111 protein-coding genes, 2 tRNA genes and 2 pseudogenes (1 of these 115 running past the window's edge) are annotated in these 110,708 nt (G+C 64.7%); 57 read left to right on the top strand and 58 right to left on the bottom strand.

Annotation, left to right across the window (positions count from 1 at the left end):
* The 5 genes from H0A72_RS18025 to H0A72_RS18010 form a co-directional block, all read right to left on the bottom strand.
* On the bottom strand, positions 1–510 hold the 5' portion of the coding sequence (locus H0A72_RS18025) for an MBL fold metallo-hydrolase (RefSeq protein ID WP_180157863.1). It extends 360 nt beyond the left edge of the window; only the first 510 of its 870 coding nucleotides appear in the window; it begins with the start codon at positions 508–510; its stop codon lies beyond the left edge, outside the window.
* Between the two features lie 99 nt (positions 511–609).
* On the bottom strand, positions 610–1,956 hold the full coding sequence (locus H0A72_RS18020) for an IS5 family transposase (RefSeq protein WP_425502517.1): 1,347 nt from the start codon (positions 1,954–1,956) through the stop codon (positions 610–612).
* A gap of 52 nt (positions 1,957–2,008) precedes the next feature.
* On the bottom strand, positions 2,009–2,161 hold the full coding sequence (tnpA, locus tag H0A72_RS22525) for an IS66 family insertion sequence element accessory protein TnpA (protein ID WP_425502518.1): 153 nt from the start codon (positions 2,159–2,161) through the stop codon (positions 2,009–2,011).
* A 943-nt stretch (positions 2,162–3,104) separates the two neighbouring features.
* Positions 3,105–3,620: an ATP-binding cassette domain-containing protein gene (locus H0A72_RS18015; RefSeq protein ID WP_180157861.1), complete on the bottom strand. Its 516-nt coding sequence runs from the start codon at positions 3,618–3,620 to the stop codon at positions 3,105–3,107.
* Complete coding sequence (locus tag H0A72_RS18010; protein WP_425502519.1) at positions 3,617–4,216, bottom strand: FecCD family ABC transporter permease; 600 nt, start codon at positions 4,214–4,216, stop codon at positions 3,617–3,619. The genes H0A72_RS18015 and H0A72_RS18010 overlap by 4 nt, the downstream gene beginning before the upstream one ends.
* 130 nt (positions 4,217–4,346) lie before the next feature.
* Here H0A72_RS18010 and H0A72_RS18005 point away from each other — a divergent pair, with 130 nt between their 5' ends.
* The gene (locus tag H0A72_RS18005; RefSeq protein WP_180066003.1) at positions 4,347–4,643 is read left to right on the top strand and encodes an AlpA family phage regulatory protein; all 297 of its coding nucleotides are present in this window, start codon (positions 4,347–4,349) and stop codon (positions 4,641–4,643) included.
* Here H0A72_RS18005 and H0A72_RS18000 read toward each other — a convergent pair.
* Positions 4,637–5,980, bottom strand: a complete 1,344-nt coding sequence (locus H0A72_RS18000) for a tyrosine-type recombinase/integrase (protein ID WP_180066001.1) — start codon at positions 5,978–5,980, stop codon at positions 4,637–4,639. The genes H0A72_RS18005 and H0A72_RS18000 overlap by 7 nt on opposite strands.
* 178 nt (positions 5,981–6,158) lie before the next feature.
* Positions 6,159–6,234: transfer RNA gene (locus tag H0A72_RS17995), tRNA-Phe, on the bottom strand.
* Between the two features lie 223 nt (positions 6,235–6,457).
* Here H0A72_RS17995 and hemA point away from each other — a divergent pair.
* From hemA to H0A72_RS17970, 5 genes are all read left to right on the top strand, one after another.
* Positions 6,458–7,732: a glutamyl-tRNA reductase gene (gene hemA, locus H0A72_RS17990; RefSeq protein ID WP_180157859.1), complete on the top strand. Its 1,275-nt coding sequence runs from the start codon at positions 6,458–6,460 to the stop codon at positions 7,730–7,732.
* A 63-nt stretch (positions 7,733–7,795) separates the two neighbouring features.
* Positions 7,796–8,875 (top strand): peptide chain release factor 1, encoded by a 1,080-nt coding sequence (gene prfA / locus H0A72_RS17985; RefSeq protein ID WP_180157857.1) that lies wholly within the window; start codon positions 7,796–7,798, stop codon positions 8,873–8,875.
* A complete protein-coding gene (prmC, locus tag H0A72_RS17980) occupies positions 8,868–9,695 on the top strand; it encodes a peptide chain release factor N(5)-glutamine methyltransferase (RefSeq protein WP_180157855.1) in 828 nt (275 codons plus the stop codon). Before prfA ends, prmC begins: the two co-directional genes overlap by 8 nt.
* A gap of 24 nt (positions 9,696–9,719) precedes the next feature.
* Complete coding sequence (grxD, locus tag H0A72_RS17975) at positions 9,720–10,046, top strand: Grx4 family monothiol glutaredoxin (protein WP_180157853.1); 327 nt, start codon at positions 9,720–9,722, stop codon at positions 10,044–10,046.
* A complete protein-coding gene (locus H0A72_RS17970; RefSeq protein WP_180157851.1) occupies positions 10,043–10,630 on the top strand; it encodes a UbiX family flavin prenyltransferase in 588 nt (195 codons plus the stop codon). Before grxD ends, H0A72_RS17970 begins: the two co-directional genes overlap by 4 nt.
* On the opposite strand, the gene ttcA is transcribed toward H0A72_RS17970, so the two are convergent.
* Together ttcA and folB are read right to left on the bottom strand one after the other, a co-directional pair.
* Positions 10,617–11,555: a tRNA 2-thiocytidine(32) synthetase TtcA gene (gene ttcA / locus H0A72_RS17965; RefSeq protein WP_180157849.1), complete on the bottom strand. Its 939-nt coding sequence runs from the start codon at positions 11,553–11,555 to the stop codon at positions 10,617–10,619. The two genes, H0A72_RS17970 and ttcA, sit on opposite strands and share 14 nt — an antisense overlap.
* 15 nt (positions 11,556–11,570) lie before the next feature.
* The gene (gene folB, locus H0A72_RS17960; RefSeq protein ID WP_180157847.1) at positions 11,571–11,930 is read right to left on the bottom strand and encodes a dihydroneopterin aldolase; all 360 of its coding nucleotides are present in this window, start codon (positions 11,928–11,930) and stop codon (positions 11,571–11,573) included.
* A gap of 66 nt (positions 11,931–11,996) precedes the next feature.
* Here folB and H0A72_RS17955 point away from each other — a divergent pair, with 66 nt between their 5' ends.
* On the top strand, positions 11,997–12,896 hold the full coding sequence (locus H0A72_RS17955) for an NAD(P)/FAD-dependent oxidoreductase (protein ID WP_180157845.1): 900 nt from the start codon (positions 11,997–11,999) through the stop codon (positions 12,894–12,896).
* Positions 12,897–12,906: 10 nt separating this feature from the next.
* On the opposite strand, the gene H0A72_RS17950 is transcribed toward H0A72_RS17955, so the two are convergent.
* Entirely contained in the window at positions 12,907–14,685 is a 1,779-nt protein-coding gene (locus H0A72_RS17950) for a M61 family metallopeptidase (protein ID WP_180157843.1), read from the bottom strand.
* Between the two features lie 31 nt (positions 14,686–14,716).
* On the opposite strand from H0A72_RS17950, the gene H0A72_RS17945 reads away from it, so the two are divergent.
* From H0A72_RS17945 to H0A72_RS17880, 14 genes are all read left to right on the top strand, one after another.
* A complete protein-coding gene (locus tag H0A72_RS17945; protein ID WP_180157841.1) occupies positions 14,717–15,493 on the top strand; it encodes an enoyl-CoA hydratase in 777 nt (258 codons plus the stop codon).
* Positions 15,494–15,746: 253 nt separating this feature from the next.
* Positions 15,747–16,121, top strand: a complete 375-nt coding sequence (locus tag H0A72_RS17940; RefSeq protein ID WP_180157978.1) for an ATP synthase subunit I — start codon at positions 15,747–15,749, stop codon at positions 16,119–16,121.
* A 57-nt stretch (positions 16,122–16,178) separates the two neighbouring features.
* Entirely contained in the window at positions 16,179–17,057 is an 879-nt protein-coding gene (gene atpB, locus H0A72_RS17935; RefSeq protein ID WP_180157839.1) for a F0F1 ATP synthase subunit A, read from the top strand.
* Between the two features lie 104 nt (positions 17,058–17,161).
* Complete coding sequence (atpE, locus tag H0A72_RS17930; protein ID WP_003815363.1) at positions 17,162–17,404, top strand: F0F1 ATP synthase subunit C; 243 nt, start codon at positions 17,162–17,164, stop codon at positions 17,402–17,404.
* Positions 17,405–17,532: 128 nt separating this feature from the next.
* Positions 17,533–18,003 (top strand): F0F1 ATP synthase subunit B, encoded by a 471-nt coding sequence (locus H0A72_RS17925; RefSeq protein ID WP_180157838.1) that lies wholly within the window; start codon positions 17,533–17,535, stop codon positions 18,001–18,003.
* A gap of 14 nt (positions 18,004–18,017) precedes the next feature.
* The gene (locus H0A72_RS17920; RefSeq protein ID WP_180157836.1) at positions 18,018–18,557 is read left to right on the top strand and encodes a F0F1 ATP synthase subunit delta; all 540 of its coding nucleotides are present in this window, start codon (positions 18,018–18,020) and stop codon (positions 18,555–18,557) included.
* Positions 18,558–18,592: 35 nt separating this feature from the next.
* The gene (atpA, locus tag H0A72_RS17915; RefSeq protein ID WP_180157834.1) at positions 18,593–20,134 is read left to right on the top strand and encodes a F0F1 ATP synthase subunit alpha; all 1,542 of its coding nucleotides are present in this window, start codon (positions 18,593–18,595) and stop codon (positions 20,132–20,134) included.
* 100 nt (positions 20,135–20,234) lie between these two features.
* The gene (gene atpG / locus H0A72_RS17910) at positions 20,235–21,134 is read left to right on the top strand and encodes a F0F1 ATP synthase subunit gamma (RefSeq protein WP_180157832.1); all 900 of its coding nucleotides are present in this window, start codon (positions 20,235–20,237) and stop codon (positions 21,132–21,134) included.
* Between the two features lie 48 nt (positions 21,135–21,182).
* Positions 21,183–22,604: a F0F1 ATP synthase subunit beta gene (gene atpD, locus H0A72_RS17905; RefSeq protein ID WP_180157830.1), complete on the top strand. Its 1,422-nt coding sequence runs from the start codon at positions 21,183–21,185 to the stop codon at positions 22,602–22,604.
* Positions 22,605–22,613: 9 nt separating this feature from the next.
* Positions 22,614–23,039: a F0F1 ATP synthase subunit epsilon gene (locus H0A72_RS17900; protein WP_180157828.1), complete on the top strand. Its 426-nt coding sequence runs from the start codon at positions 22,614–22,616 to the stop codon at positions 23,037–23,039.
* Positions 23,040–23,279: 240 nt separating this feature from the next.
* Positions 23,280–24,098 (top strand): hypothetical protein, encoded by an 819-nt coding sequence (locus H0A72_RS17895; RefSeq protein ID WP_246436961.1) that lies wholly within the window; start codon positions 23,280–23,282, stop codon positions 24,096–24,098.
* A gap of 35 nt (positions 24,099–24,133) precedes the next feature.
* Complete coding sequence (gene hemE, locus H0A72_RS17890) at positions 24,134–25,204, top strand: uroporphyrinogen decarboxylase (RefSeq protein ID WP_180157826.1); 1,071 nt, start codon at positions 24,134–24,136, stop codon at positions 25,202–25,204.
* 315 nt (positions 25,205–25,519) lie between these two features.
* On the top strand, positions 25,520–27,631 hold the full coding sequence (locus tag H0A72_RS17885; protein WP_180157824.1) for a primosomal protein N': 2,112 nt from the start codon (positions 25,520–25,522) through the stop codon (positions 27,629–27,631).
* A gap of 55 nt (positions 27,632–27,686) precedes the next feature.
* On the top strand, positions 27,687–29,774 hold the full coding sequence (locus H0A72_RS17880; RefSeq protein ID WP_180157974.1) for a UvrD-helicase domain-containing protein: 2,088 nt from the start codon (positions 27,687–27,689) through the stop codon (positions 29,772–29,774).
* Positions 29,775–29,918: 144 nt separating this feature from the next.
* On the opposite strand, the gene H0A72_RS17875 is transcribed toward H0A72_RS17880, so the two are convergent.
* Positions 29,919–30,155 carry a hypothetical protein gene (locus H0A72_RS17875; RefSeq protein WP_180157822.1) on the bottom strand — a complete coding sequence of 79 codons (237 nt, stop codon included), beginning with the start codon at positions 30,153–30,155 and terminating at the stop codon, positions 29,919–29,921.
* A gap of 255 nt (positions 30,156–30,410) precedes the next feature.
* Between H0A72_RS17875 and H0A72_RS17870 the strand changes: the two genes are divergently transcribed.
* Both H0A72_RS17870 and H0A72_RS17865 read left to right on the top strand, forming a co-directional pair.
* Positions 30,411–31,634 carry a CaiB/BaiF CoA transferase family protein gene (locus H0A72_RS17870; RefSeq protein WP_180157820.1) on the top strand — a complete coding sequence of 408 codons (1,224 nt, stop codon included), beginning with the start codon at positions 30,411–30,413 and terminating at the stop codon, positions 31,632–31,634.
* A 39-nt stretch (positions 31,635–31,673) separates the two neighbouring features.
* Positions 31,674–33,209 carry a 3-hydroxyacyl-CoA dehydrogenase gene (locus H0A72_RS17865; protein ID WP_180157818.1) on the top strand — a complete coding sequence of 512 codons (1,536 nt, stop codon included), beginning with the start codon at positions 31,674–31,676 and terminating at the stop codon, positions 33,207–33,209.
* A 16-nt stretch (positions 33,210–33,225) separates the two neighbouring features.
* Here the strand turns inward: H0A72_RS17865 and H0A72_RS17860 are convergent, their stop codons facing one another.
* The 11 genes from H0A72_RS17860 to H0A72_RS17810 are packed head-to-tail and all read right to left on the bottom strand — an operon-like array spanning position 33,226 to position 45,215.
* Complete coding sequence (locus H0A72_RS17860) at positions 33,226–34,638, bottom strand: MmgE/PrpD family protein (protein ID WP_180157816.1); 1,413 nt, start codon at positions 34,636–34,638, stop codon at positions 33,226–33,228.
* Positions 34,635–36,047, bottom strand: coding sequence for an FAD-dependent oxidoreductase (locus H0A72_RS17855; protein WP_246436962.1), 1,413 nt, complete (start codon positions 36,045–36,047; stop codon positions 34,635–34,637). The genes H0A72_RS17860 and H0A72_RS17855 overlap by 4 nt, the downstream gene beginning before the upstream one ends.
* A 42-nt stretch (positions 36,048–36,089) precedes the next feature.
* Positions 36,090–37,508 (bottom strand): MmgE/PrpD family protein, encoded by a 1,419-nt coding sequence (locus H0A72_RS17850; protein WP_180157814.1) that lies wholly within the window; start codon positions 37,506–37,508, stop codon positions 36,090–36,092.
* On the bottom strand, positions 37,493–38,176 hold the full coding sequence (locus H0A72_RS17845) for an ABC transporter ATP-binding protein (protein ID WP_180157812.1): 684 nt from the start codon (positions 38,174–38,176) through the stop codon (positions 37,493–37,495). Before H0A72_RS17845 ends, H0A72_RS17850 begins: the two co-directional genes overlap by 16 nt.
* 11 nt (positions 38,177–38,187) lie before the next feature.
* A complete protein-coding gene (locus H0A72_RS17840; RefSeq protein ID WP_180157810.1) occupies positions 38,188–38,961 on the bottom strand; it encodes an ABC transporter ATP-binding protein in 774 nt (257 codons plus the stop codon).
* A gap of 13 nt (positions 38,962–38,974) precedes the next feature.
* A complete protein-coding gene (locus H0A72_RS17835; protein ID WP_180157808.1) occupies positions 38,975–39,826 on the bottom strand; it encodes a branched-chain amino acid ABC transporter permease in 852 nt (283 codons plus the stop codon).
* A gap of 26 nt (positions 39,827–39,852) precedes the next feature.
* Positions 39,853–40,773: a branched-chain amino acid ABC transporter permease gene (locus H0A72_RS17830; RefSeq protein WP_180157806.1), complete on the bottom strand. Its 921-nt coding sequence runs from the start codon at positions 40,771–40,773 to the stop codon at positions 39,853–39,855.
* 56 nt (positions 40,774–40,829) lie between these two features.
* Complete coding sequence (locus H0A72_RS17825) at positions 40,830–41,987, bottom strand: ABC transporter substrate-binding protein (RefSeq protein ID WP_180157804.1); 1,158 nt, start codon at positions 41,985–41,987, stop codon at positions 40,830–40,832.
* Positions 41,988–42,028: 41 nt separating this feature from the next.
* Positions 42,029–42,706 (bottom strand): isochorismatase family protein, encoded by a 678-nt coding sequence (locus tag H0A72_RS17820; protein WP_180157802.1) that lies wholly within the window; start codon positions 42,704–42,706, stop codon positions 42,029–42,031.
* A gap of 20 nt (positions 42,707–42,726) precedes the next feature.
* Entirely contained in the window at positions 42,727–44,094 is a 1,368-nt protein-coding gene (locus H0A72_RS17815; RefSeq protein ID WP_180157800.1) for a dihydroorotase, read from the bottom strand.
* The gene (locus tag H0A72_RS17810) at positions 44,094–45,215 is read right to left on the bottom strand and encodes a CobW family GTP-binding protein (RefSeq protein ID WP_180157798.1); all 1,122 of its coding nucleotides are present in this window, start codon (positions 45,213–45,215) and stop codon (positions 44,094–44,096) included. Before H0A72_RS17810 ends, H0A72_RS17815 begins: the two co-directional genes overlap by 1 nt.
* 182 nt (positions 45,216–45,397) lie before the next feature.
* On the opposite strand from H0A72_RS17810, the gene H0A72_RS17805 reads away from it, so the two are divergent.
* On the top strand, positions 45,398–46,285 hold the full coding sequence (locus H0A72_RS17805; RefSeq protein WP_180157796.1) for an IclR family transcriptional regulator: 888 nt from the start codon (positions 45,398–45,400) through the stop codon (positions 46,283–46,285).
* 127 nt (positions 46,286–46,412) lie between these two features.
* Here the strand turns inward: H0A72_RS17805 and H0A72_RS17800 are convergent, their stop codons facing one another.
* Positions 46,413–47,366 (bottom strand): c-type cytochrome, encoded by a 954-nt coding sequence (locus H0A72_RS17800; protein WP_180157794.1) that lies wholly within the window; start codon positions 47,364–47,366, stop codon positions 46,413–46,415.
* Between the two features lie 248 nt (positions 47,367–47,614).
* Between H0A72_RS17800 and H0A72_RS17795 the strand changes: the two genes are divergently transcribed.
* Positions 47,615–47,689, top strand: a tRNA-Arg gene (locus H0A72_RS17795).
* A gap of 65 nt (positions 47,690–47,754) precedes the next feature.
* Here H0A72_RS17795 and H0A72_RS17790 read toward each other — a convergent pair.
* The 4 genes from H0A72_RS17790 to gshA all read right to left on the bottom strand — a co-directional run bounded on the left by H0A72_RS17790 (position 47,755) and on the right by gshA (position 51,286).
* Positions 47,755–48,324 (bottom strand): YceI family protein, encoded by a 570-nt coding sequence (locus tag H0A72_RS17790; protein ID WP_180157792.1) that lies wholly within the window; start codon positions 48,322–48,324, stop codon positions 47,755–47,757.
* A 74-nt stretch (positions 48,325–48,398) separates the two neighbouring features.
* The gene (locus H0A72_RS17785) at positions 48,399–48,968 is read right to left on the bottom strand and encodes a YceI family protein (RefSeq protein ID WP_180157790.1); all 570 of its coding nucleotides are present in this window, start codon (positions 48,966–48,968) and stop codon (positions 48,399–48,401) included.
* A gap of 37 nt (positions 48,969–49,005) precedes the next feature.
* Positions 49,006–49,542 (bottom strand): cytochrome b, encoded by a 537-nt coding sequence (locus tag H0A72_RS17780; RefSeq protein ID WP_180157788.1) that lies wholly within the window; start codon positions 49,540–49,542, stop codon positions 49,006–49,008.
* Positions 49,543–49,732: 190 nt separating this feature from the next.
* Positions 49,733–51,286 (bottom strand): glutamate--cysteine ligase, encoded by a 1,554-nt coding sequence (gshA, locus tag H0A72_RS17775; protein ID WP_180157786.1) that lies wholly within the window; start codon positions 51,284–51,286, stop codon positions 49,733–49,735.
* 55 nt (positions 51,287–51,341) lie between these two features.
* Here gshA and H0A72_RS22455 point away from each other — a divergent pair, with 55 nt between their 5' ends.
* Positions 51,342–51,851 (top strand): hypothetical protein, encoded by a 510-nt coding sequence (locus tag H0A72_RS22455; RefSeq protein WP_246436985.1) that lies wholly within the window; start codon positions 51,342–51,344, stop codon positions 51,849–51,851.
* An 85-nt stretch (positions 51,852–51,936) separates the two neighbouring features.
* Here the strand turns inward: H0A72_RS22455 and H0A72_RS22450 are convergent.
* Positions 51,937–52,050, bottom strand: a pseudogene (locus tag H0A72_RS22450) (helix-turn-helix domain-containing protein); the annotation flags it as partial.
* 219 nt (positions 52,051–52,269) lie between these two features.
* Between H0A72_RS22450 and metX the strand changes: the two are divergent.
* The 3 genes from metX to H0A72_RS17750 are packed head-to-tail and all read left to right on the top strand — an operon-like array spanning position 52,270 to position 55,405.
* Positions 52,270–53,520: a homoserine O-succinyltransferase MetX gene (metX, locus tag H0A72_RS17760; protein ID WP_180157780.1), complete on the top strand. Its 1,251-nt coding sequence runs from the start codon at positions 52,270–52,272 to the stop codon at positions 53,518–53,520.
* Positions 53,517–54,146 carry a methionine biosynthesis protein MetW gene (gene metW, locus H0A72_RS17755; protein ID WP_180157779.1) on the top strand — a complete coding sequence of 210 codons (630 nt, stop codon included), beginning with the start codon at positions 53,517–53,519 and terminating at the stop codon, positions 54,144–54,146. The genes metX and metW overlap by 4 nt, the downstream gene beginning before the upstream one ends.
* A 17-nt stretch (positions 54,147–54,163) precedes the next feature.
* On the top strand, positions 54,164–55,405 hold the full coding sequence (locus H0A72_RS17750) for a muropeptide transporter (RefSeq protein ID WP_180157778.1): 1,242 nt from the start codon (positions 54,164–54,166) through the stop codon (positions 55,403–55,405).
* 15 nt (positions 55,406–55,420) lie between these two features.
* Here H0A72_RS17750 and H0A72_RS17745 read toward each other — a convergent pair whose 3' ends face one another.
* Together H0A72_RS17745 and H0A72_RS17740 are read right to left on the bottom strand one after the other, a co-directional pair.
* A complete protein-coding gene (locus H0A72_RS17745) occupies positions 55,421–55,750 on the bottom strand; it encodes a DMT family transporter (RefSeq protein ID WP_180157777.1) in 330 nt (109 codons plus the stop codon).
* A gap of 157 nt (positions 55,751–55,907) precedes the next feature.
* Positions 55,908–56,819 (bottom strand): DMT family transporter, encoded by a 912-nt coding sequence (locus H0A72_RS17740; RefSeq protein WP_180157776.1) that lies wholly within the window; start codon positions 56,817–56,819, stop codon positions 55,908–55,910.
* 111 nt (positions 56,820–56,930) lie between these two features.
* Here H0A72_RS17740 and H0A72_RS17735 point away from each other — a divergent pair, with 111 nt between their 5' ends.
* Positions 56,931–58,310 (top strand): aminotransferase-like domain-containing protein, encoded by a 1,380-nt coding sequence (locus H0A72_RS17735; RefSeq protein WP_218953385.1) that lies wholly within the window; start codon positions 56,931–56,933, stop codon positions 58,308–58,310.
* On the opposite strand, the gene H0A72_RS17730 is transcribed toward H0A72_RS17735, so the two are convergent.
* From H0A72_RS17730 to H0A72_RS17720, 3 genes are all read right to left on the bottom strand, one after another.
* Complete coding sequence (locus H0A72_RS17730) at positions 58,279–59,430, bottom strand: aminotransferase class V-fold PLP-dependent enzyme (RefSeq protein WP_180157775.1); 1,152 nt, start codon at positions 59,428–59,430, stop codon at positions 58,279–58,281. The genes H0A72_RS17735 and H0A72_RS17730 overlap by 32 nt on opposite strands.
* Before the next feature lie 55 nt (positions 59,431–59,485).
* Positions 59,486–60,271, bottom strand: coding sequence for an exodeoxyribonuclease III (locus tag H0A72_RS17725; RefSeq protein ID WP_180157774.1), 786 nt, complete (start codon positions 60,269–60,271; stop codon positions 59,486–59,488).
* 108 nt (positions 60,272–60,379) lie between these two features.
* Positions 60,380–60,799 (bottom strand): DoxX family protein, encoded by a 420-nt coding sequence (locus H0A72_RS17720; RefSeq protein WP_180157773.1) that lies wholly within the window; start codon positions 60,797–60,799, stop codon positions 60,380–60,382.
* Positions 60,800–61,017: 218 nt separating this feature from the next.
* Between H0A72_RS17720 and pyrE the strand changes: the two genes are divergently transcribed.
* Complete coding sequence (gene pyrE, locus H0A72_RS17715; RefSeq protein ID WP_180157772.1) at positions 61,018–61,689, top strand: orotate phosphoribosyltransferase; 672 nt, start codon at positions 61,018–61,020, stop codon at positions 61,687–61,689.
* A gap of 49 nt (positions 61,690–61,738) precedes the next feature.
* Here the strand turns inward: pyrE and gatB are convergent, their stop codons facing one another.
* Genes gatB through gatC form a run of 3 tightly spaced genes read right to left on the bottom strand, consistent with a single transcriptional unit; the run spans position 61,739 to position 65,040 of the window.
* Positions 61,739–63,193, bottom strand: coding sequence for an Asp-tRNA(Asn)/Glu-tRNA(Gln) amidotransferase subunit GatB (gene gatB / locus H0A72_RS17710; protein ID WP_180157771.1), 1,455 nt, complete (start codon positions 63,191–63,193; stop codon positions 61,739–61,741).
* Entirely contained in the window at positions 63,193–64,728 is a 1,536-nt protein-coding gene (gene gatA, locus H0A72_RS17705) for an Asp-tRNA(Asn)/Glu-tRNA(Gln) amidotransferase subunit GatA (protein ID WP_180157769.1), read from the bottom strand. Before gatA ends, gatB begins: the two co-directional genes overlap by 1 nt.
* 3 nt (positions 64,729–64,731) lie before the next feature.
* Positions 64,732–65,040, bottom strand: coding sequence for an Asp-tRNA(Asn)/Glu-tRNA(Gln) amidotransferase subunit GatC (gene gatC, locus H0A72_RS17700; RefSeq protein WP_180157767.1), 309 nt, complete (start codon positions 65,038–65,040; stop codon positions 64,732–64,734).
* Between the two features lie 224 nt (positions 65,041–65,264).
* Between gatC and H0A72_RS17695 the strand changes: the two genes are divergently transcribed.
* The 5 genes from H0A72_RS17695 to rodA all read left to right on the top strand — a co-directional run bounded on the left by H0A72_RS17695 (position 65,265) and on the right by rodA (position 71,028).
* A complete protein-coding gene (locus tag H0A72_RS17695; protein ID WP_180157765.1) occupies positions 65,265–66,308 on the top strand; it encodes a rod shape-determining protein in 1,044 nt (347 codons plus the stop codon).
* 71 nt (positions 66,309–66,379) lie between these two features.
* Positions 66,380–67,267, top strand: a complete 888-nt coding sequence (gene mreC, locus H0A72_RS17690; RefSeq protein ID WP_180157763.1) for a rod shape-determining protein MreC — start codon at positions 66,380–66,382, stop codon at positions 67,265–67,267.
* Positions 67,248–67,823 carry a rod shape-determining protein MreD gene (gene mreD / locus H0A72_RS17685; protein ID WP_180157761.1) on the top strand — a complete coding sequence of 192 codons (576 nt, stop codon included), beginning with the start codon at positions 67,248–67,250 and terminating at the stop codon, positions 67,821–67,823. The genes mreC and mreD overlap by 20 nt, the downstream gene beginning before the upstream one ends.
* A gap of 17 nt (positions 67,824–67,840) precedes the next feature.
* Positions 67,841–69,895: a penicillin-binding protein 2 gene (gene mrdA, locus H0A72_RS17680; RefSeq protein ID WP_180157759.1), complete on the top strand. Its 2,055-nt coding sequence runs from the start codon at positions 67,841–67,843 to the stop codon at positions 69,893–69,895.
* Positions 69,892–71,028, top strand: coding sequence for a rod shape-determining protein RodA (gene rodA, locus H0A72_RS17675; RefSeq protein WP_180157757.1), 1,137 nt, complete (start codon positions 69,892–69,894; stop codon positions 71,026–71,028). Before mrdA ends, rodA begins: the two co-directional genes overlap by 4 nt.
* 40 nt (positions 71,029–71,068) lie before the next feature.
* Here the strand turns inward: rodA and mutY are convergent, their stop codons facing one another.
* From mutY to H0A72_RS17660, 3 genes are read right to left on the bottom strand one after another with little or no spacing between them, the layout of a single operon-like run.
* On the bottom strand, positions 71,069–72,175 hold the full coding sequence (gene mutY / locus H0A72_RS17670; RefSeq protein WP_180157755.1) for an A/G-specific adenine glycosylase: 1,107 nt from the start codon (positions 72,173–72,175) through the stop codon (positions 71,069–71,071).
* A 3-nt stretch (positions 72,176–72,178) separates the two neighbouring features.
* Positions 72,179–73,087 carry a cell division protein FtsX gene (locus tag H0A72_RS17665; protein ID WP_180157753.1) on the bottom strand — a complete coding sequence of 303 codons (909 nt, stop codon included), beginning with the start codon at positions 73,085–73,087 and terminating at the stop codon, positions 72,179–72,181.
* Positions 73,084–73,755, bottom strand: coding sequence for a cell division ATP-binding protein FtsE (locus tag H0A72_RS17660; protein ID WP_180157751.1), 672 nt, complete (start codon positions 73,753–73,755; stop codon positions 73,084–73,086). The genes H0A72_RS17665 and H0A72_RS17660 overlap by 4 nt, the downstream gene beginning before the upstream one ends.
* Before the next feature lie 176 nt (positions 73,756–73,931).
* On the opposite strand from H0A72_RS17660, the gene H0A72_RS17655 reads away from it, so the two are divergent.
* The 6 genes from H0A72_RS17655 (at position 73,932) to H0A72_RS17630 (ending at position 79,907) form a co-directional block, all read left to right on the top strand.
* Complete coding sequence (locus H0A72_RS17655; RefSeq protein ID WP_180157742.1) at positions 73,932–74,948, top strand: amino acid ABC transporter substrate-binding protein; 1,017 nt, start codon at positions 73,932–73,934, stop codon at positions 74,946–74,948.
* Between the two features lie 17 nt (positions 74,949–74,965).
* On the top strand, positions 74,966–76,132 hold the full coding sequence (locus H0A72_RS17650; RefSeq protein WP_180157740.1) for an amino acid ABC transporter permease: 1,167 nt from the start codon (positions 74,966–74,968) through the stop codon (positions 76,130–76,132).
* The gene (locus H0A72_RS17645) at positions 76,133–77,230 is read left to right on the top strand and encodes an amino acid ABC transporter permease (RefSeq protein WP_180157738.1); all 1,098 of its coding nucleotides are present in this window, start codon (positions 76,133–76,135) and stop codon (positions 77,228–77,230) included.
* Between the two features lie 48 nt (positions 77,231–77,278).
* Positions 77,279–78,019, top strand: coding sequence for an amino acid ABC transporter ATP-binding protein (locus H0A72_RS17640; RefSeq protein ID WP_180157736.1), 741 nt, complete (start codon positions 77,279–77,281; stop codon positions 78,017–78,019).
* Positions 78,020–78,045: 26 nt separating this feature from the next.
* Complete coding sequence (locus tag H0A72_RS17635) at positions 78,046–79,047, top strand: Bug family tripartite tricarboxylate transporter substrate binding protein (RefSeq protein WP_180157734.1); 1,002 nt, start codon at positions 78,046–78,048, stop codon at positions 79,045–79,047.
* 197 nt (positions 79,048–79,244) lie between these two features.
* Positions 79,245–79,907 (top strand): YiaD family glycine zipper/OmpA-like lipoprotein, encoded by a 663-nt coding sequence (locus tag H0A72_RS17630; RefSeq protein ID WP_180157732.1) that lies wholly within the window; start codon positions 79,245–79,247, stop codon positions 79,905–79,907.
* Between the two features lie 70 nt (positions 79,908–79,977).
* On the opposite strand, the gene H0A72_RS17625 is transcribed toward H0A72_RS17630, so the two are convergent.
* Positions 79,978–80,400, bottom strand: a complete 423-nt coding sequence (locus H0A72_RS17625; RefSeq protein ID WP_343060206.1) for a helix-turn-helix domain-containing protein — start codon at positions 80,398–80,400, stop codon at positions 79,978–79,980.
* Positions 80,401–80,569: 169 nt separating this feature from the next.
* Between H0A72_RS17625 and H0A72_RS17620 the strand changes: the two genes are divergently transcribed.
* Positions 80,570–81,334 carry a helix-turn-helix domain-containing protein gene (locus H0A72_RS17620; RefSeq protein WP_180157730.1) on the top strand — a complete coding sequence of 255 codons (765 nt, stop codon included), beginning with the start codon at positions 80,570–80,572 and terminating at the stop codon, positions 81,332–81,334.
* On the opposite strand, the gene H0A72_RS17615 is transcribed toward H0A72_RS17620, so the two are convergent.
* Positions 81,325–82,575 carry a D-amino acid dehydrogenase gene (locus H0A72_RS17615; RefSeq protein WP_180157728.1) on the bottom strand — a complete coding sequence of 417 codons (1,251 nt, stop codon included), beginning with the start codon at positions 82,573–82,575 and terminating at the stop codon, positions 81,325–81,327. The genes H0A72_RS17620 and H0A72_RS17615 overlap by 10 nt on opposite strands.
* Positions 82,576–82,767: 192 nt before the next feature.
* On the opposite strand from H0A72_RS17615, the gene H0A72_RS17610 reads away from it, so the two are divergent.
* Positions 82,768–83,256, top strand: coding sequence for an Lrp/AsnC ligand binding domain-containing protein (locus H0A72_RS17610; protein ID WP_180157726.1), 489 nt, complete (start codon positions 82,768–82,770; stop codon positions 83,254–83,256).
* Here the strand turns inward: H0A72_RS17610 and proB are convergent.
* From proB to H0A72_RS17580, 6 genes are all read right to left on the bottom strand, one after another.
* A complete protein-coding gene (gene proB / locus H0A72_RS17605; RefSeq protein ID WP_180157724.1) occupies positions 83,237–84,415 on the bottom strand; it encodes a glutamate 5-kinase in 1,179 nt (392 codons plus the stop codon). The two genes, H0A72_RS17610 and proB, sit on opposite strands and share 20 nt — an antisense overlap.
* A gap of 28 nt (positions 84,416–84,443) precedes the next feature.
* Entirely contained in the window at positions 84,444–85,553 is a 1,110-nt protein-coding gene (gene obgE / locus H0A72_RS17600; RefSeq protein ID WP_180157723.1) for a GTPase ObgE, read from the bottom strand.
* Between the two features lie 141 nt (positions 85,554–85,694).
* A complete protein-coding gene (gene rpmA / locus H0A72_RS17595) occupies positions 85,695–85,955 on the bottom strand; it encodes a 50S ribosomal protein L27 (protein WP_180157721.1) in 261 nt (86 codons plus the stop codon).
* A 37-nt stretch (positions 85,956–85,992) separates the two neighbouring features.
* Complete coding sequence (rplU, locus tag H0A72_RS17590) at positions 85,993–86,304, bottom strand: 50S ribosomal protein L21 (protein ID WP_180157720.1); 312 nt, start codon at positions 86,302–86,304, stop codon at positions 85,993–85,995.
* 142 nt (positions 86,305–86,446) lie between these two features.
* On the bottom strand, positions 86,447–87,673 hold the full coding sequence (gene argJ, locus H0A72_RS17585) for a bifunctional glutamate N-acetyltransferase/amino-acid acetyltransferase ArgJ (RefSeq protein ID WP_180157718.1): 1,227 nt from the start codon (positions 87,671–87,673) through the stop codon (positions 86,447–86,449).
* Between the two features lie 90 nt (positions 87,674–87,763).
* Entirely contained in the window at positions 87,764–88,285 is a 522-nt protein-coding gene (locus H0A72_RS17580) for a MarR family winged helix-turn-helix transcriptional regulator (protein WP_246436964.1), read from the bottom strand.
* Positions 88,286–88,394: 109 nt separating this feature from the next.
* Here H0A72_RS17580 and H0A72_RS17575 point away from each other — a divergent pair, with 109 nt between their 5' ends.
* The 6 genes from H0A72_RS17575 (at position 88,395) to H0A72_RS17550 (ending at position 95,732) form a co-directional block, all read left to right on the top strand.
* Complete coding sequence (locus H0A72_RS17575; protein WP_180157716.1) at positions 88,395–89,477, top strand: M14 family metallopeptidase; 1,083 nt, start codon at positions 88,395–88,397, stop codon at positions 89,475–89,477.
* A 124-nt stretch (positions 89,478–89,601) separates the two neighbouring features.
* Positions 89,602–91,941: a bifunctional salicylyl-CoA 5-hydroxylase/oxidoreductase gene (locus H0A72_RS17570; RefSeq protein WP_180157713.1), complete on the top strand. Its 2,340-nt coding sequence runs from the start codon at positions 89,602–89,604 to the stop codon at positions 91,939–91,941.
* Positions 91,941–92,726, top strand: a complete 786-nt coding sequence (locus H0A72_RS17565) for an SDR family NAD(P)-dependent oxidoreductase (protein WP_180157711.1) — start codon at positions 91,941–91,943, stop codon at positions 92,724–92,726. Before H0A72_RS17570 ends, H0A72_RS17565 begins: the two co-directional genes overlap by 1 nt.
* Positions 92,727–92,750: 24 nt before the next feature.
* Positions 92,751–93,602, top strand: a complete 852-nt coding sequence (locus H0A72_RS17560) for an enoyl-CoA hydratase family protein (protein ID WP_180157709.1) — start codon at positions 92,751–92,753, stop codon at positions 93,600–93,602.
* Positions 93,603–93,658: 56 nt separating this feature from the next.
* Positions 93,659–95,305: an AMP-binding protein gene (locus H0A72_RS17555; protein ID WP_180157707.1), complete on the top strand. Its 1,647-nt coding sequence runs from the start codon at positions 93,659–93,661 to the stop codon at positions 95,303–95,305.
* Between the two features lie 22 nt (positions 95,306–95,327).
* Positions 95,328–95,732: a RidA family protein gene (locus H0A72_RS17550; RefSeq protein ID WP_180157705.1), complete on the top strand. Its 405-nt coding sequence runs from the start codon at positions 95,328–95,330 to the stop codon at positions 95,730–95,732.
* 66 nt (positions 95,733–95,798) lie between these two features.
* On the opposite strand, the gene hemL is transcribed toward H0A72_RS17550, so the two are convergent.
* The 3 genes from hemL to thiD form a co-directional block, all read right to left on the bottom strand.
* Positions 95,799–97,076, bottom strand: a complete 1,278-nt coding sequence (gene hemL / locus H0A72_RS17545) for a glutamate-1-semialdehyde 2,1-aminomutase (protein ID WP_180157703.1) — start codon at positions 97,074–97,076, stop codon at positions 95,799–95,801.
* A gap of 74 nt (positions 97,077–97,150) precedes the next feature.
* Positions 97,151–97,801 (bottom strand): thiamine phosphate synthase, encoded by a 651-nt coding sequence (thiE, locus tag H0A72_RS17540; protein ID WP_180157701.1) that lies wholly within the window; start codon positions 97,799–97,801, stop codon positions 97,151–97,153.
* Complete coding sequence (thiD, locus tag H0A72_RS17535; RefSeq protein ID WP_343060189.1) at positions 97,798–98,598, bottom strand: bifunctional hydroxymethylpyrimidine kinase/phosphomethylpyrimidine kinase; 801 nt, start codon at positions 98,596–98,598, stop codon at positions 97,798–97,800. Before thiD ends, thiE begins: the two co-directional genes overlap by 4 nt.
* A gap of 147 nt (positions 98,599–98,745) precedes the next feature.
* Between thiD and H0A72_RS17530 the strand changes: the two genes are divergently transcribed.
* From H0A72_RS17530 to H0A72_RS17515, 4 genes are read left to right on the top strand one after another with little or no spacing between them, the layout of a single operon-like run.
* Positions 98,746–98,910: a rubredoxin gene (locus H0A72_RS17530; protein ID WP_102068856.1), complete on the top strand. Its 165-nt coding sequence runs from the start codon at positions 98,746–98,748 to the stop codon at positions 98,908–98,910.
* Between the two features lie 44 nt (positions 98,911–98,954).
* Positions 98,955–99,548 (top strand): YqgE/AlgH family protein, encoded by a 594-nt coding sequence (locus H0A72_RS17525; protein ID WP_180157697.1) that lies wholly within the window; start codon positions 98,955–98,957, stop codon positions 99,546–99,548.
* On the top strand, positions 99,541–99,963 hold the full coding sequence (ruvX, locus tag H0A72_RS17520; protein ID WP_180157695.1) for a Holliday junction resolvase RuvX: 423 nt from the start codon (positions 99,541–99,543) through the stop codon (positions 99,961–99,963). Before H0A72_RS17525 ends, ruvX begins: the two co-directional genes overlap by 8 nt.
* A 1-nt stretch (position 99,964) precedes the next feature.
* Positions 99,965–100,714, top strand: coding sequence for a lysophospholipid acyltransferase family protein (locus tag H0A72_RS17515; RefSeq protein ID WP_180157693.1), 750 nt, complete (start codon positions 99,965–99,967; stop codon positions 100,712–100,714).
* Between the two features lie 22 nt (positions 100,715–100,736).
* Here the strand turns inward: H0A72_RS17515 and H0A72_RS17510 are convergent, their stop codons facing one another.
* The 8 genes from H0A72_RS17510 to mpl all read right to left on the bottom strand — a co-directional run bounded on the left by H0A72_RS17510 (position 100,737) and on the right by mpl (position 109,248).
* Positions 100,737–101,555, bottom strand: a complete 819-nt coding sequence (locus H0A72_RS17510; RefSeq protein ID WP_180157691.1) for a symmetrical bis(5'-nucleosyl)-tetraphosphatase — start codon at positions 101,553–101,555, stop codon at positions 100,737–100,739.
* Entirely contained in the window at positions 101,552–102,730 is a 1,179-nt protein-coding gene (gene lptG / locus H0A72_RS17505; protein WP_180157689.1) for an LPS export ABC transporter permease LptG, read from the bottom strand. The genes H0A72_RS17510 and lptG overlap by 4 nt, the downstream gene beginning before the upstream one ends.
* Before the next feature lie 79 nt (positions 102,731–102,809).
* On the bottom strand, positions 102,810–103,529 hold the full coding sequence (gene mtgA / locus H0A72_RS17500; protein ID WP_180157687.1) for a monofunctional biosynthetic peptidoglycan transglycosylase: 720 nt from the start codon (positions 103,527–103,529) through the stop codon (positions 102,810–102,812).
* A gap of 9 nt (positions 103,530–103,538) precedes the next feature.
* The gene (gene aroE / locus H0A72_RS17495) at positions 103,539–104,396 is read right to left on the bottom strand and encodes a shikimate dehydrogenase (protein WP_180157685.1); all 858 of its coding nucleotides are present in this window, start codon (positions 104,394–104,396) and stop codon (positions 103,539–103,541) included.
* The gene (locus H0A72_RS17490) at positions 104,393–105,274 is read right to left on the bottom strand and encodes an energy transducer TonB (protein ID WP_180157683.1); all 882 of its coding nucleotides are present in this window, start codon (positions 105,272–105,274) and stop codon (positions 104,393–104,395) included. The genes aroE and H0A72_RS17490 overlap by 4 nt, the downstream gene beginning before the upstream one ends.
* A gap of 27 nt (positions 105,275–105,301) precedes the next feature.
* Entirely contained in the window at positions 105,302–107,188 is a 1,887-nt protein-coding gene (locus tag H0A72_RS17485; RefSeq protein WP_180157681.1) for a ribonuclease catalytic domain-containing protein, read from the bottom strand.
* Positions 107,189–107,253: 65 nt separating this feature from the next.
* Complete coding sequence (locus tag H0A72_RS17480) at positions 107,254–107,847, bottom strand: YqiA/YcfP family alpha/beta fold hydrolase (RefSeq protein WP_180157679.1); 594 nt, start codon at positions 107,845–107,847, stop codon at positions 107,254–107,256.
* 39 nt (positions 107,848–107,886) lie between these two features.
* Positions 107,887–109,248, bottom strand: coding sequence for a UDP-N-acetylmuramate:L-alanyl-gamma-D-glutamyl-meso-diaminopimelate ligase (gene mpl / locus H0A72_RS17475; RefSeq protein WP_180157677.1), 1,362 nt, complete (start codon positions 109,246–109,248; stop codon positions 107,887–107,889).
* Between the two features lie 115 nt (positions 109,249–109,363).
* Here mpl and H0A72_RS17470 point away from each other — a divergent pair, with 115 nt between their 5' ends.
* From H0A72_RS17470 to H0A72_RS17460, 3 genes and pseudogenes are all read left to right on the top strand, one after another.
* Positions 109,364–109,873: a TlpA family protein disulfide reductase gene (locus H0A72_RS17470; RefSeq protein ID WP_180157675.1), complete on the top strand. Its 510-nt coding sequence runs from the start codon at positions 109,364–109,366 to the stop codon at positions 109,871–109,873.
* Between the two features lie 117 nt (positions 109,874–109,990).
* The gene (aroQ, locus tag H0A72_RS17465) at positions 109,991–110,425 is read left to right on the top strand and encodes a type II 3-dehydroquinate dehydratase (protein WP_180157673.1); all 435 of its coding nucleotides are present in this window, start codon (positions 109,991–109,993) and stop codon (positions 110,423–110,425) included.
* Positions 110,426–110,515: 90 nt separating this feature from the next.
* Positions 110,516–110,708, top strand: a pseudogene (locus H0A72_RS17460) (acetyl-CoA carboxylase biotin carboxyl carrier protein); the annotation flags it as partial.

Below are 110,708 nucleotides of genomic sequence, written 5' to 3'. Positions count from 1 at the left end.
ATAGTCGGGCATGAACAGCGTGTCGCCCACGAAGACCGCATCCCCGATGCGGTAGGAAACGCAAGCGGGGGTATGGCCCGGTGTGTGCAGGACTTCCACCGTGAGTTCGCCGATCTTGAGGATTTCTCCGTCTTGGAGAAGGCGATCGAACTCGCTGCCGTCGCCCGACACATCGTCGAGGTTGAAGACCGGGCGGAAGATGGTCTGCACGTCGCGGATGTGCTCACCGATGGCGACCTGGGCGCCAGTACGCTGCCGGATGTAGGGGGCCGCGCTCAGATGGTCGGCGTGGGCATGGGTTTCCAGTACGCAGGCGACGGTCAGGTCGCCACTGTGCGCGGCTTCCAGCACGCGGTCTGCGGATGCCGTGGAGGCCTTGCCGCTGCGATGGTCGTAGTCCAGAACAGGGTCGATCACCGCAGCTTGCCGCGTTGCCGGATCCGACACCAGATAGGTCACCGTGTTGGTCGGTTCGTCGAAGAAGGCTTGGATATGGGCTTGAGGCTGCATGCTGACTCCTTGTAAAGAGCACATCTTGAGTTCATTATATATTAGAATCCACTAAATTAGTCGGCCCTGAAATATTCATTTCGACATTCAGGGGCTGCTTCACGCCGTCAGAAGCGCCGGTTGTATTGAGCTGCGGCGGCGGCTGATCCGATCACTGAGTCGCCACGCAGCCAAGAACGACTGGAACCACCTTGTGCCCGACCCTTTTTGCGGGCGCAAAAAAAGGCGCCACAAGAAGGGCACCCCCTTCTTGGCAATCATGCGTAGCAGCCATTTGATGTTGTAGCCCGCCGCGCACAGCACCGCATGCAACCGATCGCCCTGTTCGCCTTTCAGATGACAGCGGTCCATCCGATGATCGGTTTTCAAGTGACCAATAATGGGCTCAATGGCCTGGCGCCGCTTGAGCTGCCTTCTTTCCTGCGCCGTCAGCCGCTTGGGCTTGCCCCGGTGAATGATGCGCACGCCGGGATTCTCTGCGTCCACGCCCCGATACCCCAGATCCACAAACACTTTATCCGGCTGTACCGCACAGTCCTGCATCAGAATGGTGGCCTGCTCCAGTTGTGAGCCCAACGTGTGGCCGTCGTACGGATTGCAGTGAAACGCCCGGGCCCCCACGATCAGGTTGCCGGTGAAGGAGCTGACAATGCCCACCTTCACTCCAAATTCGTAAGGACGGCGCGCCTTGCCCTTGCTGATGCAGTCCACCTCGGGGGCGTGCCAGGCGTACAGCTTGGGCTGCCCGTTGACCGCCTTGCGCTGAGCGCTCTGGGCGACGATGCGCTGGGCCTTCCCCAAGGCCTCTCCCAAGGCGTCACGAACGGCTTGGCCCAGCGCGCTGGCTTTGCGGTCGATCTCGCGGGCAAGCCGCCCCACAATGGTGCGCTGGCGCTTGATGGCCCGGCGCATCCGCTTGAACTGGCGTGCGTGGGCATAACGCCCGGCCTGACGGCTCAGTTGGACGCCTTCCTTGGCAAAGGTCTGCTTGAGCGGAATTCCTACCGCCTTGGCGGCCTCCACCAGCTTGATGCGCGCCGTCTCCAACAATCGGCTGTCCGTCGGGTGGGCGATGGCCTTTTCCTGCACTGTGCTGTCCACAATTACCCGAGTCAATTCCTGGGGTTTGATCAGCTTCAGCTCCACCGCCACGTTGATCGTCTGCGCCAGCAGTTCCTCCACGCCTTCCTCGCCCAGCAGCTTGCGGAACTTCACCAGCGTGGTGGCGTCACACGGCTGACGATCTTCATAGTAGCTCTGCCCCGAGAAAAACTGCCAGCGTGGTGTGTCGGCCCAGCGCTCGACCACGCCCTCGTCGGACTCATTGAAAGCGTGCTTCAGGTACAGCAGCGAAATCATGATGCGCAGCGGCACACGTGGGCGACCGGCTTTGCTGGCCGGCGCTTGGCGCTGGGGCTTCTCGCCAAACAGATCCAGGTCGGGCATGGCCTCACTCTCGTGCGCCTTGCGCACGAACTGAACCGCCCCGGGGGGTGATTCACTGAGCTTTCAGACGTCGGCGCCAATAATACAGACTGGACACTGCAATGCGTTCGCGTTGGGCGTATGCCTTGGTGCCGATCCCTTCGCGCGTGATCGCCTCCAGATGAGTTTCCCAATAGGCCTGATCTCTGTCTTTTCCATCCGACATCCTAAGCTCTCCGGTAACCGTACAAAACCGATACGATGCCCGAACGCCGGAGGGCGAACAATTATGGGAAAGATGGACCGCTTACGTATTATGCTCGCGGCAGATTTTCTTAGCGAGTTGCTTAATGCCGTCCACGGAAGACGGCCGAATGCTGGCGATATTCATGCGCTTCGATCCTTAAAGCCTAATGCACAGCGTCACCGTCGCCACTGCTATAGGCCGGGAATGAAGGCATCGGCCGAAAAGAATCAATAAGCACTGCTCTAGGAGCTTCGTGAGACGGTGTCGAGCGCGTGCCAGCGCTGAATCAGTCTACTCGGCTCTACGCGTTGAAGTCAACCAACCTACCGACACTAACCTACTGGCTGGCTCAAACCCACGAGGCTCCGCCGGTGCCCTGGTTGAATGAGTCGACCCTGCTTTTTCTAGAGAATCCCTGCACATACTTGTATAGAATTCCGAGCTGATCGACTTCGACAAAAATAATAAAGCCGTCTCTGCGCGAACAGAGACGGCCTTTCGAAACTGGTGCCGGGGCCGGAATCGAACCGGCACGCCTTGCGGCGGGGGATTTTCTTCCCACTTCGGCTTTCGCCGCCGCCATGCCGAAGCATGACGTTCGTGGTCTGGAGCACGCCTTCACCATAGCTTTTCAGCCTTAGGTGCCCGCCGTCTGCTCTCTACACCTTCCGAGGGGCCTTTCGGCTCCAGGGCTTGGCTCGGCATTAGCTCGGACTTATCGTCCAGGGCCTTCACCGAGTTTGACGGGCTTCACCTCTGAGGTTTCCCTCGGAGGGCTCAAATTTGGTCTGAGTCCCCTGCGTCTACCAATTTCACCACCCGGGCAAAATTGTGAAGCAGTTCTACTTCACTACTACTTACTACCACCTGCTAGGAACTAGTATGAACTGGTCTGGCTCCTATTTGGCTCCTAGAGCGAAAATCAATGTTTTCGCAAAGAAGCTACAAATCCCTGCAAACCCTTATCCCATGCGGCTTGGTGAGCATTGAACTCATAGTGCAAATAGGTAGAAGTACCTATTTTTGAGTTATGTGTAGCGGAAAACTGAGTGTGGGGCAGCCGGCCCATTTCAACCACTTGCCTTGCAGTGAAGGCGAAGTCCAGATGGGTTTTCTGAGACATGACCGCCATGCGCGTGGCCAGTTTCTTTCTTGTCCAGACCCCAAGGCTGCACCCAAAAAGCCGGATTTCTCCCGAAGCATCCCATTCGCCCGTGACAGCGCGCACCAATGTGGACTTTCCCGCCCCGTTTGCGCCTATTACAGCAACAAATTCCCCTGATCTGACTTGAAACTGCAAGTCGTGCAGCAGACGCTTACTGCTCCTTTCAACGCTGAGGCGCTTAACCTCAAGCAGGGATGAGCGATGGGCTGTCTCGCTGTGGACCAATCCACTGTCCGAGTCGAGTACGGCATTAGGAAATATTAGGTTTTTCATAGGCTTTTGTTGTTACGCAAGAGCCACAGAAAGAATGGTGCTCCGAGCAACGCAGTGAGAATCCCCAAGGGCAGTTCTGAGGGTCTGATCAGTGTGCGTGCCAGCAGGTCGCCCGATACCAGGAGTATCGCTCCCAGTATTCCAGATAGCGGAAGCACGTAACGGTGGTCGGGACCGACCAGTAACCGCGCCAGGTGAGGGGCGACAAGGCCGATGAAACCTATCATTCCGGTGAATGCAACGGCAGAGCCCGCTGCCGCTGCCGTTAGCCCTACGATCCCACGCTTCAGTTGCTCAACCGGAACACCAAGATGGAAGGCTTGCGATTCTCCCAGTAATAGAGCGTTAAGCAACTGTGAGAGAAACATGCCGACGATGATGAGCACCCCGACGACCGTTACCATGACAAACACTGCTGGCCAGACTGCACCCGTAAGACTTCCAAGGCTCCAGAATGTCAGATTTCTGAGCTGGTCATCCGTAGCCATATAAGTCATCAAACCAATTATGGCGCCCACCAAGGCATTGATGGCGATACCGCAAAGGAGCATCGTTGTGGCGTTCACGACGCCTTCCCGACGTGCCAATCTGCACACTGGTGTGCATCGTCAAGCTCATACTGCGAGAGAGGACATAGCATCTACTGCGCCCGAGTGCGCTGCAGCAAGTGTACGGGTGGACAGTCCTGAGGCATTCTGGCACTAACCGACACATCAGGAGAGTCAGATGCTTCATACTGGATATCCTTCGACGCAATCGCACGGTGAAACCGACAGCACAATTCCTATGTTCTATCGCATGCGGGATGTGCTGCGGATGACGGCGCTGAGTCGATCCACCCTGTATCGGCGCATCGCTGATGGTAGTTTTCCTGCGCCCGTTTCACTGGGCGGAGCAGCAAAAGGCTGGCGCCGCTCAGATCTGGAGGACTGGGCGCAGAACCCAGCAGGTTTCAAACTGATGGAGTCCTGCGCGACCGTGACGAGTTCCCAGGGTGCCAAAGTACGGCATGTGCGCTATTGAAGGATGCGCGCTTGATTGGATATATGGGAGTTGAAGGGATTCGGCGTAACTGAACGTGCAGAATCATCGGTGACGGGAATCTTCCTGTCAGCCAACTGATCCAGATAGTCGGCCCATGCCTGCGCCATTTCATGGCGTTGTTCGATGAAGCGGGTTCTGTCGTAGGCTTCACCCAGTTCTTCGTCTGAGACGTGAGCCAGGTGCTTCTCGATCATTTCTCTGTCCCATCCCAGCCGTTCACGAATAAGCGTTCGTGCCATTGCTCGGAAGCCATGGCCGGTAATGTCGGTTTGGGTGTCATAGCCCAAGGCCCGCAAAGCGCTGTTCATGGTGTTGTTCGAAATATAGCGTGAGTAGCCGTTTTTGCCTCGCCGACGCGACACGCTTTTGAACACGGGGCCGACTGGCCCTGTGACCGTGTGGAGCTGATGAAGGATGTCAATGACTTGCGTAGGTAAGGGAACCACGTGTGAGGCTGCTTGCCCACTGTTCTTGTGAGCTTCTCGCATCTTCATCATGCGGGGTGGGCAAATCCAGACGCCGGCATCAAGATCGAGCTGTTCCCATTCCATCATGCGAATCTGTCCGGGGCGTTGAAACACGTAAGGCATGATTCGCAGGGCGCAGCAGACGATGTAATGCCCTGTGTATCCGCGGATGTCACGCATCAGTTGGCCAATCTTGGCGGGTTCCAGAATGGTGGCGTAGTGCTTCACTATCGGGCTGCGCAGTTTGAAATCTGCCACACCTTTTGCCATGTAATTCTGGCCCGGTTCTAAGAGTCCAAGCGTGACGGCCCGGGCGAAGACCCGTTGCAAGCTTTCTCGTAACCGGATGGCGGTTTCCCGGGTGCCGGCAAGAGAAATGGCTTCCAGGCACTGCAGTACGTCCAGTCGGTTCAGTGAGCCGATAGGGTGACGACCGAGTTTAGGGAAAGCATGCAGTTCCAGTTGTCGGAGGATCTTCTGGCTGTAGTCCTCGCTCCATTCATGTACCTTCTTTGCGTGCGCGTGCCACTCTCGGGCGACTTGCTCGAAGGTGGCCAGCGCCTGGCGTTGAGCCTCTTGCTGTTCTTCCTGTTTTTGGATGCGGGGGTCTTTGCCCGTTGCGAGGTGCTCTCGTTGTTCTGCTGCAAGCACGCGAGCACTGGCGAGCGATGTCTCGGGGAAGGTTCCCAGTGTAAGCTTGACTCGCTTTCCTTCGATATTTGTGTAATTGAATTGCCAACTTTTACTACCCCTCGGGTGAACGCGAAGGTACAGTTTGTTGCCGTCGGACAGCAGATACTCTTTGGCTGCGGGTTGGGCGAGTTCTATGGCTTTGACTGTAAGTCTCATCACTTGGCTCCCAATTTGTTCCCTGGAGAAACTGGGAATAGGTTAAGGGAACACAGCAGGGAACAAAAAGCCCGGGATTCAGTGGGATCCGATGAGACAGTCTGGGATGGATTTTTGTCGCAAGTCCTTGTTTTCGCAATGGAAATGGAACTTGGTGAGACAGGGAGGGAAGAGGGGATGGTGGCCTGGGGCGGAATCGAACCACCGACACAAGGATTTTCAATCCTCTGCTCTACCGACTGAGCTACCAGGCCAACGAGAAGGCGAAATAATACACTAAAAACAAAATGCGTGCTGAAGCCGCCGCATTCCGGCGCGCCTTGCGCGACCGCCCGCGGCCCCTTGTATCCGGGGCGCCACGAAGAAGCCGCATATTACACAACTTTGTGATAAAGCAAAAGCAAGTTTCAGGAAAAGGTCAGGAGCGGACTATAATGGCGGTATCGCGGATGCTGACCGCGCACAGATTCCATACACATGTCCGTAGACGTCCTTACTTTCGGTCTGAACCATGTTTCCGCTCCGGTTTCGGTGCGTGAACGCGTGTCGTTCCCGGTCGACGTCCTGCGCCCGGCGCTCGACGGCTTGCGGTCGGCCTTCGGCGCTTCGGTGCGTGAAGCGGCCATCCTGTCCACCTGTAATCGCACCGAAATCTACTGTGCGGCCGAACCGCAGGTGCAGGAGCACATTCCGTCCTGGCTGGCCGATTTCAATCGGCTGGAAGCCGGCAGCTTGCGGCCGCATCTGTATCAATACCAGCAGAACGACGCGGTGCGCCATGCCTTCCGGGTGGCCAGCGGGCTGGACTCCATGGTATTGGGCGAACCCCAGATCCTGGGCCAGATGAAAGACGCCGTGCGGGCGGCCGAGCAGGCAGGCTCGCTGGGCACTTTGCTGCATCAGCTATTTCAGCGCACGTTTTCGGTGGCCAAGGAAGTCCGGTCGCAAACGGCCATCGGCGCGCATTCGGTGTCCATGGCCGCCGCGGCGGTGCGCTTGGCCGAGCGGGTGTTCGGCGATCTCTCCCAAGCCAGCGTGCTGTTCATCGGCGCCGGCGAAATGATCGAGCTCTGTGCCACCCATTTCGCGGCGCTCAAGCCGCGCAACATGGTGGTGGCCAATCGCACGCTGGAACGCGCCGAACTCCTGGCTTCGCGCTTCGTGGCCAAGACCATGAAGCTCGCCGACATCCCCGATCGCATAGCCGATTTCGACGTCATCGTTTCCTGTACGGCAAGCTCCTTGCCCATCCTCGGACTGGGGATGGTGGAAAGGGCTACCCGCTCGCGCCGCCACCGCCCCATGGTCATGATCGACCTGGCGGTGCCCCGCGACATCGAAACCGAGGTCGGCCGCCTGGCCGACGTCTATCTGTATTCGGTCGATGACCTGGGCCGCATGGTGCAAAGCGGCACCGACGCCCGCCGCGCCGCCGTGGTGCAGGCCGAAGCCATCATCGAAACCCGCGTCCAGAATTTCATGCACTGGCTGCAAAGCCGTGAAATCGTGCCGGCCATCGTCAGCTTCCAGCAGTCCGCCGAAGAAGTCCAGCAGGCCGAGCTCGAACGCGCGCGGCGCATGCTGGCCCGCGGCGATTCCCCGGAGGCCGTGCTCGAGCAGCTGGCGCGCGGCCTTACCCAAAAATACATGCACGGTCCGCTGGCCGCCCTCAACCGCAGCGAGGGCGAAGAGCGTCAACAGTTGCTGGGCCTCATTCCCCGCCTTCTGCCCACCGTCGAACGCAGGCGTTAGCGCTCCGCGACTCCCCGTCGTGTTGCGCCCGTTTTTCCTCCCTGCCCATTTCCCATTCGCTTTATGAAAAGTTCCATGCGCAACCGGTTGGAGCAGCTTGCCCACCGGTTAATCGAAGTCGATGCCTTGTTGGCCGAACCCGAGATCGCCGGCGATATGGACCGCTACCGCAAGATCTCGCGCGAGCGGGCCGAGCTGGAGCCGGTGGTCGCCGTCTTCAATGCGTACACCGCGACGGAAGGGGACATGGGCGCGGCCCAGGAAATGATGGCCGATCCCGACATGCGGGCGATGGCCGAGGAAGAATTGAAGCTCGGGCGGGAGAAGCTGGAACAGCTGGAAGCCGATTTGCAGATTCTCCTGCTGCCCCGCGACCCCGACGACGACCGCAACGTCTTTCTTGAAATACGCGCGGGGACGGGCGGCGACGAAAGCGCCTTGTTCGCGGGCGATCTGCTGCGCATGTACAGCCGCTATGCGGAAAGCCGCGGCTGGCGCGTGGAGCTCATGTCGGCGAACGAGTCGGAAATCGGCGGGTACAAGGAAGTGATCGCGCGGGTGGACGGCGACGGCGTCTACGGCCGCCTGAAGTTCGAATCCGGCGCGCATCGTGTGCAGCGCGTGCCGGAAACCGAGACCCAGGGGCGGATCCATACGTCGGCGTGCACCGTGGCCGTGCTGCCCGAAGCGGACGAGCAGAGCGACATCGTCATCAATCCCTCCGACCTGCGCATCGACACCTTCCGCGCCAGCGGCGCCGGCGGCCAGCACATCAACAAGACCGACTCGGCGGTGCGCATCACGCACTTGCCGACGGGGCTGGTGGTGGAGTGCCAGGACGACCGCTCGCAGCACCGCAACAAGGACAAGGCCATGCAGGTGCTGGCGGCCCGGCTCAAGGACAAGCAGCAGCAGGAGCAGCACGCCAAAGAAGCGGCGCAGCGCAAGAGCCTGGTCGGTTCCGGCGACCGTTCGGAGCGCATCCGCACCTACAATTATCCGCAAGGCAGGGTCACCGATCACCGCATCAACCTGACCCTTTACAAGCTCAACAGCATCATGGAAGGAGACCTGGACGAACTGACGGGGGCGTTGCTGGCCGAATACCAGGCGGAGCAGCTGGCCGCGCTGGGGCATGACTGACACGGCGCCGCAGCTGCGCGGGCTGGCCGGCCGCTCGCCGCTGCCGCGGCTCGAATTCCAGATGCTATGGCAGAAAGTGCTGGGCGTGCCCCGGGTGTGGCTGCTCGCGCACGATACCGATCCATTGAGCCCCGACCAGGTGGCGCGCTTCCACGAGCTCGAAGCCAGGCGGCTGGCGGGCGAGCCCATGGCCTACATATTGGGCGAACGCGAGTTCTTCGGCCGCATGTTTCGCGTTTCCCCGGCCGTCCTGATTCCTCGTCCCGAAACCGAGCTCCTGGTGGAGATCGCCTTGCAGCTGCTCGCGCCGGGCCGCGCCGCCAAGGTCCTGGATCTGGGAACGGGCTCGGGCGCCATCGCCGTTTCCATCGCCCTGGAACGGCCCGACGCCCGCGTCTATGCCACCGACCTGAGCGATGAGGCATTGGCGCTTGCGCGCTCCAATGCGCAGTCACTGGGCGCGCGGGTCGAATTTTTGCGCGGGAATTGGTACGATGCCCTGCCGGATCATGAGGATTTTGATGTCATCGTGTCCAATCCGCCGTATATTGCAGTTAGCGATCAACACTTGGCCCGGGGCGACGTCCGTTTCGAACCGGCCGGGGCGCTGACCGACGGCGGCGACGGCCTGGCGGCGCTCACGGATATCGTCCGGGGCGCGGGCGCAAGGCTGGGGGCCGGGGGCGCGCTCTTCATGGAGCATGGCTGGGACCAGGCGGCCGCGGTACGCGGGTTGCTGGCCTCGGCGGGCTTCTCGCGCATCGCCAGCCATCGGGACCTTGCCGGCATCGAACGGGTCACCGGTGGTTTTTATAATTGATTTTTTCCAGGAACAAAGAGCATCATGAGCGAAGTGCAAGATTTCATCCGTGAAACCGTGACGAACCATCCGGTCGTGCTATTCATGAAAGGCACGGCCCAGTTCCCGCAGTGCGGTTTCTCCGGCCGCGCCATTCAGGTCCTGAAGGCGTCCGGCGTCACCAAGCTGGTAACGGTCAATGTGCTCGACGACGACCTCGTGCGCCAGGGCATCAAGGAATACTCCAACTGGCCCACCATTCCCCAGCTGTACGTGAAGGGCGAGTTCGTCGGGGGCTCCGACATCATCGCCGAAATGTACGAAAACGGCGAACTCGCGACCGTGCTGAAAGAGGCCGGTGCGCTGGAGTGACGGCCTCGCCGCGCAGGCTGGTCATCGGCATAACCGGCGCCACGGGCGCCGTTTATGCCGTGCGCATGCTGCAAATGCTGCGCCGGAAGCCCGATGTCGAGACGCATCTGGTGGTGTCGCCGCCCGGTGTGCTGAACATCAAGCACGAATTGGGCATGAGCCGCCAAGAGGTCCATGCCCTGGCGGATCGCGTCTATAGTTTTCGCGACATTGGCGCGGCGCTGGCCAGCGGCGGCTTCTCCACGGCGGGCATGGTCGTCGTGCCTTGTTCCATGCGCACGCTGGCGGCGGTGGCCCACGGCCTGTCGGACAACCTCATCACCCGCGCGGCCGACGTCACCCTGAAGGAGCGGCGGCGGCTGGTGATGATGGTGCGCGAAACCCCTTTCAATCTGGCGCACCTGCGCAACATGACCGCCGTCACTGAAATGGGCGGCATCATCTTTCCGCCGCTGCCCGCCTTCTACCACCACCCCAGGACCTTGGATGAAATGGTGGATCACACGGTCGCCCGGGTGCTGGAGCTCGTGGACATCGCCGTCCCGGGGCCGAGCTGGGAGGGCATGGGGGCTACCGAGGCCTGACCCCTTCGGGAAGAACGGGCGGCGCGGCGTCGAAGTCTTCCGCGTCGAAGGCCTTGTCGCCGTTCTCGTCCGGGATGCCCGTGGGCTTGAGGCCGGTGAAATCGAACAGTTCCGTGTCCATCAAGTGCGAAGGCACCACGCGGGACAGCGCGCCATATACGTTCCATGAGCGGCCGGGGAACTTGCGGTCCCATTCGTCTATCATGCGCGTCATTTCCTTGCGCTTCAGGTTTTCCTGGGAGCCGCAGAGATTGCAGGGAATGATGGGAAACCGCTTCAGTTCCGAATAGGCAATCAGGTCTTTTTCGGGGATGTAGGCCAGGGGGCGGATGATGATGTGCTTGCCGTCGTCCGACATCAGCTTGGGCGGCATGGCTTTCATGCGACCGCCGTAGAACAGGTTCAGGAAGAAGGTGCCCAGGATGTCGTCGCGGTGATGGCCGAGCGCGATCTTGGTGGCGCCCAGTTCGCCGGCCACGCGGTACAGGATGCCGCGCCGCAGGCGCGAGCACAGCGAGCACATGGTCTTGCCTTCCGGTATCACGCGTGTGACGATGGAATAGGTGTCCTGGGTTTCGATGTGGAAGGGCACGCCTATCGACCGCAGGTATTCGGGCAGGATGTGGTCGGGGAAGCCCGGCTGCTTCTGGTCCAGGTTGACGGCGACGATATCGAACTTGATGGGCGCCCGCGCCTTCAGCGTCAGCAGGATGTCCAGCATGCTGTAGGAATCCTTGCCGCCCGACAGGCACACCATGACCTTGTCGCCGTCTTCTATCATGTTGAAATCGCTGATGGCGCGGCCTGCCTCGCGCATCAGGCGCTTGGCCAGCTTGTTCTCGTTCAGGCGCTGCTTCCGGGCCCGGCGGCTTGCCTCGTGAGCATCTTGCTCACGCGCGATGGTGGGAATGGTTTCGACTTGCATGGTAGTGATTGAGGTTCAGCGGCTGCGCTGCAGCTCTATGCCGACGGCGGCGCAGTCCGAGAAAGCCAGCGGCTTGCTGATGCGGATTTTAGCGAATCGCACTTCATGGAATTCATTGAAGATCCGGTCCACGACCCGTTCGCTGAGCGTTTCCAGCAGGTTGACGTGGGCGCGGGTGCATTCGTCCACGATGGCATGGCGCAGCAGGCGATAATCCAGCACGGTATGTATGTTCTGGTCCTGGACTTTCTGGCCGACGTCCACGTCGAACTCGGCGTCTATGTGCAGCGGCTGCGTGGCGCGCAATTCGTGCTCGAGTATGCCGATGCGTGCGTCCAGGGAGATCTGGCTAAAGAAAATGCGGCGGGTGGGCATAATGTAGGCCTAATGGAATTGTTGGAATTGTAGTGCTTTAACAGCGCAATGACGTTGGAACGGGGTATGGGCGCAAGCAGCGGAATTTACGACGAGATGTTCGATGCGGTGATTGTGGGCGGCGGGCCGGCCGGGGCGTCCTGCGCCGTCTGGCTGGCGCGCCTGGGCTTTGCGCCGGCGCTGATCGAGGCGGCCGACGAGCCGGGAGGCCTGTGCCGCAGCCACTCTTATCTGGATGAATGGAATGCCAGCTTGCCCGGCATGACCGGGATCCAGGTGGCCGACAACCTGGCGCGCAGCCTGCGGCAGGCCGGCGTGCCCCTGTGGCTGTCATGCCGGGTGGAGCGCATCGATGCGGACGCCCGGGGCTTCACGCTGCGGGCCGCGGGCATGGAACAGCCGCTGCGCGGCCGCTGCGTCGTGCTGGCGTCCGGCGTTCTGCCGCGCGCAAGGGCGCAATTCGGCGGCCTGCCGGGGGTGCTGGTGGGGCCGGGCAGGCATGTTTCCGATCACGATTTCAGCGGTGAAAAGGTCGCGGTGCTGGGGGGCGGCGACAACGGGTTCGAAAACGCCTTGTACGCGCTCGAGCACGGCGCCCGCTCGGTGGACCTCTATGCGCGCACGGTGCGCGCGCAGCGCCAGTTCGTGCAGCGGCTGCCGCCCTCGCTCGTCCATGTCGGCGATTATTCCGTCGACGCCGCCAGGCGCACCGTCAACGGTGTCGAATACGACTTGCTCATGGTGTTCTATGGGTGGGAACCCTGCGCCGACTATGCCGAGTCCCTGGGCCTGCGGCGCAATGCGCAAGGCTTCATCGCAACCGATGCGCAGACGGCGCAAACCAGCCATCCCGGCGTGTACGCCATCGGCGAAGTCGCGCAGCGCCAGCACCCTTGTGTCGTCACCGCCCTGGCGGACGGCGTGACGGCCGCCAAGGCGATCCAGGCGCGGCTCGAAGCCGCTTGACGGCGTCGCCTTATGCCGGCACCTGGCTGCGGGTCAGCACGCATTCGCCGCGCGCGGGCGGGTTCAGCCTGACGCTGTAGGCGCGCAATTCGTCGCGCCGGAATACATGCAGCTGGACCACGTCGCCCGGCCGGCGCGCGCGCAGCAGGCGTTCCAGGCCGGCGTTGTCGGCCACCCGCAACCCGTCGACGGCGACCAGGACGTCGCCCGCCGAAACGCCGCCGGCGTGGGCCGCGCCGCCTTCCAGGACGGTGGCGAATTGAAACTCGCCGTTGGCGGCCCGCATGCGGGCATCCAGCGACGGCGCGTCGGACGCGCTTTTCCATTCCAGCCGTATGCCGCTGGCCGCCAGCATCGGTTCCAGCGGCACGTCTTCCCGGCCATATGCATGGCGGTCGATAAATTCCGCGGCGTCGACGCCGGTGGCTTCCAGGATCAGCTCCGGCATGGCGTCTTCCGGCACGCCGACGGGCGCGCCGCGATAGAAGTCACGCCCGAAGCGCCGCCACATCAGGCGCATGACGTCGTCCAGGCAGCGCTGCTGGCCGCTGCGTTCCCGTATGAGCAGGTCGAGCCCGAGCGCGACCAGCGCGCCCTTGGTGTAGTAGCTGACCAGCGCGTTCGGCGAATTCTCGTCCTGTTTGTAGTAGCGGGTCCAGGCATCGAAGGAGCTTTCGGCGACGCTCTGCTTCAGGCGCCCGCCGGCGCCGTGCACGTTGGAGATCGTCTTGCCCAGCAGGCGCAGATAGTCCGTGTCCTGGATCACGCCCGACCGCAGGAGCATCAAGTCGTCGTAGTAAGAGGTGAAGCCCTCGAACACCCACAGCAGCCGGGTGTGGTTCTCGCGGCTCAGGTCGTAAGGGGCGAACGCGGCGGGCTTGATGCGCTTCACGTTCCAGGTGTGGAAGTATTCGTGGCTGACCAGGCCCAGGAAGGTCTGGTAGCCCTCGCCGGCATCCGCGCGGCCCGCCACCGGCAGGTCGCCGCGCGAGGCCATGAGGGCGGTCGATGCGCGGTGTTCCAGCCCGCCGTAGGCATTGCCCGTGACCATGGTCATGAATACATAGCGGTCGGCGCTGTCCAGGAAGGGCGGCTTGCGCGCTTCGGGCTCGAAGAACTCGATTTGCGCCTCGCATATCTTCTTCGTGTCGGCGGCGATGCGTTCCAGGTCCAGGCCCGGAATGACCCCGGTGAACACCATTTCGTGCTCGGCGCCGTGCGCCGTGAAGCTCACGGCCTGCGGCGTGCCCATTTCGACGGGATGGTCGATCAGGTCGTCGTAGCTGCTCGCGCGGTACAGGCCGAAGCCATGGCGCCGCGCCGCGCCGGGCAAGCCGGCGGCCTCGGGCAGGCTGGTGTGGACGCGCCATTTTTTGGTGTGCGGAGGAGGGCAGAGCTTGACCAGGCAGGGTTCGCCGCCGCGTCCCTCCGCTTCCAGGAACACGCTGGTGCCGTTGAAAAAGGCGTGGGTTTCGTCGACGTGGGCGCCGCGCACGGAGAGGTCCCAGGCATAGACGGTGTATTCCACCGTCAGCGGGCCGTCGGCCGGTTCGCACAGCCAGCGGTGGCTGCCGGTCTTGCGGATTTGCACGGGCTTGCCGCGGCTGGCGGCGCTTATGGTTTCCACCTGGCGCGAGAAGTCGCGTATGAGGTAGCTGCCGGGTATCCAGGCGGGCAGGGCGAGCGCCTGGCCGGCGGGGTCGGGCGCGGGAATGGACAAGACCACGGCGAGCCGGTGGCCGCTCGGATCAAAAGGCGTTACGCTGTAAAGTATCGGTTCTGTTTTCATCCCAACATATTACTTGCTACAAGGAGAACGCATGGATGCGCCACTGGTGAAAGTCGAAGTCGTGGGCCGCGTGGGCGTGCTGACGCTGAACCGCCCCAAAGCCCTGAACGCGCTGAGCAACGAAGTCATCGACGAACTGGCCGAAGCCATGCGCGCCTTCGATGCCGACGACAATATCGGCGCCATGGTCCTGACCGGCAATGAAAAGGCCTTCGCGGCGGGCGCCGACATCGGCGCCATGCAGAACTGGTCGTACATGGACGTCTACAAGAAGGACTACCTGGGCGGCAATTGGGAATCCCTGAAGCGCATACGCAAGCCCGTCATCGCCGCGGTGGCCGGGTATGCGCTGGGCGGGGGCTGCGAGCTCGCCATGCAGTGCGATTTCATCATCGCGGCCGACAACGCGAAATTCGGCCAGCCCGAAATCAAGCTGGGCGTCATTCCCGGCTACGGCGGAACCCAGCGCCTGCCGCGCGCGATCAGCAAGGCCAAGGCGATGGACCTGGTCCTCACTGCCCGCATGATGGACGCCGAAGAAGCCGAACGCGCCGGGCTGGTATCCCGGGTCGTGCCGCTGGAGCGGCTGATGGACGAAGCCATGGAAGCCGCCGCCGTCATCGCGTCCATGTCGCTGCCCTCGGTGATCATGGCCAAAGAATGCGTCAACATGGCCTACGAAGGCTCGCTGAGCGAAACACTCATGTACGAGCGTCGCAATTTCCACGCTCTTTTCGCCACCGAAGACCAGAAGGAGGGCATGGCGGCCTTCGTCGAAAAACGCAAGCCCGACTTCAAGCACAAATAGCCTCGAGCGGCGGCGTGTGCGGTGGCGGAAGTGTTGCGCGCCGCACAAAAAGCGCCAGCTGACTTGTTGCTTACAGCTTAAAAATCACGCTATACTCTATGGGTTTGACGCCTTGCGGTTGAAACCCATGGAGCCAGCTGGAACTTTCGCCCGGTCAGTCGCATCGCAAGATGGCGCTGCGGATGGCGGCAATGCGTTGCAAGACGGCGACACCGTACCCGTAGTCGTGTTGTCGGACGAAGACCGCATCGCCATGACCCGGCGCGCAAGTAGTGGTATATTTCGCAGCCTTGCCGCGCAAGCGATCATGGGCTGCGTCGCCATACTGGCCTCGTGGCTCGTTGCGGGCACTGATGCGGCTGTATCCGCCCTGATCGGCGCTGCAGCCTATTTTGTGCCCAACACGCTTTTCGCGCTGCGCCTGCTGGTTGGTTTGTTCGGCTCTTCACGTGCGAGTCCACTCACTTTTTTCGTGGGCGAGGCTTTCAAGCTCGGCTTTGCCGTGCTCGTGTTGGGGCTTGCCGCCTGGCTGGGCCGCGATTGGCTGGTTTGGCCGGCCATGCTGCTTGGCTTGCTAAGTGTTTTGAAGGGCTACGCGCTGTTGTTGTTGTTCCGCAAGCTGCCGTAGCCCTCGTGCGTATTAATTCATGGGCCTGGTGCTCTCATTGACAGGATAAGGTTTCAGATGGCTGCTAGTGATATTTCGCCTCAGTCTGGGTACATTCAGCATCACTTGGTTCACCTGAACAGCGTTGGTGAGAAACAATCGGTCATCGCCGACTTCGACATCGTCAACTACGACTCACTGTTCTGGTCCATCGCCATGGGCCTGCTGGTCGTCTTCGTCTTGTGGCGCGCCGCCAAGGCCGTTACCGCCGGCACGCCGGGCCGCTTCCAGGCCTTCGTCGAAATGCTCATCGAAATGGTCGAAGACCAGGCCAAGAGCATCGTTCCCTCCGAAACTTCCCGCCGCTTCGTGTCGCCGCTCGCGCTCACGGTGTTCCTCTGGATCATCCTGATGAACGTGCTCGACCTGGTGCCGGTCGACCTGCTGCCCTGGCTGTTCAAGGTGACGGGCGTCGGCGCCGAACACGGCGACCCGCTCTATTACCACCGCATTCTGCCCACGGCCGATCTCAACGTTCCGATGGGCATGTCGCTGGGCGTCCTGCTCCTGATGTTCTACTACGGCGTCAAGATCAAGAACCCCGGCGGTTTCGTCAAAGAATTGTTCACCGCGCCCTTCCACGCGCACGGCATCGCGTCGCTGTTCCTGGCGCCGTTCAATTTCCTGCTGAATTGCATCGAATACGCCGCGAAATCGGTCTCGCTGGGCATGCGGCTGTTCGGCAACATGTTTGCCGGTGAACTCATCTTCATGTTGATCGCTCTTCTGGGTGGCGCATGGACCGGATTTAATGGCTCAAGCCTCGGCTTGGGTATCGGCCATGTTCTGGCGGGGTCGGTGTGGGCCATTTTCCACATCCTGATCGTGCTGTTGCAGGCGTTTATCTTCATGATGCTGACCCTGGTGTATGTGGGTCAGGCTCACGAAGGCCATTAAAGGTATTCGGGCCGGGCGATCCACTCTCGGTTCGGGGCGCAAGGTTTTCTTGCATAGCAGTTTTTTGACTTTTTGATTACACGGTTATTAACCAAGGAGTTGTCATGACCAACGTTGCTTTCGTTGCTCTAGCTTGCGGTCTTATTATTGGTCTGGGTGCTATCGGTGCTTGCATCGGCATCGCGCTGATGGGTGGCAAATATCTGGAAGCTTCGGCTCGTCAACCCGAGCTGATGAACGCTTTGCAGACCAAAATGTTCCTGCTGGCCGGTCTTATCGATGCTGCGTTCCTGATTGGCGTGGGTATCGCCATGCTGTTTGCTTTCGCCAACCCGTTCGTCGGCTAAGCATTGCAGCCCGCCATCGGGCGGGTTAAGCAGCCGTGGGCGGCCGGTCAGCGCCGCCTTGTGGCTTGGACATCAGGTGTCATGCAGCGGGGCTGTCTGGCACGAGTGGTATTGAAAGGGAAACGACCGTGAATTTAAACGCGACTCTCTTTTTTCAGATGATCGTGTTTTTCGTGCTGGGCTGGTTTACGATGAAATTCGTATGGCCGCCCCTCACGAAAGCGATGGATGATCGTCGCCAGAAAATCGCCGACGGCCTAGCCGCCGCCGATAAGGGCAAGGCCGATCTGGCCCAGGCCCAGGCACGCATCAGCGTCATCGAGGCGTCTGCAAAAACGGAAAATCATGCCCGTATGGTCGAAGCAGAGAAGCAGGCTGCGGCTATCATCGACCAGGCTCGTCGCGAAGGCGAGGCCGAGAAGGCGCGCATCATCGCGCAGGCTCAGCAGGACGCGGCCCAAGAGGTCCAGCGTGTGCGCGAAAGCCTGCGCGCCGACGTCGCCCTGTTGGCGGTTAAGGGTGCAGAACAGATTCTCAAGCGAGAAGTCGATGCACAGGCACACGCCGAGCTGTTGGATCAGCTTAAGGCGCAACTCTAAACTCAGGGCAAGCCATGGCTGAATTATCGACTATTGCCAGACCGTATGCCGAAGCGTTGTTCGCGTCGGCGCGCGACGACCAGGCCGGCCTGGCCTCTTGGTCGGATCTGGTATCCGAGCTTGCCCAGGTGGCGGGGCAGCATGACGTGCGCGAAGCGCTGTCCGATCCCCGTCTCAATGCGGCGCAGCGCATCGAGCTCTTTACCGGCTTGATCAAATCGCCTTTGCCGGCGAGCGCGCGCAATTTCATCGAGCTGCTGGTCAGCAACAATCGTATTCTCGTGCTGCCGCAAATCGCAGAGCAATTCGAAATACTCAAGAACCAGCACGAGGGCACCGCGGCGGCCCGTATCGTCAGCGCCTTCCCCCTGTCTGACGAGCAGCTGCAGCAACTGGTGGCCGGGTTGGAAAGGAAGTTCGGCCTCAAACTCAAGCCGGTCGTCACGATCGACCCCGATCTCATCGGCGGCGTGCGCGTGGCGGTGGGCGACCAAGTACTTGATGCTTCCGTGCAGGCCCAGTTGGCCCGCATGCGCGACACTTTGGCCGCCTGACGCGCGCCAGATAACAGGATTCCAGGAGTCTGAACATGCAACTTAACCCGTCAGAGATCAGCGAACTGCTCAAGAGCCGCATCGAAGGCTTGGGCGCGTCGACCGACGTACGTACGCAAGGCACGGTCGTTTCCGTGACCGACGGTATCACCCGCATCCACGGCCTGTCCGACGTGATGCAAGGCGAAATGCTTGAATTCCCGAACAACGTGTTCGGCCTTGCGCTCAACCTCGAGCGCGATTCCGTCGGCGCGGTGATTCTGGGCGACTACACCGGCGTGTCGGAAGGCGACCCGGTCAAGACCACCGGCCGCATTCTCGAAGTGCCGGTCGGCCCCGAGCTGCGCGGCCGCGTCGTCGACGCCCTGGGCAACCCCATCGACGGCAAGGGCCCGATCAACGCCAAGCACACCGACATCATCGAAAAGGTCGCGCCGGGCGTGATCGCGCGTAAATCGGTTTCGCAGCCGCTGCAAACCGGCATCAAGGCCATCGACGCCATGGTGCCCATCGGCCGCGGCCAGCGCGAGCTGATCATCGGCGACCGCCAGACCGGCAAGACCGCGGTGGCCGTCGACACCATCATCAGCCAGAAGGGCAAGGACGTCACTTGCGTGTACGTCGCCATCGGCCAGAAGGCTTCCACGATCGCCAACGTGGTGCGCAAGCTCGAAGAGCACGGCGCGCTGGAATTCACCATCGTGGTGGCTGCCGCGGCGTCCGATTCGGCCGCCATGCAGTACCTGTCGGCCTACGCCGGCTGCACCATGGGCGAATACTTCCGCGATCGCGGCCAAGACGCCCTTATCATCTATGACGACCTGACCAAGCAAGCCTGGGCGTATCGCCAAGTGTCGCTGCTGCTGCGTCGCCCGCCCGGCCGCGAAGCCTACCCCGGCGACGTCTTCTACCTGCACTCCCGCCTGCTCGAGCGCGCGGCCCGTGTCAACGAAGACTACGTCGAAAAATTCACCAACGGCGAGATCAAAGGCAAGACGGGTTCCTTGACGGCACTGCCCATCATCGAGACCCAGGCCGGCGACGTCTCCGCGTTCGTTCCGACCAACGTCATCTCGATCACCGACGGCCAGATCTTCCTGGAAACCGACTTGTTCAACGCCGGCGTCCGTCCCCCCATCAACGCGGGTATTTCCGTGTCGCGCGTGGGTGGCGCCGCCCAGACCAAGGTCATCAAGAAGCTGTCGGGCGGTATCCGTACCGACCTGGCGCAGTACCGTGAACTGGCCGCTTTTGCGCAATTCGCCTCCGACCTCGACGACGCAACCCGCCGCCAGCTCGAGCGCGGCAAGCGCGTGGTCGAGCTGCTCAAGCAGCCTCAGTACCAGCCGCTGCAGGTCTGGGAACAGGCCGTCAGCCTGTTCGCCGTCAACAACGGCTACCTCGACGATCTCGAAGTCGAGCAGGTCCTGCCTTTCGAAAAGGCCCTCAAGGACAACCTGAAGGCCAAGCACGAAGCTCTGGTTCAGCGCATCGAGGACAAAAAGGAATTGTCCAAGGAAGACGAGGCCGAACTGGTTGCCGCCATACAAGAGTTCAAGAAGCACGGTGCTTTTTAAGTTTGACTGGCGAGGGTGACGAAGCCGCGGCTTCAGTATCCATACGTACGGTGGGGCCCGCCCTGGCGGCCCCGCTATAACGCCCTTTCAGGAAAGAGCGATGGCCGGAATTAAGGAAATTCGAACCAAGATCAAGAGCGTGCAGAACACGCGCAAGATCACCAAAGCCATGGAGATGGTGGCTGCATCCAAAATGCGCAAGGCGCAGGACCGGATGCGCGCGGGCCGTCCCTATGCAACCAAGGTGCGCGAGATCGCGGCCCACCTGATGCAGGCGCATCCCGATTACTCGCACCCCTACATGCAGGAACGCCCGGTCCGCGCGGTCGGCATCGTGGTGGTCAGCACCGACAAGGGCCTGTGCGGCGGCTTGAATACCAACATCATGCGCCTGGTGCTGGCGCGCTTGAAGGAATTCGAGCAGCAGGGCATCAAGGTGCAGGCCACGGCTCTGGGCAACAAAGGCCTGGGCGTGCTGACGCGCATCGGCGCGAACCTGGTGTCGCAGGAAACCCAGCTGGGCGACAAGCCCAACCTGGAACGCCTCATCGGCGCCATCAAGGTCCAGATCGACGACTTCGTCGACGGCAAGATCGACGCCATCTACCTGGCCACCAATCGCTTCGTCAACACCATGAAGCAGGATCCCAGCTTCATCCGCCTGTTGCCGCTGCCCAGCGGCCTGGCCGACCCCTTCCAGTCCGCGCCTGAACAAGGCGACGAAGCGGTCAAATCCTCCTATGGCTGGGACTACATCTACGAGCCTGATTCCAAGACGGTCATCGATGACCTGCTGATGCGCTACGTGGAAGGTCTGGTGTACCAGGCCGTGGCGGAAAACATGGCTTCCGAGCAGTCGGCTCGCATGGTCGCCATGAAGGCGGCATCCGACAATGCCAAGAAAGTCATCGGCGACCTTCAGCTGGTCTACAACAAGACCCGCCAAGCCGCCATTACCAAAGAAATTTCAGAAATCGTGGGGGGCGCTGCCGCTGTTTGAACCTAAACAGAAAGGCATCCCGTCAAAGATATTTAGCAAGGACTAAACATGAGCAACGGTACCATCGTTCAGTGCATCGGCGCCGTGGTGGATATTCAGTTCCCCCGCGACCGCATCCCCAAAATCTACGACGCGCTCAAGCTAGTCGATGAAAGCTCGGCCTTCGCCGAGCGCGGCCTGACCTTCGAAGTTCAACAGCAGCTCGGCGACGGTGTGGTGCGTACGATTGCCATGGGTTCCTCCGACGGCCTGCGCCGCGGCATGGAAGTGGCCAACTCCGGCGCGCCCATTTCGGTGCCCGTCGGCGAAGGCACGCTGGGCCGCATCATGGACGTCCTGGGCCGCCCCATCGACGAGCGCGGTCCCATCCAGAGCGACGAAACCCGCGCCATCCACCAGGACGCGCCCAAGTTCGACGACCTTTCCCCGTCGGTCGAGCTCCTGGAAACCGGCATCAAGGTTATCGACCTGGTCTGCCCGTTCGCCAAGGGCGGCAAGGTGGGCCTGTTCGGCGGCGCCGGCGTGGGCAAGACCGTCAACATGCTCGAGCTCATCAATAACATCGCCAAGGCGCACAGCGGCCTGTCCGTGTTCGCCGGCGTGGGCGAGCGCACTCGCGAAGGCAACGACTTCTACCACGAAATGGCTGAAGCCGGCGTCATCAAGATGGACAACCTCAAGGAATCCAAGGTTGCCATGGTGTTCGGCCAGATGAACGAGCCCCCCGGCAACCGTCTGCGCGTGGCGCTGTCCGGCCTGACCATGGCCGAGAAGTTCCGCGACGAAGGCCGCGACATCCTGTTCTTCGTCGACAACATCTACCGCTACACGCTGGCCGGTACCGAAGTGTCCGCTCTGCTGGGCCGCATGCCGTCCGCCGTGGGTTATCAGCCCACGCTGGCCGAGGAAATGGGCAAGCTCCAGGAACGCATCACGTCCACCAAGACCGGTTCCATTACGTCCATCCAGGCCGTTTACGTTCCTGCCGATGACTTGACCGACCCGTCGCCCGCAACCACCTTCCAGCACTTGGACTCCACCGTCGTGTTGTCGCGCGACATCGCCGCTTTGGGTATCTACCCCGCCGTCGATCCGCTCGATTCCACCAGCCGCCAGCTCGACCCGCAAGTCGTGGGTGAAGAGCACTACGCGGTAGCGCGTGGCGTGCAACAGACCCTGCAGCGCTACAAGGAACTGCGCGACATCATCGCGATTCTCGGCATGGACGAACTGTCGCCCGAAGACAAGCAGGCCGTGGCGCGCGCCCGCAAGATCCAGCGCTTCCTGTCGCAGCCTTTCCACGTGGCCGAGGTCTTTACCGGTTCTCCCGGCAAGTACGTGCCGCTGGCGGAAACCTTGCGCGGCTTCAAGATGATCGTGGACGGCGAATGCGATGCGCTCCCCGAGCAGGCCTTCTACATGGTCGGCTCGATCGACGAGGCCTTCGAAAAAGCCAAGTCCATTCAATAAGGATTATTCATGGCCAACTTGCATGTTGACGTGGTCAGCGCAGAAGAATCGATCTTCGCCGGCGAGGCGAGGTTCGTCACGCTGCCTGGCGAGTCCGGCGAGCTGGGCATCTTGCCCGGCCACACGCCGCTCATCTCGCGTGTTCGCCCCGGAACGGTCAAGGTCGTTTTGGTCGACGGGTCCGAAATCAGCATTTTCGTTGCGGGCGGCATCCTGGAGGTCCAGCCCGGTACGGTGACGGTTCTGTCCGATACCGCCATCCGTGCCGAGGATCTCGACGAGGCCAAGGCCCTGGAGGCGCGCAAGCGTGCCGAAGAGGCGCTGCGCAATGCCAAGGACAAGGCGGACATCGCCGTGGTCGAGGCGGAACTGGCCATGCTCGCGGCCCAGGCGGCGGCGGCCCGCAAGCTCAGCCAGACGCGCCGCTCGCACTGAGAGGCATTGGATTCCGCGCGGGGCGGGCAGGCTCCGCGCGCGTTTTCCGCACGACTTTAGTTAGCGCCTTCGGGCGCTTTTGTCGTTTTTGAGCCTATGCCCGGTGTGATGGTTTCGTCCAAACATCCTGCGCAGCAAGGCGCTCATCCGTATTAACCGAGTTAAGACTATTGCGAATTGTGGGGGACCCCCGCGCCGTCCTATCCTTCAGGCACTACAACACATGTACCGGAGGACACAATGAGGGAACGGCTAGATTGCGCATTGCTCAGCACACGTTCCAGTCAAGACTGGGCCAGCCAATGGCTGGGGCGCCATGCGGGCGGCAAGCTCCTGGTGCACAGCTTCGACGTCATAGATGAAACCGAACCAGACGAAGCCGCCCGCGCCCTGGCGTCGTCCGCCATCCAGCTGCGCCGGTACGACGTCTGCCTGCTGCCCGTCCTCGAACACAACCTGTCCTGGGCCCGCACCGCCCTGGCAACGGCCAGGGGCTGCCTGTACACCCCCGTGCTGGCGCTCGTCCTGGACCTCAAGGCCGGCGCCCTCAACGACCTGTACGCACTCGGCCTGGCCGACTTCGTCCGCGGCCCGGTGTGCCTGGAAGAACTTCGCGCCAGGGTCGAGCGTCTGCTCGACGACCGCCGGCGCGGCCCCCTCGCCGCCGCCGGGCCGCCCACGCCGCCGCAGCTGGGCGAATTTCCCGGGCACTATGCGGAAGCCCTGGACCCGGACGCCGTCGACGCAACCGAAGACGTTTGCGCCAATATTCTGGACTACACTGGCCTCCAGCTCGAAGCCTTCGCCGTAAGCGTCGCCTTCCGGTGCTCCGACAGCCCCGAATCATTCCGCTCGGCCAAAAGCAAAGTGGTGGAAAGATTCGAACGCGCCTACCTCACGGCGGCCCTGGATCGGCATTCCGGCAACAACGCCATGGCGGCCCGCGCCGCGCAAAAGCATCGGCGCGCATTCTGGGCGCTCATGCGCAAGCACGAGATCGACGCCGCTCCGTTCCGGCCGCCCCCGGCCTCCTGCGAGTCGTCCCCAAGCACCCAATAGATGGGTAAAATGACAGGCTTGGAATAAGGATAGACGTGACTACACCCACTTTGAAAAACGATGTATTCCTTCGCGCACTGATGCGCGAACCGGTTCCCTACACCCCGATCTGGCTCATGCGCCAAGCGGGCCGGTATCTGCCTGAATACAACGAAACGCGCGCGCGCGCCGGGTCTTTCCTCGCGCTGGCCCAGAATCGCGAATACGCATGCGAAGTAACGCTGCAGCCGCTATTCCGTTTCGACCTGGATGCGGCCATACTGTTTTCCGACATCCTGACGGTGCCCCACGCCATGGGCCTGGGCCTGGACTTCGTCGCCGGGGAAGGCCCGCGCTTCGCGCATCCCCTGCGGAACGAAGACGACGTCCGCAAGCTCGCCGTCCCCGACATGGACCGGTTGCAATACGTATTCGACGCCGTCTCCCTGATCCGCAAGGAACTCGACGGCAAGGTGCCCCTCATCGGCTTTGCCGGCAGCCCCTGGACGGTCGGCTGCTACATGGTCGAAGGGCAAGGGTCCGACGACTACCGCCTGATCAAAACCATGCTCTACAGCCGGCCCGACCTGCTGCACCGCATTCTCCAGGTCAACGCCGAAGCCACCACGCAATACCTCAATTGCCAGATCCAGGCCGGCGCGCAGGCCGTCATGGTCTTCGACAGCTGGGGCGGCGTGCTGGCGGACGGCCTGTTCCAGGAATTCTCCCTTGCCTACACGCGCAAGGTGGTCGACGGCCTCATCCGCGAACACGAAGGCCGGCGCGTGCCCGTCATCGTCTTCACCAAGGGCGGCGCACAATGGATCGAACAGATCGCCGCCATCGGCTGCGATGCGGTCGGCCTCGACTGGACGGCCAACCTGGCCCAGGTCCGGCAACGCACCGGCGATACGGTCGCATTGCAAGGCAACATGGACCCCATGGCGCTTTTTGGGGGGGACGCCGCCATACGCGCCCAGGCCAGGCGCGTCATCGACGACTTCGGCAAAGTCGGCCAGGGCGGGCATGTTTTCAACCTGGGCCACGGAATATCGCGTTTTACGCCGCCCGAAGCCGTCACCTCGCTGGTGGATGAAGTCCACACCTATAGCCGTGCCAAGCACTAAATCGCTGCGGATTCAAGGGGTAAAACCCTAGTTTTCCAGGCCGAATGCACCACGGTTGTGCACATATTTCGGTGCTGTGCACAAATTGTAAGCGGGGCGAGGCGATCGCCCCGGTTCTTTTGCAAGGCATTATTTTTAAAGGGAAAAAATGACCCGGACTTGGCTGTCTCCGACACAAGGCCCTATGGGCAAGGGTTTTCCAGCCGGTTATCCGTCCGCTTTTCCCCAAAGTTATCCACAGGGCGGTTCTTGGCTGCCGAAGTCTCGGCACAGCAAGCGCTTAGACCCATAAGCAAGAATTTACTTGAAGTACCAATGCCGGTTTCCTCCCAAGACATTCCCATTCCCGCCGCCCCGTCCGCCGGTCCCGGCGCGCCGGTCTTCTGGCTACGGGTGGCGCTCGATGTCCCTCTTCACGGCCTGTTCGACTACCGATCTGACGTGAAGGCGGCCGTCGGGGCGCGTGTCATCGTTCCCTTCGGAACGCGCCAGCTCGTCGGCGTGGTGGTGGGCCACCCGGCGACACCGGCGCTGGAGCCGGAGCAATTGCGGGACGTCGTCATGGTGCTGGACGACACCGACCCCTTGCCGGAAGATTGGCTGCGGCTTGCCTCGTTTGCGGCAAGATACTATCAGCGTCCTCTGGGCGAGGTCATTCTGCCCGCGCTGCCCGCGGGGCTGCGCAAGGTATCGGCCTATCTGGGCAAGCGTGCGGCGGGCGGGCCGGTTCGGCGCATGGACCGCCGCGCCGCGTCCAAGTCGGCGGCGGTCCCGGCCGACCAGCCCCCGCGACTGAATGCGGAACAGGCCGATGCCGCCGCTGCCATCGGCGCCTTGCAAGAACACAGGACCGTGCTGCTTCATGGGGTCACGGGCAGCGGCAAGACCGAGGTCTATCTGCATGCGGCGCAGCAAGTGCTGGCCCGGGGCCGCCAAGTGCTGTTCATGGTCCCGGAAATCAACCTTACGCCGCAGTTCGAATTGTCGCTGCGGGCGCGCCTGTCGGCCGTGGCGGGCCCGCGCGCGCTTGCCGTCATGCATAGCGGGCTGTCCGATGGGGAGCGCCTGCAGGCCTGGATTGGCGTCCAGCGCGGCGAGGCCAGGGTGTTGCTGGGCACGAGGCTGTCCGTTTTCGCGCCCATGCCCGAGCTCGGCCTGATCGTCGTGGACGAAGAACACGACGTATCGTACAAGCAGCAGGACGGCTTGCGCTATTCAGCTCGCGATCTTGCCGTCTGGCGCGGGCGCGACAGAAACATTCCCGTCGTTCTGGGGTCGGCCACGCCCTCGCTCGAAACCTGGAACCATGCCGAAAGAGGGCATTATCTGCGGTTCACCCTGGGCAAAAGGGCCAAGGCGGCCGAGCCGCCCGCCGTGCGCCTGGTCGATACCCGACGGCTGGCGCTGCAGCAGGGTTTTTCCCCGCAATTGCTCGAAGCCATGGAAAGCAGGCTGCAGCTCGGCCAGCAGTCGCTGGTCTTCCTGAATCGCCGCGGCTATGCGCCGGTCTTGAATTGCGGCTCCTGCGGCTGGGTCAGCCAGTGCCCGCGCTGCACCGCCTATACCGTCATGCACCGCGGCGGCGGGCGGTTCAATTCGCTGCAATGCCACCATTGCGGATACCAGGCCAGGGTGCCCCGGGCCTGCCCGGATTGCGGCGACCAGGATCTCAAGCCCATGGGCCGGGGCACCCAGCGGGTCGAGGAATACCTCGCGGAACGCTTTCCCCAGGCCCGCATCGCCCGCATCGATGCCGACAGCACCCGCCTGAAGGGCAGCGCCGCGGCCTTGTTCGCGAAGGTGCATGCCGGTGAAGTCGACATACTGGTCGGTACGCAGATGGTTGCCAAGGGCCACGATTTTGCCAATCTGGGCCTGGTCGGCGTGCTCAATGCCGACGCCATGCTGTTCGCGCAGGATTTCCGGGCGCCCGAACGCCTTTTCGCGCAGCTGATGCAGGTGGCCGGCCGCGCCGGGCGCCACGAGGCCGGCGGCGAGGTCATCATTCAAACCGACTACCCGGACCAGCCGGTCTACCAGGCCCTGGTCCGCCACGACTATCACGGTTTCGCACGCTACGGGCTGGCCGAACGCGAGGCCGTGGGCCTGCCGCCCTTCGCCCACCAGGCCTTGCTTACCGCCGAAGCCCGCGAACTGCGCATGTCGCTCGAGTTTCTCGCCAGGGCCCGCGACCTCCCCGCCGCCGACCGCGAGGCTTACCCCGAAGCCGACGCGATCACCCTGTATGATCCGGTTCCGCTGCGCGTGGTGCGCGTCGCCAACATCGAAAGGGCGCAGTTGCTGGTCGAAAGCCGCAACCGTCCCGCCCTGCAGCGTTTCCTGGCGCAATGGGCGGCCGCGCTGCCGGACCTCGCCCGCGAATTGCGCATACGCTACAACCTGGAAGTCGACCCCCTGGAAATATAGGAGCAGGGCCTTGAGCCAGCCACGCGGACATACGGTTCCCCACGACTTGAACGCCATGCAGCGGCAAGCGGTGCTGTATCTGGACGGCCCCTGCCTGGTGCTGGCCGGGGCGGGCAGCGGCAAGACGCGGGTCATCACGCAGAAGATCGCCTATCTGCTGCGGGAATGCGCTTACCCGGCGCGCCAGATCGTGGCGCTGACCTTCACCAACAAAGCCGCGCGCGAAATGAATGAAAGGGTCAAGCTGCTGGTGGACGCCAAGCTGGCGAAGGGCTTGACGGTCAGCACCTTCCATTCGCTGGGCCTGCGCTTCCTGCGCGAGGAAGCGGCCCACGCCGGATTGAAGCCGCGATTTTCCATCCTCGATTCCAATGACGCGCTGGCCATCATCCAGGAGCTGCTGGCCACCACCGACAAGGGGCGCCTGCGGGCGGTGCAGCAGAATATTTCCCTTTGGAAAAATGCCCTGATGGACCCCGACGCCGCGGAACGCGGCGCGGCATCGCCCAGCGAAGCCGAGGCGGCGAAGGTGTACCGCAGCTATAACGCCACCCTGGAGGCCTACCAATCGGTGGATTTCGACGACCTGATCCGGCTGCCCGCCGTGCTGCTCGAAACCAACGACGAGGTCCGGCAGCGGTGGCAGGCGCGCGTGCATTATCTTCTGGTGGATGAATACCAGGACACCAACGTGTGCCAATACCGGCTGGTCCAGGCCCTGACGGGGCGGCGCGCCATGTTCACGGCGGTCGGGGACGACGACCAGGCCATCTATGCCTGGCGCGGCGCGACCATCGAGAACCTCGCCAAGCTGACGACCGACTATCCCGCACTGAAAATCATCAAGCTCGAGCAGAATTACCGGTCCGTCCAGCGCATACTCACGGCGGCCAACAACGTGATCAGCCGCAATCCGAATCTGTTCGGGAAGAAGCTGTGGTCCGACCTGGGGATGGGCGAGGCCATCCAGGTCACGCCCATGGACAACGAAGAAGCCGAGGCCGAAGGAATCGCCCTGCGCTTGTCGGCGGCGCGGTTCGAGCGGCGGGCCGAGTGGCGGGATTTTGCCGTGCTGTATCGCAGCAACCACCAGGCGCGCGCGCTGGAGCAGGCCTTGCGCAATTTGCGCATCCCCTATTCGATCTCGGGCGGGCAAAGTTTTTTCGACAAGCCCGAGATCCGCGACATTCTGGCGTATTTGCGGCTCATCGCCAACGACAGCGACGACCCCGCCTTCATCCGCGCCGTGACGACGCCGCGCCGCGGAATCGGCCAGGCCACTTTGCAGGCGCTGGGCCAGTTCGCGGCCGAGCGCGGGCTTTCGCTGTTCGAGGCCATCTTCGACGTCGGGCCCAGCGGCAGGCTGGGCGCCAAGCAGCTGGAGCCCTTGCAGACCTTCGGCGGCTTCATCCAGCGCCTCCAGGCGCGGGCGGGCGGCAAGCCGGGCGCGGCCATTCGCCCCACGCAGGCCAGCCTGGCGCTGGAACACGGGCTGGATACGCGCGCGGCCGGCGTCGACGGCGCCCGGGAGGACACGGCGGCCGTGCAGCTGGACGACTTGCTCGATACGATCCAGTACGAGCGGCATCTCTATGATGTGTTCGACGAAAGGCAGGCGCAGACCCGCTGGGCCAATGTGCTGGAGCTCGTCTCCTGGCTCAAGCGCAAGGCCGAGGAAGGCGGCATGACGCTCATCGAGCTGGTCCAGCACGTGGCGCTGGTCACCATGCTGGAGCGCGGCGACGACGAGGAGCCCGACGCGGTCAAGCTCTCGACGCTGCATGCGTCCAAAGGGCTGGAATATCCCCATGTGTATCTCGCCGGCGTCGAGGAAGGCCTGCTGCCGCACGCCGGCCGCGACGAGGACGACCTGAACCCCGAAACCGCCGCCGAGGCGCTTGCGCAGCGCATACAGGAAGAGCGCCGCCTGATGTACGTGGGCATCACCCGGGCGCAGCGCAGCTTGCATCTTACTTGGTGCAAGAAGCGTCGCCGGGCCCGCGAAGACGTCGTCCGAGAAAAATCGCGCTTCATCGAGGAAATGGGGCTGGAAGAGCCGGCTTCGCGCGAAGACCCGGCGACGGCGGCGCTCAGCCCCAAGGCGCGTCTGGACATGCTGAAGGCTTTGCTGAACAAGGCCTAGGGCCGGTGCCGCCTGTCTTTCAGCGTCGACAGGCCCCAAGGGGCGGCAACCCTTGCAAAAAGCGCGCCGCAAAAAGAAAAGCCTGCCGCATATCGGCAGGCTTGCTGCTGGGCGCACCCAAGTGCGCCCTACCGTTTACGATGCTTACCAGTGCGAACCGGAAAAACGGGCACTCTTGGCGCGGGCTTCGTCCAGGGCTGCCGTGACGTCCATCACGTAGTCCCAGGTTGCCTTGACGCCATGCTGGATGGCGGCCAGTATTTCCTTGCCCAGGGTTGCGATCGAAACAGACTCACCATCGCTCAATGCTTGGCGCATCAAGTCACGCTCGAGAGAGTCACTCATGCGGCTGAACTGATTGTAAGAAAGATTCGACATCATTTTGACCTCATCTGGGAGTGTCTGACAGAACAGGATTGTTTTGCGCTGACGAATGTCATTATAGGGTAAACCCTAGGGTAATACAAGGGTAAACCCTAATATCCCTACTAGGGTGGAAAACTGTTGTAAATAAGGCAAGCCTGCGGCCGTCCGGCCAAACGTCCGCCTGATGATGCACTCCGGGCCCGCGGCCGGGCGTCCACTGTGTATATAGGGCAAAATAGCGGTTTCATCCGTTTGGACGCTTTCACCGCCATGTCATCTTTTCGCCCTGCTCCCCTCACTGGCATCCGGGTCCTGGACCTGACCCGAGTCCTGGCCGGCCCCTGGTGCACGCAGAATCTGGCCGACCTCGGCGCTGAAGTCATCAAGATCGAACGCCCCGGCTCGGGCGACGACACCCGCGGCTGGGGCCCCCCCTACGTGAAGGACGCGCAGGGGCAGGACACGACCGAGGCGGCCTATTACGCCTCCGCCAACCGCAACAAGTATTCGGTGGCCGTGGACATCTCCAGCCAGAAGGGCGCGGACCTCGTGCGCGAGCTCGCCAAGCAAAGCGACATCCTGGTCGAAAACTTCAAGGTCGGCGGCCTGGCCAAATACGGGCTGGACTACGAAAGCATCAAAGCCATCAATCCAAGGCTGATCTACTGTTCCATCACCGGTTTCGGGCAGAACGGGCCCTACGCCAGCCGGCCCGGGTACGACTTCATGATCCAGGGCATGGGCGGGCTCATGAGCATCACCGGCGAGCGCGACGATCTGCCCGGCGGCGGGCCCCAGAAGGCCGGCGTCGCGGTCGCCGACCTCATGACCGGCATGTATTCCACCGTGGGCATACTGGCCGCGCTGCACGAACGCGGCCGCAGCGGCCTGGGCCAGCACATCGACATGGCCCTGCTCGATTGCCAGGTGGCCATGCTGGCCAACCAGAACCAGAACTTCTTCACCTCGGGCGTGGCCCCGCAGCGCGCGGGCAATGCGCACCAGAACCTGGTCCCCTACCAGGTATTCGCCGCGGCCGATGGGCATTTGATCGTGGCCGTCGGCAACGACGGCCAGTTCAGGGCCTATTGCGGCGTCATCGGCCGTCCCGAACTGGCCGAAGACGCCCGGTTCAAGACCAACTCCAACCGGGTGATCAACCGGGACCTCCTGGTGCCCATGCTCGTGGACGTCATGAAGACGCAGGCCCGCGACCATTGGCTGGAACAGCTGGAACGGGTCGGCGTGCCGGCCGGCCCCATCAACACCATAGACCAGGTCTATGAAAACCCGCAGGTCAAGGCGCGCGAAATGCTGCGCCACCTGCCGCACAAATCGGCCGGCACCGCGCCGGTGGGGGCCAGCCCCTTGCGGTTCTCCGGCAGCCCCGTCCAGTATCGCCACGCGGCGCCCCTGCTGGGCGAGCACACGGAGCAGGTCCTGCGCGAGCGGCTGGGGCTCTCGGAAGACGAAATCAGGAATTTGACACGTTAATCCCTTGCCCGCAGGGGAAAGGGTACAGGAGATCCAGAGATGAAAAGTATCAAGACCATAGGCGTGGTGGGCGCCGGCGCCATGGGTCGCGGTATCGCCCAGATCGCCGCCCAGGCCGGGCTCGAGGTGCTGCTGTTCGACTTGAACGCCGACGCGGTGGCGGCGGCTCGCGACAGCTTGCGGGAAGTCTGGGACAAGCTTGCGTCCAAGGGCAAGATCACGCAGGAGCTCGCCGCCGCGTCCCTGCGGCGCATCGTGCCGTGCGGCGACTTGGCCGGCATGAGCCGCGCCGACCTCGTCGTCGAAGCCGTGGTCGAGCGCCTGGACGTCAAATGCGATCTGTTCCGCCAGCTCGAAGCCATCGTCGGCGACGACTGCATCCTGGCATCCAACACGTCTTCATTGTCCATCACTTCCATCGCCCAGGCTTGCGAGCGCCCGGAGCGCGTGGCCGGCTACCATTTCTTCAATCCCGTCCCGCTCATGAAGGTCGTCGAGGTCATCGACGGGCTGCGTTCCGATCCCGCGACCGGCGACGCCCTGATGGCGCTCTCGCGCGAAATGGGCCATACGCCGGTCCGCGCCAAGGACATGCCGGGCTTCATCGTGAACCACGCCGGGCGCGGGATGAACGTCGAAGGGCTGAAGACGGCCCAGGAATCGGTTGCGCCTTTTTATCAGATCGACGCCATCATGCGTGAACAGGCCGGCTTCCGTATGGGCCCGTTCGAGCTCATGGACCTGACCGGGCTCGACGTCTCGCATCCCGTCATGGAATCGATCTATGGGCAGTTCTACGATGAGCCGCGTTTCCGGCCGTCGCCCATCACCGCGGTCCGCTATGCCGGCAAGATGCTGGGCCGCAAGACCGGCCTGGGCTTCTATGCCTATCCCGACGGGCAGAAGCAGGTGCCGGCGGAGCCGCCCGTGCCGGCGGCCGTCCAGGGCTTGAAGGTATGGCTGGCGCCTTATCACTCGGTGGGGCATAAAAGGGCGGCCGCGCTGCTCAAGGACCTGGGCGCCGATGTGGTGGCCGCCGAGGCGCCTCCGGCGGACGCCTTGATCGTCGTGACGCCTTATGGCGAGGACACCGCCGGCGTCGTGGGCGGGCACCAGCTCGACGGCGAGCGCACGGTGGCCCTCGATACGTTCTTCGGGCTCGAGCAGGGCAGGCGGCGGGTGGTGATGTGTTCGGCGGCCACGCTGCCCAAATGGCGGGACGCGGCCCATGCGCTGTTCGCCGGCGACGGCACCGCCGTCTCGGTGATCAACGACTCGGCCGGCTTCGTCGCCCAGCGCATCGTCGCCGGCATCGTCAACATCGCCAGCGACATCGCCCAGCAGTCTATCGCGACGCCGGCCGACATCGACCGCGCCGTTTCCCTGGGGCTGGGTTACCCGAAGGGCGGTCCTCTGGCCATGGGGGACGCCTTGGGCGCCGCGCATGTGCTCGAAATCCTGCGCACCATGCAGCGCGTGACGGGCGACATGCGCTACCGGCCCAGCCCCTGGCTGCAGCGAAGGGTGCAGCTGGGCTTGTCGCTGCTGGCCGAGCCGGCTTGCGTCGCCGTCTGACGGCGCAAGGGGCCGGTCAGGCCGGCGGCGCGTATTCCCGGCGTGGCGTCAACGCCGCTTGCAGCGCCGCCAGGTCGTCGCCCGACATCAGCGCGCTCCAGGCCCGGCCGGCGCCGCTTTCGCCCAGCAGGCGTTCCGCATTGGCCATGAACTTGCGTTCGATGGCATCGGCGCTCGCCGGCCTTTCGGCGCTGCCGGCGACCTGTTCGATGTAGCGGTGGAATCGCCGGCCGTCTTCCAGCACGACGGTCAGGTCCGCGTCGAACTTTTCCGGGAAAGGGCTTTCAGGGCGCGGCTCCCACAGGATCCGCCGTGACAGCGCGACGGCGTCGTCGTCGATTCGTTCCCCCGCCATGGCGTCCAGGTCCACCGGCTTGCCCGACAATATTCTTGCCAGGCAATAAGGCAGGCTGTACTTGGCTTCGTTGGTGGAGCGCGGCGACTGCTTTGCCGCCCAGGGTTCGCAAATCACGAGCGCGGCGCCAGGGGCGACCTTGCACAGCACATTGGCGACGGCCGGCTCGGCGCCGATTTCCTGCATGATGGACGCGGCGGCTTCCAGGTACGGATGGATGTAATGGCAGCAGGGATAAAGCTTGAAGGCGGCGTCCCGCAGGCGCCATTCGGCGCCCAGGCCGTCGAGCAGCCCGGCCATGGCGGCGCCCGCCGCGTCGTCGGCCGCGTAGGCGTTGAAGAGTCCGTAGCGGCCTTCCAGCACGGTTGCGGGCCCCGTCATGCCGCCCTGGGCGAGGTCGGCCGCCCACAGGCCGGCGTGCGCGGCCCAGCCGGGATGCAGGGCTTTCACGTTGGACCCGTTGCTCAGGAATTCGAAGATGCCTCCCGCCTGGCTGCCGGCGATGCCGGCGGCCGCCACGGTCTGGTCCAGTGACAGCCCTTTGGCCGTCGCTGCCAGCAGGGCGGCCACGGGCGCGCCGCCGACGGACGTCACCTGGAACCCGCGCCGCTGGAAACCGCCGGGGCTGGCCTGGCCCAGGCGCACCAGGATCTCCCAGCCGGCGACGACCAGGCGGATGAGGCTTTCCAGGGTCCCGGCCGCGGCTTGCGTGGCGGCCAGGGCGGCGGGCACGATGACCGCGCTGCCATGCACGATGGACCCCATGTGCGTGTCATCGAATTCCAGCGAGTGCATGGACGTGCCGTTCATCAGCGCCGCGACGGCGGGCGGACGCGTGCCGGCCAGGCCCAGCGCCGTCGCCGGGCCCGGCGCGGGATGTTGGGCCTGCAAGGTTTCCAGCAGGCGCCGATGCGCCGGCACGCCGGCCGCGGCCAGCCCGACGCCGATGGCGTCGGCGACGTGCAGGCGCGCCAGGCGCCGGACGTCGGCGGGGATGGGAGCGCGAACGAGTTCGTGGGCGAAGAGAGCGGCCCGGGCGCTGAGCGAGCGCCGGCCGGCGGCGGGGGGCGTCATGGGCGGACGTCCTGGAGATGCCCGGCCGCGTGCCGGCCCGCCAAATAGCCCAGCCCGATGGCGGTCAGCAGGCCGTTGCCCGACGCATAGCCTCCCGCTCCGGCTTTGCCGCTGATGCCCGCCGCGGCGCCGCCGCCCGCGTAGAGCCCGGGTATCGCGGCGCCGTCGGCGCGCAGCACGCGCCCATCGTCGTCCACGGCCAGGCCGCCCTGGGTGTGGAACAGCCCCGGCGAGACCCGGCACATCCACAGATGGCCCCGCAGCGGCGCCAGGTTGAATTTCTTCCGCTGGTACGGATCGGGCGTTTTGCCGGCGGCGGCATCGTTATAGTCGGCCAGCGTCCGGGCGAGGCCGTCTGCGGGGATCTTGAAGGCGGCGGCGAGCTCGGCCGGGTCTTCGCTATGGCGGATTCCGCCGTATTCCACCAGTTCGCGGAATTCGTCTTCTTTGCCGGCGATGTCTTTGATGCGGTCGTCGAACACCGCGAATACCGGCGAATTCTGGGCCAGCACGATGCGCGCGTAGGCGGAATAGCCCAGGTCCTCGTTGCCGAAACGCTCTCCTTTGCCGTTGACCAGGATGCCGCCTTTTTCGATGGTGGTCCAGGACAGCAGCGAGCCATGCGGGTAGGCGACGGCGGCATAGCCCTGGTAGGCCTGCATGTTCGCCAGCCTGGCGTCCAGCTGTTCGCCCCACAGTATGGCCTCGCCTTCACTGCCGAGCGCGCCGAAGTACTCGGCGCCGGCGATTTCCCCGCAGTATTTTTGAACCAGTTCGCGGTTGGCGCCGAATCCATTGGATGCCAGGATGAGGCATTTGACGCCGATCCGGCTGGTTTCGACGCCTTCCCCGCTGACTTCCACGCCGACGACGCGGCCCTTGCGCATGAACAGCCCGCTGACGGGATTGTTCACCACCAGAGGGATTTCGCGCTTTTCGACGGCGGCCAGCAGGTCGTCGACCAGGTCCTGGCCGCGCCGCGACACCGGCGCATGGAGGCGGGGCACGGTGTGGCCCACGTGCATGTAGTCCGTGATCAGCGCCATGCGCGCGCCGACCTCGTCGATCAGCCATTCGACCAGGGGGGCGGAGATTTCGGCCATGCGCCGCGTGAGCCCCGGAAGCTCGCTTTCGCCGGACAGTCTTTCAAGGTCCGCGACCATGCGCTCCGGGCTGTCCTCGATGCCGGCTTCGCGCTGGAACCGGCTGCCGGCGCCGGGCACGGAGCCGGTGCTCAGGGAGGAATTGCCGCCGGGACGGTCGCGTTTTTCGAGTATGGCGACGTTGGCGCCCTGGTCGTGCGCCGCGATGGCGGCCGCCAGGCCGCAGCCGCCCGCGCCCACCACGAGCACGTCGACTTCCATGTCCCAGGCCTGGTCGTCGGCCGCTTCCAGAATTACTGCTTTCATCTTGTCCTCGTTTCGATAAAGAGACTGCTTGTGGACGCCGCGTCAGCGCCCCGCCGCGGACGCGGCGCCGGCCCGCGTCGAAAAGAAATCGTCCATGCAGGCGGACCAGGAGGCCGCCGGCATGGATGCCGCGCCGTCGGCGCCGACGGCGGCGTCCAGGCGCCGCATGGCGGCGCAAAGGCCTGGGGCGACGCTTTCGGACAGGGCCGCGATCTTGTCCCACAGCACCGCTTCGGAATACGGGCGGTCCGGGCCGCCCTGGGCGCTCCAGCACACTTCGGAATACTGCTCGCCCGACCGCGTGGCGACGCTGACGCGCGCGGGCCGGTCTTCCGGCCAGGGCCGGGGATCGGGGAAGGCCTCCAGCCGGACCCGCCCGCGCAGCGCCGCGACGGCGTCGGCGTTCAGGGCGTCGGTGTTGAAGGCGGCGACGCCGCCATGCCCATGCACGAAGGCCGACGCCACCGCATGGGGCACCGAGAACTTGCTGCCCAGCGTGGTGACGGGCGCGGTGTCGTTCAAGCCATAGCCCAGGGCATGCACCTGGACGGTGATGGACGCGATGGCGTCGGTGTCCTTCAGCTCGGGATGTTTCGCCAGCAGCGCCTGTACCGCTTCGATCGACGAATGCGCGTATTGGCAGCAGGCGTTCATTTTGTGATAACCGTCTTCGACCGCATACCCGGGCGCTGCGACGGGGTCCAGGTAAGACAAGTCTTCGATGGCGCCCAGCGCGGTGTATACGTCATGCGGCGTCACGGCGCTTCCGCCGATGCCGCAGCGCGCGAACTCCACCGCCTGCAGGCCTATCGAGGCGCCCTGGCCGGCCCAGGCGTTGCGTATCAGTATGCCTTGCGTGGCCTGGTTGAAGGCGCCCGTCATGCCCAGGGCGCAGGCGCCGGCGACGGCCGCGACCAGTTCGTCCGCGGGCAGGCGGCGCAGGAAGGCCACGCCGGCGGCGGCGCCCACGGGCGCGAGCACGGCATGCGGATGCAGCGCCAGCCTCTCGAACCGCCATGTGCGTGCGATGCGCGCCACGGCGTCGTAGCCCAGCACGGCGGCGCGCAGGGTGTCCTGCGCGCTGGCGCCTTCCGCTTCCGCCGCGGCCAGGAGCGCCGGCAGCACGTAGAGGCCCGCATGGCAGACCGCTTTGCGATAGCCCTCGTCCATCTCGTTCCAGCCCATGGACAGCCCGTTGATCATGGCGGCCGCGTGGGTGTTCAGGCGAGGCCGGCCGTGGGCCAGCACGGAGGCCGCGCCGGCGGGGCCCTGCGCCAGGGCGCGTTCGCGGAACGCCCGGACCTGGGGTTCGTCGGCGGCGCTGCAGGCGGCGGCCAGGTTGTCCGCCAGGATGAGAATGGCGCGATGCCGGGTGGTGGCGGGAAAATCCCGCCATTCCCGGGTCTCGGCCCACAGCATGTAGTTCCGAAAGGCGTCGGAAGCGCTCAGAATAGTTCCCATAGGCTCTCCTGTTCCAGCAATGTGCTGCTCGGCCCGTCGTAGACGATGCGGCCGGACTTCAGCACGATGGCCCTGTCCACGTGTTCCAGGGTGGCTTGCACGTTCTGTTCGACCACCACGATGGTCGTGCCGCGATTGCGGTTGATTTCGCTGACGCTGTGCAGGACGTCGCGCACGATGACCGGCGCCAGCCCGGTCGTTGGTTCGTCCAGCAGCAGGATGGACGGCTGCGTCATCAGCGCCATGCCGATCGCCAGCATCTGCTGCTGCCCGCCGCTCAGCGACCCGGCGATTTGTTCCCGGCGCTCCTTGAGCAGCGGGAACAGGCCGAAGACTTCCTCCTGGGCGCGGCCCTGGTTGCGCAGGCCCGCAATCAGCAGGTTCTCGCGCACCGACAGCTCGCGGAACACGTTCGCGCCTTGCTGGACCAGGCCCAGGCCCAGGCCGACGTTCACGTGCGCTTCGTTGGTGACGATGGGCGTGCCGCGGTACCGGATGGCGCCGGATACGCTGGCCAGGTCGCCGACGCAGGCGCGAAGCAGGGTGGTCTTGCCCGCGCCGTTGTGCCCGAAGACGGCGACGCGCTCGCCTTCGCCTATGGTGAAGGACAAGTCGTGCAGGACGTGCAGCTTCCCATAGTAGGCGTTGAGATTTTCCACTTGAAGCATGTTGATTCTCTCTATGTTTGCGTGCCTTGCTTGCCGAAGTAGAGCTCGGCCAGCACTTTGCTTTCGAGCAGCGTCTTGACGTCTCCGCGTTCCAGTATGCGCCCCTGGGCCATGAAGACGGCGCTGTTGCACAGGTCGCGGATGAAGGACACGTTGTGCTCGACCACGCACACCGCGCGGCCCGCCTGGGCTTCCTGGCGCACGATGTCGCGCATGGTCTCGTAGGCGCGGCCCTCGACCCCGGCCATGGGCTCGTCGAGCAGCAGGCAGGCGCCGTTGCTCATCAGGCCGCGCGCCAGCCCCACCAGCTTCTGCTGGCCGAAGGTGATGTCGTTGACGTTGGCCTGCGCGAGGTTCTGCAAGCCCATGCGGCCCAGGATGTCCATCGCCTGTTCCCGGGCGGCGCGCTCGGCCTGTCGGACGGTCAGGCCTTGAAAAATCAGGCGCATCAGGGATTCGCCGGGATAGTCGGAGGCGCCGATCATCAGGTTGTCGAGCACCGACATCGAGCCGAAAAGGCGCATGTGCTGCCAGGTGCGCGCCACGCCCAGGCGTGCGCGCTTGTACAGCGGCAGCCCGTCGATGCGGCGCTCGTTCAGCTCGACCGTGCCGGAGTCCATGGGCACGACCCCGGAGATCAGGTTGAACAGCGTGGTCTTGCCCGCGCCGTTGGGCCCGATCAGGCCGAGGATTTCGCCTCCGCGCACTTCCAGGTCGATGCCGTCGGCGACGACCACGCCGCCGAAGCGCTTGTTGACGCCTTTCAAGGTGAGTTTGTTTGTCATCGTTGCTCCGTATTCACCGTGGCTTTGCCGCGATCAGGCCTTGCGGACGCAAGAAGAGGAACAGGATCACCAGCAGCGTGAAGATGATGCCCTGCAGCGGCCCCATGACGGAGGACGGCAGGTTGAGAAAAGTGATGGCTTCGGGCAGGAGCAGCATCAGGACGGCCCCCACCACCGGGCCCCATACCGAGCCCATGCCGCCGACCACGACCATGGTCAGGATCATGCCCGACTGCAGGATCATGAACTGGTCCGGCGTGATGTACTGGTAGTAGTAGGCGTAGATGCCGCCGGCGATCCCGGCCACGCCCGATCCCAGGGCGAAGATGGCGATCTTCATGGTCATGGCGTGCCGGCCCAGGGCGGCGAACGCCAGCTCGTCGTCGCGCATGGCCTGGATCGCCCGGCCATAGGGGCCGCGCACCAGCGCGCGTATGAGCAGCACCACGACCAGCGCGGCAATGGCCGTGACGGCGGCGAACGTGCCCGTGCGGTGGTTTTCGATCACGTTGGGGATGCCGCCCAGGCCGCTGGCGCCGCCCAGGAACCCCAGGTTCTTGATGATTTCGATCAGGCCCAGCTGAAAGCCGATACTGGTGATCAGCAGGTAGTCGCCCGAAATCCTGAGCGAAGGGATGGACAGCATGAAGGAGCCGACCAGCGCCACGCCGCCGCCGGCGATCACCGCCAGGACGGGATGGACGCCGGTGGTCGTGCTGAGCACGCCGACGGTGTAGGCGCCGAGCGCGAAAAAGATGGGGTGGGCGATGCTGATCAGGCCGCCGTAGCCTATGATCAGATTGAAGCTGGAGCTCAGGATGACGTACAGTCCCACGAGCACCGATAATGCGACCAGATATTCCATGGTGTTGACTCCGTTCGGCCGGCCGCTCAGGCCTTGGCCGGCTGTGTGGGGGTGGCGGGGGCGGGGCGAGGCCGGCGCTTGAAGCTGACACCCTTGGGGAAGAACAGGATGGTGATGAACAGCAGCGCATACAGCACGACGCTCTGCCACGCGGACGGTATCACCAGGATGCTGAACGAACGCAGCAGCGTGAGCACGATGGCGGCGATGGCGGCGCCGAAGACATTGCCCATCCCGCCCAGCAGCGCGGCGATGACGGAGAAGATCATCATTTCCATGGGCGTGGTGGGCACCAGGGCGGCGCGCGTGCCGAACAGGTACATGCCGCCGCAGATCAGTATGGAAGCCACGACGAAGGTCAGGGCATAGACGCGCTTGATGTTGATGCCGTAGAGCCGCGACAGCTGCGGGTTGTCGGCGGCGGCCAGCATGTACTTGCCCTGGTTGGTGCGCATGAGCAGCACGTACAGGCCGGCCATCAGGACCAGGGTCGCGGCGATGGCGATCAGGTCGCGTTCGGTGATCATGATGCCGCCGACGATGTGGGCGGGCGAGATCAGCGAGGTCGCGAGCGACACGGGTTCGGTGCCGAAAATCATGGACAGCACGTATTGCACGAACTCGGAGACGATCATCGTGAAGATGAAGAAGGTCAGGCTGGGCGAATTGCGCCGGCGAAAAGTCTGCAGCCCGTAGATCTCGAGCGCCATGGCGGCGGCGATCGTGCATGCGAGGCCGATCGCGATCGATGCGTAGCCGGGCAGCCCCAGTTTGTGGACGGCGAAATACATGGCGTAGAAGGCGATGCCCATCATCCCGGCCTGGGCGAAGTTCCAGACCTTGACGACCTTCAGGACGAGCGCGAACGCGGCGGCGAACAGCACCGCGTAAGTGGACGTCGCCAGGCCGGTCCATAGTATCTGGAGCACGATTTGTGGATCGATCATATTCTTGTTCCAGGAAGCTGCGGCGGCAAGCGCGAGCTCATGCCGCCGCGTCGGGATTACTTGACGGTTGCGATCGGGGTGAACGCGCCGTTCTTCACTTCATACAGATAGACGGGCTTCTGGACGCGGTGGTCGGCGCCGACTTCCAGCAGGCCGGTCGTGGGCAGATCGAACTTGCGGATTTCGACCAGGGCCTTGCGCATGTTCTCGCCGGTCAGCGGCTGCCCCGTCTTGAGCAGGTGGCGGTAGAGATCGGCGACCAGGTAGGGCAGGTCGTACAGGTACTGGGTGTAGGGCAGGCCGTTGGGAATGCGCCCTTCCGTCGCTTTCCAGCGCTCCACGAACTTGGCGACCTGTTCGTTCTGTTCGGCCGACGGCGCCAGCGCAGACACGATCATGCCTTCGGCGGCCGCGCCCAGCTGTTCGAGCACCTTGGGGTTGTAGCCCGCGGAATAGGTGGAGACCTGCTGCTTCAGTCCCAGTTGGCGCATCTGCGCGATGACTTGCGGCAAGTCGGAAACCAGCCCCTGGATGTGCACGATGTCCGCATTGGCCGAGCGCACCTTGAGCAGCGCGCCGGTGAAGTCCGTGGATTGCGCGTCGTAGGCCTCGTAGGCCACGACCTTGCCGCCCAGTTCCTTGAAGGTGTCGCGGTAGATCTCGGCGCCTTCGACGCCGCTGTCGTTGTGGATGTAAAGGACCGCCGCACGTTCCTTCTTGAGCGTTTCGCGCGCATACTTGGCTTGCGCGCGGATGTCCACGTCGGCCAGCGGATAGGTGGTGTAGACATAGTCGCCCAGCTTGGCGATTTCCGGCGAATTGGCGCCGACGCTCAGTTCGAGCACCTTGCTGCGGTTGGAGACCGGCGCCACCGCCTTGACCACGGAGCTCCAGGCGGTGCCGTAGACGGGAACCTTCTCGACGTTGATCAGCCGGTTGACGGCGTTGATGCCCAGGCGCGGGTCGGCCTGCGTGTCGAGCAGGATCATTTCCAGGGGGCGCCCTTCGACGCCTCCCTTGGCGTTGATGTCCTGCACCGCCCATTGCGCGGCCTTGGCCTGGTCGGCGCCGAACAGGGCCTGGGAGCCGGTCAGCGGCATGGCCAGGCCGAAGCGCAGCGGTTCTTTGGATTGGGCGAGGGAAGTGCCTGCCAGGCCCACGGCCGAAGCGAGCACGGCGGCCGACATGATGAGGCGACGACGCATTGATTTCATGGTTGACTCCGTATGGAAATGGTCCGGAAAAGGCGCCGGGCTTAGCCGAGGGCCTGAAGTTTCTGCAGCAGTTCGTCTGCAGTGCCGACGTCGGCGTATTTCTCCGACATGTCGAAAAGGTTGACGGCATGGGACACCTGGCTGCGGTCGTAGACGCAGTCTTCCGGCACGAACACCTTGAAGTTCAGCGAGAAGGCGTCCACCACGCTGCCGCGCACGCAGCCGCTGGTGGTGCAGCCGGTGACGATCAGCGTGTCGGCGCCCAGGTCGATCAAGTGGCTGGCGAGGGCCGTGCCGAAGAAGGCGCTGGGGTGCTTCTTGGGCAGCAGGATGTCGCCTTCCCGGGGCGCCACTTCCTTGGGGAAATCGTAGCCGTGGGCCGGTATGTTCATGATGGCGGGCACTTTCTCGGCCAGGCGGCCGCCGTCGGTTCCCTTCTTGGGCGCAACGTGGGGATATAGCACCGGCCAGCCGCGCTCGCGGAAGACGGCGAGCACGCGCTGGATGTTGCCGATGGCCTTCCAGCCCACTTCGCCGCAGCTGGTGGGAAATTCCTTGATGGCTTCCCAGAACGGCTGGGGGGTCGTGCCGACGGTGCGGTATTGCACGTCGATGATGAGCAGGGCGGGGCGCTTGCCCAGCCCCGACGGGCGGCCGAAGCCCGCGGCCCGGTAAGCCCGTTGCTCTTCATCGCTGATGATGCCTTGCCAGGGTTTCATGTTTGCTCCAGATACAGAAATTAAACAGTGGTCTTGCGGGCGATGTATTCGCCGTAGCCGGCCCGGCCGGTGATCTTGCCGTCCTGCATGACGGTGGTGCCGCGCACGATGGTGCGCACGGGCCAGCCCTTGAGCGTCCAGCCGTCGTACAGGCTGTAGTCGGAATAAGACCCCAGCTCCTCGGCTTTCACCACCCGCTCTTTGCCCAGGTCGACCAGCGTGAGGTCGGCGTCGGCGCCGACGGCGATGCGGCCCTTCGTGGGTGAGAGGTCGAAGATGCGGGCCGGGGCGCGCGTCAGGACCTCGGCGATGCGCCGCAGGCTCAGGCGCCGTTTGTGATAGCCCTCGCTGAGCAGGACGGGCAGGATGGTGGCCGTTCCCGGAAACCCTTGCGATGCCAGCCACAGCGGGCGCTGCTTGGTGGCGAGCTTTCTGGGCACGTGGTCCGATGCGACCACGTCGATGCTGCCGTCGCGCAGGCCTTCCCACATGGCTTCCACGTCGTCGGCGGACCGGAAGGGGGGATTGGCCTTGCCCACCGAACCCAGGTCGGAGTCTTCGGTGTGGGTCAGGTAATGGGGGCAGGTCTCGACGTGCACGGCGCCGTAGCGCTTGCGCCAGCGGCGCACTTCATCCAGGGCCATGCGGGTGCTGAGGTGGGGAATGTAGATTTCCGCGCCCACGTGCTCGGCGAACAGCATGGCGCGCACGCAGCTTTCCGCTTCGGTGAACGGCGGCTTGGTGGCGGCCCAGTCTTTCAAGGTGCTGCCGTTCTGGGCCTGGATCTTGCGCCGCAGCCGGTTCACGATCTCGATGTTCTCGGTGTGGCAGACGATCTTGACGCCGCCGATGCGCGCCGATTCGGCCAGCATATCGTAGAAGTATCCGTCGTCCGTGCCGTCCAGGCCCAGGTAGCGCCCTTCTTCGCCGCGGAAGTTCATGAAGTACTTGAACGATGTGACGCCGTAGCGCTGCACGTATTCGCGCATCTGCTCGACGTGCAATTCGTTGGCCACGCTGAAATGGAAGCCGTAATCGACGTAGGCGCGGCTGCGCGCATAGCCTTGCTCGCGCTCATAGACGTCGGTATAGGCTTCGTTGTTCAGGAAGTAGCCCAGGATGGTGGTGAAGCCGCCCTGCGCCGCGTAAATGGTCTCGGTCTCGTATTCGGTGATCTTCTCGCCGAAGCCGAAGTGGACGTGCGCGTCGATGAGTCCCGGAAACACGTGCAGGCCGTCGGCGGCGACCTCGGCCAGGCCCTCGGCGACGGGCGTGCCCGGCGCCAGCAGGGCGGTGATCTTGCCGCCCTGTATCAACAGGTCCAGGCGTTCGCCTTCACGTTCCGCGTCGACGACGGTGCCGCCGCGCAATACAAAATCCGAGTGCATCAATTGTTCTCCGGTAAGACAGAATCCAGTTCGTCGAGGGTCGAGGGGCGCAGGCCGGGCTCGTCGAGGCGCAGCGCGCGCAGGCTGCTTTGCAGCCAGGCGCGCTCCAGCCCGACCCCTATGCAGATCACGCGCGAGCGGGGATCGGCGTCGGGCCAATCTGACAGATACTGGGGAGGGTGAAAGAATTCGCCTACGCCCTGGATGAAGGCGTAGGGATGGGAGGCGTCGGCGACGCGCAGCAGGCCCTTGCACCGCAAGAGGTCTTTGCCGTAGCGGCACACCAGCATGTGCCACCAGGCCGCGACGCCGGGCCAATGGATGGGGCCGTCGATGTAGAAGCTTTCGGTCCGTATCCGTTGATGATAGGCCTTGGCTTGGCCCAGGTACGCGTCACCGTCTTCGGCGCCGTCCCGGGCTGCGTCGGCCTGTTTGGCCAGCTTGCGGAAGGCGGCGAGCTGCCCGCCGGCTACATGGCCCGCCAAGGCGTCGGCCCGGGCTTGCTGCCGCCCCACCGAGGCGTCGCGCGGCAGCAGGGCTTCGGCTCCCTGGCCCGCGACGGCCTCCACGCATTCCGCCAGCGGATTGATCTGCCGGATGGCGTCATGGACGCATGCGCGCTGCTCGGGACCCGCCAGGTCGGACTTGGTGATGACGGCGAGTTCCGCGGCGGCGACCTGGCGCGCGCACTCCGGGTGTCTTTGCATCTGCTCGACGCCGTTCACGGCGTCGACCGTGACCACGACCTGGCTGAGATGGACGGCGTCGGTCAGGGCCTTGTCGCCGAGCAGGCTGTGCAGGATGGGCAGCGGTTCCGCCAGGCCGGTGGTTTCGATGACGATGCGCGTGAGCGCATAGCCATTGCGGCGGCTGTTGGCGATGAGGTCCAGCAGGGTTTCGCGCAGCGTGCCCGTGAGCGTGCAGCACAGGCAGCCCGATTCCAGCAGCAGCAGGTTTTCAGCGACTTCGGCCAGCACCAGCTGGTCTATTCCGATGTCGCCGACTTCATTGATGACCACCGCCGTGCCCCGCGCCTGCGGACTGCGCAGAAAGGCATTGAGCAGCGTGGTCTTGCCGCTGCCCAGAAAGCCCGTCAGGAGGACGCACTCGATTGCCGACATGGAAAAAACGTTCCTCTTTTACTACTTGGATTGTGCAGATCATTGTTACGCTGTACGATATCAGTTAACGCTGTTTAAAACAATGCTATTTGAGTATCGATTGGGATAACTAGGGTTTCTACCAATAAAACAGAATCTGAATCAATTTGTAGGCGGCGGGTCTGTACTGGGATAATCGACGCATGGATGAAAACGTAGAAATAAAGGCCGACATGCCGGGCGCGGACATCGTCGCCTTGGGGGAAAAGCCCAAAAAGCTCAATTCGGTGGAAGCGGTGAAGGTGGCGGTCCGCATCATGGACGAGCTCGCCCTGGCGCATCGCTCCATGGGCGTGACGGAACTGGCGGACGCGCTGGGCGAAACCAAGCCGCGCGTGCACCGGCATCTGTCCACGCTGAAGGAAATGGGCCTGATCGAACAGGACAACCAGACCGAGCGCTATCGCCTGGGCTGGCGGGTGTTCCAATTGGGCGAGGCCGCGGGCACCCAGTTCGACCTGCGCTCGCGCGCAGAGCCCTATTTGCTGCGCGTCCGCGATACGCTGCGCGAAACCGCCGTCCTGGCCGTGCCCATCAATGCACAGCCCATGGTCATTTCCACGGCGGACAACATCTACGCAAGAATCTGCATCAGCGTGAAGCCTGGCAATCGCCCGTTGCCGCATTGTTCGGCGGTGGGGCGCGTGACCCTGGCGTTCGCAAAGCCGGCGCAACAGGAAGAATTGCTCGCGCGCCCGCTGCTGCCCGAAACGGAACGATCCCTGGTGGACAAGGACGAGTTGCGCCAGCGCCTGGTGCTCATCCGGGAACAGATGTACGACGTATGCGACAGCGAAATGCTGCTGGGCGTGAACACGGTGGCCGTGCCCATATTCCGCGACGGCGACCGCCTGGCCGGCATTCTTGCCATCGTCGGCTCGATCCAGCATATCCCGTCGCCGCCGCTGCGCCAGCAGGTCGAGGTGCTGCAGGACTGCGCCGCCGAGCTTTCCGCGCAGCTGTCAGGCACGGCCTACGAGGTCTGGAAGGTGCGCAAGCAGGCGCGGCAGCGCATGGCCGAACTGCGCTGAGGAAGTCGAAAAAGCCCCCGCGCTGCGCCTTCGCTTGCTGCCCCCCAAGGGGACGTTTTTGCCTTGGGGCGGCCCGGCGGCAAAAAAAAGCCAGGCATAGCCTGGCTTTTCAATGCGTGCGCAACCGTTACTTGGCGGCTTGCACCATGTATTGGACGGCGGCTTTGATTTCGGCGTCGCTGGCTTGCGAACCGCCGCGGGGGGGCATGGCGCCCTTGCCGTTGATGGCGATGGACACCATGGTGTCCATGCCCTGGGCGATGAGCGGCGCCCAGGCGTTTTTGTCGCCCGTCTTGGGGGCGCCGGCTATGCCCGCGGCGTGGCAGGCGAAGCAAATCGTTTTGTAGAGCTGTTCGCCGGCGGGGTCGATGCTGGCGGATTCGGCTGCGGGCGCCGGCGCTGGGGCTGCGGGCGCCGCGGCTGCCGCGGTGTCGGCGGGAGCAGCCGGAGCGGCAGCTTGCGCCGGAGCGGCCGGAGCCGCCGCCTGGGGTGCCGCGGCTGCGGGTGCCGCCGGTGCGGCGGCCGCCTTGCCGTCGGCCGCCTGTTCGCCTTCGCCGGCAGCTTCCTTGGGTTCTTCGAACGACGCGCCGGACTGATTCGCGATGTAGACCACCGCACGGGCGACTTCGAAGTCGCTGAGCGCGGGGTTGCCGCCCTTGGGCGGCATGGCGCCTACGCCGTGTATGGCTTTTTGCAGCATGTCTTCATACCCCTTGGCGATGTATGGCGCCCAGGCGTCCTTGTCGCCCATTTTGGGGGCGCCGGCGACACCGGCGGCGTGGCAGGCGGTACAGGTGGATTCGTAGACCTGTTGCCCGGTTTTCACGACTTTGGGGGCGTTGGCGTCGACCAGGCTGAAGCCGGCCACGGGCTTGATGCGCGAAGCGATGGCTTCGTCCGTTTGGGCGTCGGAGCCCGCGCCGAGCTTCGAGGACGTGGCAACGAGGTTGACCAGTAGAAGGATGACGACGATCGGTACGATGAAAGCCAGGATTACGGTTACGATCAGCTGCTTGGGCGTTTTGATGAGACCCTCGTGCTCCTCGGTGGTCTCTTCGACGTGTTCTTTGGTGTTGTTCATAATCGAATCCTGCGTATTCCTATGCTGAGGGCGCCAAGGCCTGATGAAGTCTGCGTGATGTCTTCCGGTACAAAAGGGCCGGCGCATGCGTGAGCATGCCTGCTCTTGTCCCCTTCTGAATCTGCGATTATAACGACACTACCGGCGGAGTGCATATATACGGGCCATTCTCGCCCTGAAAGCCGCGCAAAGCCTTGCTGGGCGCCGCTTCAGAACATTTTCCGTAAACGCGCTACAATGATGGCCCCGCGCCCGTAGTTCAATGGATAGAATGAGAGTTTCCGAAGCTCTTGATACAGGTTCGATTCCTGTCGGGCGCGCCAAATCATCAAGGGCCGGGCCGCATATGCGGCCCGGCCCTTCATTCAAACAGCCCCTGGCATTCCCCTTACTTCAGCACCGCTTCCAGCGCAATGTCGAGCGTCACTTCGTCGCCCACGGCGGGGACGAACTTGCCGGCGTTGAACTCGCTGCGCTTGATGACGGCGGTCGCGTTGGCGCCGATCGCGTCTTTCTTCAGCATGGGATGCGGCTTGTTCACGAACGACGTGATGGTCAGCGTCAGCGGCTTGGTGACGCCTTTGATGGTGAGCTCGCCGTCGATGCTGACGGGCTTGCCGCCTTCGAACTTCACGCTCGATGACTTGAAGGTGGCGGTCGGATACGTACCCGTGTCCAGGAAGTCGGCGCCCTGGATATGCCCGTCGAAGGCCTCGACGCCGGTGTCGATGGATTTCATGTCGATCGTGACCTCGACCCGCCCGGTCTGGGCGTCCTTGTCGAAGACCACTTCGCCGGTCGTCTTGTTGAAGCGCAGTATCTGCTTGGACAAGCCCATGTGTTCGTATGAAAAGCGCGGGAAGGTGTGCGTGGAATCGATCACATAGGTCTGAGGCGCGGCAAAGGCGGTGCCGGCGACCAGGCTGGCGAAGGAGGCTGCGAGCAATGTTTTTTTCATATCCTTGTCCTTGTTGGAATAGATGAAATGATCAGGGCCCTGGATGGGCCCCGTGGCGATGGGCGACGCCCGCCTTACGGCTTGGCGACTACATGAAACTTGATTCGTATTTCGTTGGCGACGATGCCGAAGTCGCCCCAGGCGCCTTCACCGACGCCGAAATCGGCGCGCTTGAATTCGAAGGCGCCGTCGAAAACGGCGTTGCCGCCTTCTTCCTTGAAAGTGAAGGGGGCGCTGACATCCTGGGACTTGCCCTTGATGGACAGCGTGCCGCTGACCTGGTAGCGGTTGCCGCCCAGCGCTTCGACCTTGCTCGACGTGAACGAGGCAGCCGGGTGCGCACCGGTGTCCAGCCATTCGGGCTTGGCCAGTTCGGCGTTGGCTTCCTGATAGCCTGCGTCTATGCTGGACAAGGGAATGCGCGCCACGACGCGCGCCGTGTCGGGCGCGGCGGGGTCGAAGTGGAATTCGGGCACTTCCAGCTTGCCGAAGCCGCCTTCCATGCCCACGCTCATTTGGCTGTAGGCGAAGCCGACCTTGCTGGCGGCGGTGTCCACCTGCCGGTACTGGGCGGCGCCGGCGGGGCCGGCTGCCGCGAAGGCGAGGGCGGCCGCAAAGGCGCCGTTGCGCAGGAATGTCGTCATTTCACGCTCCGTTCGTTGGGGATTCGGTTCAGCGGGCTTATTTGGCGGCCCGCGGCAACATGCGGGACAGCACGTCGTCCCGGTCGATGAAGTGATGCTTCAGGGCGGCTCCCACATGGGCGGCGACCACGCACAGCAGGGTGTAGTTGAGCGTCACGTGGACGTCCCGCAGCAGGGCGCCCAGCGCCTTGTCCTTGGCGACGAGGTCGGGCAGGGGCAGCACGCCGAACCAGACCACCTGGAAGCCTTGCGCCGAGCTCATGAGCCAGCCGGTGAGGGGAATGGCCAGCATCAGGGCGTAGAGCGCCCAGTGGGCGGCTTGGGCGATGCCGCGCATGGCGGGCCGCATGGTTGCGGGCAGCGGCGGCGGGCGATGCGTGATGCGCCAGGCCAGGCGGCACAGGATCAGGAGGAAAAGGCTGACGCCCGCCCATTTATGCCAGGAATAAAGCTTGAGCTTGTTGGGCGACAGGGGCAGGTCGCTCATGTATACGCCGAGCGCGAAGGTGCCGATGATGCCCAGCGCCACGAGCCAGTGCAGGGAAATCGCCGTAAGACTATAACGTTGGTTCATGTTTGTTGTTTGAATAGTGGTCCATGCCGGCGGGCGCTCGGCCGATCGGGGCGCCCGCCCGCTTTCCGCGAGTGCCGAAGATTATATTGACCGTGAAATCAATTGATAAGTTCCCGCGCTAGGCTGCATCGTCCTAAAAACAGGACAATGCAGCGCGCCGCCGTCATGGCGGGGGGGGCGGCAAGCCGTGTTACAGGGCGGCGTGGTAGCGCGCGACGTAGCTGGAAAAATCTTCCCGGTCGCCGTCTTCCAGGGCTTTTTGGGCTGCGAACGATTCCAGCGCCATGCGCTGGTATTCTTGCGCGGCCCAGGGTTCGAGGGCGGCGGCGCGCAGCGCTTCGTGGTGGGCCAGGCTGAGCTCGAGCATGAAATCGTGCAGGCTCTTGCCTTGGTCGCGCAGGCGTTCGAGCAACTGGGCCGAGGGCGTCAGGCTCGAGTCTTTGGTCTTGCGGGCCTGGAAGGCGAGGGCGTCGGCGTATAACGTTCCGCCGCTGGCCTGGTCGAGCAGCCGCGCGTAGGGGGCGATGCCTTCCATCAGCTCGGCGCTCCATTCTTCCAGGCTCACGGGCTTGTTGCGCCGGATCAGCGTGAGGCCGGGCTTGCGGCCTTGCTTGACCACGTCGCCGAAATTGTCGTGGCTGTCGCGGCAGAAACCGTTGTTCGGAAACATGGGGCTTTCTTCGGCCGCGCAAAACAGCAGGAAGGCGTCCATGAAGCGGCTGGTGAGCGCGGAGATGCCGATGGGCGTATCGTGGTCGATGTCCAGGCAGCGCACTTCGATGTACTGCACGCCGCGGTTGCGCAGGGCGGTCGCCGGGCGTTCCCCGCGGCCCGTGCTGCGCTTGGGACGTATGTTGGAGTAGTACTCGTTTTCGATCTGCAGGATGTTCGTGTTCAGCTGTATCCATTCGCCGTTGCGATGCGTGCCGATGGCCTGGTAGTCGGGCCAGGGCGTCGTGACGGCGGTGTGCATGCGGGCCAGGAAGGTTTCCAGGTCGTTGTAGCAGAGCTGCAAATCGGACTGCGCCTTGTTCTGGTAGCCCAGGTCGCTCATGCGCAGGCTGGTCGCATGGGGCAGGTAGAGCGTGTCGCGATCGAACTCCTGCAAGGGATGCGGGCGGCCGCGCAGGAAGTTCTTGGACACCGCGGGCGAGGCGCCGAACAAGTACATCAGCAGCCAGGAATAGCGGGTGAAATTGCGTATGAGCGCCAGATAACCTTTCGAGGCCTGGTCGGCCGGCGTTGCGCCGTCGAAGCCGAGCAGGCTCCAGATTTCGGCGGGCAGGGAATAGTTGTAGTGCACGCCCGCGATGCATTGCATGGTCTTGCCATAGCGCTCGGCCAGTCCACGCCGGTACACGTGCTTGAGCATGCCGCTGTTCGAGGAACCATACCAGGCGATGGGAATGTCGGCTTCGGCCGGCAGTTCCGCCGGCATGGAATGGTTCCAGATCAGCTCGCCGTCCAGGTGCTGCGCCACGTAGCGGTGCGTGAGTTCGAGCTCGCCAAGCAGGCTTTCGGTACTATTGTGCGTGCCGGTGATGAGTTCGAGCAGGGCTTCGGAGTAATCCGTCGTGATGCGCGGGTGCGTCAGCGCCGAACCCAGCGCCCTGGGATGCGGCGTGGCTGCCAGCCGGCCGCGCTGGTCGACGCGCAGGCCTTCCTTTTCGATACCCCGCAGTATGCCTTCGAGTATGGACTGGTTGCGGCCGAGCAAGGCATGGCGTGGTTCACTGGAATTCATTGGGCGCGTCTTTGGATGAGTTCTTGTCGTTGGCGATTTTACCTGAGGTGTGGTCGTGGCACGTATCGTATTGATATGCTTGATGGCGGTCTTGGCGGCGGGGTGCTCGCCAAGCTATAACTGGCGCGAAATGTCGGTGGCCGGGGGCGCCGTGAGGGCGATTTTTCCGGACAAGCCGGCAACGGTGGAACGCGAGCTGGAATTCCAGGGCCGCCAAGTGGCCTTCAGCATGACGAGCGCCTCGGTGGGCGGGGGCATGTTCACCGTGGCGTATGCGGCCCTGCCCGGCAGTGCGACGGCGGACGCATCCGCGCGCGTGGCGTTCGCCCAGGCCGTCATGCGGTCTCTTTACCGCAACCTTGGCGCCGCGGAACCCGAGCCGCTGCCGGCATTCGGCGAAACATTCGTGATCGAGGGTAAGTCTTCGAAGGGAGCCCTGCGGCTGAAGGGCAGGGTGTGGCTGACCGACCAGGCATTGGTGGAGGGCCTGGTGACGGCGGTTCCCGATGATTTTCCTGGACCGGAAGCCGACGAATTCCTGAAAGGCGTGGCGGTGGGGCGTTAGGCAGGCATAGCAGGCCGGCTTGCAGGGCGACCGTGATGGCGGCCTGCCGCCCATGAACGCCCAGCTTCTTGCAGGCGTTGTGAATGTGAAAATTGACGGTGCGTTCCGTCAGCCCCAGTATCATGCCCACTTCCCAGCTCGTCTTGCCTTGGGCGGCCCATTGCAGGCAGGACAACTCCCTTTTGGTCAACGGCTTCATGCGCTTCCCTCTGTCGTGAGTCGGTCTGATTACATTTTTTGATCGAATGTATCAACTTTTCACGTCATCGCCAACCCGATGCGGACAAATGCAACCGCGACGGCCGTAGGGTCGCTTTCGCGGCCGTCGGGCCGGGGTGGTAATATATCGCTTCTGTCAGAGCGCCGATTTGCTTGATCTGCTTGCGGGCGCCTCATAAATCCAGCTAAAGAGGTCCACATGGCCGAACTATTCCTACCCGAAGCACCCTCCGCCGCATCCCCCCTGCCCGCCAATGAACCTCCCGCCATTCCGCGCGGCTCCGTAGGCGTGGTTTCCCCGCAGCGCATCGCGTTCGACCAGCCCCTGGCGCTGACCAGCGGCCAGGTGCTGCCCCGCTACGAACTCGCGGTTGAAACCTACGGCTCGCTCAATGCCGAACGCAGCAACGCGGTGCTCATCTGCCATGCACTGAACGCTTCCCACCACGTGGCCGGCATATCGGCCGACAACCCCAAGGACATCGGCTGGTGGGACAACATGGTGGGGCCGGGCAAGGCGGTCGATACGGACCGCTATTTCGTCATCGGCGTGAACAATCTAGGCTCCTGCTTCGGCTCCACCGGCCCCGCCAGCCTCAACCCCGATACCGGCCGCCCCTGGGGGGCGGCCTTCCCGGTGCTCACGGTGGAAGACTGGGTGCGCGCCCAGGCGCGCCTTGCCGACCATTTCGGCATCGAACGCTTCGCGGCCGTCATGGGCGGCTCGCTGGGGGGCATGCAGGCGCTCAGCTGGGCCATCACCTGCCCCGAGCGTGTCGGGCATTGCATCGTGATCGCCAGCACGCCGCGGCTTTCGGCCCAGAATATCGGCTTCAATGAAGTCGCCCGCCGGGCCATCATCAGCGATCCGGACTTCCACGGCGGCGATTACTACGCGCACGACACCGTGCCGCGCCACGGCCTGGCCGTGGCGCGCATGATCGGGCACATCACGTATCTGTCCGACGACGACATGGCCACCAAGTTCGGGCGGGCGCAGCGGGCGCCGGCCGACAACGGCGAATTCCATTACGGATACGATGTGGAATTCGAAGTCGAATCCTATCTGCGCTACCAGGGCGAGAAGTTCTCGACGTATTTCGACGCCAATACGTATCTGCTGATCACCCGCGCCCTGGACTACTTCGATCCCTCGCGCAATCACGGGGGCGACCTGGCGCGCGCGCTGCAAAGCGCCACGGCCGATTTCCTGCTGGTATCGTTCACCACCGACTGGCGCTTTCCGCCCGAACGGTCGCGGGAAATCGTGCGCGCCCTGTTGCAGAACAACCGGGCCGTCACCTATGCGGAAATCAACGCGCCGCACGGGCACGATGCGTTCCTGCTGGACGACGTCCGCTACCACGCCGTGGTGCAGGGCTACTATGACCGGATCGCCGTCAAGCTCGGGCTGGGCGAACGCAAGCAGATCAATGGGGTGTTGGCGTGACGAAGACGGCAGTGGCTCCCAGGCATGTCCGCCCGGACCTCAAGCGCATCGCGAGCTGGATCGAGCCCGGGAGCAGGGTGCTGGACCTGGGCTGCGGCGACGGCACCTTGCTGGCCTATCTGCAGAACGACAAGCACGTCGTGGGCGCCGGCGTGGAACTCAACGACGAACAGGTGATCGCGGCGATACGGCGCGGCGTGCAGGTCATCCAGCAGAACCTGGAAGAAGGCCTGGCCATGTTCGGCGACAAGCAGTTCGACACCGTCGTGCTGTCGCGCACGCTGCAGTCCATGCACAACACCGAACACATCCTGCGGGAAATGGCCCGCGTCGCGCGCTACGGCATCGTCTCTTTTCCCAATTTCGGGTACTGGCCGCATGGCTGGTCCATCCTGCGCGGCCGCATGCCGGTCACGGGCGAAATGCCCTACCAATGGTTCGACACGCCCAACATCCACCTGTGCACCCTGAAGGACTTCGAAGACCTGGCCGCCGCCCTGCAGCTGCGCATCACGCACCTGGCGACCTTCAACGGAAACAAAGAGGTTAAACTCCTGCCGGGCTGGCGCAGCACGCTGGCCGTCTACCGGTTCGAGTCCCCGCCGCCCGGTTCTTCCCAACCATAGGTCCCATCTTCGCAGCCATGTCCAGCGTTTATGCCAGCCGTCGCGTCTTTCCGTTATTGATACTGGGTTTCGCGAGCGGCTTGCCCCTGGCGCTGACCAGCGGCACGCTGCAGGCGTGGGCCACGGTCGATAACGTGTCCCTGCAAAGCATCGGCTTTCTCACGCTGATCGGCACCGCCTACACGCTCAAGTTCCTGTGGGCGCCCCTGGTCGACCGCTATGCGCCGCCGCTGCTCGGCAGGCGGCGCGGCTGGATGTTCCTGACACAGCTGCTGCTGGCCGCCGGGATCGCGGCCATGGGCTTGTTCTCGCCGGCCGGGAACCTGGGCATGTTGGCCGCCCTGGCCGTGCTCGTCGCCTTCTTGTCCGCGACCCAGGACATTGCCTTCGACGCCTACAGCACCGACGTCCTGCGCAGCGAAGAGCGCGCCGCGGGCGCCGCGGTCAAGGTGCTGGGCTACCGGCTCGCCATGATCGTCTCCGGCGGGCTGGCGCTGGTCCTCGCGGACCAATGGCTGGGCTGGCACAACATGTATTTCCTCATGGGGGCCTTCATGGCGGTGTGCGCCGTGGCCACCGTGCTGGCGCCCGAGCCGGAAGTCGTCGCGGCCGCGCCGCGCTCCCTGGCGGTGGCGGTGGTCGAGCCCCTGCGCGAATTCTTCAGCCGCCGGGGCGCCGTCACCATCCTGCTGCTGATCGTGCTGTACAAGCTGGGCGATGCGTTCGCGGGCGCGCTGTCCACGACTTTTTTGATACGCGGCGCGGGTTTCAGCGTCTCCGAAGTCGGGTCCATCAACAAGGTGTTCGGCCTGGCGGCCACCATCGTGGGCGCGCTCGCGGGCGGCGCGCTCATGGCCAGGCTGGGCCTGTATCGTTCCCTCATGCTGTTCGGCCTGCTGCAGGCCGTGTCCAATTTCGGCTACTGGGTACTGGCGGTGACGCCTCCCCACCTGTATTTCATGGCGGTGGTGGTCGCCGTGGAGAACCTGTGCGGCGGCCTGGGCACGGCGGCTTTCGTGGCGCTGCTCATGGGCTTGTGCCGGCAGGAATTCTCGGCCACGCAGTTCGCCCTGTTGTCGGCGCTGTCGGCGGTCGGCCGCACCTACCTGGCGGGGCCGTTCACCCCGCCGCTCGTCGAATCGCTGGGCTGGCCCCCGTTCTTCGTGCTTACGGTGCTCATCGCCCTGCCGGGCCTGATCCTGCTGCGCTTGCGGCGCAATGAAATCCACGCGCTGGATGCGCGCGCCGAGGCCGCATAGCGGCGCCTGCGGGCTTCAATGGCCCGAGGTCTTGGAAAAGACCTGCATGACCAGCACGCCGGCGATGATCAGCCCGATGCCCAGCACCGCCGGCGCGTCCAGCCGCTGCTTGAACAGGACCAGCCCGGCGATGGACACCAGGACGATGCCCACGCCCGACCAGATGGCATAGGCCACCCCTACGGGTATGGTCCGGAGCGTCTGGGCCAGCATGAAGAAAGCCAGGCCGTAGCCGGCGACGACGATGGCCGAAGGCGTGAGACGGGTGAAGCCTTCGGACGCCTTGAGCGCGCTGGTGGCGACGACTTCGGCGACGATGGCGATGGCCAGGTAGAGCCAGCTCATGCCGAATACCAGGCGAAGGGGGATGCAAAAGGGGAAGGAGTCATGTGGGTGTCTTGATTGCGCATCGCTATGCATTGCGCAAAACGATACCTCGAACCGCGCATCCCCGCCAAGCCGGCCCGCGGTCGCGCCGCCGGATCCGGCGCGGCGGGGCCGATCACTGGCGGGCCTGGGCCTTGCGGTCCATGGACGGGCTTGGCGGCGGCTGCGCGGCGAAGATGCGGGCCCCGGCGACGCAGCCCACGACGGCGACGGTGGCCGCCAGCATTGCCCAGCTGACGGGCTCTCCCAGCAGCAGGGCGGCGAGCGCCAGGCCCATGAAAGGCTGCAGCAGCTGCAGCTGGCCGACGGCGGCGATGCCCCCCTGGGCCAGGCCCCTATACCAGAAGAAGAAGCCGATCAGCATGCTGAAAAGGGACACATAGGCCAGCCCGATCCAGGCGGGGAAGCCTATGGCTTCCCATTCGCCAGGCAGCGTGGCCAGGCAGAGCGCCCCCATGATGGGCAACGACAGGACCAGGGCCCAGGAAATGACTTCCCAGCCGCCGAGGCGGCGCGACAGGCGGCCGCCTTCGGCGTAGCCATAGCCGCAAGCCACGATGGCCGCGCACATGTAAAGATCGCCCTGCGACGACCCGCCGGCGTCCTGGGTGAGGGCGAAAGCCAGGACGCAGGCGCTGCCCAGGACGGCGAACAGCCAGAAAGCGGGATGCGGCCGTTCACGGCCGCGCAAGGCGCCGAACAGGGCGGTGGCCAGCGGCAGCAGGCCGATGAACACCAGGGACCGCGCGGCGGTGATGTGCTCCAGGGCGAGCGCGCTGAACAGCGGAAAGCCCAGCACCACGCCGAGCGCGGCCATGCACAGGCTGGCCAGATCGCGGCCCGACGGCAGCCTGGCGCGGGCCAGGCGCAGCAGCGCCAATGCCAGCACGCCGGCGATCGCCGCCCGCGCCGCGGTCAGGAAGACCGGATCGAAGTCGGCCACGGCCACTCGGGTGGCGGGCAGGGAACCGCTGAATATGATCACGCCCAGTAGCCCGTTCAGCCAGCCTTTCGATATGTCGTTCATGATGGTTTCCAGATCGTCGTGACCGTATGATGCGCCGGAACGGCGCTTGCGAGCCAGGTACGCGTCAGTACAATCCGTATAAACTGTACGGGTACATTATGGGATACAGTCATGCGAACCGGGACGCTCACAGCCAGGGTGATGGGGGAAATCCATCAGCGCATCGCCGCGCGCCAACTGCTTACGGGCGCGAAGCTCCCGTCGATCCGCGCCTTCGCCCAGGCGCTGGGCGTATCCAAGTCCACCGTCGTGGAGGCCTATGACCGGCTGGCGGCCGAAGGCGTCATCTCCTCCCGCAGGGGCTCCGGCTTCTATGTGGCCGCGCCCGCCCCGCCGCTGACGCTCGGCAGCATCGGCCCGCGCCTGGACCGGGAGCTGGACCCGCTCTGGGTGGCTCGCCAGGCGCTCGATTCGGACGATACCTTGCTCAAGCCCGGCTGCGGCTGGCTGCCGGCCGCCTGGATGCCCCACGAGAACATGCGGCGCGCCTTGCGCGCCGTTTCCCGCGCGGAGCCCGCCGCCCTGGCGGATTACGACACGCCGCTGGGGTTCGCGCCCCTGCGCACGCTGCTGGCCCGGCGCTTGCAAGAAAGCGCGATTCCGGCGGCGCCGGAGCAGATCCTGCTGACGGACTGCGGCACGCACGCGCTGGACCTCATGTGCCGGTTCCTGCTCGAACCCGGCGACACCGTTCTGGTGGACGACCCATGCTACTTCAACTTCCATGCTTTGCTGCGGGCGCATCACGCCAAAGCGGTGGGCATTCCCTATACGCCCTCGGGTCCGGACGTCGAGCAGTTTTCACGGGCGCTCGCCGAACACCGGCCGCGCCTGTACCTGACCAATTCCGCCTTGCACAATCCCACCGGCGCGGTGCTGTCGCCTTTGGCGGCGCATCGGGTTCTGAAGCTTGCCGAGGAATACGACCTGACTATCATCGAAGACGATATCTTCGCCGACTTCGAGACGGAGCCGACGCCGCGCCTGGCGGCTTTCGACGGCCTGGGGCGCGTCGTCCATGTGGGCAGCTTCTCGAAGACGCTGTCCGCCGCCGCGCGTTGCGGGTACATCGCCGCTCGGCCCGACTGGATAGAAGCCTTGGCGGACCTGAAGACCGCGACCACCTTCGGCGGCAACCGGCTGGCGGCGGAGCTGGTCTGCCGGATGCTCACGGACGGCAGCTACCGGCGCCACGTCGACGGCTTGCGCCTGCGCCTGGCGCATGCGATGGGACCCGTCGTGGACAAGCTGGGCGCCCTGGGCATACGCCCCTGGCTGCTGCCGCGGGCGGGCATGTTCCTGTGGTGCCGCCTGCCCCCGGGCGTGGACGCCGCCGACCTGAGCCGGCTGGCCCTGGAGCGCGGCATCGTGCTGGCGCCGGGCAATGTGTTCAGCCTGTCCCGGTCGGCGGGCGCCTTTCTGCGCTTCAACATCGCGCAGTCTGGCGACCCGAGGCTCTTCAGTGTGCTTGCGGAACTGCTGGCGCCGTGATTTCGTCCAGCGCGGCGGCCAGCAGGTCGACCGTGCGATCGGGATTGTGCAGCTTGTCCAGCCCGAAGAGCCCGATCCGGAAGGTCTTGAAACCAGCGGGCTCGTCGCACTGCAGCGGCACGCCGGCGGCGGCCTGCAGCCCGGCCGAGGCGAATTTCTTGGCCGAATGGATGCCGTCGTCGTCGGTATGGCTGACGACCACGCCGGGCGCTTCGAAGCCCGGCGCGGCGACGCTCTTGAAGCCCCGGTCGCGCAGCAGGGCGCGGACGCGGTCGCCCAGTTCCTGCTGTTCGGCGCGCACCTTGTCGAAGCCGTAGGCCTCGGTTTCGGCCATGACGTCGCGCAGGACGGCCAGCGCATCGGTGGGCATGGTGGCATGGTAGGCGAAGCCGCCTTGCTCGTAGGCTTCCATGATCTGCAGCCACTTGCGCAGATCGCAGGCGAAGCTGGTGCTGACGGTGTTGTCGATTTCCTTGCGCGCAAGGGGGCTGAGCATGACCAGCGCGCAGCAGGCGGAGGCGGTCCAGCCCTTTTGCGGGGCGCTGATCAGCACGTCGACGCCGGTCGCCTGCATGTCGATCCAGATCGTGCCCGAAGCGATGCAGTCCAGCACGAACAGGCCGCCTTCCGCGTGCACCGCGTCGGCGACGCGGCGCAGATAGTCGTTGGGCAGCATGATGCCGGACGCCGTTTCGACGTGGGGCGCGAACACCACGGCCGGCTTTTCGGCCTTGATGGCGGCCACCACTTCATCGATGGGGGGCGGCGCAAAAGCGGCTTGCGGACCGCTGCCGGCCGCCCGGGCCTTGAGGACCGTGGTGGACGAGGGAATGCCGCCCATGTCGAAGATCTGGCTCCAGCGGAAGCTGAACCAGCCGTTGCGGATGACCAGGCAGCGCTTGTTGGTGGCGAACTGGCGCGCCACCGCTTCCATGCCGAAGGTGCCGCTGCCGGGCACGACGATGGCGGAATGCGCGTTGTAGACTTGTTTCAGGGTCCGGGAAATATCCCTCATGACGCCCTGGAACGCCTGCGACATGTGGTTCAGCGCCCGGTCCGTATAGACGACCGAGTATTCCAGCAGCCCGTCGGGATCGGTTTGGGGAAGTAGGCTTGGCACGTTTTTGCCTCCGGATAGGTTCATTCAGCGTTGCAAGGGGTGTCGTGTTTCGATATTAGCCCACGGTCGTGCCGTAGTCGATGGTCAGTGGCGCGTGGTCGCTGAAGCGCTGTGCCTTGTAGATGGAGGCCGCCTGCGCGGTTGCGGCGATCTCGGGCGTGGCGATCTGGTAATCGATGCGCCAGCCTACGTTCTTGGCCCATGCCTGCCCGCGGTTGCTCCACCACGTATAGGCTTCGCCCAGGGTGTCCGGGTACAGCTTGCGATAGACGTCCACCCAGCCGATTTCATCGAAGACGCGCGTGAGCCAGGCCCGCTCTTCGGGAAGAAAGCCGCTGTTCTTCATGTTGCCCTTCCAGTTCTTCAAGTCGATTTCCTTGTGGGCGATGTTCCAGTCGCCGCACAGGATGACCTGGCGCCCGCACTTGGCCAGCTCGGCCAGATGTGTGAAGAAGTGCTCCATGAAGACGTACTTGGCGGCCTGCCGGTGGTCGCCGCTGGAACCGGAGGGCAGATAGACCGATATGATCGACAAGCCCTCGTAGACGAGTTCCAGGTAGCGGCCCTCGGCGTCGATTTCCGGCACGCCCAGGCCTTCTATGATTTGACGGGGCTGCTTCCTGGCGTAGACGCCGACGCCGCTATAGCCTTTTTTTTCCGCGTAATGGAAGTAGCCGTGGTAGCCGGAGGGGGCCAGCATGCCGGCCGTCATGTTGTCCGCCTGCGCCTTGAGCTCCTGCAGGCAGACGAAGTCGGCTTCCTGGGCGGGCAGCCAGTCCAGGAAGCCTTTGTTGACGGCGGAGCGGATGCCGTTGAGATTGGCGGAAATAACGCGGAGCATCGGGGGCCTTCATGAAAACCAGTGGAACCCCACACTTTAACCCGGATCTTCCGCCCGGGCACCGGCTCGGCGCGGGCCGGCGCTTGCGGGCAAGCGCCGGCGGCCGGATCAGCTTGCCGTGTCTTTGCGCATCATGGCGTCCAGGCTCCAGGGGCCGGGCCCGGCCACCCAGATGTACAGGAAGACGAAGCAGTACAGGACGGCCGCCTCGCCTCCGTTGAGCAGCGGAAACAGCAGGTTGCCCTTGGCGGCGACATGGCCGATGAAATAGGCGGCCGCGGCGAAGCCGGAAACGATGAAGGCGGCGGGGCGCGTGAACAGCCCGACCAGGAGCAGACCGCCGAATATCAGTTCGATGATGGCCGCCGCCCCGGAAAGCGAGGCGATTTGCAGATTGTCGAACATGGCGGCATGGGGTACCCCGAAAAGCTTGGCGGTGCCGTGTATGAGCAGCATGTAGCTGCTGACGATGCGCAGTATGCTTAAAACGCGAGGGGTCCAGATGGCGCAGGATGCGGAGGTGTTCATGGTGGTGCTCCGTGGGAAATGCCGCTGAGGGAAGGGACTGCGTAAACTCTCCAGGGAAACCGGCTTGATTTGATGTGGGAAAGTTTAATGAATAAACCCGCGAAAATACATATGCGCCCGCCTCCGCCGTGCCCCGTTTCTTCGACTTTCCTGGCGGGGCGCTGGAGCGGGGCCGAGATTTTGTTCGATAATAGCGGTTTCCCCATTTTTCCTAGGCCATGGCTGATTCTTCCAACCGTTCGGAATTCGTCCGTTTCTCTCTCGACCAGGGTGTGCTGCGCTTTGGCCGGTTCAAAGTCAAGTCGGGGCGCATGAGCCCGTATTTCTTCAATGCCGGGCTGTTCAACACCGGGCGCTCGGTCGGCCGGCTGGCCCGGTTCTACGCGCAGGCCCTGGTGGATTCCGGCGTGCGCTTCGACATGCTTTTCGGCCCCGCCTACAAGGGCATCCCGCTGGCGGCGACGACGGCGGCGGCGCTGGCGGAGCACCCGTCCCTGAATGGGCGCGACGTCCCTTTCGCATTCAACCGCAAAGAGGCGAAAGACCACGGGGAAGGCGGGATCCTGGTCGGCGCGCCGCTGCAGGGCCGGGTCGTCATCATCGACGACGTCATCACCGCCGGCACGTCGGTGCGGGAATCGGTGGAGATCATCCGCGCGGCGGGCGCCGAGCCCGCCGCGGTGCTGATCGCCCTGGACCGCATGGAACGCGCCGGCCCGGACGACGCTTTGTCGGCGCATTCGGCTGTACAGGAGGTGTCGCTCTCGTACGGGATGCCGGTGGTCAGCATCGCCTCGCTGGCGGATATCATGGCCGTGCTGGAGGGGGATGCTTCCTTGGCGGAGCATCGGGCCGCCGTGCAGGCGTACCGGGAGCGGTACGGGGTCTGAGGCGGCCCGCCGGGCGGGGCGCCGAAGGCCGCTGGAGCGGAGCGCCCGCTCAGCCCAGCTTTTCCTTCAGCAGGTCATTGACCTGCTGCGGGTTGGCCTTGCCCTTGGCGGCCTTCATCACCTGCCCCACCAAAGAATTGAACGCCTTCTGCTTGCCGGCCCGGTATTCCTCGATGGCGGCCGGATTGGCGGCCAGGACCTCGTCGATCATGGCGCTGATGGCGCCCGTGTCGCTGATCTGCTTCAGCCCCCGCGCCTGAATGATCGCGTCGGGGTCGCCGCCGTTCTCGCCCGACCACATGGCGGCGAAGACCTCGCGCGCCAGCTTGTTCGAGATCGTGCCGTCGATGATGCGCAGGATCAGCGCCGCCAGCGCCGCCGGCTTGACCGGGCTTTGATCGACGTCGATTTCATCGCGATTCAAAGCGGCCGCGAGCTCGCCCAGCATCCAGTTGGCGGCCAGTTTCGCCTGCCCCTGCGGCAGCTGCGCCGCGGTTTCCTCGAAATATACCGACGTGGCGCGCGACATCGTCAACTGCGCGGCGTCGTAGGCGCTCAGGCCCAGGTCGCGCTCGAAGCGCGCGCGCTTCTGGGCCGGCAGTTCCGGCATCGCGTCCTGCACGCGGCGGATCCATTCCGGCTCGATCACCAGCGGCGGCAAATCCGGGTCGGGGAAATAACGGTAGTCGTGCGCGTCTTCCTTGCTGCGCATGCTGCGCGTTTCATCGCGGTCGGCGTCGTACAAACGGGTTTCCTGGACCACCGTGCCGCCGTCCTCGATCAGCTCGATCTGGCGCCGGGCCTCATACAGAATGGCGCGTTCCAGGAAGCGGAAGGAGTTCACGTTCTTGATTTCCGCGCGCGTGCCGAACGCCGCCTGGCCCTTGGGCCGGACCGAAACGTTGGCGTCCACGCGGAACGAGCCTTCCTGCATGTTGCCGTCGCAGATGCCCAGCCAGACCACCAGCCCGTGCAGGGCGCGGGCGTAGGCGACCGCTTCGGCGGCCGAGCGCATCTCGGGTTCGGACACGATTTCCAGCAGCGGCGTGCCGGCGCGGTTCAGGTCGATGCCGGTGGAGGATTCGCCGTGCGGGCCCGTGAAGTTCTCGTGCAGGGACTTGCCCGCGTCTTCTTCCAGATGCGCCCGCGTCAGGTTGACGGTTCTTTCCTCGTCGCCGACGAAGAAGGTGATGGAGCCGCCCTGCACGACCGGGATCTCGAACTGGCTGATCTGATAGTTCTTGGGCAGGTCGGGGTAGAAATAATTCTTGCGCGCAAAAATGGAGCGCGGCGCCACGTGGGCGCCGACGGCCAGCCCGAACTGGATGGCGCGCTCGACGGCGCCGCGGTTCATGACCGGCAGGCTGCCCGGCAAGGCCATGTCGACTTCATTGGCCTGTGTGTTGGGCGCGGCGCCGAAACGCGTGCTGCTGTCAGAAAAGATCTTGGATTCGGTGGAAAGCTGGGTATGCGTTTCCAGGCCGATGACGATTTCCCATTCCATTATGCTAGTTCCGGTTTCCGTTGATGCCAGTCGGTCAGCTGCTGATAGCGGTCGGCGACCGCGAGCAGCAGGCCTTCGCTGAAGTAATTGCCGATGATTTGAAGGCCGATGGGCAGGGGCCGTTCGGGGCGGCCGAATCCGCAGGGAATGGACATGGCCGGCAGGCCCGCCAGGCTGACGCCCAGCGTGTAGATGTCGGCCAGCCAGTCGCTGGTCGGGTCGTCGCGGTTCTCGCCGATGCGCTTGGCCGGATTGGGCGTCACGGGCCCCATGATGACGTCGCACTGGCTGGAGAACGCCTGCTGGAAGTCGTTGACGATCATGCGGCGCACGCGCTGGGCCTGCAGGTAGTAGGCGTCGTAATAGCCATGGGACAGCACGTAGGTGCCGACCATGATGCGGCGCAGGACTTCGGGGCCGAAGCCTTCGGAACGGGAACGGCTGGTCATCTCGGCCAGGTCGCGGTATTGCGCGGCGCGGTGGCCGTAGCGCACGCCGTCGTAGCGCGACAGGTTGCTGGAGGCCTCCGCCGGCGCGATGACGTAGTAGGTGGGAATGGACAATTCCGTGCGCGGCAGGGAAATGCCGACGCGGACGGCGCCCAACGACTCGAAGGCCCGCAGCGCGGCCTCGACGGCGGACGCGACTTCGGGCGACAGGCCTTCATTGAAGAACTCGGCGGGCACGCCGATGCGCAGGCCCTTGAGCGGCTGGCTGCCCAGCGCGTCTTGCCGGCGGACGGCCTGGTCGAACGCGGCGCGGATCCGGCCGGGGGCGTTGGGCTGCTCGTCGCAGAACTGCAGGCTGGTGGAGTCGCGGGGATCGAAGCCGCTGATCGGGTCCAGGATTTCCAGCAGGTCGCGCGCATGGCGGGCGATGGGGCCGGCCTGGTCGAGGCTGGAGCCGTAGGCGATGATGCCGTAGCGGGAAACGGTGCCGTAAGTGGGCTTGATGCCGCTGACTCCGCACAGGGCGGCGGGCTGGCGCACCGAGCCGCCGGTGTCGGTGCCCGTGGCCGCAACCGCCAGGCCCGCGGCCACGGCGACGGCCGAGCCGCCCGAGGACCCGCCCGGCACGGCCTGCGGGTCCCAAGGGTTGCGCGCCGGCCCGAAGGCGGAATTCTCGTTGCCCGAGCCCATGGCGAACTCGTCGCAATTGAGCTTGCCCAGGGACACGGCGCCCGCCGCCGCCAGGTGTTCGACGACGGTGGCGTTGAAGGGGCTGACGTAGCCGTCCAGCATCTTGCTGGCGGCGGTGGTGCGCCAGCCGGTGGTCACGAAGACGTCTTTGTGGGCGATGGGTATGCCGGCCAGCGGCGGCGCGGCTTCGCCCGCCGCCAGGAGTTGGTCGGCCGCGTCGGCCTGTGCCAGGGTCAGGTCGCGGTCGACGTGCAGGAAGGCGTTCAGGCCGGCAAGCCCGTCGATGGCGCGCAGGGCGCTGTCGGCGACTTCCCGGGCGCTCAGTTTGCGGGCGCGCAAGGCGTCGCGCAGCGCCGCGATGCCGCCGAATTCTGTATGGAGGGGGGTGTGGGACATCGTTTACTCGATTACCGTGGGTACCAGGAACAGCCCGCCGTCCTGGGCGGGGGCATTGCGCATCAGCGCTTCGCGCTGGGCGGGGGCCTGCGTGGGAGCGGCCTTGTCGTCGCGCAGCCGCAGCTTGATTTCCTGATGGGCGGCCAGCGGGTGGGCCATGGGCTCGATGCCGGCGGTGTCGACCGCCTGCAGTTGCTGGATCAAGCCCAGCATGCCGTTGAGTTCGGCTTGCGTACGGGGCGTTTGGTCGGGCGAGATTTCAATGCGCGCAAGCCTCGCGATGCGGGCTACGTCCTGCTCGGTGATTGCCATGGGTGTCTTTGCCAGAAGAGGTTCGGGGCGCGTGCGTCGGTGTGCGGCCGCGGTTTGAAACGGTGGTTACAGAAAATAACATGCCCCAGTTCGATCTTATCAACAGCCAATTATAAGTTATCATTGCTGGTTTAATTCGTTAGTCAAATTCCTGCGCCCAGCGGCGCTAGATGGCAGTACCCGGGTGACGAATATTTCTCCAATTCTGATATTACTGAGCGCCCATGTTCGGATTCCTTCGTAGTTATTTCTCCAGCGATATGGCGATCGACCTCGGTACCGCCAATACCCTGATATATGTTCGCGGCAAAGGGATCGTGCTGGACGAGCCATCGGTCGTCGCCATCCGCCACGACGGCGGGCCCAGCGGCAAGAAGATCATCCAGGCGGTGGGGCGCGAGGCCAAGCAGATGCTGGGCCGCGTCCCGGGCAACATCGAAGCCATACGGCCCATGAAGGACGGTGTCATCGCCGACTTCACCGTCACCGAGCAAATGCTCAAGCAGTTCATCCGCATGGTGCATCCGCGCAGCATGTTCGCCCCCAGCCCCCGCATCATCGTGTGCGTTCCCTGCGGCTCCACGCAGGTCGAGCGCCGGGCGATCCGCGAATCGGCGCTGGGCGCGGGCGCCAGCCAGGTCTACCTGATCGAAGAACCCATGGCCGCCGCCATCGGCGCGGGCCTGGCGGTCTCCGACGCCAGCGGCTCCATGGTGGTCGACATCGGCGGCGGCACGACCGAAGTGGCCATCATTTCCCTGGGCGGCATGGTCTACAAGGGCTCGGTCCGGGTCGGCGGCGACAAATTCGACGAATCCATCATCAACTACATCCGCCGCAATTACGGCATGCTCATCGGCGAACCCACCGCCGAACTCATCAAGAAGGAAATCGGCTCGGCGTTTCCAGGTTCCGAAATCCGCGAGATCGAAGTCAAGGGCCGCAACCTCTCCGAAGGCGTGCCGCGCAGCTTCACGGTGTCTTCCAATGAAATCCTGGAATCCCTCACCGATCCGCTCAACCAGATCGTCTCCGCGGTCAAGACCGCCCTGGAACAGACTCCTCCCGAACTGGGCGCCGACATCACCGACAAGGGCATCGCCTTGACCGGCGGCGGCGCCTTGCTGCATGATCTTGATCGGTTGCTCCAGGAAGAAACCGGTTTGCCCGTGGTTGTGGCCGAAGATCCGCTCACTTGCGTGGTGCGCGGCTGCGGCGAAGCGCTCGAACACCTCGAACGCCTTGGTTCCGTATTCATCTACGATTGAAGTAACGACTATTAGGGTCAGGTGCCCATTCATGTGCGCCAGGCATACTTGGGCGCAGGCACGACTATTTCATGCAAGAAACAGGCACGATCAGGCTATTCAAACGCGGACCCACCGCTGAATTGCGGTTGTTCGTGTTCGTTCTGATGTCGCTGGCGCTGCTCGTGGTCGATTCGCGCTGGCCGGTGCTGGATCCCGCCCGCCAGGCGATTTCGGTCGTCATCTATCCCTTCCAGCGCATCATGCTGGCGCCGCGCGACCTCATTTCCCACGTCCAGAACTGGACCGACGCCGCCGCGCTCGCCAGCAAGGAAAAGGAAGCGCTGCAGCGCCAGCGCATCGAGCTGGCGCAGATATCCACGCACGCCGCCCAGCTGGCCACCGAGAACGAACAGCTGCGGCGCCTGCTGAACGTGGCCGACGCCGTGCTCCAGCCCTCGGTCGCGGTCGAGGTCCTGTACGAGCCGCCCAATGCGTTCTCGCACCATCTGATATTCAACAAGGGCTCGTCCAGCGGCATCCGGCCGGGCATGCCCGTCATCGACGAGGGCGGCGTGGTCGGGCAGATCGTGCGCGTCACGCCCTTCACCTCCGAAGCGGCCCTGCTCACGGACGACAAGGTCTCCATTCCCGTGCAGGCGCTGCGCAACGGGCTGCGGCTCATCGCTTTCGGCGGCAATATGTCCGGCAAGGTCGAGGTGCGCTACCTTACCGCCAACGTCGACCTGGTGCCCGGCGACACCCTGGTCACCAGCGGGATAGGCGGGCTTTTTCCCGCGGGGCTGTCGGTCGCCGTGGTCGACGAAGTCCGGCGCGACGCGGCATCGGGCTTCGCCGTGGCGATCGCATCGCCGCTGTCGCACCCCGAACGGCACCGCCACTTCCTGGTGCTGCGGGTCGACGTCTCCACGCCGGGCCTGAACCAAGAGAGCGCGCGCCATGGTTCGCAAGCAGAGTAATCTTCCCGCCGCGGGCAACGGGCGTTCTTCGCTGAGCGCGCTCCAGCCCATCGACAGCACGCCGTTCAAGCGGCCATCCGGGCTGGCCTTCATCTGGTTCACCATTCTGCTGATGTGGTTGCTGTCGCTGCTGCCCTGGCGGCTCTGGCAATCCGCGCCCGATCTCCTGCTGCTGGTCATCGCCTTCTGGTCGGTGCACGAGCCGCAGCGCGTCACCATGCTCACCGCCTTCGTCTTCGGGCTGTTCATGGACGTGCACGACGCCGGGCTGCTGGGCGGCCATGCGCTGACCTATACGCTGGTGGCCTATGGGGCGGTGGTCTTGCATCGGCGGCTCACGCGCTTCAACGCCGTCGTGCAGGCCATACACATGCTGCCGGTCTTCCTGGTGGCCGAAACCCTGGGCAACATGGTGTATGCCTGGCTGTCCGGCGAATGGGCCGGCTGGCATTGGCTCTGGTCCACGTTGCTGACCGCCGCGCTTTGGCCGCTGGCGGAGTTTTTACTGCATATGCCGCAGCGGCGGCTGGACGAGGCCGACGCCGGCTCCGTCTGACCGCGCCCGCATAGCCCATGTTCGAGTTCAAGAAAACGACCCATCTGCAGAAGCGGCGCATCCTGATCCGCGTCATCGTGGCCGGGGTCTTCGCCCTGATCTGCTTTCTGGGCCTGGCCACCCGGCTCTGGTATTTGCAGGTGGTCCGCTACGAGGGGCTGGCCGCCCGGGCGGACCGGAACCGCATCGCGGTCGTGCCCATCCCCCCGCGGCGGGGCGAGATCCTGGACCGCAACGGCGTCGTGCTGGCGCGCAACTACCGCGACTACACCTTGTCGGTGGTCCCCGCGAACGTGAAGGGGCCGGTCAGGGAGATGCTGGACGAGCTCGGCGAGCTCGTCTACCTGAGCGCCAGCGACCGGCGCAGGTTCCTGCAGCAGCTGAACCAGAGCGGGCGCTACACTCCCGTGCAGCTGCGCAACAACCTGAACGAGACCGAGGCGTCCTGGTTCGCCGCCCACGCCTTCAAGTTCCCCGGCGTCGAGCTCAGCGCGCGCTGGGTGCGCGAGTATCCCGAAGGCGAAGCCGCGGCCCACGTGATCGGCTACGTGGGCAGGATCTCCGAGGCCGACCTGGCGGCGCTCGAAGAAGAAGGCCGCGCCGGCAATTACCGGGGCAGCAACATCATCGGCAAGAAGGGCATAGAAAAAACCTGGGAAGAAGCCCTGCACGGCCGCACCGGCGTGGAAGAGGTCGAAGTCACGGCCACCGGGCGGCCGGTCCGCACCCTCAGCCGCATCGACCCCGTTCCCGGCTCCGACCTGCACCTGTCCATAGACATCGAGCTGCAAAAGGTCGCGGAGCGGCAGTTCGAGGGCCGCCGCGGCGCGCTGGTGGCCATCGAACCCAAGACCGGGGAAATCCTGGCCTTCGTATCGGCGCCGTCCTTCGACCCGAATCTGTTCATCGACGGCATCGACGTGGAAAACTGGCGCAAGCTGAACGAATCCCCCGACCACCCGCTGATCAACCGGCCGCTGTACGGCACCTATCCCATCGGTTCCACCTACAAGCCTTTCGTCGGGCTGGCGGCGCTGGAACTGGGCAAGCGCACCGCCACCCAGCGCATCCCCGACCCGGGTTATTTCGAATTCGGAGGGCAGCGCTTCCGCAACGCCGGCGGCGCCGCCTACGGCATGACCGACCTGCACCGCGCCATCGTCGTGTCGTCGGACACTTATTTCTTTTCCCTGGGGCCGGAGATCGGGGTCAACGCCCTGCACGATTTCAGCAAGCAATTCGGTTTCGGCCAACTGACGGGCATAGACCTGGAAGGCGAGCGCCGGGGCGTGCTGCCGTCCACGGAATGGAAGCGCCAGGCCTACAAGAAGCCGTCGCAGCAGCGCTGGTATGCGGGCGAGACGGTGTCGGTCGCCGTGGGGCAGGGGTACAACTCTTTCACCCTGCTGCAGCTCGCCCAGGCGACCTCGGTGCTGGCGAACAACGGCACGTACATGAAGCCCCATCTGGTCAACCTGGTGCGCAACCCGCAGAACGGAAAGGCGACGCGAACGGTGACGGGGCCCTTGTACACCATTCCGCTCAAGCCCGAGAATCTTGCCGTCATCCGCAAGGCCATGGTGGACGTCATGCGCAGCGGCACGGCGCGCCGGGCATTCGCCGGCACGCATTACCAGGCGGCGGGCAAGACCGGCACGGCGCAGGTCTACAGCCTGCGCGGGGCCAAGTACAAGGCGAGCGCGGTCGACGAGCGCCTGCGCGACCATGCCCTCTTCATGGCCTATGCGCCCATGGAGGACCCCAAGATCGCCGTCGCCCTCATCGTCGAGAACGGCGGCTGGGGGGCGACGGTGGCGGCGCCGGTGGCGCGCACCGTATTCGACTACTGGCTGTCGCCCGAGCGCATGGCCCGCGACGCCCGGCCGTTGCCGCCCGCCGAGCTCGACGAGTCCGAGGGCGTGGAGGAGGGCGCCTCGGGCGAATCCCCCGACGCGATCGTGCCGCTGGAAGACCTGCCCGCCGGCGCCCCGGAAGACGAACCCGAAGACCATGTTCCTGAAATCCATGCGGCGTTGTCCACGCAGCGCGCGGCGGTGCGAGGCCGACAATGAAGCGGATATTGCATTGGGTCGTCAAGGCCTTGACGGCATTCGACTGGCCGCTGCTGATGCTGCTGGTGCTGATGACCATACTGGGCATGACCGTCATGCATTCGGCGGTGGGCGGAACCGATTGGCGCTTCGCCGACCAGTCGCGCAACTTCCTGATCGCCTTCATCTTCATGTGGGTGGCCGCCATGATGCCGCCGCCCTTGCTGATGAGGCTGTCTCCCTACGTCTATGCGATGGGCGTGGCGCTCCTGCTGGGCGTGGAGTTCTTCGGCGAAACCAGCAAAGGCGCCACGCGCTGGCTGGACCTCGGCTTCGTTCGCATCCAGCCGTCGGAAATGCTCAAGATCTCGGTGCCGATGATGCTGGCCTGGTATTTCCATCGGCATCAGGGCACTTTGCGCGTCCTTGACTTCCTGGTGGCGGGCGTGCTGCTGGCGATACCGTTCACGCTCATCGTCATGCAGCCCGACCTGGGCACGGCCCTGCTGGTGTTCGCCTCGGGTTTCTGCGTGATCTATTTCGGCGGCCTGTCGTTCCGGCTGTTGGCCCCCATCGCGCTGGCGGTGGTGGTGGGCCTGGGCACGCTGGTCTATTACGAAACAGACATCTGCCAGCCGGACGTGGACTGGGTGGTGCTGCATGACTACCAGAAATACCGGGTCTGCACGCTGCTGGACCCCAGCTCCGATCCCCTGGGCAAGGGCTTTCACACCATCCAGTCCATGATCGCCGTGGGTTCGGGCGGCCTCTATGGGAAGGGCTACATGATGGGCACCCAGACCCATCTCGATTTCATCCCGGAACGGACGACGGACTTCATTTTCGCCGTTTATGCCGAGGAATTCGGGCTGTATGGCGGGGTGATGCTGCTGGTGCTCTACGCCGTGCTCATCGCCCGCGGCCTGGCGATCGCGGCGCGCGCGCATACGCAATTCGGACGGCTGCTGGCCGGTTCCATGTCCATGATGTTCTTCGTCTACGTATTCGTGAACGTCGGCATGGTCACCGGCATTTTGCCGGTGGTCGGCGTGCCTCTGCCGTTCATGAGCTATGGCGGCACGGCGCTGCTGACCCTGGGCGTGGCTTGCGGGATTCTGATGAGCATCAGCCGGTATCGGCCGGTCAGGACCTGAGCGGCCAGGGGGCCGACCCCGTCCGGGATCCGGCCCCCTATCAACAGAGGGTGAGGCTGCGGCCCCGCACGGGGTCGGCCCCCGCCAGCCCGTCCAGGATCTTCCGGACCGGGGCCGGCAGGGCCGCGCCGGGAAGGTCCCGCCCGGGAACCCAGACATAGCCTTCACGGTCCGGAGCTGCCGCTTCCGGAGCATCCCACTGCAAATACCAAGGCTCGATGTTGAGCTTGAAGTGCGTGAAGACATGCGCCAGCCCGCCCATGCGCTGCGCGCGGGAGGCGTCCACGCCCAGGCCGGCGCAGCCCGACAGCAGGGCATCGGCGTCGGCGAACTCGGGCAGGCTCCAGAGCCCGCCCCAGATGCCGCTGGGCGGCCTGCGCTCCAGCAGCACGGCGCCCCGGCACGCCAGCACCAGCATGGCACAGCTGCGCTCGGGTTTTTCCTTGCGCGGCTTGGGGCTGGGCAGTTCCGCCTGCCGGCCTTCCGCGTGGGCGTAGCAGCTGTCTTGCAGAGGGCAGAGAGCGCAGGCCGGCTTGCCGCGCACGCACACCGTGGACCCCAGGTCCATCAGGCCTTGCGTGTAGGCGGCCATGTCCAGGGTCGGGGCGGTGGCGGCCAGCACGGCTTCCGCCCTGCGCCAGAGCGTTTGCTCGGTGGCGCGGTCCGAGGTGGCGCCGAAGATGCCGAAGTGGCGGGCGAAGACCCGCTTCACGTTGCCGTCCATGATGGGGCTGCGCTCGCCGTAGGCGAAGGCCGCGATGGCCGCGGCCGTCGAGCGGCCTATGCCGGGAAGCGTCGCGATTTCCGCCGCGCTCCCGGGGAAGCGGCCCGACCAGTTCAGGCAGATTTCCTGGGCGCAGCGATGCAGATTGCGCGCGCGGGCGTAGTAGCCCAGGCCGGCCCAGTAGGGCATGACCTCGTCCTGCGGCGCCTGGGCAAGCGCTTGGAGCGTGGGAAAGCGTTCCAGAAAGCGCTGGTAGTAGCCGATGACGGTCGCCACCTGCGTCTGCTGCAGCATGATCTCGGACAGCCAGATGCGGTAGGGGTCGCGCGTGCCCTGCCAGGGAAGCTGGTGCCGCCCCGAACGCTTCTGCCATTCGGCCACGGCGCCGGCGAAATCGGGGGCGGGGCGGAGTTCTGCGGGCATGGGTCAGAACCGGGTGTTGCGGGTCACGGACCAGCGGGCGGACAGGGCCGCCAGAATGGCGACGAGGCAGCCCGACAAGGTCAGGCTGAGCGCATCGGGCAATTGCACCGTCAATTGCGTGCCATAGCTGCTGGCCAGGCGGTTCAGGGCGGCGTTCAGGGGCTGCAGGGCCAGGGCTGCCAGGCCGGTGGCGATCAGGCTGGCCGCGATGCCGGTCAGCGCGCCCAGGTACAGGAAGGGCCGCCGCACGAAGGCTTCGGTGGCGCCGACCAGGCGCGCCACCGCGATCTCTTCGCGCTGGGTCAGCGCCTGCAGGCGCACCGTGTTGAACACCGTGGCCAGCACCACCAGCGCTACGCCCGCCGCCAGCAGCCCCAGGCCGATGCGCCCGAAGCGCAGCAGGGCCTCCAGCCGCCTCACCCATTCGCTGTCCAGCTGCACCGCGTCGACCACGTCGATTTCGCGCCAGGCGGAAGCCAGCCTGCCGGCGGTCTGCGCGAGTTCGGCGGAATCCCGCAGGGTGACCACCACGGCGTCGGGCAGGGGGTTGTCGGGCAGGGCGGCCAGGGCGTTGCTCCAGGCCGGGTCTGCCTTCAGGCTGTTCAAGGCCTGGTCCCGGGTCACGACGCGGGTGCTGAGCACTTCTTCGGCGTGGTCGGCCTGCAGCCGGCGGGCCAGTTCGGCCGCCTTGCCGGATTCCGCGCCCGGCGCCAGGAACAGGGTGAGTTCGGGCGACACCGGTATCTGCCTGAGCACCGGCTGGGCCGATACGATCAGCGATGCGGCCACGATGGGGATGGCCAGCGTCAGGCTGATGACCAGGACGTTGGACAGCGACGAGAATGGCTGGACGCGGAGCCGGCGCAGGGCGACCAGCAGGGCGTAGCGGTGGTGGCGCAGCCAGCGTTTCATAGGGCGGCCTTCTGGGAGTCGGTGAACTTGCCGGCATCGATGCGCAGCGTGCGATTGGCGTAGGCCGCCATCAGGGGGAGATCGTGCGATGCGATGAGCGTGGTGACGCCGACGCGGTTGAAATCGCGGAAGACCTCCATGATGCGGTGGGCGCTGTCCTTGTCGAGATTGGCCGTGGGCTCGTCGGCGATCAGGATGGCGGGGCGGTTGACGATGGCGCGCGCGATGGCCAGCCGCTGCTGCTCGCCGCCCGACATTTCGACCGGGTTCAGGTCTTCCTTGCCCGACAGCCCGACCTTTTCCATGGCGGCGCGCGCGCGCGTCGTGGCCTGGCGGGTGTCCAGGCCCGCCACCGACAGCGGCAGCAGGACGTTGGCGATGGCGCTGCGGTCGTACAGCAGGTGGGTGTCTTGCAGAATGACGCCGACCGCCCGCCGCAGATACGGCCGCGCGCGCGGCGGCATTTTATCGATGCGGTGCCCATGGACCTGCACCGAGCCGCGGCTGGGCGGTTCCAGGCCGCCGATGAGTTTCAGCAGGGTGGACTTGCCGGCCCCGGACGGCCCGGACACGAAGACGAACTCGCCGGGTTCGACCCGGAAATTGATGTCGGCCAGGATGTTGCGGCCTCGGCCGTAGGATTTGAAGACGTGCTGGAATTCGATCATGGCGTTGAATGACTACAGGACTCCATGATAACGGCGCAAAGCGTATCGCAAGGGATATCCCCCATGTTTTAAATAATATCGAACAGCTACGATTTGAAGCCCGTCGGCCCAATGCGCAGTACAGATTGTATGCCGTGTTTCATTGAACCGGGCCCTCTAACCTAGGAAACCCAGACATGAATTTGATCAAAGCCGCAGCGCTTGGCGCTTCCTTGTTCATTATGGCCGGCGCTTCGCAAGCCGGCGAAACCTTCGACGCCGTCAAGAAGAAAGGTTTCGTCCAATGCGGGGTGCATACCGGGCTTCCCGGCTTTTCCATCGCCGACAGCAAAGGCGTCTGGACAGGCATAGACGTCGACCTTTGCCGCGGCATCGCCGCCATGATGTTCGGCGACGCCACCAAATTCAAAACCACGCCGGTCACCACCCAGCAGCGCTTTACCGCGCTGCAATCCGGCGAAGTCGACGTGCTCACCCGCAACACCACGGCCACGCTCACGCGCGACACGACGCTGGGCCTCATGAGCACCGGCGTCAACTACTACGACAGCCAGGGCGTCATGGTCGCCAAGAGCCTGGGCGTGAAAAGCGCCAAGGAACTGGGCGGCGCCGCCATTTGCGTGCAGCCGGGCACCACCACCGAACTGAACCTCGCCGACTGGTTCCGCGCCAACGGCCTGGAATTCAAGCCGGTCGTCATCAACAGCCCCGATGAAGCCATGCGTTCCTACGTGGCCGGCCGCTGCGACGCCTACACGACCGACAAATCCGGCCTGGCCACCATACGCTCCACGCTGGCCAACCCGGACGATCACGTCATCCTTCCCGAAGACTTCTCCAAGGAGCCGCTGGGCCCCATGGTGCGCCAGGGCGACGACCCATGGTTCATGGTGGTGCGCTGGACGCTCAACGCCATGCTGGAAGCCGAGGAATACGGCATCACCTCGAAGAACGTCGACGAAATGCTCAAGAGCTCCAACCCCAACATCCAGCGCATCCTGGGCGTGACCGGTGAAATGGGCAAGGGTCTCGGTATCGACAACAAGTGGGCCTACAATATCATCAAGCAAGTCGGAAATTACGGTGAATCCTTCGAGCGCAACATCGGCATGGCTTCCGCCATGAAGCTCGAACGTGGCCTGAACGCACAATGGAAGAACGGCGGACTGATGTACGGGTGGCCCATCCGCTAGGGCCGGTCAAGACTCCCATGCGTAAAACGCGGCGGCGTCGCCTCTCCTGGAGCGACCCCGGCACCAGGTCGCTCATCTATCAAGCGCTGGTGCTGGGGCTCGTCGGGCTGTGCGCGTGGTACCTGGTGTCCAACACGCTGCACAACCTGTCGGTGCGCAACATCTCCACCGGTTTCGGCTTCCTGCGCCGCGAGGCCGGCTTCGCCATCGGCGAAAGCGTCATCGACTACACCCCCGCCGACACCTACGGCCGCGCCATCTGGGTCGGCATATTGAATACGCTGCGGGTGTCGGTGCTGGGCATCGTGCTGGCCACCCTGCTCGGCACCCTGCTGGGCATCGCCCGGCTCTCGCGCAACTGGCTGGTCTCGCGCGTGGCAAACGCCTACATCGAAGTCATGCGCAACGTGCCGCTGCTGCTTCAGCTGTTTTTCTGGTATGCCATCATCACCGAGGTCATGCCGGGGCCCAGGCAGGCGCTGCACCCCGTGGCCGGTGTTTTCATTTCCAACCGCGGCCTGAAGCTGCCCTCGCTGCAGGGCGATGCGCTCGACTGGATCCTGGCGGGGCTGGGCGTGGCCATCGTGCTGGCCATGCTGATCGCCCACTGGGCCAGAAAACGCCAGGACGCCACCGGGCAGGTCTTCCCGTTGGGAAGGGTGGCGCTCGGCCTGCTGCTGGTGTGTCCGGCGGCGGCGTGGCTGTTCAGCGGCGCGCCGCTGTCGCTGAACATGCCCGAGCTCAGGGGCTTCAACTTCGTCGGCGGCGTCACCCTCACCCCCGAGTTCGCCGCGCTCCTGGCCGGCCTGGTCATCTACACCTCCGCTTTCGTGGCCGAGGTCGTGCGTTCCGGCATCCAGTCGGTGGGCCGGGGCCAATGGGAAGCCGCCGGCTCGCTGGGCCTGTCGCGCGCCCGCATGCTCAGGCTGGTGATCCTGCCCCAGGCGCTGCGCGTCATCGTCCCGCCCATGACCAGCCAGTACCTGAACCTGACCAAGAACAGCTCGCTGGCGGTGGCCATCGGCTACCCCGACATCGTCTCCGTCGTCAACACCACGCTCAACCAGACCGGACAGGCCATCGAAGGCATACTCATCATCATGGCCGCCTACCTGACCGTCAGCCTTTCGATTTCATTGTTCATGAACTGGTACAACCGGCGCATCGCCCTGGTGGAGCGCTAGATGGCCGCGCAACCCATACCCGCCGGCGGGCTGCCGCCGCCCAAGGCCCAGACCGGAACCCTGGCGCGGATCCGGGCCAGTCTTTTTTCCTCGCCCCTGAACACCCTGCTGACCATCCTGGTGGCCTGGCTGCTGTTCATGTCGGTGCCCGCGGCGATCGAATGGCTGTTCATACGCGCCGACTTCAACGCCTCCACCGCCCAGGAATGCCGCGCCTCCGGCGGCGCCTGCTGGGCGTTCATCGCCGAAAAGCACCGGCTCATCCTGTTCGGCGTCTATCCCTACGACGAGCAATGGCGGCCCCTGCTGGCCAGCATCATCCTGGTGGCGGTCATCGTCTGCAGCTGCCTGCGCTGGTTCTGGCGGCCCTTCCTGGGCATGCTGTGGGGCCTGGCCCTCGTCGCGGTGGCGGTGCTCATGTGGGGCGGCGTGTTCGGCCTCACGCACGTCGAGAACGAACGCTGGGGCGGCTTGCCGCTGACGCTCATCCTGGCCACGTTCGGCATCGCCTTCGCCTTCCCGCTGGGACTGCTCCTGGCTCTGGGGCGCCGCTCCGACATGCCCGCCGTCAAGGCGCTGTGCGTGGTGTATATCGAACTCATCCGCGGCGTGCCGCTGATCAGCCTGCTGTTCATGTCCTCCGTCATGCTGCCCCTGTTCCTGCCGGAAGGCTTGAGCATAGACAAGCTCCTGCGCGCGCAGATTGCTATCATTCTGTTTGCCGCGGCGTATGTGGCGGAAACGGTCAGGGGCGGCTTGCAGGCGATCCCCAGGGGCCAGTACGAAGGAGCGGCGTCGCTCGGCCTGAGCTACTGGCAGACGACGCGCAAGATCGTCCTGCCCCAGGCGCTGAAGGTGGTCATCCCGCCATTGGTGGGCATCTTCATCTCGCTGTTCAAGGACACGTCGCTGGTGGTCATCATCGGCATCTTCGACCTGACCCAGGCGGCGAAGACCGCGGTGGCGGACGCCGCCTGGCGCGGCTTCAGCACCGAAGCCTATCTGTTCATCGCCGTGATTTATTTCGTTTTTTGTTATTCGATATCCCGTTACAGCCGGTCGCTGGAGCACAGGCTGGACACCGGATATCAGCGCTGATCAACATTGCGTCGCGTCGATCGGGCGCGGTACCAAGGGGAGCACGATATGGCCGAGGCCATCATACGCATGGTGGACGTCAACAAATGGTATGGGCAGTTTCACGTGCTGCGCAACATCAACCTGGACGTCGCGCCCAGCGAACGGATCGTGATCTGCGGGCCTTCGGGCTCCGGGAAGTCGACCATGATCCGCTGCATCAACCGGCTGGAGGAACACCAGCAGGGCAGCATCATCGTCGACGGCATCGAACTCACCAACGACCTGAAACAGATCGAAGCCATCCGGCGCGACGTCGGCATGGTGTTCCAGCATTTCAACCTATTCCCGCACCTCACGGTGCTCGAGAACCTGACGCTGGGTCCGGTCTGGGTCCTGAAGAAGTCCAAGGCCGAGGCCGAGGCCACCGCCATGAAATACCTGGAGCGCGTGCGCATCCCGGAACAGGCGTCCAAGTATCCCGGCCAGCTGTCGGGCGGACAGCAGCAGCGGGTAGCAATCGCCCGGTCGCTGTGCATGAATCCCAAGATCATGCTGTTCGACGAGCCCACTTCCGCGCTCGACCCGGAAATGGTCAAGGAAGTGCTGGACGTCATGGTGAGCCTGGCCGAGGAAAGCGGCATGACCATGCTGTGCGTCACCCATGAAATGGGTTTCGCGCGCAAGGTGGCCGACAGGGTGATCTTCATGGACCAGGGCGAGATCATCGAACAGAACACGCCCGACGCCTTCTTCGACGCGCCGCAGAACGAACGCACCAAGCTGTTCCTGAGCCAGATACTGCACTGATTTTTTTTTCAACACGAGGCCATATCATGTTTACACGCTCCAAGCTGCTTTCCACGGCCGTCGCACTGTTCGCCGCGGGGCTGGCGCTGGCCATGCCCGCCACCTCGGCGACGGCGCAGGAATTTCCCTCCAAGCCGTTGCAGTTCATCGTTCCCTACGCGCCCGGCGGCCCGCTGGACGGCATGGCCCGCATGCTGGCGGAAAAGGTGCAGCCCGATCTGGGCACGGTCGTCGTGGAGAACAAGCCGGGCGCCGGCGGCAACATCGGCGCAAGCATCGCGGCCAAGGCGCAGCCGGACGGCTATACGCTGGTCATGGGCGCGGTGGCGATCAACGCCATCAACCCTTGGCTGTACAAGGACCTGCCTTTCGATCCGGTCAAGAGCTTCGAGCCCGTCACGCTGGTCGCCTCGGTGCCCAACGTGCTCATCGTCAATAAAGAGTTCGCCGACAAGAACGGCATCGCCTCGGTCAAGGATCTGGTCGAGTACGCCAAGAAGAATGCGGACCAGCTGAACTTCGGTTCCGGCGGCAACGGCAGCGCCGGCCATCTCGCGGGCGAGCTCATGAACGTGCGCGCCGGCGTGAAGTCCGTACACGTGCCCTATGCCGGCGCCGCGCCGGCCAAGCTGGCTCTGCTGGGCGGCCAGGTCCATTTCATGTTCGACAACCTGGCCTCGTCCGCGGGCCTCATCAACGAGGGCAAGGTCAAGGCGCTGGCGGTCACAACGGCCGAGCGGTCTTCGGCCTTTCCCGACCTGCCCACCATGCAGCAGGCCGGGGTGGCCGACTTCGACCTCGGCACCTGGTTCGGCGTATTCACCACCGGCGGGACGCCCGAGGCGGTCGTCCAGAAGCTGAATGCGGCTTACGTCAAAGCCCTGCAGGATCCGGCCGTGCGCAAGACCTTGCTGTCCATGGGGTCCGACGCCAAGCCCACGACCTCCGAAGAGTTCGCCGAACTCGTCCGCAAGGACTTGGCGAAGTACAAGGAAATCGTGGCGGTGTCCGGGGCGAAGCTGTTCTAGCGCGGGTTTATCCGAGGGATATGCGGCTTTCGGGCGCCACGCAAAGCGTCCGGCCGTGGGTTCAATCCTTCCGGGCAGTGTCAAAAAAAGTCAAAAACCGGCCGCCGGAACCAAAATGTAACAACCCGACGGGCCGGTGCTTGCTAGCATTGACGCGTGCGGAATCGACGCCGCAACCCAGAAACAAGGAGAACCAAATGATACTTTCTATGCGTGCAGCACGCTTTGCGACTTGCGTTAGCGTGGTCGCTTTGATGGCCGGTTGTGCCACCGTGGACAACATGGGCAAGGGCGGCAAGACTGCGGTCGGCGCCGGGGCGGGGGCGGCGCTGGGAGCCGGCCTGGGCGCCCTGATCGGCGATAGCAGCAAGGCGGCCGCGATCGGCGCCGGCATAGGCGCGGTGGCGGGCGGCATCGTCGGTTACAACTGGTCGGGCGTGAAGAAAGAGGTCGAAAAATCCGGCGCGAGCAGCCTGGGCGTGGACGTCACGGAAATGCCCGACGGCACCTTGCGCGTCAACATTCCAAGCAATGTCTCGTTCGACACCGGCAAATATGCCTTGAAGCCGGCCTTGCTGCCCGTGCTGGACAGCGTGGCGCGCGCCTTGGTGCAGCATCCCGAACTGCGCGCGAAGTCCATCGGCCACACCGACAGCACGGGTTCGGACGCGACCAATCAAACGCTTTCCGTCAACCGCGCGCGCGCCGTGGCGAATTACCTGTCGCAGCAAGGCGTGGCGACCACGCGCCTGACGGCCGAAGGCCGCGGTTCGAGCAACCCGGTGGGCGACAATGCCACCGCCGAAGGGCGCGCCATGAACCGCCGCGTCGAACTGTATCTGTACGCCGTGCAGCAATAAGGGTAAACCACCGCTCCTTCCTCAGGCCCCGGCGCTTCTTGGCGCGCCATCCGGGGGCCTGGGCCCGGGCTCAGCCGCCCAGCGGCTTCTTCTGGAACGAGCCGATCACGCCTTCCACCACCGTTTCGACCATCTCCCGCTGGTCCGGCCCCAGGGACCAGAAGGCGGCCGGGGTGATTCTTGCAAAAGGCCATTGCCACTGCATCGGCAGGTCCGGCGGCCGTTCCGACAGCCGGTAAGCAGGCGCCGCGTCGGGTTCCATGGACCCGGTGCCCGTGCCCAGCCATTCCGGGTTCACGTTCAGAACCTGCGCCAGCTTGAATATTCCCTTGGGGGTGCGCCTGGTCCCGTTTTCATAATTCGATATCGCACCCTGCGACAAGCCGCAGGCGCGCGCCAGTTCGGACTGGCTCATGCCGCGCAGTTGACGCGTTTGACGGAGGCGTTCGGAAAAATAGTTCACGTTCGTGATTGAACGATTAAATTCAATCACATTGGTAATAGTGCCAATTACGAACGTGATGGATTCGTGTAAATTAGCTAAAAAAAACAATCACAAAATCTAACAAAGAGCCAAAATAAGCGCAAAATAACACCGTGGCTCCTACCTTCTCTTTCCTTCGGAGGCGTCCTATGGCGGTCAAGGTCAAGGCGGCGGCGTCATGAGCCAGATTCCCAGCATTGTGATGTTCTCGCCGGCGGAAGGCGGCTCGTCACCCCTCGACCATGAAAAGCGCGTAGCCGAATTGCGCGCTTTCGGGCTGGACGTCCTGGAATGCGAAAGCGCGCCCGCGCTCTATGCCGAAGTCCAGCAGAAACTGCAGCAGAACGCGCCGGTGGTGGTCGTGCTGGGCGGCGGCCACACGGAAAACTGCGCCGTCGCCACGTATCTGCACGCCATGCATCCCTCCGTCGGCATCGCCGCCATGATAGACGGCCTGGACGACGCCCCCGCCATCCAGCTGCTGCAAAGCGGGGTGGACAACATGTGCCTGCGTTCGGCGTCCACCGCGCTCATGGTGGCCATACTATGCCGGCTGCTGGGCCGCGTCAGCCGGCACGAGGTCGGCCAGATCCTGGCGCGCGCACCGTCCAAGGGCTGGTCCTTGCAGGACCAGGGCTGGGTGCTGGTCAGCCCCGACGGCATCCGCATCCCCCTGACCACCGGCGAACGCGCTTTTCTTGCCATGCTCATCGGCGCACCCGACATGTGCGCCACGCACGAACAGCTGCTGGAAGCGGTCAACAGCAGCTATGCCCATGCGGAACCGGCCGCCCGCCCCGGGCGCCTGGGGGTGCTGGTCAGCCGCCTGCGCCGCAAATTCACCCAGCACGACATCGAAATGCCCCTGAAATCCGTACACAACTGGGGCTATATGTTCACGGGCCAGGTGCTGCGCACAGGCCCGCCCGATTCTTACAAATAGCGGTGCACCGACAAGTCGTCGCTGCGTATGTCGGTGGGCTTGCCTGACACCACGTCCGCAATCAGGCGGCCGCTGCCGCAGGCCATGGTCCAGCCCAGGGTGCCGTGGCCGGTATTCAGATACAGCCCGGGTATGGGCGTCGCGCCCACGATGGGCGTGCTGTCCGGCGTCTTGGGGCGCAAGCCCGTCCAGAAGGACACGTCGTGGCTGGCGTAGCTGCCCGGAAACAGATCGTTCAGCACCATTTCCAGGGTCTTGCGGCGCTTGTCGTTGAGGGTTTTGTCGAAGCCCAGGATCTCCGCCATGCCGCCCACGCGTATGCGCTGGTCGAAGCGGGTGACCGCGATCTTGTAGGTCTCGTCCAGCAAGGTCGAAACCGGCGCACACGCCTCATCGGCGATGGGGACGGTAATGGAATAGCCCTTCAAGGGATATACGGGCAGCTTCAGCGCGCCGCGCAGCATGCGGGTCGACCACGCGCCCAGGGCCACCACGTAGGCATCGGCCGTGAGCACTTCCTGGTCGCACTGTATGCCGCTGACTCCCGAGGCGTTGACGTCGATGCGCCGCACGTCGACGCCGTAGCGAAACTCGACGCCGAGCTTCACGGCTTCTTCCGCCAGCCTCTGGGTGAACAGGTTGCAATCGCCGGTTTCATCTTCCGGCAGGCGCAGGCCGCCCACCAGCTTGCCCTGGCTGCGGGCCAGCGCGGGCTCGGCCTTGCTGAGCTCGGACCGGGTGAGCAATTCGAACGGTATGCCCGCATCGCGCAGCACCCTGATGTCCTGTTCGACCGCATCCATCTGCTTTTGGGTCCGGAAGACCTGCAGCGTGCCCTGGCTGCGCCCTTCGTACTGGACGCCGATATCGTCGCGCAAGGCCTTCAGGCACTCGCTGCTGTAGTTCGACAGCCGCAGCATGCGTTCTTTGTTGATCGCATAGCGCCTGGCGCTGCAGTTGCGCCACATCTGGTAGATCCATTGCAGCTGGAACAGGGTGCCGTCCGGGCGTATGGTCAGCGGCGGGTGTTCGGCGAACATCCACTTGACGGCCTTCAGCGGCACGCCCGGCGCCGCCCAGGGCGAGGAATAGCCATAGGAAATCTGCCCGGCGTTGGCGAAGCTGGTTTCCAGCGCCGGGCCTTCCAGGCGTTCGAGCACGGTCACGTCGTGTCCTTGTTTCGCCAGAAAATAGGCGCTGCTCACGCCCACGACGCCCGCGCCCAGTATGATGATTTTCATGATAATTCACGGTAGGGATTGAATTTTCAGCATGATAAGAGACTAGTGCCAAATTTTTTTTATGAAAATTCTTTAAAAACAGTCTTTTATCTGGTTTTGCAAGCAAAAATGCCGGATTTCAGCAATAATTGCTGCCGCGGGCCGCAAGCCATGGAAAGGCCCGCGCGGGCTCTCATATTCTAGGAAAAAAGCTTGAGAATTCAACGCACTCCGGTGGCCACGCTGGACAGGCTCGACCGGCACATCCTCGATCTTCTACAGCGCGATGGACGCATGTCCATGACCGAGCTCGCCGACAAGGTGGGTCTGACCGTCACGCCCTGCATCGAGCGGGTCAAGCGCCTGGAGCGCGACGGAATCATCACGGGCTATTACGCCAGGGTGTCGCCGGCGGCGCTGGACGCCGGCCTGCTGGTGTTCGTGGAAATCTCCATGTCCAGCAAGTCGGACCGCAGCTTCGATGACTTCCGGCGTGAAATCCTGTGCATTCCGCACGTGCAGGAATGCCATCTGGTATCGGGCGACTTCGATTACCTGGTCAAGGCGCGCATCAAGGAAATCAGCCAGTACCGCAGCCTGCTGGGCGATATCCTGCTGCGGCTGCCCGGCGTGACGCAGACCAAGAGCTGCATCGTCATGGAGGAAGTCAAGGAAACGCTGTTCATCCCGGCTCAGAAGTAGCCGCGGCAAGCGCCTGCGCGTCGCGGGCGAACACCATGTTGTCGCGGTGCATCAGTTCCGGGTCCGACATGCTGCCCAGTATCTCGGCGATGCGCGAGCTTGGCTGGCGCAGAATGCGCCGGGTGTCGGAAGACGAATAATTGATCAGGCCACGCCCGCATTCCACGCCGTGCTGGTCGACGCAGGCGACGACATCGCCGCGTTCGAACTCGCCCTCGACCGCCGTCACGCCGATGGCCAGCAGGCTTTTGTGGCCCTGCATCAGCGCCCGCACCGCGCCTGGGTCGAGCGTGATGCGCCCGCGCAGCCGCAGATGGTTGGCCAGCCAGCGCTGGCGCGCCGACCGCACGGGCAGGATGGCGCGCAATTCGGTGCCTATGGACTCGCCTTCGGACAGGCGCAGCAGGACGTCGGGTTCGCGCCCCGAGGCAATGACGGTGTGGCCGCCGCTGTTCGCCGCGCGCTTGGCCGCCAGCACCTTGGTGAGCATCCCGCCGGTGCCGATATTGCTGCCCGACCCGCCCGCCATGGCTTCCAGCGCCGGGTCGCCGGCCTGCCCCAGGGAGATGAATTCCGCGTCGGGGTTCTTGCGCGGATCGGCGCTGTACAGCCCGGCCTGGTCGGTGAGGATGACCAGGGCTTCGGCTTCGATCAGGTTGGTGACCAGGGCGCCCAGCGTGTCGTTGTCGCCCAGGCGGATTTCGTCGGTGACCACGGTGTCGTTCTCGTTGACGATGGGAACGACCCCCAGGCCCAGCAGGGTGTACAAGGTGCTGCGCGCATTCAAGTAGCGGCGCCGGTCGGCCAGGTCTTCATGGGTGAGGAGAATCTGGGCCGTGCGTATCCCGTGCCGCGCGAAAGCGACTTCGTAGGCCTGCACCAAGCCCATTTGCCCCACCGCCGCGGCGGCCTGGAGCTCGTGCATGGCGTTCGGCCGCCGCGGCCAGCCCAGCCGGGCCATGCCTTCGGCGATGGCGCCGCTGGACACCAGCACGATCTGCCTGTCCTGGGCGTGCAGGCGGGCGATCTGGCCGGCCCATTGCTCAACGGCGGCGGTGTCTATGCCTTTGCCTTCGTTGGTGACGAGAGACGAGCCGACTTTGACGACCAGGCGCTTGGCCTGGGAAACAGCGGACGGCGAACGGAGGGTTGCGGTCATTTGGCGCGGATGAATTTGGGGCGGATGATCAAGATTCTGAATTGGAGCGCGTGTCGTCGAAGCGCGGGTCTTCGGCCACATAGGTGCCGTCGGCCTTGTCCTGTTCGACATGGCTCTTGGCTTTCTCGGCGTCCAGCCATTCCTGCAGCTTCCAGATCAGGTCTTGCGTGCCTTCCCCGGTCAGCGCGGAAATGCCGAACACCGGGCCCGTCCAGTTCAGGGCCGCGCACAGGCGTTCCTTCACCGCCGCCGGGTCGGCGACCATGTCGAGCTTGTTCAGGACCAGCCAGCGCGGTTTTTCATAAAGAGCGGGATCGTACAGGCGCAGTTCCTCGACGATGGCGCGCGCATCGGCCGCAGCCCGCTCGACCGGGTCCGTGTCGGGGTCGAGCGAGGACACGTCGACTAGGTGCAGCAGCACCCGCGTGCGGGACAGATGGCGCAGAAAAAGATGGCCCAGCCCCGCGCCTTCGGAAGCGCCTTCGATCAGGCCGGGGATGTCGGCAATGACGAAACTGTGCGACGGAGACGTGCGCACGACGCCCAGGTTGGGATGCAGCGTCGTGAACGGATAGTCGGCGATCTTGGGGCGGGCGTTGGACACCTTGCTGATCAGGGTGGACTTGCCGGCGTTGGGCAGGCCCAGCAGGCCGACGTCGGCCAGCACCTTGAGCTCGAGCCTCAGCTTGCGCTGTTCGCCTTCCTGCCCGGGCGTGCACTGGCGCGGGGCCCGGTTGATGCTGGACTTGAAATGCAGATTGCCCAGCCCGCCCTGGCCGCCGGCGGCCAGGGTGACTTTCTGGTTGTGGTGGTCGAGATCGAACAGCTGTTCGCCGGTTTCGGCGTCGAAGATGGTGGTGCCCACGGGCACGCGCAGCGTGATGTCGGGCGCGGCGGCGCCGTATTGGTCGGAGCCGCGGCCGTTTTCGCCGTTCTTCGCGCGGTGCAGCCGGGCGTAGCGGAAGTCCACCAGCGTGTTCACGTTGCGGTCGGCGACCGCGAATATGCTGCCGCCGCGGCCGCCGTCGCCGCCGTCCGGCCCGCCTTTGGGAATGAATTTTTCGCGGCGAAAGCTCGCCACCCCATTGCCGCCTTTTCCGGCAATGACTTCAATGGTTGCCTCGTCTACGAATTTCATGTGAACTTGCTTATAAAAGTGAATGCCGCCCCGGAACATGCGCGGCGGCGCCGGCCACCACGCGGGGCCGGGCTGAAAAAGTATTCTAAAACAAAAAGCCCCGCCTACACGGCAGGGCCTTGTGCGGTGGGCGAGCGCCGCTTATTCAGCCGCTACGACCGAAACGGTGCGCTTGTTCAGTGCGCCCTTGACGGCGAACTTGACCGTGCCGTCGACCAGGGAATACAGCGTGTGGTCTTTGCCGATGCCGACGTTGACGCCGGGGTGGAACTGCGTGCCGCGCTGGCGAACGATGATGGAGCCCGCCGAGATCTGCTGGCCGCCATAGGTTTTCACGCCCAGTCGTTTCGATTCCGAGTCGCGGCCGTTACGCGTAGAGCCGCCGCCTTTTTTCTGTGCCATGTTTAGCTCCTGCTATGCAAAACCGTTGAGTCCACCGTTAGGCCGTGATGGCTTCGATGCGGACTTCGGTGTAGTTCTGACGATGGCCTTGGCGCTTTTGGTAGTGCTTGCGACGGCGCATCTTGAAAATCTTGACTTTGTCGTGGCGGCCTTGCGCAAGAACGGTAGCCTTGACCACGGCACCGGCGACCAAAGGCGTGCCAATCTTCAATTGGTCGCCTTCGCCAACCGACAACACCTGGTCTAGCGAAATTTCTTGCCCAATGTCTGCCGGTATCTGTTCTATCTTGAGTTTTTGACCCGCGGCAACACGATACTGCTTGCCACCGGTTTTTATGACCGCGTACATGTGGGTATTCCTAATGGTTGTTTGGAAAAGCCTTGGGGCTGGAAAGCGCCAAGCCCATGATTCTAGCGCGGGCGATTTAGTTTAGTCAAGTCAAAGACTTAGAAAGGGGTGGAGCCCCATGGAGCCCGCCCCCCGGCCGCCCTTACGACCGGTAGTCCGCGTTGATGCTGACGTACTCGTGCGAGAAATCGCAGGTGTACACCGTTTCGGTCTCGTCGCCGCGCCCCAGGGCGATGCGCACGACGATTTCCGCTTCCTTCATGACGCGCTGGCCGTCGGCTTCCTGGTAGCCGGGGTGCCGTTCGCCCCGGCTGGCCACCTGGACGTCGCCCAGCCAGAGCCGTACCTTGCTCACGTCCAGGTCGTCGATGCCGGCGTAGCCGATGGCGCACAGGATGCGCCCGAGGTTGGGGTCGGAGGCGAAGAAAGCCGTCTTGACCAGGGGAGACTGGGCCACCGCATAGGCCACTTTCAGGGCCTCTTCCCGGCTGCCGGCTTCTTCGACCTGTATGGTCATGAACTTGGTGGCGCCTTCGGCGTCGCGCACGATCTTCTGGGCGAGCTCCTTGGCGGCGTCGGCCAGCGCCTCGTAGAGGGGGGTGTAAAGCGGGTCGGACACCGCATCGATACGGACCGGCGCCTTGCCGGTCGCCATGATGACGAAGGAGTCGTTGGTGGACGTGTCGCCGTCGACCGTGATGCGGTTGAAGGAACGATCGGCGATGGCGCCGGCCATGTCCCGCAGCAGCCCGGGCGCGATGCCGGCGTCGGTCGCCAGGAAGCCCAGCATCGTGGCCATGTTCGGCTTGATCATGCCGGCGCCCTTGCTGATGCCGGTGATGGTGACGGTGTGCTTGCCCAGCGCCACGCGCTTGGAAACGATCTTGGGCTGGGTGTCGGTGGTCATGATGCTGTGCGCCGCCGCGAACCAGTTGCTGGGCGAGGCGTCCGCCACCGCGGCGGGCAGGCCGGCCGTCAGGCGGTCCACGGGCAGGGGCTCGAGGATCACGCCCGTGGAGAAGGGCAGCACCTGCGTGGGCGCCAGCCCCAGCACATTGCCCAGCGCGGCGCAGGTGTCGTGGGCGGCGCGCAGGCCGCTTTCCCCGGTGCCGGCGTTGGCATTGCCCGTGTTGACGACCAGGGCCCGGATGTCATGGCCGCCGGCGAGGTGCTTTTCGCACACCTGCACGGGGGCGGCGCGAAAGCGGTTGCGCGTGAACACGCCCGCGACGCTGCAGCCTTCCGCCAGGCGGAACACGGTGAGGTCGCGGCGGTTGGCCTTGCGTATTCCCGCTTCGGCCGTACCAATTTCTACGCCTTCGATGGGAAAGATTTGGGATTCCGGTGGAATGTACAGGTTGACGGCCATGGAGCAATCTCGTCGAGAAAGAGGGTGGGGGAAACCTGGGATTCTATCCCGGAAGCGGGCGTGTTCCTAGGGCCGGCGGCAGGTCGTTCGCTAATTGCGCTCTGGCAGGCGGGTGTGGGCCAGCAGCTTCAGTTCGCCCAGCGCTTCAAACAGGTTGCGGCGGCTTTTTTCCGACAGGCCGCCGAAAATGTCCTGCACCCATTGCTCATGGGATTCGGCCATTTTCTTGAAGTGGCGCTTGCCCTTGCCGGTCAGGCGGATGAGCGAGCTGCGGCGGTCCGTGGCCACCTTCAGGCGCTCGACCAGTCCTTCTTTCTCCAGCTGGTCGGTGATGCCGGTGATGTTTCCGTTGGTTACCATCATGTGGCGCGACAATTCGCTCATTTTCATGCCGGCCGGCGCGCGCAGCAGTTGCGCCATCAAGTCGAAACGAGGCAAAGTGGTGGCGAATTCGGTGCGCAAGCGGCTGCGCAGTTCGCCTTCGACGAGATTGCAGCAGGTGAGCAAGCGCAGCCAAAGGCGCAGATCGTGATGGTCATCGGGCATGGCCCGGCTTTCGAGATCCGGCCTGTCCTGCTGGGGTTTCATGGTTTCGGCGATGTCGTTGTTCATTGTCGTTTTCCGGAGCTGGCGGGCGGTGTGCGCTGCGCCGATAGTTTAATCTTCAATCACATCTTAGTGGTACATTGCCCGAACACGGGGCCTTGAGGAAACGCAAAACATGTATAGAAACAATTTCAGCGACAGCTATGCCGATGCGCGAAAACGGTTCCTCGATGCGGCCCGCCGGCGCGGCTGCGAGGTGGCGTCCCACCTGAATCCCTGCGGCCCCGGCGCGCAGGGCGAAGACCTGGCCATGGACACCGCGTACTTCGGCGACCCCGAAGCGCCCGCTTTGCTGGTGCTCAGCTCGGCCATGCACGGCGAAGAAGGCTATTGCGGCTCGGGCTGCCAGGTCGCGCTGCTGGAAGACGAGGCCCTGCTGGCCCGCGCGCGGGCCGGCGGGGTGGGCGTCCTGCTGGTGCACGCGGTGAACGCGTACGGGTATTCATGGGGCCATCGCACCAACGAAGACAATATCGACCTGAATCGCAATTTCGGCGACTTCAGCAAGCCGCTGCCCGACAATCCTCATTACCGGACCCTGCATCCTCTGCTGGTGCCCGATGCCTGGCCGCCCTCGGCGCCGAACGAGGCGGCGATCCAGGCATTCATCGAGCGCGAGGGCCGGCAAGCCTACCTGGAAGGGATGATGAAGGGCCAGCACAGCCACCCCGACGGCCTGTTCTACGGCGGCGCCGCCCCGAGCTGGAGCAATCGCACGCTCAGAAAGGTGTTGCGCCATTACGGGGAAGGCCGGCGGCGCATCGGCTGGGTGGATTACCACACCGCCCTGGGCCCATACGGGCACGCGGAAAAGATCTTCGTCCAGAACGACCCGCAAGCCTACCAGCGCGCCCGCTCATGGTGGGGCGCCGACGTGATCGCGGTGTACGAGCCGGGGTCGAGCACGGTCGAGATCACCGGCACCGCGCTGCAGGCCATGCTCGAAGAATGCGCGCAGGTGCCCGAGCTGACCTTCATGGCAATGGAATACGGCACGCTGCCGATGGACCAGGTCTTTCTCGCCCTGCGCAGCGATCGCTGGCTGGCGGCCCACCCGGATGCGCCCGATGCGCAGCGCCGGGCTCTGAAGGCGGCGCATCGCGCGGCGTTCTACCCCGACGCCGACGATTGGCGCGGGGCCGTGCTGGGCCAGTCGCGCGTCGCGATCCTGCAGGCGATTTGCGGCTTGTCCCGCTAGGGAAACTCCTACTTCGTCCGGGCATGAAACTTCTTGCGCGGCCATTTCATTGGCTATATAGTTTAAGCCTAAAGCATATTGCGGCCGCCCAAGGCAGGCGGGCGCATCGGTAAACGGAGACCCCATGAACATCGTATGCATAGGCGGCGGCCCGGCGGGGCTTTATTTCGGCTTGTTGATGAAGCTCAGCGATCCCGCCCACCAAGTCACGGTCATCGAGCGCAACCGGCCGTACGACACCTTCGGCTGGGGCGTGGTGTTCTCCGACGCCACACTGGAAAACCTCAAGCAGGCCGATCCCGTCTCGGCGGAGCAGATCAGCGCCGCGTTCAATCACTGGGACGACATCGAAATCCATTACAAGGGCCGCACGCTGCGCAGCAGCGGGCATGGCTTCATTGGAATAGGGCGCAAGAAGCTGCTGAACATCCTGCAGGCGCGCTGCGAGCAGGCGGGCGTGAACCTGGTGTTCGAGACCGACGTCGGCGATGACCAGGCCGTGGCGCTGCAGTACCAGGCCGACCTGGTGATCGCGTCCGACGGGCTGAACAGCAAGGTGCGCGGCCGGTATGCGCACACCTATCAACCCGACATCGACACCCGCCAATGCCGTTTCGTGTGGCTGGGCACCACCAAGACCTTCGACGCGTTCACATTCGCCTTCGTGCCCACCGAGCACGGCTGGTTCCAGGCGCACATCTATCAATTCGAACCGGGCATGTCGACCTTCATCGTCGAAACGCGCGATGAAACCTGGAAGGCGGCGGGGCTGGACGCCATGAGCCAGGAAGAGGGCATCGCATTCTGCGAAAAGCTGTTCGCCCCGTGGCTCGACGGCCACCCGCTGATCTCCAATGCGGCGCACCTGCGCGGCTCCGCCATCTGGATCCGCTTCCCCCGCGTCATCTGCGATACCTGGGTGCATCGGCAGGCCCTGCCCGACGGGCGCAGCGTGCCCGTCGTACTGATGGGCGACGCGGCCCACACCGCCCATTTTTCCATCGGCTCGGGCACCAAGCTGGCGCTGGAAGACGCGATCGAGCTGCACCGCTCCATCCAGGCGCACGGCAAGGACCTGGACGCCGCCCTGGCGCACTACCAGGACGTCCGCAGCGTCGAAGTCCTGAAAATACAGAACGCCGCCCGCAACTCCACGGAATGGTTCGAGAACGTGGCTCGCTACGCGAGCTTCGAGCCCGAGCAATTCGCCTATTCGCTGCTCACGCGTTCGCAGCGCATCTCGCACGAGAACCTGCGCCTGCGCGATGCCGGGTGGCTGGAGGGCTACGAGCGCTGGCTGGCGCGCCAGGCGGGCATGGAGGCCGCCGGCGGCCAGCCCGCGCCGCCCATGCTGACGCCTTATCGCGCGCGCGGCCTCACCCTCAAGAACCGCGTCGTCGTCTCGCCCATGGCCATGTATTCCAGCGTCGAGGGCGTGCCGGGGGACTTCCACCTGGTGCATCTGGGCGGCCGTGCCATGGGCGGAGCGGGCATGGTCATGGTCGAAATGACCTGCGTGTCGCCGGAGGCCCGCATCACGCCGGGGTGCCCGGGCTTGTGGAACGACGAGCAGATGCGCGCGTTCAAGCGCATCGTCGATTTCGTGCATGGCAACACCGACGCCAAGATAGGCATACAGCTGGGCCATGCGGGGCGCAAAGGCTCCACGCGGGTCAGCTGGGAAGGCACCGACATGCCCTTGCCGGAAGGCAACTGGCCGCTGGTCTCCGCGTCGGCCATTCCCTACATGGAAGGCGTGTCGCAGGTGCCGCAAGCCATGACGCGGGAACAGATGGACACCGTGCGCGAGCAGTTCTGCGCGGCCGCCCGGCGCGCGGCCCAGGCGGGTTTCGACTGGCTGGAACTGCACTGCGCCCATGGCTATCTGCTGTCCAGCTTCATCAGCCCGCTGACCAACCATCGCACCGACGAGTACGGCGGGTCGCTGGACAACCGCCTGCGCTATCCCATGGAAGTATTCAAGGCGCTGCGCGAAGCATGGCCGCAAGACTTGCCCATGTCGGTGCGGATTTCCGCGCACGACTGGGTCGAAGGCGGGATCACGCCAGACGACGCCATCCAGATCGCGCTGCGCTTCAAGGAGGCCGGCGTGGACATGGTGGACTGCTCTTCGGGCCAGGTCAGCAAGGCCGAGCGCCCCGTGTTCGGCCGCATGTTCCAGACGCCGTTCTCGGACCGGGTGCGCAACGAGGCCGGCGTTCCCACCATCGCGGTCGGGGCCATTTTCGAAGCGGACCACGTGAACAGCATCATCGCGTCGGGCCGCGCCGACTTGTGCGCGCTGGCCCGCCCCCACCTGGCGGACGCCGCCTGGACGCTCCGCGAAGCGGCCCGCATCGGCTATACCGATATCGCATGGCCCAGGCAGTATTTCCCGGCCAAGCGCCAGCTTGAAACGAACTTCGAGCGCGCGGCCGCTTATGCGCAATCCTTGGGAGCATGATGAACGCAAACACACTCGAAGGCAGGCATGCGCTGGTGACCGGCGGCTCGCGCGGCATCGGCTTCGCCGTGGCGCGCCGCTTGCTGGAAATGGGCGCCCGGCTGACCTTGCTGGGGCGCGATGAAGCCGCGCTGCGCGAGGCCCGCGACCGCCTGGGCTCCCCCGAGCGGGTCGGCTGCGCGGCCGCCGACATCGGGCGCCGCGCCCAGGTGGACGACGCCTTTGCGCGCGCCCGGCTATGGGGCGGCGGGGTCGACATCCTGGTCAACAACGCCGGGCAGGCGGTCAGCGAACGTTTCGACCGCATCAGCGAAGACGCCTGGAACAGAATGATCGCCGTCAACCTGAGCGGCACCTTCCATTGCATGCAGGCCGCGCTGCCCGGCATGCTGGAAGCCGGCTGGGGCCGGATCGTCAACGTGGCCAGCACGGCCGGCCTGATCGGCTACCCGTACGTCAGTGCCTATTGCGCCGCCAAGCACGGCGTCATCGGGCTGACGCGTGCCGTCGCGCTGGAACATGCGCGCCGGGGCGTCACGGTGAACGCCGTGTGCCCCGGCTACACCGAAACCGACATCGTCCAGGACGCGGTCGACAACATCACCCGCAAGACCGGCATGACGCCGGAGCAGGCGCGCGCCAAGCTGGCGGAGCGCAATCCCCAGGGCCGTCTGGTGCTGCCGGACGAGGTCGCCGACGCGGTGGCGTGGCTGTGCCTGCCGGGTTCAGCCGCCCTCAACGGACAGGCCATTCCCGTAGACGGCGGGGAAGTGACCGGGCATTGAAGGCCCGCCCGGGAAGGAGAAAACATGGAACAGACCGTACACACCATGGCGCACCACAAGCGCCCCTGCGCCGCATACCAGGCGCGCAACTTTCTTTGGGAAGCCGACCAGGACGGCAAGGTGGCCACCATCACCTTGAACCGGCCCGAGCGCAAGAACCCGCTGACCTTCGATTCCTACGCCGAGCTGCGCGACCTGTTTCGCGCGCTGGTCTATGCCACCGACATCAAGTGCGTGGTCGTGACCGGCGCCGGCGGGAACTTCTGCTCCGGCGGCGACGTGCATGAAATCATCGGCCCGCTGACGCGCATGTCCATGCCCGAACTCCTGGACTTCACCCGCATGACGGGCGACCTGGTCAAGGCCATGCGGGCGTGTCCGCAGCCCATCGTCGCCGCCGTCGACGGCGTCTGCGCCGGGGCCGGCGCCATGATCGCGCTGGCGTCCGACATGCGCCTGGGCACGGCGCGCGCCAAGACCGCCTTCCTGTTCACGCGGGTCGGGCTGGCCGGCGCGGACATGGGCGCCTGCACCCTGCTGCCCCGCATGATCGGGCAGGGCAGGGCTTCCGAATTGCTGTATACCGGCCGCTCCATGAGCGCCGACGAGGGCCTGGCCTGGGGCTTCTTCAACAGCCTGCATGAGCCCGGCCAGGTCCTGGACCAGGCGCGGAAGCTGGCGCGCCAGCTCGCCGACGGTCCCAGCTTCGCCCACGGCATGACCAAGAAGCTGCTGCATCAGGAATGGAACATGGGCGTCGACGAAGCCATCGAGGCCGAGGCCGAGGCGCAGGCCATCTGCATGCAGACCCGCGATTTCGTGCGTGCATACGACGCCTTCGTCGCCAGGCAGAAGCCCGTATTCCAGGGGGATTGAGGCCGGCCATGGGGCGTGACGGCGCAGCCGGGCGCTGAACGAGACAGGAGCAAGGAATGGAAAGATCAGGGCATGTCGATACCTTTGCGCGCGACCACCTGCCGCCGCCCGAGGAGTGGCCGGAATTGCTGCTGGACGGCAATCCCGACGTGGCGTATCCGGCGCGGCTCAATTGCGCCGCCGCGCTGGTGGACGAGCACGTGGCGCGGGGGCGCGGCGACCGGATCGCGTTGCGCTGGCGCGAAGGCGGCGGCAAGCGCGGCATGACCTATTCCGAGCTGATGCTGCTGACCAACCGCATCGCGCAAGTGCTGGCCGAGGATATGGGCTTGCGGCCCGGCAATCGCATCCTGCTGCGGGGCCCCAACAACGTGATGATGGCGGCGTCCTGGCTGGCGGCGGTGAAGGCGGGCCTGGTCACCGTGCCCACCATGCCGCTGCTGCGGGCCGGCGAGTTGAAGAAAGCCATAGAAAAAGCCCAGATCCACGCCGTCCTGTGCGACAGGCGCCTGGCCGAGGAAGTCGAACACTGCCTGGACGACCAGCATCCCTCGTACTGCCGCGAATTGCGCCAGGTCCTGTATTTCCACGACGAGGCGCCCAACAGCCTGGACTCGCTCGCCGCGCAGAAATCCGGCGCATTCACGCCTTGCGACACGGCCGTCGACGACGTCTGCCTGATCGCCTTCACGAGCGGCACCACGGGCATGCCCAAGGGCTGCATGCATTTTCACCGTGACGTGCTGGCGATGTGCGACACCTTTTCGCGCCATATCCTGAACATGGGCGAAGACGAGATCGTGTGCGGCACGCCGCCCCTGGCCTTCACCTTCGGGCTGGGCGGCCTGCTGTGCTTTCCGTTGCGCGTGGGCGCCTCGGCGGTGCTGGCCGAGCGCATGACGCCGGATGAACTGCTGGCCACGGTCCAGGACTTCGGCGCGACCATGACCTTCACGGCGCCCACCTTCTACAGGCAGATGGCGGCGCTCGTGGGCAAATACGACCTTTCCACCCTGCGCAATACGGTGTCGGCGGGCGAGGCCCTGCCCAATGCGACGCGCCAGCTCTGGAAGCAGGCGACGGGCATCGAAATGATAGACGGCATCGGCGGTACGGAAATGATCCACGTCTATGTCTCCAGCGCGGGCGACCAGGTGCGCCGCGGGGCGATCGGCAAGGCCGTTCCGGGCTATGTGGCGCAGGTGGTGGACGAGAACCTCCTGCCCGTCGGGCCGGGGGTGGTGGGGCGTCTGGCGGTCAAGGGGCCGACCGGATGCCGCTACCTGAGCGATGACCGGCAGCGGGCGTTCGTCCAGAACGGCTGGAACCTGCCCGGCGATACCTTCGCGATGGACGAGGACGGCTATTTCTATTACCAGGCGCGCAATGACGACATGATCGTCTCGTCCGGCTACAACATCGCCGGCCCCGAGGTGGAGGGCGCCTTGCTGCTGCACGAAGCCGTGCAGGAGTGCGGGGTGGTGGGCGCTCCGGATCCGGACCGCGGGATGATCGTGAAGGCTTTCGTGGTGCTCAAGCCGGGTTTCGAACGGGATGCGGCCATGGTCAAGGCGCTGCAGGACCACGTGAAAGCGGTGATCGCCCCTTACAAGTATCCGCGCGAGGTCGAATTCGTGGACGGCCTGCCCCGGACGGAAACCGGCAAGCTGCAGCGGTTCGTGCTGCGGGCCAAGAATGTTTGATTGTTTGCATGAGGATCGAGGCATGAAGATTTTGCAACCCCCCAGCTGGATGGAGCCGCGCGGTTATTCGAACGCGATCATGACGGAAATGACGGCGGGCAGCCGCCTGATTTTCGTGGGCGGGCAGGTGGGCTGGAATGCGCAGCAGCAGTTCGAGACGGACGACTTCGCCGAACAGGTGGGGCAGACGCTGCGGAATATCGTGGACATCCTGAGGGAGGGGGGCGCGGGGCCGGAGCACATCACGCGGATGACATGGTATGTCTGCGACAAGAAGGAGTATGCCGCGGCGTTGCGGGAGGTCGGGCATCACTACCGGGAGATCATCGGCCGCCATTTCCCGGCCATGACCGCCATCGAGGTCTCGGATCTGATCGAGGACCGGGCGCGCGTCGAAATCGAGGTTACGGCGGTGGTGCCCGCCTGATGGGGCCATGAGAGCCAGGCGCCCGCACGAATCACAGCCCGTGCGGGCGCCTGGCCGCTTGCCGCGTCAGAGCTTGGCGAATACCTCTTCGGCGATCGCCAGAGTCTCCGCGATGACGGCATCGTCATGGGCGGCCGACACGAAGCCGGCCTCGAAGGCTGAGGGCGCGAAGTGCACGCCCCGGATCAGCATGCCGTGGAAGAACCGTTTGAAGAGCTCGATATTGCATTCCGACATTTCATCGAACGTCGTCGGGATGGCGTCGCGGAAGTACAGCCCGAACATCCCGCCCACATAGTCGCCGCTGACGGCCACGCCCGCGGCGCGGCCGCGTTCGGCCAGCCCTTCGGCCAGCTTGCGAGTCTGTTCGGACAGCCGCTCGTAGAAGCCCGGTTCGGCCAGCAGCTTCAGCGTCGTCAGCCCCGCCGCCACCGCGACCGGATTGCCCGACAGCGTACCGGCCTGGTAGACCCCGCCCAAAGGCGCGATATGCTCCATGATGTCGGCCCGCCCGCCGAAAGCCCCCACCGGCATGCCGCCGCCGATCACCTTGGCCAGAGTGGTGAGGTCGGGCGTGATGCCCATCAGGCCCTGCACCCCTTGCGGGCCCGCGCGAAAACCGGTCATGACTTCATCGAAAATCAGCAGCGCCCCGTACTGGGTGCAAAGCGCGCGCAGCCCCTCCAGGAAGCCGGGCAGCGGCTTGACCAGGTTCATGTTGCCCGCGACGGGTTCGACGATCACGCAGGCGATCTCGGCGCCATATTCCTTGAACGCGGCCTCGACCGCTTCCAGCTTGTTGTAGTCCAGCACCAGCGTATGCTGGATGAACTCGACGGGCACGCCCGAGGACGTCGGGTTGCCGAAAGTGAGCATGCCGGAGCCGGCCTTGACCAGCAGGCTGTCGGCATGCCCGTGGTAGCAGCCTTCGAACTTGACGATGCGCGACCGCCCCGTGTACCCGCGCGCCAGGCGGATGGCGCTCATGGTGGCCTCGGTGCCGGAGCTGACCAGGCGCAGCTTTTCGATGGACGGGATGCGTGCCGCGATGGCTTCCGCGATTTCGATCTCGGCCTCGGTGGGCGCGCCGAACGACAGGCCGTCGACCGCCGCCTCCTGGACGGCCCGGATGACTTCCGGGTGGGCATGGCCCAGGATGGCCGGCCCCCAGGAGCCGACGTAGTCTATGTACCGCTGGCCGTCGGCGTCCCATACATAAGGCCCCTGAGCCCGCTTGATGAAGCGCGGCGACCCTCCCACGGAGCGGAATGCGCGCACGGGAGAATTGACGCCGCCGGGTATGGTGCGACAGGCGCGGTCGAAAAGTTCAGTATTGCGTGACATGGTTCAGAACACTCGTAGCGGAAGGGCCTATAGGATAACCCAAGCTCGAATGCCCGAACCGGGCGGGCGGCGGGTCAGCCGAACAGGGCGCTGCAGCGGGACGCCGCGGCCTGGATGTCGGGCGTTCCGAACAGCCCGCTGATGACCGCGATGCTGTCGGCGCCCGCCAGGATGACGGGAGCGGCGTTGTCGGCCGTGATGCCGCCTATCGCCACGATGGCCGGGCGTGGCCGGGCGGGGCCGCCTTCCACGAGCCGGCGGCCCTGGCGGATGTGGTCCAGCGTCGCCTTGACCGCCTGGGGTTTGACCGTGGACGGGTAGACCGCCCCGAAGGCGACGTAGTCGACGTCGGCCTGTAGCGCTTTTTCGGCGAGCGCCGGGTCGTCATAGCAGGAGCAGCCGATGATTTTTTCCGGGCCCAGGGCCAGCCTGGCCTGGACGATGCTGCCGTCTTCCTTGCCCAGGTGGACGCCGTCGGCGTCGACCAGGGCGGCCAGGCGCCAATCGTCGTTGATGATGCACGGCAGGCCCAGCCGGCGGCAGAGTTCGGCGACGCGGCGGGCCTGGGCGACACGGTCGCCGGGCGCGATGGTTTTGCGGCGCCATTGCAGCGCGGCCATTCCGCCCCGGGCGGCGGCGCCGATGCCTTCCAGCAGGCGATCGGTGTCGTCCCATTCGGGCGTGATGCCGTAGAGGCCCCGTGGGAAACGCAGTTCGGTATTCATGCCGCGGACCGGTTGATCAGGCGCTGGCCCATTCCCGGCTGGAAATGGCGCGCGGTGAAGGCCGCGGAGGCGTTGATGGCGGACTCGACGGCACCGGGCATGTCGCGCCCTTGCGCCAGCGCGGCCGTGATGGCGCAGCACAGGGGGCCGTCTGCGTCGAGCAGCCGGTTCGCGGGCGCATGCCAGGGCCAGGTGGCCGTTTCGCGGTCCGGCCCCTGCAGCAGGTAGCTGCCCTGGCCGGCGCGCAGCGGGGCGCCGGTGCTCAGCACCCATTTGGCCCCGTATTGCAGGAGCGCTTCGGCCGGGCGATCGGCGTCGATGTCGCCGAACATGCCCTGGGCATGCCAGTGTTCCAGCATGTGGTGGTCCGCGACCACGATGTCGGTCTGCGGCAGCAAGAGTTCGAACACCGCCAGCAGCAGGTCTTCTTCTTCGAGCTCGCTGTTCAGCCCGCTGTCGGGCAGGCGCTGCAAATGCAGCACCAGGGGGACGTGGCTGTAATCCGCGGCGATCTGAGCGAGTACACTTGCCGATTCGGCCGAATAAAGCGGCCCCACCTTGATGGCCTGGACCGTCATGTCTTCGAGCAGGCAGCGCGCCTGGTCGTCGATGAGCTCGGGCGCGACGGGCTGTATTTCCTCGGTCCGGGCGGTGTCCTGGACGGTCAGCGCCGTCAGGGTGCAGAGCGCGTGGCAGCCCAGGGCCGAGCAGGTAACCGCGTCGGCAGGCAGGCTACTCGACCCGCTGGGGTCGAGGGGGCCGAAAATAAGGACTAGAGGTGGGTTTGAAACGTGCACAGCGAGGCGGGTCGGTAAAAGTTTGGCGCAATCTTTGGTTAATATCTTAGACGAAGCCATTGGGTTTAGTAATATTGGCCCCATTCTAATTGAAGCGCTCAGGATCCGCCGGGTTTTGAATTTGTAATTATCAGTGAGTAACATGACATGCGTACGTGGATGTGTTTGATTTGTGGGTGGATCTATGATGAAGAGGCCGGGCTGCCCGAAGAAGGCATTGCGCCCGGAACGCGCTGGGAAGACGTTCCTCCGAACTGGGTATGCCCCGAATGCGGCGCCCGGAAAGAGGATTTCGAGTTGATCGAGGTATAAGCCAAGCCGCCAAAGGCCGATTTTGCCGCCCCGGAGGGTAAGTCATGAGCTCTGCCACCAAACGCCCGAATTCGGAAATGGGCATAGACCTGTCCCGCCAGCTTCTGCTGGCCATGCCGGGCAAGGTCTCGGGCAACCTGGCCAATACGGTCATCTATGTTTGCGAGCACACCGAGCACGGCGCCTTGGGGCTGGTCATCAATCGTCCCACCGACATCACCGTGGGCGACCTGCTCAAGCGCATAGACCTCGACCCTTCCTCTGAAACAGGCCCCATCCGGGACACGCCGGTGTTTTTCGGCGGGCCGGTCCAGACCGATCGCGGCTTCGTGCTGCACGCCTCGTCGGGCGACTACAGCTCCAGCATCAAGATGGGCGACGTCACCCTGACGACCTCGCGCGACATCCTGCAGGACGTCGCCCAGGGCAAGGGGCCGGAGCAGATTCTGATCACGCTGGGCTACGCGGGCTGGGGCGCCGGCCAGCTGGAAAGCGAAATGGCGCAAAACGCCTGGCTCAACGTCGCCTCCACGCGCGACATCCTTTTCACCACGCCTTCGGCCCAACGCTACGAAGTGGCGCTGGGGCAGCTCGGCATCGATTCCGTCATGCTGGCGGGCGACGCGGGCCATGCCTGACCAGACGCTGCTGGCTTTCGATTACGGCATCAAGAAGATCGGCGTGGCCATCGGCAATACGCTGCTGCGCCAGGCGCGTCCGCTGCGCATCCTGTTTTCCACCACGCGCGAGCAGCGCTTCGCCGGCATCGAGGAAATCCTGGCGGAATGGCGGCCCGACAAGATCATCGTGGGCCTGCCGCTGACGCTCGACGGCCAGGAGCAATACCACAGCCTGCGGTGCCGCCGCTTCGCCAATCAACTGCGCGGGCGCTATGGGCTGGACGTCGAGCTCGTCGACGAGCGCGGATCCAGCATGGAGGCCCAGCAGGCGCTGGGCACCAACGCCGATGACGATGCCATGGCGGCCGCGGTGATCCTGCAGCGCTACCTGGACGGGCTCTCCCCCTCCCACGAGACGCCGCCGAGGGGATGACTTGAACATATTGCGTTTTCTGTTGCGCGCCGCCTTTGTCGCAACATGGATCGTACTGGGCCTGTTATCCGTCACCCTCATTTTTCCGTTCGCTCCGTTGCGCATGCGTTCCTATATGGTCTTGCACTGGTCGCGCGGCCTGATGCTGCTGTGCGGGGTCGGCATACGGGTGTATGGGTCGGCGCGCCGGGCCGGGCCCGTCATGTTGGTGGCCAATCACGTGTCCTGGATCGACATCTTCGTGCTCAATGCCGTGCGGCCGACGGCATTCATCGCCAAGAGCGACATCAGGCGCTGGCCCGTCATCGGCTGGCTGGTCGAGGGCGCCGGCACGGTGTTCATCGAGCGCGGCCGCCGCCACGCCATCCGGGCGGTGGGCCATCAAATGAAGACGCGGTTCAGCCAGGGCGAGGCGGTGGGCCTGTTTCCGGAAGGCACCACTTCGCCCGGCTATGAGGTCGCCCCCTTCCATTCCAGTCTGTTCGACGCGGCCATCCGGGCCAATGTGGACATCCAGCCGGTGGCGCTGCGCTTCTTCCATCGCGGACGGCGCAGCGACTACGTCGCCTTCGTCGGCGAACAGAACCTGATGCAGAACCTGTGGTATTTACTGGGGACGACCGGCGTGGTGGTGGAAGCCGTGTTCCTGCCGGAGCTGCGCAACGGCTATTGCCAGGAACAGGGCCGCGCCCGCGTGGCGGAACAGGCTCGGGCGGCGATCATCGAGGCGATATCGGCGTTCGAGGCATAGGGGCCGGCCGAGCCGCCCCTGGTCACCGGTCCGAACAAGGAATCTGCACCAGCTTCCTGTCATGCAGGCGCATCGCCGTCAGCTGGCGCCCCCATACGCAGCCGGTGTCCAGGCACACCACATCGGGCCGCATCAGCAAGCCCAGCGTGGACCAGTGCCCGAAGACGATGGTCTCGCCCCGCGTCATCCGGTTCGGGGTGTCGAACCACGGCATGAGCTCGCCATCGTTCGTGGGCGCCCCCTTGTGCGAGAACTCCATGTGCCCGCGCGCATTGCACATGCGCATGCGAGTCAGCGCGTTGATGATGACCCGCATGCGCTTGGCGCCGTGGAGGTCGTCCTTCCACTGCGACGGCTCATTGCCGTACATCGCGCGCAGGTTCTCCTTCCAGTCCAGCCCGCGCAGCGCGGATTCCACCTCGGCGGCCAGGGACAGCGTCTTGGCGACGTCCCATTTGGGCAGCACGCCCGCGTGGACCATGAGATGCCGATGCTCGTAGTGCGCCAGCGGACAATGCCGGATCCAGTCGATCAGCTCCTGCGCGTCGGGCGCGTCCAGGATGGACTGCAGCGTGTCGGACTTGCCGGGCTTGCGCGCCCCGGCCGCCACGCCCAGCAGATGCAGATCATGATTGCCCAGCACCGATACCGCCTTGTCCCCCAGCCCGATGACGGTCCGCAGCGCGCCCAGGGAATCCGGGCCGCGGTTGATCAAGTCCCCCGCGAACCAGAAGGTCGGGTCCTTGTCGTTCGCGATGTCGGGATGGTCGAGCAGCGCGTGCAGCGGCTTGCTGCACCCCTGCACGTCGCCGATGATCCAGATGCTGGGTGTCGAAGTCATGCCGCGGGCTTGCTCCATGGCCAGTGCGCCCGATTGAAGCGCCTTACATTGTGTTGGTTTTCCATGAGTATCAGGGCCGCCAGAGCAATGCCCAGGGCCCCGAGGTTGGGCACCAGGGCGGTCACCCAGGGCGCCCATTTGCTCAGCATGCCCAGGTTGAGCGCCAGCTGATTCAGCATGAAGAAGCCCACGCCCAGCAGGATGCCGACGAATACCTTGCTGCCGACCCCGCCCCGGCGCGTCTGCATGAAGCCGATGGGGGCGGCGATGGTGATCATGACCAGCAGCGTGAACGGATAGGCCATCTTGCGCCACAGCGCCACCACCTGCCTGTCGGTCTGCAATTGGTTGTCGCGCAGGTAATCGATGTAGTCGGCAAGGTCGAGTATGGACATGCGCTCGGGCGTCAGGATGCGCGCGATCAGGCGCTCGGGCGTCAGGCTGGTGCGCAGCGTTCGCGTTGCGTGCGTTTCCAGGCGCGTGACGGGCGCCGTCGGCGTCCGGGCGTCGGCAAGGGCGGACACCGCGTTGGCGTCGATCACGGTTTCCGTCAGGTCGCTCAGAACGAGCGAGCCGGCCGCGAAACGGCCGCTCTTGGCCTGCGACATGGATTGCAGTTCCTGCCCGTGATTGAATTCATACAAGGTCACGTCCGCCACTTCGCCGCTGCTGCGCAGCTGCAGGATGTTGATGACGCGCGTGCCGCCCCGGCCGTCGGCTTCCTTGAACCAGTATCCGCTGCTCAGGCGGCTGCCGTCGGACCGGCCGAGCAAGGTCATGTTGGCTTCGCTGGTCTTCATTTCCGCCGCCGGCGTGATCACCTCGGACAGCAGGAACGCGCCCGCCACCAGGGGGGCCGTCACCAGCCAGAGCATGGTCAGCAGCTTGATGCCGCTGACGCCGGAAACCCGCAGGATGACCAGCTCGTTGCGTTGCGCCAGCCCGGCCAGCGCCAGGATGGCGCCGATCAGCAAGCCGATGGGCAGAAGGTCGTACAGTCGGGTCGGCAGCGCCAGCGCCTGTATATAGAACAGATTGAGCAGGGTGAACTTGCTGCCTACGCTGTCCAGTTCTTCGATCAGGGCGAAGAAAGTGAAGAGGCCCAGCAGCGCCACGAGGACGACGGCGCTGGATCGGTAGATTTCACGGGCGAGGTAACGGCGTGCGGTGCGCATCGAAAGGCTGCAGGCGCCAAGGCGTGCATTCTGTGTTCAAAGACAAAAGATTAACATTATGCGCCGTGCGGGCATGGCTTCACTCGGGGATTTCCACCAGTTGCATGCGCTTGCGGATGGTGCTGGTGCGCGAATTCAAATAAGCGGTATTGCCGTGTTCGTCGTAATAGGCGGGCCGGGGCAGCATGGAGGCCAGCCTGGCGGCCTGCTGCGCGCCCAGCCGGTCCGCGCCGGTCTTGTAATAATGGCGGGCCGCGGCTTCCGCGCCGAAGACGTTGGTGCCCCACTGCGCGACGTTCAGGTAGAGCTCCAGGATGCGGCGCTTGCTCATGACGGTTTCGATCATGTAGGTGAGCACGAGCTCTTGCGCCTTGCGGACATACGACCGCGAACCGGACAGGAACAGATTCTTGGCAAGCTGCTGGGTGATGGTCGAGCCGCCGCGCATGCGGCTGGCGCCGCGCTCGGCCTGCCGGCGGTTGTACTCCCAGGCCTTGCGTATGGCTTCCCATTCGACGCCGTAGTGGTCCAGGAAGTTCGCGTCCTCCGATGCCACCACGGCGCGCTTCAGGTGATCGCTGATGTTTTCATATGGAACCCAGCGGTACTTTATTTCCGCGTCGGGGTCGCTTGCGCGCAGTTCGCTCAGCGTGGCCCGCATGAAGGCGCTGCTGCCGGGATCGCGCACGCTCAGCCACAGGACCATGACGAAAAGGCCGAAAAGATACAGGAGCAGGGCGGCAAAGGCGAGCAGCAGCGCCGTTGCCGCCATCTTGCCCAGGCTCCGGTTGCCGGCCATGCCGCCGCCCTAGGCGCCGTCTTGCAGGCTGCGCCGCAGCGCTTCCAGAACCGGCCCCGTCTCGGGAGCGACGCCGTTCCAGATGGCGAAGCTTGCGGCCGCCTGGCCGACCAGCATGCCCAGGCCGTCGGCGCGATGCCGGACGCCCTGGGCCTGCGCCTGCCGCATGAAAGGCGTTTCAGCGGAGCCGTAGACCATGTCGTAGGCGAGGGCGCCGTCGGCATAGATGCCCGCCGGCAGCGCGGGGGGCTCCCCGCCCAGGCTGCTGGAGCTCGCGTTGACGACGATGTCCCAGTCGCCTTCGGCTTCGTCCAGGCCGCCGGCCGTGATGCGGGAGGCCATCGGAGGCAGTTGGGAGGCCAGCCGAGCGCCGAGCTCGGCGGCCCGCGCCGGCGTCCGGTTGACGATGCGCAGCGCCGCGCAGCCCGCCTCGATCAAGGGCAGCGCGACGCCCTTGGCGGCGCCGCCCGCGCCCACCAGCAGGACCCTGCGGCCGGCCGGCGAGTGGCCCAATCGGATCAGATCGTCGACCAGCCCGACGCCGTCCGTGTTGCAGCCGTGCAGCAGGCCGTCGCGCATCCACAGGGTGTTGGCGGCGCCGGCCAGGCGGGCCCGGTCGCTCAGGCGTTCTCCGGCGAGCGCGCAGGCCTGTTCCTTGAACGGCACGGTGACGTTCAGGCCGGCGCCGCCCTGGTCGAAGAACTCCCGCACGGTGGCGGCGAAGCCGTCCAGCGGCGCCAGAATGCGCTCGTAGCTCAGGGCAATGCCCGTCTGGCGGGCGAAGGCCTCGTGTATGCAGGGCGAGCGGCTATGCGCGATGGGATTGCCGACGACTGCGTAGCGTTTGCGGGAATCGGGATGGGTCACGGGATCTCGGTTTCGAGTGTCTGGTTGATGAAATTCCACGTCCGCGTAATGGCCAGGATGTCGGTTTCGCGGGCGATGGCGGGAGGCAGCGGGGCGAAGGGCGCCGCCAGCTGCACGATGCGGGAAGCGGCGAGATTCAGGATGGCGTGGCTGGACGGGCGGTCGATCTCGATGCGGTCCAGCGAGCCGTCCTTGCGTATGTACACCGTCAGCTGCAGACTGCCGTATACCTTGCCGCGCGCTTCGTCCGGGTAGTGCTCAGTGCCCAGCAGCTCGATCTTCTTGCGCCAGGCTTCGACGTATTCGGCATAGTTCACCGAGCGCGTGGTCGGCCCGGTGAACTGCAGGCGCGGCTGCGAGTTGTACCGCTCTATGCGCTCTTTCAATGCGCTGATCTGCGCATTCAGTATCAGGCTTTCCTGTTCCTGCTCGTCCGGGCCGTCCTCGCCGGTGGCGTCCGACGAAACGCCGGTGTCGCGCTGCGCGGGCACGTGGTCCGGCGACGTCAGCGCGGTATACAGGCGCAGCTGCTCCGCTTCGAGTTCGCGCTGGCGCTGGCGCAAGGCGGCCAGGACGACCTCGTCCGCCGTTTCGGTGCTGGTGCGCGGCAAGGGGGACGAGGCGAGTTTTTCCTGGGCGTATCCGCCGCCCATGAGGTCGTCCTGGGCCAGCGCCTGGGCCTGCAGCGGCGCCACTTCGCTGCGGGCGTTGACCAGCGTCACTTCCAGCGGGCGCTCCGCCGGGTCGGGCGGCGCCGGCGGCGGGGAGAAATGCAGGCTCAGGACCGCGGCGTGTATGGCCAGCGACAGCACGAAGGCAATGCGCAGGTAGTCGTTACGCGGCGCTCGCAGTTCGGGCAGGGCGAAAAGCGTGGTCATGTGGGTGCCTGTGGGGGTTGGCCGGCGTCAGGCCGTGATCACTTCCCGCAGCCGGCAGTCCAGTTCAAGCGCAAGTTCATCATAGCCCAGTATGTCGAGCAGGACGGGCTGCCCCCGTTCCAGCTCCGGCAAGGCCGCGACACGGGTCACGAAAGGCGCGCAATCGAGCCGGACCAGGTCGTCGCGGATGACCGTGCCGCGCACCGTGGCCAGGCCCTGCTGCTGCAGCCAGCGCATGCACCAGTAGCGCTCCATGGCCGATTGATAGTCGCCCCAGGCCGTGTATTGCGAATCGAAGGCGCCGATGATGGCGAAGAGGTCGGCGTCCTTGGGCTTGAAGGGCGCGACCAGCCGGGCCGAGACGCCGTGTTCGGCGGCGGCCAGGATCTGCCACTGATTGACCAGGTCCACATAGCGCCGCAGCGGCGAGGTCGACCATGCATACTGGGGCACGCCTATCGCTTCGTGCGGCAGCGCGTGGGTGGACATGCGCACCCGTCCGGCCTGCTGCGAGCGGTAGATGCCGGGCACGCCGTACTGCGCGAGCATGCCTCCCCAGAGATTGTTCGTCAGAATCATGTATTCCGCGACCAGGCGGTCCAGAGGCGCATTGCGCTGGCGCGGTATCAATTGCACCGGTGTGTTCGGGTCGTCGTGGGGGCCGAGCAGGGCGAATGAGTATTCGACCCGGCCGTTGTTCTCGGGCTTGCCGCGCACTTCCTCGCGCTGCCTGGACAGATGCTGCGCCTGCCGCCACAGGGGCCGGAGCCAGTGTCCGTAAGGCAACTGGGCGCCTGGGTCGTTCAGCGCCTCTTCGGTCACCAGCGGTTCCAGCACGTGATGGCGAAGGTTCTCGCGCACCTGTATGCGTTCGACCCGGGTTTCATGCGCAAGCAGTTCGCCCGTCGCCAAATTGGCGGTCACATACAGGGACAGCGCCGGGCGGGGCCGCCCCGCGTCCAGCGAGAACGCGCTGATCAGCTCGCCGGGCAGCATGGGAATCTTCAGGCCCGGTATGTAGACGGTGGACATCCGGCTGCGCGCAAGCTTGTCCAGTTCGTTGTCGCGGGTGACCGCCAGCCCCGGCACCGCGATGTGCACCCCTATCGTGGCGACGTCCGGCCCCTGCATGGTGACCGACAAGGCGTCGTCGACCTCTATGGTCTGGCCGTCGTCGACCGAATACGCTTCCACGTCCGCAAGAGGGAGATCGCGTTCGATGCCCGCCAATTGCACCGGCGCGAACTCATGGCCTTTCGGGAAATGCGTGGACAGGAAGCGATGCTGGTGCAAGGCGAGCGGATGCGGCCATGCCCCCAGGTCCAGCAGCAGCTTCTCGGCGCTGGTGCCCCGCTGCTGTACGGCGGCATCGAAGGCCTTCCATTCCAGGCTGTTCTTGTCGGGACGGGTCAAGAAGGAGCTTGCGGCCCGGGCGATGGGCTCGGGCAGACGGCCGGCGATCATCTCGTCCGTCCACTCCTGCTGCTGGGCCGCCTGTTTCTGCTTCTTTTCCATGGCAGCAAGGGCGGCGGCGAGGATGTCGGGCGGGGCGGGCCGGTAGCGGCCTTTGCCGCGCCGATGGAAATAGGCGGGGGCGTCGTTCAGCGCGAAGATCAGCGCGGCCTTTTCCACGGCGCTGGGCGGGTGCCCGTAGTATTCCTCGGCGAAGGCGGCGGCCTCGAATTCTTCCTGCGGCGCGCATTCCCACAGGAAGCCGACGTCCAGGGCCTGCGCCTGCGCCGCCGCTTCTTCGAGCAGCACGGCGGGGGCGGGCTGCTCGAAGCTGAACAAAACGCTCGCGTTCTTTATCTTGCTGCGCTTGCCTGACTCGGATTCCACCTGCATGGTCGAGTCGCTTTGCGAAAATATCTTTTCCGCCTTGAAATTTCCGCTGTCTTCGTAAAGAACGTACATGATTTTCCGTCTTGATATGCGTGTGCCGCATATCGGTGTCTATAAAAAAGGCTTGCGCCGGCAGCCTAGCCGGGGGCCAGCGCAAACTCCATCACTTCGGGCAGCCATCGATCGAAGTCGGAAATGCCGTGGTCGCCGCCCTCGAGAATGCGGCCTTTGCTGCCGGCGAACCAATCCGCCATTTCGCGCCAGTCGAGCACCTCGTCCCCTTTTGCCGCAAGCAGATAATACTTTTCAGGGTGCGCCGGGCGGCCGACGGCCATTTCGGCGAGCTCGTCGACGTACTCGGGCAGGAAATGGAAGGGCGCGTCGGAATGGAACTGGGTATGCTCGCCCACTTGCGTGGCCAGATCCCGGGCGGCATGGACCACGGGATTGAGCAGGACGGCGCGGCACTTCCAGTGTTCGGCCAGGCAGGCGGCGTAGTAGCCGCCCAGCGAGGACCCGACGACGACCAGGTCGCGCCGCGGGTCCAGGCCGCGCTGGTCGACCGCCTGTTCTATCAGGCGGTGGGCGAGCTCGAGCGCCCGCCGCGGGCTGGCCGGCAGCTGCGGGCACGACCAGTCTTGCCCGCGGCCGCGCTCCTGCATGGCGCGCGCCATCAAGGTCGCCTTGTGCGACTGCGGAGAGGAACGGAAGCCGTGCAGGTATAGAAGCATGGGGCGAGCCTGTAGAAGTAATGGTGCGCGCGCGTACGCTTATTGCAGCCGATCCAGAAGCTTCTGGTGAATTCCGCCGAAGCCGCCGTTGCTCATCACCAGGACGTGGTCCCCCGGGCGGGCCGCAAGGCGGATGGCGTCTATCATTTTATCCAGATCGGAGTAGGACGTCGCCCGCGCGCCCAGCGGCGCCAGAACCTGGCCGGGATCCCAGCCCAGGGCGTGCTTGCCTTCCCGCGCGCCGAAGCAGAACACCAGGTCGGCCGAGCGCAGCGCGTCGGGCAGCTTGGCGGCCATGGCGCCGAGCTTCATGGTATTGGATCGGGGCTCCAGGACGGCCAGGATGCGGTCGCGGCCGACCTGGGCGCGCAGGCCCGACAAGGTGGTGTCGATGGCGGTGGGGTGATGCGCGAAGTCGTCGTAGACCTGGATGCCGCGCACGCTGCCGCGCAGTTCCATGCGGCGCTTCACGCCCTGGAATGCGGACAAGGCCTGAATGGCCGTTTCCGTGGCGACGCCCGCCCGGTCGGCGGCGGCCAGCGCCGCCAGGGCGTTCAGGCGATTGTGCTCGCCGGTCAGCGTCCAGTGCACCGTGCCCGCCGGCCGCTGGGCGCGAACGACTTCGAAGCCGTCGGTCCGGTCGTCGGCGCGGGCTTGCCATTCACCGCCATCGCCGAATGTCACGATGGGCGTCCAGGCGCCGCGCGCGATGACGCGATCCAGGGCGTCGGAGACCGTGGGGCGGATGATGGTCCCTTGCGCAGGGATGGTGCGCACGAGGTGGTGGAACTGTGTCTCGATGGCGGCCAGGTCCGGAAAGATGTCGGCGTGGTCGTATTCCAGGTTGTTCAATACGGCGCTGCGGGGGCGGTAGTGCACGAACTTGGAGCGCTTGTCGAAGAAGGCCGTGTCGTATTCGTCGGCTTCGATGACGAAGAATCGGCCGTCCGGGCGATAGCGCGCGGATACTTTCAGGTCGGGGGCGATGCCGCCGATGAGGAAGTCGGGCGCCATGCCGGCGTATTCGAGTATCCAGGCCAGCATGGAGCTCGTGGTGGTCTTGCCATGGGTGCCGGCGACGGCCAGCACGTGGCGTCCGGCCAGGATGTGGTCGCCCAGCCATTGTGGGCCGGAGATGTAGGGCAGGCCCTGGTCCAGTATGGCCTCCATCAGCGGGTTGCCGCGTGTCACCACGTTGCCGACGACGTACAGGTCGGGCTTGAGCGCGGTCTGGGCGGCGTCGAAGCCTTCTATCAGGTCGATGCCCTGTTCTTGCAGCTGAGTGCTCATCGGGGGATAGACGCCGGCGTCGCAACCCGTCACGGTGTGCCCGGCGGAGCGCGCGATCAGCGCGAGCCCGCCCATGAAGGTGCCGCAGATGCCAAGTATGTGTAAGTGCATTTTTTTCCTCCGGGGGCATATTGTAGTCATAAGGGGGCCGTGCTCCGGGGCCCGGGGCCCGACCCCGGACGGGTGCTATGATTGGCGGCGTACGGTCATTTTCCACAGGTCCATCATGAAACGGCGAGAGTTCCTGCGCCGGGCCTCTCTGGCCCCCATCGTTGCCGCCGGCCTTTCCAGCATTGCGCCGGTGGCGCGCGCCGCCGCGCTGCCGCCCCACGCTTTCTATGCCAATGAATTCCCTTCGGCGGCGGGAGGCGACACCCCTTTTCGCAGCTACCTGGGCAAGCCGGTGGTGCTCAATTTCTGGGCGACTTGGTGCCCGCCCTGCGTGAAGGAAATGCCCGACCTCGATGCGCTGCATAAAAAGTATCCGGGCGTCCAGTTCGTCGGCCTGGCGGTCGACACCGCCGCCAATGTGGAAAAATTCGGGCAAAAGGTCAAGGTGTCCTACCCCCTGCTCATTGCGGGCCACGGCGGCATCAAGCTCATGCGCGAGCTGGGCAATAAAAACGGCGGCTTGCCGTTCACCGTGGTTTTCGACAAGGATGGCCGCTATGTCCGCCATTATCTCGGCCAGATCAAGCCTGAAGAGCTCGACGCCTACATTGCCGGAATGAGCTGAAAGCCGTCCGGGCATCGGGCGGAAGGCGGCCGCCGGGTATCGGGCAGGCCTTCCATTTAATGGACAAATACCGCTTTTTAGCGTAAAAAGGCGGTCTGTCTTCACCAAATATTCGCAATGGCGCAGCACATTCTCGTTTTGCATGGCCCCAATCTGAACCTGCTCGGCACGCGCGAGCCAGAAATCTATGGCCGGCAAACACTGGATGACATCAATCGGCGCCTGCAACAGCTGGCCGCGGGCGCCGGCGCCGAGTGCAGCGTGTTTCAAAGCAATCATGAAGGCGAGCTGGTCGATCGCATACAGGCCGCGCGCCGGGAATCCGTCGATTTCATCATCATCAACGCGGCAGCGTATACGCACACCAGCGTCGCGCTGCGCGATGCCCTGGGCGCGGTCAACATACCTTTTGTCGAAGTGCATTTATCCAACGTATATAAGCGGGAGCCCTTCCGTCACGTCTCTTATCTGTCGGACGTGGCGCAAGGCGTGGTGGCCGGGCTGGGCGCTTTCGGATACGAGGCCGCCCTGCAGTATGCCTTGGCCCACTGAGGCGGGGGTTCCTCCTTGCTTTGATTATTAATCATCATCATCAACGTTCACTCTGTGCGCTGATCGCTGAGTAACGTCATGGGAAGTTTTATGGACTTAAGAAAACTCAAAACCCTGATCGACCTGGTCGCCGAGTCGGGCATTGCCGAGCTTGAAATCACCGAAGGCGAAGGCAAGGTCCGCATCGTCAAGTTCTCGCAGGCGATGCAGCCCGTCGCCCACGTGCCCGAGGCCGCTCCCGCGGCCCCCGCGCCGGCGCCCGCCGCGGCACCGGCCCCGGCCG

The organism is Parapusillimonas granuli, assembly GCF_013416525.1.
In the GTDB taxonomy this organism is placed as follows: Bacteria; Pseudomonadota; Gammaproteobacteria; order Burkholderiales; family Burkholderiaceae_B; genus Parapusillimonas; species Parapusillimonas granuli.
The sequence above is the reverse complement of the archived record's forward strand: the minus strand, read 5'-3'. Positions and strand labels throughout refer to the sequence as shown.

Excerpts from the sequence above, each read along its gene's own strand:
- rplU (WP_180157720.1), bottom strand. The coding sequence starts at position 86,304 with ATGTACGCGGTCATAAAAACCGGTGGCAAGCAGTATCGTGTTGCCGCG.
- H0A72_RS17565 (WP_180157711.1), top strand. The coding sequence starts at position 91,941 with ATGAACGCAAACACACTCGAAGGCAGGCATGCGCTGGTGACCGGCGGC.
- H0A72_RS17865 (WP_180157818.1), top strand. The coding sequence starts at position 31,674 with ATGAAAAGTATCAAGACCATAGGCGTGGTGGGCGCCGGCGCCATGGGT.
- H0A72_RS17655 (WP_180157742.1), top strand. The coding sequence starts at position 73,932 with ATGAATTTGATCAAAGCCGCAGCGCTTGGCGCTTCCTTGTTCATTATG.
- H0A72_RS18015 (WP_180157861.1), bottom strand. The coding sequence starts at position 3,620 with ATGAAAAACCTAATATTTCCTAATGCCGTACTCGACTCGGACAGTGGA.
- H0A72_RS17555 (WP_180157707.1), top strand. The coding sequence starts at position 93,659 with ATGGAAAGATCAGGGCATGTCGATACCTTTGCGCGCGACCACCTGCCG.
- H0A72_RS17870 (WP_180157820.1), top strand. The coding sequence starts at position 30,411 with ATGTCATCTTTTCGCCCTGCTCCCCTCACTGGCATCCGGGTCCTGGAC.
- gatA (WP_180157769.1), bottom strand. The coding sequence starts at position 64,728 with ATGTCCCACACCCCCCTCCATACAGAATTCGGCGGCATCGCGGCGCTG.
- tnpA (WP_425502518.1), bottom strand. The coding sequence starts at position 2,161 with ATGTCGGATGGAAAAGACAGAGATCAGGCCTATTGGGAAACTCATCTG.
- H0A72_RS17785 (WP_180157790.1), bottom strand. The coding sequence starts at position 48,968 with ATGACGACATTCCTGCGCAACGGCGCCTTTGCGGCCGCCCTCGCCTTC.
- H0A72_RS17790 (WP_180157792.1), bottom strand. The coding sequence starts at position 48,324 with ATGAAAAAAACATTGCTCGCAGCCTCCTTCGCCAGCCTGGTCGCCGGC.
- prfA (WP_180157857.1), top strand. The coding sequence starts at position 7,796 with ATGAAAAGTTCCATGCGCAACCGGTTGGAGCAGCTTGCCCACCGGTTA.
- H0A72_RS17630 (WP_180157732.1), top strand. The coding sequence starts at position 79,245 with ATGATACTTTCTATGCGTGCAGCACGCTTTGCGACTTGCGTTAGCGTG.
- H0A72_RS17620 (WP_180157730.1), top strand. The coding sequence starts at position 80,570 with ATGAGCCAGATTCCCAGCATTGTGATGTTCTCGCCGGCGGAAGGCGGC.
- H0A72_RS17485 (WP_180157681.1), bottom strand. The coding sequence starts at position 107,188 with ATGTACGTTCTTTACGAAGACAGCGGAAATTTCAAGGCGGAAAAGATA.
- gshA (WP_180157786.1), bottom strand. The coding sequence starts at position 51,286 with ATGAATTCCAGTGAACCACGCCATGCCTTGCTCGGCCGCAACCAGTCC.
- mutY (WP_180157755.1), bottom strand. The coding sequence starts at position 72,175 with ATGCCCGCAGAACTCCGCCCCGCCCCCGATTTCGCCGGCGCCGTGGCC.
- H0A72_RS17830 (WP_180157806.1), bottom strand. The coding sequence starts at position 40,773 with ATGATCGATCCACAAATCGTGCTCCAGATACTATGGACCGGCCTGGCG.
- H0A72_RS17860 (WP_180157816.1), bottom strand. The coding sequence starts at position 34,638 with ATGACGCCCCCCGCCGCCGGCCGGCGCTCGCTCAGCGCCCGGGCCGCT.
- ruvX (WP_180157695.1), top strand. The coding sequence starts at position 99,541 with ATGCCTGACCAGACGCTGCTGGCTTTCGATTACGGCATCAAGAAGATC.
- atpD (WP_180157830.1), top strand. The coding sequence starts at position 21,183 with ATGAGCAACGGTACCATCGTTCAGTGCATCGGCGCCGTGGTGGATATT.
- rpmA (WP_180157721.1), bottom strand. The coding sequence starts at position 85,955 with ATGGCACAGAAAAAAGGCGGCGGCTCTACGCGTAACGGCCGCGACTCG.
- H0A72_RS18000 (WP_180066001.1), bottom strand. The coding sequence starts at position 5,980 with ATGAGACTTACAGTCAAAGCCATAGAACTCGCCCAACCCGCAGCCAAA.
- H0A72_RS17820 (WP_180157802.1), bottom strand. The coding sequence starts at position 42,706 with ATGAAACCCTGGCAAGGCATCATCAGCGATGAAGAGCAACGGGCTTAC.
- H0A72_RS17745 (WP_180157777.1), bottom strand. The coding sequence starts at position 55,750 with ATGAGCTGGCTCTACCTGGCCATCGCCATCGTCGCCGAAGTCGTCGCC.
- H0A72_RS17530 (WP_102068856.1), top strand. The coding sequence starts at position 98,746 with ATGCGTACGTGGATGTGTTTGATTTGTGGGTGGATCTATGATGAAGAG.
- H0A72_RS17955 (WP_180157845.1), top strand. The coding sequence starts at position 11,997 with ATGGGCGCAAGCAGCGGAATTTACGACGAGATGTTCGATGCGGTGATT.
- mrdA (WP_180157759.1), top strand. The coding sequence starts at position 67,841 with ATGTTCGAGTTCAAGAAAACGACCCATCTGCAGAAGCGGCGCATCCTG.
- proB (WP_180157724.1), bottom strand. The coding sequence starts at position 84,415 with ATGACCGCAACCCTCCGTTCGCCGTCCGCTGTTTCCCAGGCCAAGCGC.
- H0A72_RS17560 (WP_180157709.1), top strand. The coding sequence starts at position 92,751 with ATGGAACAGACCGTACACACCATGGCGCACCACAAGCGCCCCTGCGCC.
- H0A72_RS17735 (WP_218953385.1), top strand. The coding sequence starts at position 56,931 with ATGCGAACCGGGACGCTCACAGCCAGGGTGATGGGGGAAATCCATCAG.
- folB (WP_180157847.1), bottom strand. The coding sequence starts at position 11,930 with ATGCCCACCCGCCGCATTTTCTTTAGCCAGATCTCCCTGGACGCACGC.
- H0A72_RS17480 (WP_180157679.1), bottom strand. The coding sequence starts at position 107,847 with ATGCTTCTATACCTGCACGGCTTCCGTTCCTCTCCGCAGTCGCACAAG.
- H0A72_RS17840 (WP_180157810.1), bottom strand. The coding sequence starts at position 38,961 with ATGACAAACAAACTCACCTTGAAAGGCGTCAACAAGCGCTTCGGCGGC.
- H0A72_RS17740 (WP_180157776.1), bottom strand. The coding sequence starts at position 56,819 with ATGAACGACATATCGAAAGGCTGGCTGAACGGGCTACTGGGCGTGATC.
- hemA (WP_180157859.1), top strand. The coding sequence starts at position 6,458 with ATGTCCGTAGACGTCCTTACTTTCGGTCTGAACCATGTTTCCGCTCCG.
- H0A72_RS17660 (WP_180157751.1), bottom strand. The coding sequence starts at position 73,755 with ATGATCGAATTCCAGCACGTCTTCAAATCCTACGGCCGAGGCCGCAAC.
- H0A72_RS17895 (WP_246436961.1), top strand. The coding sequence starts at position 23,280 with ATGAGGGAACGGCTAGATTGCGCATTGCTCAGCACACGTTCCAGTCAA.
- H0A72_RS17920 (WP_180157836.1), top strand. The coding sequence starts at position 18,018 with ATGGCTGAATTATCGACTATTGCCAGACCGTATGCCGAAGCGTTGTTC.
- atpB (WP_180157839.1), top strand. The coding sequence starts at position 16,179 with ATGGCTGCTAGTGATATTTCGCCTCAGTCTGGGTACATTCAGCATCAC.
- H0A72_RS17750 (WP_180157778.1), top strand. The coding sequence starts at position 54,164 with ATGTCCAGCGTTTATGCCAGCCGTCGCGTCTTTCCGTTATTGATACTG.
- H0A72_RS17800 (WP_180157794.1), bottom strand. The coding sequence starts at position 47,366 with ATGAACAACACCAAAGAACACGTCGAAGAGACCACCGAGGAGCACGAG.
- mpl (WP_180157677.1), bottom strand. The coding sequence starts at position 109,248 with ATGCACTTACACATACTTGGCATCTGCGGCACCTTCATGGGCGGGCTC.
- hemL (WP_180157703.1), bottom strand. The coding sequence starts at position 97,076 with ATGTCACGCAATACTGAACTTTTCGACCGCGCCTGTCGCACCATACCC.
- H0A72_RS17945 (WP_180157841.1), top strand. The coding sequence starts at position 14,717 with ATGGATGCGCCACTGGTGAAAGTCGAAGTCGTGGGCCGCGTGGGCGTG.
- H0A72_RS17470 (WP_180157675.1), top strand. The coding sequence starts at position 109,364 with ATGAAACGGCGAGAGTTCCTGCGCCGGGCCTCTCTGGCCCCCATCGTT.
- H0A72_RS17825 (WP_180157804.1), bottom strand. The coding sequence starts at position 41,987 with ATGAAATCAATGCGTCGTCGCCTCATCATGTCGGCCGCCGTGCTCGCT.
- H0A72_RS17695 (WP_180157765.1), top strand. The coding sequence starts at position 65,265 with ATGTTCGGATTCCTTCGTAGTTATTTCTCCAGCGATATGGCGATCGAC.
- ttcA (WP_180157849.1), bottom strand. The coding sequence starts at position 11,555 with ATGCAAGTCGAAACCATTCCCACCATCGCGCGTGAGCAAGATGCTCAC.
- H0A72_RS17580 (WP_246436964.1), bottom strand. The coding sequence starts at position 88,285 with ATGAACAACGACATCGCCGAAACCATGAAACCCCAGCAGGACAGGCCG.
- H0A72_RS17950 (WP_180157843.1), bottom strand. The coding sequence starts at position 14,685 with ATGAAAACAGAACCGATACTTTACAGCGTAACGCCTTTTGATCCGAGC.
- H0A72_RS17720 (WP_180157773.1), bottom strand. The coding sequence starts at position 60,799 with ATGAACACCTCCGCATCCTGCGCCATCTGGACCCCTCGCGTTTTAAGC.
- H0A72_RS17940 (WP_180157978.1), top strand. The coding sequence starts at position 15,747 with ATGACCCGGCGCGCAAGTAGTGGTATATTTCGCAGCCTTGCCGCGCAA.
- H0A72_RS17575 (WP_180157716.1), top strand. The coding sequence starts at position 88,395 with ATGTATAGAAACAATTTCAGCGACAGCTATGCCGATGCGCGAAAACGG.
- atpE (WP_003815363.1), top strand. The coding sequence starts at position 17,162 with ATGACCAACGTTGCTTTCGTTGCTCTAGCTTGCGGTCTTATTATTGGT.
- H0A72_RS17650 (WP_180157740.1), top strand. The coding sequence starts at position 74,966 with ATGCGTAAAACGCGGCGGCGTCGCCTCTCCTGGAGCGACCCCGGCACC.
- H0A72_RS17525 (WP_180157697.1), top strand. The coding sequence starts at position 98,955 with ATGAGCTCTGCCACCAAACGCCCGAATTCGGAAATGGGCATAGACCTG.
- atpG (WP_180157832.1), top strand. The coding sequence starts at position 20,235 with ATGGCCGGAATTAAGGAAATTCGAACCAAGATCAAGAGCGTGCAGAAC.
- lptG (WP_180157689.1), bottom strand. The coding sequence starts at position 102,730 with ATGCGCACCGCACGCCGTTACCTCGCCCGTGAAATCTACCGATCCAGC.
- H0A72_RS17835 (WP_180157808.1), bottom strand. The coding sequence starts at position 39,826 with ATGGAATATCTGGTCGCATTATCGGTGCTCGTGGGACTGTACGTCATC.
- H0A72_RS17845 (WP_180157812.1), bottom strand. The coding sequence starts at position 38,176 with ATGCTTCAAGTGGAAAATCTCAACGCCTACTATGGGAAGCTGCACGTC.
- pyrE (WP_180157772.1), top strand. The coding sequence starts at position 61,018 with ATGGCTGATTCTTCCAACCGTTCGGAATTCGTCCGTTTCTCTCTCGAC.
- gatC (WP_180157767.1), bottom strand. The coding sequence starts at position 65,040 with ATGGCAATCACCGAGCAGGACGTAGCCCGCATCGCGAGGCTTGCGCGC.
- H0A72_RS17510 (WP_180157691.1), bottom strand. The coding sequence starts at position 101,555 with ATGACTTCGACACCCAGCATCTGGATCATCGGCGACGTGCAGGGGTGC.
- H0A72_RS17665 (WP_180157753.1), bottom strand. The coding sequence starts at position 73,087 with ATGAAACGCTGGCTGCGCCACCACCGCTACGCCCTGCTGGTCGCCCTG.
- H0A72_RS18005 (WP_180066003.1), top strand. The coding sequence starts at position 4,347 with ATGCTTCATACTGGATATCCTTCGACGCAATCGCACGGTGAAACCGAC.
- grxD (WP_180157853.1), top strand. The coding sequence starts at position 9,720 with ATGAGCGAAGTGCAAGATTTCATCCGTGAAACCGTGACGAACCATCCG.
- H0A72_RS17875 (WP_180157822.1), bottom strand. The coding sequence starts at position 30,155 with ATGATGTCGAATCTTTCTTACAATCAGTTCAGCCGCATGAGTGACTCT.
- gatB (WP_180157771.1), bottom strand. The coding sequence starts at position 63,193 with ATGGAATGGGAAATCGTCATCGGCCTGGAAACGCATACCCAGCTTTCC.
- H0A72_RS17900 (WP_180157828.1), top strand. The coding sequence starts at position 22,614 with ATGGCCAACTTGCATGTTGACGTGGTCAGCGCAGAAGAATCGATCTTC.
- H0A72_RS17550 (WP_180157705.1), top strand. The coding sequence starts at position 95,328 with ATGAAGATTTTGCAACCCCCCAGCTGGATGGAGCCGCGCGGTTATTCG.
- H0A72_RS17885 (WP_180157824.1), top strand. The coding sequence starts at position 25,520 with ATGCCGGTTTCCTCCCAAGACATTCCCATTCCCGCCGCCCCGTCCGCC.
- H0A72_RS17645 (WP_180157738.1), top strand. The coding sequence starts at position 76,133 with ATGGCCGCGCAACCCATACCCGCCGGCGGGCTGCCGCCGCCCAAGGCC.
- H0A72_RS17850 (WP_180157814.1), bottom strand. The coding sequence starts at position 37,508 with ATGGGAACTATTCTGAGCGCTTCCGACGCCTTTCGGAACTACATGCTG.
- prmC (WP_180157855.1), top strand. The coding sequence starts at position 8,868 with ATGACTGACACGGCGCCGCAGCTGCGCGGGCTGGCCGGCCGCTCGCCG.
- H0A72_RS17855 (WP_246436962.1), bottom strand. The coding sequence starts at position 36,047 with ATGAAAGCAGTAATTCTGGAAGCGGCCGACGACCAGGCCTGGGACATG.
- H0A72_RS17880 (WP_180157974.1), top strand. The coding sequence starts at position 27,687 with ATGCAGCGGCAAGCGGTGCTGTATCTGGACGGCCCCTGCCTGGTGCTG.
- mreC (WP_180157763.1), top strand. The coding sequence starts at position 66,380 with ATGCAAGAAACAGGCACGATCAGGCTATTCAAACGCGGACCCACCGCT.
- aroQ (WP_180157673.1), top strand. The coding sequence starts at position 109,991 with ATGGCGCAGCACATTCTCGTTTTGCATGGCCCCAATCTGAACCTGCTC.
- argJ (WP_180157718.1), bottom strand. The coding sequence starts at position 87,673 with ATGGCCGTCAACCTGTACATTCCACCGGAATCCCAAATCTTTCCCATC.
- H0A72_RS18020 (WP_425502517.1), bottom strand. The coding sequence starts at position 1,956 with ATGCCCGACCTGGATCTGTTTGGCGAGAAGCCCCAGCGCCAAGCGCCG.
- metX (WP_180157780.1), top strand. The coding sequence starts at position 52,270 with ATGGCCGAACTATTCCTACCCGAAGCACCCTCCGCCGCATCCCCCCTG.
- mtgA (WP_180157687.1), bottom strand. The coding sequence starts at position 103,529 with ATGGCCGGCAACCGGAGCCTGGGCAAGATGGCGGCAACGGCGCTGCTG.
- H0A72_RS17810 (WP_180157798.1), bottom strand. The coding sequence starts at position 45,215 with ATGTCGGCAATCGAGTGCGTCCTCCTGACGGGCTTTCTGGGCAGCGGC.
- H0A72_RS17615 (WP_180157728.1), bottom strand. The coding sequence starts at position 82,575 with ATGAAAATCATCATACTGGGCGCGGGCGTCGTGGGCGTGAGCAGCGCC.
- mreD (WP_180157761.1), top strand. The coding sequence starts at position 67,248 with ATGGTTCGCAAGCAGAGTAATCTTCCCGCCGCGGGCAACGGGCGTTCT.
- thiE (WP_180157701.1), bottom strand. The coding sequence starts at position 97,801 with ATGAATACCGAACTGCGTTTCCCACGGGGCCTCTACGGCATCACGCCC.
- H0A72_RS17490 (WP_180157683.1), bottom strand. The coding sequence starts at position 105,274 with ATGACCACGCTTTTCGCCCTGCCCGAACTGCGAGCGCCGCGTAACGAC.
- H0A72_RS17815 (WP_180157800.1), bottom strand. The coding sequence starts at position 44,094 with ATGCACTCGGATTTTGTATTGCGCGGCGGCACCGTCGTCGACGCGGAA.
- H0A72_RS17635 (WP_180157734.1), top strand. The coding sequence starts at position 78,046 with ATGTTTACACGCTCCAAGCTGCTTTCCACGGCCGTCGCACTGTTCGCC.
- H0A72_RS17725 (WP_180157774.1), bottom strand. The coding sequence starts at position 60,271 with ATGCTCCGCGTTATTTCCGCCAATCTCAACGGCATCCGCTCCGCCGTC.
- H0A72_RS17805 (WP_180157796.1), top strand. The coding sequence starts at position 45,398 with ATGGATGAAAACGTAGAAATAAAGGCCGACATGCCGGGCGCGGACATC.
- H0A72_RS17640 (WP_180157736.1), top strand. The coding sequence starts at position 77,279 with ATGGCCGAGGCCATCATACGCATGGTGGACGTCAACAAATGGTATGGG.
- atpA (WP_180157834.1), top strand. The coding sequence starts at position 18,593 with ATGCAACTTAACCCGTCAGAGATCAGCGAACTGCTCAAGAGCCGCATC.
- obgE (WP_180157723.1), bottom strand. The coding sequence starts at position 85,553 with ATGAAATTCGTAGACGAGGCAACCATTGAAGTCATTGCCGGAAAAGGC.
- H0A72_RS17780 (WP_180157788.1), bottom strand. The coding sequence starts at position 49,542 with ATGAACCAACGTTATAGTCTTACGGCGATTTCCCTGCACTGGCTCGTG.
- rodA (WP_180157757.1), top strand. The coding sequence starts at position 69,892 with ATGAAGCGGATATTGCATTGGGTCGTCAAGGCCTTGACGGCATTCGAC.
- H0A72_RS17570 (WP_180157713.1), top strand. The coding sequence starts at position 89,602 with ATGAACATCGTATGCATAGGCGGCGGCCCGGCGGGGCTTTATTTCGGC.